This is a genomic window from Streptomyces sp. Y1 (assembly GCF_041053115.1).
Lineage (GTDB): Bacteria > Actinomycetota > Actinomycetes > Streptomycetales > Streptomycetaceae > Kitasatospora > Kitasatospora rubellomurina.
Window position 1 is genome coordinate 54500 of sequence record NZ_CP163445.1, and the last position, 115343, is coordinate 169842.

At 76.8% G+C, this 115343-nt stretch carries 44 protein-coding genes and 5 pseudogenes (2 of these 49 running past the window's edge); 16 read left to right on the forward strand and 33 right to left on the reverse strand.

Annotated elements, in window-relative coordinates; genetic code table 11:
* Positions 1 to 454, reverse strand: partial view of an SDR family oxidoreductase gene (locus tag AB2U05_RS00285; protein ID WP_045711172.1) — the 5' portion only. The gene continues 272 nt to the left of window position 1, outside the view; 454 of the gene's 726 nt are visible here — the first part of the coding sequence; it begins with the start codon at positions 452 to 454; its stop codon lies off the left edge, out of view.
* A gap of 137 nt (positions 455 to 591) precedes the next feature.
* Here AB2U05_RS00285 and AB2U05_RS00290 point away from each other — a divergent pair, with 137 nt between their 5' ends.
* From AB2U05_RS00290 to AB2U05_RS00310, 5 genes are all read left to right on the forward strand, one after another.
* Positions 592 to 1542, forward strand: a complete 951-nt coding sequence (locus AB2U05_RS00290) for a LysR family transcriptional regulator (protein WP_045697801.1) — start codon at positions 592 to 594, stop codon at positions 1540 to 1542.
* Between the two features lie 158 nt (positions 1543 to 1700).
* Entirely contained in the window at positions 1701 to 2798 is a 1098-nt protein-coding gene (locus AB2U05_RS00295) for a hypothetical protein (protein ID WP_369182034.1), read from the forward strand.
* A 136-nt stretch (positions 2799 to 2934) separates the two neighbouring features.
* Positions 2935 to 3456, forward strand: coding sequence for a hypothetical protein (locus AB2U05_RS00300; protein ID WP_369182035.1), 522 nt, complete (start codon positions 2935 to 2937; stop codon positions 3454 to 3456).
* 173 nt (positions 3457 to 3629) lie between these two features.
* A complete protein-coding gene (locus AB2U05_RS00305) occupies positions 3630 to 4307 on the forward strand; it encodes a transcriptional regulator (protein WP_369182036.1) in 678 nt (225 codons plus the stop codon).
* 257 nt (positions 4308 to 4564) lie between these two features.
* A complete protein-coding gene (locus AB2U05_RS00310) occupies positions 4565 to 5764 on the forward strand; it encodes a S1 family peptidase (RefSeq protein ID WP_052706783.1) in 1200 nt (399 codons plus the stop codon).
* Between the two features lie 131 nt (positions 5765 to 5895).
* Here the strand turns inward: AB2U05_RS00310 and AB2U05_RS00315 are convergent, their stop codons facing one another.
* A complete protein-coding gene (locus AB2U05_RS00315) occupies positions 5896 to 7122 on the reverse strand; it encodes an ROK family protein (protein ID WP_369182037.1) in 1227 nt (408 codons plus the stop codon).
* A gap of 462 nt (positions 7123 to 7584) precedes the next feature.
* Between AB2U05_RS00315 and AB2U05_RS00320 the strand changes: the two genes are divergently transcribed.
* Positions 7585 to 9276 (forward strand): SpoIIE family protein phosphatase, encoded by a 1692-nt coding sequence (locus AB2U05_RS00320; RefSeq protein WP_369182038.1) that lies wholly within the window; start codon positions 7585 to 7587, stop codon positions 9274 to 9276.
* Positions 9277 to 9393: 117 nt separating this feature from the next.
* Here AB2U05_RS00320 and AB2U05_RS00325 read toward each other — a convergent pair whose 3' ends face one another.
* The 3 genes from AB2U05_RS00325 to AB2U05_RS00335 form a co-directional block, all read right to left on the reverse strand.
* Positions 9394 to 9927: an EF-hand domain-containing protein gene (locus tag AB2U05_RS00325; RefSeq protein ID WP_244178824.1), complete on the reverse strand. Its 534-nt coding sequence runs from the start codon at positions 9925 to 9927 to the stop codon at positions 9394 to 9396.
* Positions 9928 to 9963: 36 nt separating this feature from the next.
* Positions 9964 to 10521, reverse strand: a complete 558-nt coding sequence (locus AB2U05_RS00330; RefSeq protein WP_045697792.1) for a hypothetical protein — start codon at positions 10519 to 10521, stop codon at positions 9964 to 9966.
* Between the two features lie 267 nt (positions 10522 to 10788).
* Entirely contained in the window at positions 10789 to 11175 is a 387-nt protein-coding gene (locus AB2U05_RS00335; RefSeq protein ID WP_369182039.1) for a hypothetical protein, read from the reverse strand.
* Between the two features lie 270 nt (positions 11176 to 11445).
* Between AB2U05_RS00335 and AB2U05_RS00340 the strand changes: the two genes are divergently transcribed.
* The gene (locus AB2U05_RS00340; RefSeq protein ID WP_369182040.1) at positions 11446 to 13128 is read left to right on the forward strand and encodes an LCP family protein; all 1683 of its coding nucleotides are present in this window, start codon (positions 11446 to 11448) and stop codon (positions 13126 to 13128) included.
* A gap of 85 nt (positions 13129 to 13213) precedes the next feature.
* Here the strand turns inward: AB2U05_RS00340 and AB2U05_RS00345 are convergent, their stop codons facing one another.
* The 5 genes from AB2U05_RS00345 to AB2U05_RS00365 all read right to left on the reverse strand — a co-directional run bounded on the left by AB2U05_RS00345 (position 13214) and on the right by AB2U05_RS00365 (position 16459).
* A complete protein-coding gene (locus AB2U05_RS00345; RefSeq protein WP_045697786.1) occupies positions 13214 to 13873 on the reverse strand; it encodes a zinc ribbon domain-containing protein in 660 nt (219 codons plus the stop codon).
* Positions 13874 to 13969: 96 nt separating this feature from the next.
* Complete coding sequence (locus AB2U05_RS00350; RefSeq protein WP_157882133.1) at positions 13970 to 14236, reverse strand: hypothetical protein; 267 nt, start codon at positions 14234 to 14236, stop codon at positions 13970 to 13972.
* Positions 14237 to 14390: 154 nt separating this feature from the next.
* Positions 14391 to 15323 (reverse strand): signal peptidase I, encoded by a 933-nt coding sequence (lepB, locus tag AB2U05_RS00355; protein WP_369182041.1) that lies wholly within the window; start codon positions 15321 to 15323, stop codon positions 14391 to 14393.
* Positions 15324 to 15388: 65 nt separating this feature from the next.
* Positions 15389 to 15985 (reverse strand): helix-turn-helix domain-containing protein, encoded by a 597-nt coding sequence (locus AB2U05_RS00360; protein WP_045697783.1) that lies wholly within the window; start codon positions 15983 to 15985, stop codon positions 15389 to 15391.
* A 90-nt stretch (positions 15986 to 16075) separates the two neighbouring features.
* On the reverse strand, positions 16076 to 16459 hold the full coding sequence (locus tag AB2U05_RS00365) for a VOC family protein (RefSeq protein ID WP_369182042.1): 384 nt from the start codon (positions 16457 to 16459) through the stop codon (positions 16076 to 16078).
* Between the two features lie 106 nt (positions 16460 to 16565).
* Here AB2U05_RS00365 and AB2U05_RS00370 point away from each other — a divergent pair, with 106 nt between their 5' ends.
* Both AB2U05_RS00370 and AB2U05_RS00375 read left to right on the forward strand, forming a co-directional pair.
* The gene (locus AB2U05_RS00370; RefSeq protein WP_369182043.1) at positions 16566 to 17978 is read left to right on the forward strand and encodes an NAD(P)-binding protein; all 1413 of its coding nucleotides are present in this window, start codon (positions 16566 to 16568) and stop codon (positions 17976 to 17978) included.
* Positions 17979 to 18162: 184 nt separating this feature from the next.
* On the forward strand, positions 18163 to 19764 hold the full coding sequence (locus AB2U05_RS00375; RefSeq protein WP_369182044.1) for an ABC-F family ATP-binding cassette domain-containing protein: 1602 nt from the start codon (positions 18163 to 18165) through the stop codon (positions 19762 to 19764).
* A gap of 57 nt (positions 19765 to 19821) precedes the next feature.
* On the opposite strand, the pseudogene AB2U05_RS00380 reads toward AB2U05_RS00375, so the two are convergent.
* The 4 genes and pseudogenes from AB2U05_RS00380 to AB2U05_RS00395 all read right to left on the reverse strand — a co-directional run.
* Positions 19822 to 20778, reverse strand: a pseudogene (locus AB2U05_RS00380) (chitinase); the annotation flags it as partial.
* 222 nt (positions 20779 to 21000) lie between these two features.
* Positions 21001 to 21618, reverse strand: a pseudogene (locus AB2U05_RS00385) (carbohydrate binding domain-containing protein); the annotation flags it as partial.
* A gap of 110 nt (positions 21619 to 21728) precedes the next feature.
* Positions 21729 to 23204, reverse strand: coding sequence for an ATP-binding protein (locus AB2U05_RS00390; protein ID WP_369182045.1), 1476 nt, complete (start codon positions 23202 to 23204; stop codon positions 21729 to 21731).
* Positions 23197 to 23874 (reverse strand): response regulator transcription factor, encoded by a 678-nt coding sequence (locus AB2U05_RS00395; RefSeq protein ID WP_045697776.1) that lies wholly within the window; start codon positions 23872 to 23874, stop codon positions 23197 to 23199. Before AB2U05_RS00395 ends, AB2U05_RS00390 begins: the two co-directional genes overlap by 8 nt.
* A gap of 138 nt (positions 23875 to 24012) precedes the next feature.
* Here AB2U05_RS00395 and AB2U05_RS00400 point away from each other — a divergent pair, with 138 nt between their 5' ends.
* Both AB2U05_RS00400 and AB2U05_RS00405 read left to right on the forward strand, forming a co-directional pair.
* A complete protein-coding gene (locus AB2U05_RS00400; RefSeq protein ID WP_369182046.1) occupies positions 24013 to 24612 on the forward strand; it encodes a hypothetical protein in 600 nt (199 codons plus the stop codon).
* Between the two features lie 100 nt (positions 24613 to 24712).
* Positions 24713 to 25447 carry a hypothetical protein gene (locus AB2U05_RS00405; RefSeq protein WP_369182047.1) on the forward strand — a complete coding sequence of 245 codons (735 nt, stop codon included), beginning with the start codon at positions 24713 to 24715 and terminating at the stop codon, positions 25445 to 25447.
* 74 nt (positions 25448 to 25521) lie between these two features.
* Here AB2U05_RS00405 and AB2U05_RS00410 read toward each other — a convergent pair whose 3' ends face one another.
* The 15 genes and pseudogenes from AB2U05_RS00410 to AB2U05_RS00480 all read right to left on the reverse strand — a co-directional run.
* Entirely contained in the window at positions 25522 to 32913 is a 7392-nt protein-coding gene (locus tag AB2U05_RS00410) for a type I polyketide synthase (protein ID WP_369182048.1), read from the reverse strand.
* A gap of 25 nt (positions 32914 to 32938) precedes the next feature.
* Positions 32939 to 44131, reverse strand: coding sequence for a type I polyketide synthase (locus AB2U05_RS00415; protein ID WP_369182049.1), 11193 nt, complete (start codon positions 44129 to 44131; stop codon positions 32939 to 32941).
* Positions 44132 to 44180: 49 nt separating this feature from the next.
* Complete coding sequence (locus AB2U05_RS00420) at positions 44181 to 49085, reverse strand: type I polyketide synthase (RefSeq protein WP_369182050.1); 4905 nt, start codon at positions 49083 to 49085, stop codon at positions 44181 to 44183.
* Positions 49086 to 49124: 39 nt separating this feature from the next.
* Positions 49125 to 55694, reverse strand: a complete 6570-nt coding sequence (locus tag AB2U05_RS00425; protein WP_369182051.1) for an SDR family NAD(P)-dependent oxidoreductase — start codon at positions 55692 to 55694, stop codon at positions 49125 to 49127.
* A gap of 59 nt (positions 55695 to 55753) precedes the next feature.
* Positions 55754 to 70723 (reverse strand): type I polyketide synthase, encoded by a 14970-nt coding sequence (locus AB2U05_RS00430; RefSeq protein WP_369182052.1) that lies wholly within the window; start codon positions 70721 to 70723, stop codon positions 55754 to 55756.
* 56 nt (positions 70724 to 70779) lie between these two features.
* Entirely contained in the window at positions 70780 to 75558 is a 4779-nt protein-coding gene (locus AB2U05_RS00435; protein ID WP_369182053.1) for a type I polyketide synthase, read from the reverse strand.
* Positions 75555 to 80462 (reverse strand): type I polyketide synthase, encoded by a 4908-nt coding sequence (locus AB2U05_RS00440; protein WP_369182054.1) that lies wholly within the window; start codon positions 80460 to 80462, stop codon positions 75555 to 75557. Before AB2U05_RS00440 ends, AB2U05_RS00435 begins: the two co-directional genes overlap by 4 nt.
* A gap of 32 nt (positions 80463 to 80494) precedes the next feature.
* Positions 80495 to 89857, reverse strand: a complete 9363-nt coding sequence (locus AB2U05_RS00445) for a type I polyketide synthase (RefSeq protein ID WP_369182055.1) — start codon at positions 89855 to 89857, stop codon at positions 80495 to 80497.
* 75 nt (positions 89858 to 89932) lie between these two features.
* Positions 89933 to 92911, reverse strand: coding sequence for an SDR family NAD(P)-dependent oxidoreductase (locus tag AB2U05_RS00450; RefSeq protein ID WP_369182056.1), 2979 nt, complete (start codon positions 92909 to 92911; stop codon positions 89933 to 89935).
* The gene (locus AB2U05_RS00455; RefSeq protein WP_369185867.1) at positions 92845 to 93273 is read right to left on the reverse strand and encodes a polyketide synthase dehydratase domain-containing protein; all 429 of its coding nucleotides are present in this window, start codon (positions 93271 to 93273) and stop codon (positions 92845 to 92847) included. Before AB2U05_RS00455 ends, AB2U05_RS00450 begins: the two co-directional genes overlap by 67 nt.
* 35 nt (positions 93274 to 93308) lie before the next feature.
* A pseudogene (locus tag AB2U05_RS00460) lies at positions 93309 to 94402 on the reverse strand (acyltransferase domain-containing protein); the annotation flags it as partial.
* Between the two features lie 54 nt (positions 94403 to 94456).
* Positions 94457 to 94762: an acyltransferase domain-containing protein gene (locus AB2U05_RS00465; RefSeq protein WP_369182057.1), complete on the reverse strand. Its 306-nt coding sequence runs from the start codon at positions 94760 to 94762 to the stop codon at positions 94457 to 94459.
* Complete coding sequence (locus AB2U05_RS00470) at positions 94755 to 95549, reverse strand: beta-ketoacyl synthase N-terminal-like domain-containing protein (protein ID WP_369185868.1); 795 nt, start codon at positions 95547 to 95549, stop codon at positions 94755 to 94757. The genes AB2U05_RS00465 and AB2U05_RS00470 overlap by 8 nt, the downstream gene beginning before the upstream one ends.
* A gap of 88 nt (positions 95550 to 95637) precedes the next feature.
* Positions 95638 to 96131: pseudogene (locus tag AB2U05_RS00475) on the reverse strand (beta-ketoacyl synthase N-terminal-like domain-containing protein); the annotation flags it as partial.
* 81 nt (positions 96132 to 96212) lie between these two features.
* Positions 96213 to 104519, reverse strand: a pseudogene (locus AB2U05_RS00480) (type I polyketide synthase); the annotation flags it as partial.
* A gap of 354 nt (positions 104520 to 104873) precedes the next feature.
* Between AB2U05_RS00480 and AB2U05_RS00485 the strand changes: the two are divergent.
* Positions 104874 to 105362 carry a GNAT family N-acetyltransferase gene (locus AB2U05_RS00485; RefSeq protein ID WP_369182058.1) on the forward strand — a complete coding sequence of 163 codons (489 nt, stop codon included), beginning with the start codon at positions 104874 to 104876 and terminating at the stop codon, positions 105360 to 105362.
* 2 nt (positions 105363 to 105364) lie between these two features.
* Positions 105365 to 106087 (forward strand): hypothetical protein, encoded by a 723-nt coding sequence (locus AB2U05_RS00490; RefSeq protein ID WP_369185869.1) that lies wholly within the window; start codon positions 105365 to 105367, stop codon positions 106085 to 106087.
* A 24-nt stretch (positions 106088 to 106111) separates the two neighbouring features.
* Here AB2U05_RS00490 and AB2U05_RS00495 read toward each other — a convergent pair whose 3' ends face one another.
* The gene (locus tag AB2U05_RS00495; RefSeq protein ID WP_369182059.1) at positions 106112 to 107539 is read right to left on the reverse strand and encodes an NAD(P)/FAD-dependent oxidoreductase; all 1428 of its coding nucleotides are present in this window, start codon (positions 107537 to 107539) and stop codon (positions 106112 to 106114) included.
* 335 nt (positions 107540 to 107874) lie between these two features.
* Here AB2U05_RS00495 and AB2U05_RS00500 point away from each other — a divergent pair, with 335 nt between their 5' ends.
* Positions 107875 to 109080, forward strand: coding sequence for a cytochrome P450 (locus tag AB2U05_RS00500; protein ID WP_244179011.1), 1206 nt, complete (start codon positions 107875 to 107877; stop codon positions 109078 to 109080).
* Between the two features lie 54 nt (positions 109081 to 109134).
* Here AB2U05_RS00500 and AB2U05_RS00505 read toward each other — a convergent pair whose 3' ends face one another.
* Together AB2U05_RS00505 and AB2U05_RS00510 are read right to left on the reverse strand one after the other, a co-directional pair.
* Positions 109135 to 110736 (reverse strand): ABC transporter permease, encoded by a 1602-nt coding sequence (locus AB2U05_RS00505; protein ID WP_045711042.1) that lies wholly within the window; start codon positions 110734 to 110736, stop codon positions 109135 to 109137.
* Positions 110733 to 111677, reverse strand: a complete 945-nt coding sequence (locus AB2U05_RS00510; protein WP_369182060.1) for an ATP-binding cassette domain-containing protein — start codon at positions 111675 to 111677, stop codon at positions 110733 to 110735. Before AB2U05_RS00510 ends, AB2U05_RS00505 begins: the two co-directional genes overlap by 4 nt.
* A 79-nt stretch (positions 111678 to 111756) precedes the next feature.
* Between AB2U05_RS00510 and AB2U05_RS00515 the strand changes: the two genes are divergently transcribed.
* Both AB2U05_RS00515 and AB2U05_RS00520 read left to right on the forward strand, forming a co-directional pair.
* Complete coding sequence (locus tag AB2U05_RS00515) at positions 111757 to 112347, forward strand: GbsR/MarR family transcriptional regulator (RefSeq protein ID WP_369182061.1); 591 nt, start codon at positions 111757 to 111759, stop codon at positions 112345 to 112347.
* A 2-nt stretch (positions 112348 to 112349) separates the two neighbouring features.
* Positions 112350 to 112862 (forward strand): GbsR/MarR family transcriptional regulator, encoded by a 513-nt coding sequence (locus tag AB2U05_RS00520; RefSeq protein WP_045703013.1) that lies wholly within the window; start codon positions 112350 to 112352, stop codon positions 112860 to 112862.
* A 32-nt stretch (positions 112863 to 112894) separates the two neighbouring features.
* Here AB2U05_RS00520 and AB2U05_RS00525 read toward each other — a convergent pair whose 3' ends face one another.
* Positions 112895 to 115343, reverse strand: the 3' portion of a protein-coding gene (locus tag AB2U05_RS00525) for an AAA family ATPase (protein WP_369182062.1). The gene runs 482 nt beyond the window's last position; 2449 of the gene's 2931 nt are visible here — the last part of the coding sequence; its start codon lies off the right edge, out of view; it ends in the stop codon at positions 112895 to 112897.

Below are 115343 nucleotides of genomic sequence, written 5' to 3' on the forward strand. Positions count from 1 at the left end.
TGGTGGCCATGACCGTGCGCGCGGGGGCCGGGCGCCAGGCGGCCACGCCGGAGAAGAAGGTGAACGAGCCGCCCTCGCAGGCCTGCCCGGCCAGGTGCTTGGCGAGCAGCAGCGGACCGATCACCTTGGCGGCGAACGCCCGCTGCACGTCCGCGAGTTCGAGGTCCTTCAGCGGGCCGTTGGCCGGCATCGCGGCGGTCGAGACCAGGTGGTCGAACCGGCCCACCGCCCCGGCCAGGTCGGCGATCGACCGCTCGTCGGCGAGGTCGACCGGGACGACTTCGGACGGCCCGGACAGCTCGCCGGCCGTCCACTCCAGCTTGCGCGGGTCCGGCCCGGCCAGCACGACCTCGGCACCGGCGGCCGAGGCGGCCGCGGCGAGCGCCCGGCCGGTGCGCGAACCCGCGCCCACCACCACGAGTCGCCGTCCCTGCAGAGAGGTGCCATCGGACATGGGAATGCTCCTTCGCGTTCGAGTCATCGGGGGAACCGGCCGCCCGCTGCTTCCCGCGTCGGCCGCAGCACGACCCTCTCCCGGGCGGCTGCCATGAGTCCAAGGCTTGTTCTCTACCGCACCGATAACATCCGCTCATGGCAGCAACCCCCACGCTCCGGCAGCTCGAATACCTCGTCACCGTCGTCGACACCGGCTCGTTCACCCGCGCGGCCGAGCAGTTGCACGTCACCCAGCCCGCGCTCTCGCACCAGATCCGGGCGCTGGAGAGCACCCTCGGCGGCGCACTGCTGGAGCGCCTGCCGCGTGCGGTGCGGCTCACGCCGACCGGCCGGGCCGTCCTGCCGCACGCCCGCGCCGCCCTGGCCGAGGCCGAGCGCCTGACCGTGGCGGCCGGGCGCGCGGCCGGCCTGGAGGAGGGCGAGTTGGAGGTCGCCGTCGTCTACTCGGTCAGCCTCGGCATCCTCCCGCCGGTGCTGCGCGCCTGGCGCCACCGGCACCCGGGCGTCCGGATCCGGCTGCGCGAGTACGCGCACGCGGACCGGCTCCAGGACGCGATGGCCGCCGGCCGCGCCGACGTCGGCATCGGTCCCGCCCCGGCCGGCTGGGAGGGGCCGATCCGCGAACTCGGCGTCGAGGAGTTCACGATCGTCGTCGCGGCCGACGACCCGTTGGCACACCGCCCGAGCGCCGACCGGCCGGCCGCCGACGACCCGCCGGCCGAGGCCCCCGCCGCCTCGGTCGCGCTCGCCGACCTCGCCGAGCGCGCCTGGGTCCACTACGCGCCCGACAACGGCCTCGCCGACCTGCTCGACCAGGTCTGCGCCCGGGCCGGGTTCCGACCCCGGGCGGCGGTGCGCGCCGAACAGACCTCCGCCGCGCCCCTGCTCGCCGCCGCCGGGCTCGGCCCGGCGCTGGTGCCGGCGGACATCGTCCCGGCCCACTTCGACGGCGTCCTGCTGCGACCCGACCCGCCGGTCCGCCGCGTCCTCACCGCCTACACCCGCACCCGCCCCGACCCGCTCACCGTGGCCTTCGCCGACCTCCTCGCCCAGCAGGCCCGGGTCAACCCGCCCCGGCCCCGGTGACCGGCCCGCGCGGCGGGCAGCAGGCGGTCGTACCGGAGCGGTCGTGGCAGCGGGTCGCGGCGCAGATGTTCGCCGGTTGATCCACACGTCGTCAGATTGTCGGGTTACCTTTCCCCCTGCACCGCAACCACGCGGTACGCACGACCAAGGGGGAATCCATGTCCAAGAGGACTCGCGCCAAGGCCGCCCGCTGGACGGCGGCGACGGCCGCCGCCACCGTCCTGGCGCTCACCGGCACCGCCGCCCAGGCCGCCGCGGCCACCCGGGCCACGCCGGTCTCCGGCACCGAGGCCGTCATCGCGGTCGGCAACAACCGGGCCCAGCCGATGGTCGGCCCGGACGGCACCAAGGCGTACGTCGTGGTGGACGGCCCCGCCTCCACCGTGCTCGTCAAGGCCGTCGACACCCGTAGCGACGCCGTCACCGGCCAGGTCTCGGTCGGCACCAACCAGGTCTTCGTCAGCGCGGCGCTCAGCCCGGACGGCACCCGCCTCTACGTCGCGAACGGCCAGCAGTTCAGCGTGCTGGACACCGCCTCGCTGACCGTGCTGGCCACCGTCGCCCTGCCCGACCAGCCGCGCCAGACCGGGTGGACCCCCGGCGCGCCCTCCGGCGTGACGGTGAGCCCGGACGGCACGAGCGTCTACGTCGTCCAGAACGGGCCGACGGCCTACCGGCAGAACGCGCCGGCCCGGGTGCTGGCCTTCTCCGCCGGGCAGCGGGCGTTCACCGGATCGGTCCAGCTGACCGCGCCCATGACCGGCACCGCCGCGATCCGCCCGAACGGCCAGGACCTGTACGTCGGCACCAGCACCGGCGTCCAGCACGTGAAGGCGGCCGCCGCGCCGACGCTGGCCGGGACCGTCCCCGGCACCGCCACCGCGCTCGACTACAACCCCGTCCTCACCCCGGACGGCACCCGGCTGTTCGCCGTGGGGCAGCAGGGCCAGGCCGACCTGATCGACCCGGCCACCGACACCGTCGTCAAGCACCTCGCCCTGACCCCCACCAACACCTCGCTGAGCTCCCCGCAGATCAGCGCCGACGGCACCCGCCTGTACGTGGCCGAGAACGACTTCACCGCGGGCCCGTCCGTGCTCGCCTTCGACACCGCCACCGGCAACGCCGTCCCGGACGAGACGGTGTCCCCCGACGAGGACGTGCTCAACGGCCTCGCCGCCGGCCCGGACGGCCACACCCTGTACGTGACCGGCAGCATCGGGACCAGCGGCAAGCTCCAGGTCATCGCGAACTGAGGCCGGTCGCGCACACTCCCCCGGGCGGGCGGGACGGCCACCCCGCCCGCCCGGGGCCCCGCCCTGCCCGGGGGTCCACGACCCGCGCGTGGCCCGCGCCACAGCCGTCGACGGCCCGGGCGGGAATCATGGACGGGTGACGATCGACCTGCTGCCCGGCCGCGGCGTCCGGCTGCCCGCGCCGCTGCCCGAGCTGCCGTTCGGGCTCGGCGAGGACGCCGTGCGCCGGCTGCTCGCCCCGCACACCGCGCTGCTGCGCGGGGGCGTGGAGAGCCCGTTCGTCTGCGGCGCGACCTGGACGCTGGCGTTCTCGCTGCCGGGGGTGGGCGTCCTCCTGTACGCCGGGCGGGCGGGCGACGGCCGTTTCTCGGACGTCGGCGTCACCCGCGACCCGCGCGACGAGCGTCCGGCCTGCCCGGTCGGCCTGCACGGGGTCGACGTCTTCGGCTGGCCCGCGCACGAGGTGGTCGAGGCCCTGCGGGCCGGGGGCCTGCCCGTGCCCGACCCGGAGGGCGGCACCCTCCACCACGACACGCTCCGGCTCAGCCGGAACACCCCGAACGCCCGTCCGCTCGCCACGGGCCGCAAGCCGCGCCGCGAACCGCCGTTCACCTTCGGCTCGGTGTCGCTCGGCGCCGCCCCGCCGCCACCGCGCTGACCGGTTCCGCCCCCCTCCCCGACCACCGCCTCCGGAGTCACCGTGACCACCACCCGCCTGTCCGTCGCCGTCCTCGGCCCCGGCGGCACCGCCCGGCCTGTCGCTGCCCTTCCTGCCGACCCGGGGCGGTAGGAAGGGCAGCGAACCAGCCCACCCCGCCCCGGAGGTCCGCGGTGAACCACCCGATCCTCGACCAGATCCACGACCTGCGCGCCGAGTTGGCGCCCGGCGACACCGCCCCCGCCCTCGTCGCGGCGCTCGGCGCCGGACGGGCGCCGCGCACCGACCTGGCCCAACTCGCCGCCCAGCAACACCGGATCATCACCTCCGACCGGCGCAGCCTGCTCCTGCTCGCCACCCGCTGCGCCGACCGGCCGCTCGGCGGCTGGTTCGCCACCATGGCCGAGGGCGAGAGCGCCGCGCTGCGCACCCTGCCCGCCCTCGCCGCCGCCTCCGGCCCCGCGGGCCTCGCGCCCGACGCGCCCCACGCACCCGACGCCCTGACCGACCACCCGCCGCTGCCCGGCTGCCAGGCCTACCCCGCCTACCTGGCCTGGCTCGCCCTCAACGCCCGCCCGGCCGCGGCGGCGGCCGCCCTCGTCGCCAACTTCGCCGCCTGGGGCGGCTATTGCGCCTCGATCGCCCGGGCGCTGCGCACCCACTACGGCTTCCCCGAGGACGCCTGCGCCTTCTTCGACTTCTTCGCGCAGCCCGCCACCGAGCTGGAGCGGCAGGCCGCCGACGCCCTCGGCCCCGACCCGCTCGACGGCCGCACCCTGGCCGCCGCCCGTGAGCACGGGCGGCTCCTGCAGGCCTACGAGCACCTGTTCTGGGACACCCTCGGCGGTTGAGGGCCGATCAGCCCGATTCACCGACCGCGGGTCGGGCCACGATCGTGACGCAGTTGAACGTGGTGAATCCCGCGCCGAGGTCATTGGCCAGTGCGACGGTCAGCCGGTAGTCCCCGGCCGGGAACGGCCCGACGGTCGACTCCCCCCCGCCCGCCGGGGGTATAGCTCCCGCGAGCGGGGGTCTTCGACATGTTCCGGTCAATGCACTGGGCCCTCTACGGTTCCGGCAACCCCCACGCCGGACCGAGGAGACCCCCATGCTCCGCATTCGTGCGCTCGCCGTCGCCACCGCGCTCGCGGGCGTCGTGCTGACCGCCGCCCCCGCCGTCAGCGCGCCCGCCCCCGCGCCGGCCGACGAACCGTCCATCGCCGCCGCCCTGACCGTCGCCCCGGCCGACCCGGCCGCCGCCGTCACCGCCGCGCCGCCCGCACTGCTGCGCGCCTACCAGCGCGACCTCGGCCTGTCCCCGCAGGCCGCCGCCCGGCGCCTCGCCCGGGAGGCGCGGGCCGCCGCGGTGCAGGGCGCGCTCGCCCGCACGCTCGGCGACCGCTGGGCCGGGGCCTGGGTGGACGGGCCGGACGCCACCCTGGTGGTGGCCACCACGGACGCCTCCGCCGCCCGCGCCGTCACCGCCCACGGCGGCCGGGCGACCGTGGTCCGCCACGGCCTCGCCGCCCTCGACGGCGCCAAGCGGCGGCTGGACGCGGCCGGCTCCGCCGCCGCGCCCGGGGCCACCCCGCTCTGGTACGTCGACGTCCGGACCAACAGCGTGGTGGTGCGCTCCACCGACGCCGCCCGTACCGAAACGTTCCTGCGGGACTCCGGCGTGGACCGGGCCCTGGTCCGGGTCGAGCGGGCCGCCACCGTGCCCCGCCCGCTCGCCGACCTGCGCGGCGGGGACGCTTACTACATCGACGACGCCGCCCGCTGTTCGATCGGCTTCCCGGTCACCCAGAACGGCCAGCCGGGCTTCGTCAGCGCCGGCCACTGCGGCCAGCCCGGCTCCAACGCCACCAGCGACGGCGGCGGTTCGATCGGCACCTTCCAGGGCTCGACCTTCCCCGGCAACGACTACTCGTGGGTCGCGGCCGGCCCGGACTGGACCGCCCAGCCGCAGGTGAACGACTACGCGGGCGGCGCGGTGACGGTCTCCGGCTCGCAGGAGCAGCCGGTCGGCGGCTCGGTCTGCCGCTCCGGCTCCACCACCGGCTGGCACTGCGGCACCGTCCAGGAGCTCAACGCGACCGTCAACTACGCGGAGGGCACCGTCTACGGGCTCACCCGCACCACGGTCTGCGCCGAACCGGGCGACTCCGGCGGCTCGTTCATCTCCGGCAGCCAGGCCCAGGGGGTCACCTCGGGCGGCTCCGGCGACTGCACCTCGGGCGGGGAGACCTTCTTCCAGCCGGTCAACCCGATCCTCAGCACGTACGGCCTGACCCTGGCCACCGGCTGATCCTCCGGGCCACCGAGTCACTGAATCGCTGAGTCGCTGAGTGACTGAGTCGCTGGGCCACTGACTCACCGGGCCGCCGGGAGCGGCGCCCGTCCGGCCGGACCGTCGACGCGGCCCGGCCGGACGGGCCGTCAGCCCAGCCCCGCCGTCCGGCGCTCGAACACCTCGGGCCGGGCGGTCTCCAGGGCCGTGGCGACCGCGCCGAGCAGCACCGCCTCCTCCCCCAGCAGGCTCGGCGCGAGCGTCGGCCGCATCGGGGCGAGCCGGTGCAGGGCCTGTTCCAGCGGCTCCAGGAGCAGGTCCGCGCTGGTACCCAGACCGCCGCCGAGCACCACCAGGTCCGGGTCGAGGACGGCCGACAGCACGGCCACCGCGTAGGCCAGCCGCTCGGCCTCCTGCCGCACCGCCTTCAGCGCCGCCCCGTCCCCGGCCCGGGCCCGCTCGAAGACCCGCGCCGCGGTGACCCGCCGGGCCGGGCCGGAGCCCGCGTCCAGGCCGAAGTCCAGGGCCGCGCGCACCACGGCGTCCGCGGCGGCCTCCTGCTCGATGGTCACCACCGGCTCCCCCGGCCGGCCGGGCAGCGGCACCAGGCCGATCTCGCCGAGCCCGCCGTGGGCGCCGACCAGCAGTTCGCCGTCCTTGACCACGCCCAGGCCCAGCCCGGTGCCGACCAGCAGGTAGGCGAACATCCGGCTGCCCCGGCCGGCGCCGAGGGTGTACTCGCCGAGGGCCGCCAGGTTGGCGTCGTTGGCCACCGAGACGGTCGCGCCCAGGCCCGCCCCGATCCGGTCGAACAGGCCCGGCCGCCCCCACCCCGGCAGGCTGGTGGCGTACCGCACGCCGCGCCGCTGCTCGTCCCAGACCCCGGGGGTGCCGATCACCGCGTGCACCACGTCCGCGGGTGACAGGCCCGCCTCCTCGGTCGCGCCGCGCGCGGCCTCGACCACCGCGTCCGCGACGGCGTCGGCCGAGCTGCCCCGGTTGGCGACGTCCCGGCGGACCAGCACCGTCCCCGCCAGGTCGGCGACCGCCACCCGCAGCCGGGCCCGGCCGACGTCCACCCCGAGCACGTGCCCGGCGGTCGGGTCGACCTCGTACAGCACGGCCGTACGGCCCCGCTCGGGCGCCACCCGCCCGGCCGCGCGGACCAGCCCCGCGCGCTCCAGCTCGGCCAGCGCGGCGGACACCGTCGGCTTGGACAGGCCGGTGTCCCGGGCCAGTTGGGCCCGGGAGGAGCCGCCGCCGGTGCGCAGCAGCTCCAGCAGCAGCCACTCGTTGTTGCTGCGCAGCCGCTGCCGGTTCCACGGCACCGCCCGGGCGCCGGCCGCCGGGCGGTGGGACGGCAGGTGGCGGGTCATCAGGGCCTCCGGGGTGGGCGTACGGCCGACCGGCGGGCGGCGCGAGCCGGTCGGGTGCGGCCGGGCGCGGCCCGCGACGCCCGGGGTCGGACGCCGCCGCCCAGTATGACCGGTGGTCACCACCCGGCGATCGGCGAGGAGCGGCGAGGACCGGTAGCGGACGGACCGTCACCGGACGATCGTTCAGGGCCGCGGGGGCGGCGTCCCGGGGCCGGGCGGCCGGGGGCGGTCCGCTGACCTCGCGCGAACCCGCTTCGACGACGGAGGGCAACCATGCGAGCGTGCCCGCGCGCACGTGCACGATGCACATCCGCCCTGTTACAACAACGCCTCCGGGCAGTCAAACTTTCATCCCGGTGTGGGCGCGCCGGGCTCCGGCGCGTGATCATTGGCCCTATGCAGTTCCGGCACCGCAGACGAGCGGCAGGCTCCCGACCCACCGCACCGGGCTCCCGGTCCCTGGTGGCAACGGCGGCGGCGCTCGCCGCCAGCCTCGTCGCGGTCACCGACAGTAGCGAGGGCGGCACGCGTCGGAAGGCCCCCGGCGACGCCGACCCGGAGCTGCTGGCCGACGTGCTCGCCGGGGTGCCGGCCGGCGTCGCCCTGCTGGACGAGCGGCTGCGCTGGCAGTACCTCAACCCCGCCTTCACCGCCGCCACCGGCCTGCACCGGGCGGACCTGCTCGGCCGCCCGGCCGAGGCCACCGCCTTCGGGCCGGCCGCCGCCGTGCTGCGCCGGGTCCTCGCGGACGGGCAGGACCGCGACCAGCTCACCGGCGGGCCCGAGGGCGCGGGTGCCCCCGTACCGCCCGGCCTGCGGGTGCGCTACCGGGCGCTGCGGCGGGCCGACCGGATCACCGGCGTGGTCGTCGCCGTGCTCGACGACCAGGCGCAGGGCCGGGCCGTACCGGGCGAGCCCGTACCGGCCGGCCCCGCGCAGACCCGGCTGGCGCTGCTCGAAGCCGCCGACGAGCAGATCGGCAGCACGCTGGACCTCGGCACCACCAGCGCCGAACTCGCCGCGTTCCTGGTGCCCCGGCTGGCCGACCACGCCGTCGTCGACCTCCTGCCGCCCGAGGCCGAACCGCCCCGGATCGGCCACGGCGCGCCCGGCCGCCTGCACCGGGCCGCCGTCTCGGCGCCGCACGCCGCCGGCTCCCCCGGCCCCGGCGACGCCGTCCGGCCCCGCGCGGGCTCCGCCGCGGAACGCGCCCTGGCCGCCGGCGCCGCCGTGCTCGGCGCGCCCGAGCCGCAGGACGGCTGCCCGGCCGGCACCGCCTCCCTGCTCGTCCTGCCGCTCGCCGCCCGCGGCCGGCTGGTCGGGCTGCTCACCCTCGGCCGCACCGCCGCCGCGCCCGCCTTCACCCCCGAGGACGCCGACCTGATCGGCGCCGTCACCGCTCGCGCCGCCACCGGCCTCGACCACGCCCGCCGCTACGCCCGCTCGCAGGGCATCGCCCTGGAACTCCAGCGGGCCCTGCTCAGCGAACCCGGCAACCCGCACCAGAACCTCACTCTCGCCTCCCGCTACCTGCCCTCCGGCAGCGCCTCGGTGGTCGGCGGCGACTGGTACGAGACCGTCCGGCTGCCGTTCGGCCGGACGCTGCTCGCCATGGGCGACGTCATGGGGCACGGCGTGGAGGCCGCCGTCGACATGAGCCACTACCGCTCGGCGCTGCGCGACGTCGCCGGGATGGACCTGCCGCCGCACCGCATCCTGCGGCAGCTCGACGCCGTCATCTCCGCCGACGACTCCGCCCGCCCCGCGACCTGCCTGCTGGTCCTCGCCGACCCGGGCCGCGGCCGCTGGACGCTCTCCAGCGCCGGGCACCTCCCGCCCGCCCTGATCGCCCCCGACCGCCCCACCGAACTGCTCGGCATCCCCACCGGCCCGCCGCTGGGCACCGGCCTCGGCGGCTACGAGCAGACCACCCACCCGCTCGCCCCCGACCAGATCCTGCTGCTGTACACCGACGGCCTGGTCGAGCGCCGCGAGGAGGACATCGACACCTCCCTCGAACGCCTCGCCGCCCTGCGCCTGCCCGCCACCGGCAACCTCGACGCCCTCCTCGACGCCGTCCTCGAGGCCCTCGCCACGGACGCCGCCGAGGACGACATCGCCCTCCTCGCCGCCCGCCCCACCCCCCGCCCGTAGCCGGGCGGGGCCTCCGGGCGGGGCACCGCCCGGCCGAGGACTTCGACGGCGGGCCCGGGGTCAGCGCGCGGCGCTGTGGGCGCGGTGTTGTGGGCGCGGCCCCGGAAGGTGCGGCGGTCAGTAGAGGGCTTCGCCCATCGGGGAGTCGGCGCCCGTGACGTACGCGCGGATCGAGGCCAGGTAGTCCTGCCGGCTGACGCGTCCGTCGCCGTCGCCGTCCAGCGCGTCGAAGGCCGCGTCGGCGTGGTCGGCCGGGTTGCCCAGGGCCTGGCGCAGCGCCGTGAACTGGGAGCGGTCGAGGGCGCCGTCCCGGTCGGCGTCGGCGAGGTCGAACAGCGCGCCCAGGGCGTACTGGCAGACGGTGTCGAACTTCTCGGCGTCCACCCAGGCCGCGTACTCCTGGTAGGTCATCACGCCGTCGCCGTTGGCGTCCATCGCCGCCCACGCCCGTTCGCCCGTGGCGCGGGCGACGGCGACCAGCGGGTCGTCCTCGGCGCGTCCGGTCGCCTGCCGGGCCCGTTCGATCCGGACGAAGTAGTCGTGCCGGGAGGCGACTCCGTCTCCGTCCGTGTCGAGCATGGCGTAGACGCGGGCCTTGGGGAGTGCGGGGTCGGCCGGGGCCGGGTGCGGCTCGGTCTGCGGGAACGGCATCTCGGGTCCTCCTTCTGGGTGCGGGAGCGGGGTAGGTCAGTGGGTGAGCCGGAGCACGAGGGTCGAGTCGAGGGCGGTCTCGCCCGCCGGGGTCCCGCAGCCGGTGCCGTCGCTGGTGCCCACGGCGTTGAGGGCGTCGCCCGCGAAGCGCGCGCTGCTCGCCTCGACGGCGCCGGCGGCGACCAGTGAGGCGGTGCCGTTCACCTTCACGACGTCGATCCTGCTGAAGTCGAAGGTGGACGCGCTCCGGTCGGTCCAGTGGACGGTCGTGGTGGCCGTGTCGCCGTGTTCGTCGCCGGTGCAGGACGCGGCCGGCATGGTGACCGTCCGCTCGAAGGTGCCGGTGCCCGCGGGCGCGCCGGCGGCGTCCACGCACGTCACGGTGCCGGTCATGGCCAGCGTGTCACTCAGCGGGAGGTCGAGGCCGCCCTGGTCCAGCGCGGCCGTGAAGACGCCGTGGCCCTTCAGCACACAGGTGGCATCGGTGGTGGGCGTCGTCGAGCCGGCGTGGGCCGAGGCCCCGGCGAGGAGCGGTACCGCGGCGCACAGCGAGACGGCGGCGGCGAGCAGGGCACCGCGGACGGCGATCTTCATGGGGTGGTCTCCCGTGGTCTCTGCGTTCCGGAGCGGGTGGGAGTTCGTGACCGGGCCGCCGGCGCACGGCCACGGACGGTCACGAACGGCCACGCACGGGAACGTAGGGCATCGACGGGCGTCGACCGGGGCGGGGCGCGCCACGGGCCGGAAAGTGCGATGAACGCCTGAACCGGGCCCGTCCGGCCGGGCCCGGGCCAATCACGCCCGGGTGGCTCGCCCCGGGCCGGGGCGAGCCACCCGCCGGTCGGCGACGGCCGGCGGCGGTCAGCGGCGGCGGAAGATCCGCTTCACCAGGTGGACGATCCCCCAGATCAGCAGGAGGACGAGCAGGATGATGACAATGATCACAACCAGCAGGAACTTGCCGAGCTTGGCGAAGAAGCCCGACTTCTTCTTCTTGTCGTCCTTGGCCGCGAGGTTCGTGCCCGTGGCGGCCTGACCGGCCTGCACCGGCCGGGCCTCCGTGCGGGCCGCTGCCGGGGCCTGCCCGACCGTACCGGCGGTGCGCGCAGTACCCTCGGTTCCCGTGACGGCCGCCGCGGACCTGGGCGCGGCCACCGCCGTCGCGCTGGACGCCGCGGCGGTCAGGCCTATGGCGGCCAGCAGTGCCACCAGGGCGCCGGCCGTCACGCGTGCGATCCGGTGAATCATGGTGCTCCTCGTTCGAGTCGTTCGTGTCGTTCGACGCGGGAGCAGCACGCGAGAGGCAGCCCGCCGATCAGATCCGTCCGAGCTTGCGGACCAATCTGACCAGCTGGTTTTCTCATCTGCGCCTAGTATGCTCCACTGGCGTTCTACAGCGGTGTAAAAGTTTGCGGTGCGAGAGTTTAGCGCTGGGCCTGCCCGGATCGACTCCGGCCCCGTCCACGCAGACCCACCGCTCCGAGCGGGGGTTTCGTGGCGACTGTGGAGGATGACGACGTGTCTGGGCGCAGGGGTTCCCCCGTAGACGAGAATTCCTCGCACCGACCCGGGGGACGTCGGGCGGACCGCCGCACGAAGGACGCGAAGCCGGACGCGAAGCCGGACGGCAAGGCGGACGGCGGGGCCGCGGGGGCGCCCCGGTCCGGGCGCGCCAAGCCGAAGCCCAAGCGCAGCACCAAGCAGAAGGTGCTCTGGGTCACGGCCGGCATCACTTCGGTGCTGGTCCTCGCCGGCGGCGCCATCTACTACCGCCTGAACAGCAACATCACCACCTTCGACGGCGACGCGCTCAGCAAGGACCGCCCGGAGGCCGCCGCCCCGGACGCCCAGGGCCGCACCCCGGTGAACGTCCTGCTGATCGGCTCGGACAGCCGCGGCAACGGCAACAGCGACCTCGGCGGCGGCGGGGACGGCGGTGCCCGCTCGGACACCGCGATCCTGCTGCACGTCTACGCCGACCACAAGCACGCGGTCGGCATCTCCATCCCCCGCGACTCCCTGGTCACCCTCCCGCCGTGCAAGCTCCCGAACGGCAAGTGGACCAAGGAGCAGACCAATGTGATGTTCAACAGCGCCTTCTCGGTGGGCGACACCGAGCAGGGCAACCCGGCCTGCACCCAGAACGCCGTCGAGAAGCTGACCAACCTGCGCGTCGACCACACCATCGTGGTCGACTTCAACGGCTTCGCCTCGATGACCAAGGCGGTCGGCGGCGTCGAGGTCTGCCTGCCGAACGACATCCACGAGGGAGACCTCAACCCGAACCTGGGCCACAAGGGCAAGCTGATCTTCGCCAAGGGCAAGCAGAAGGTCGAGGGCCAGCAGGCGCTCGACTACGTCCGGATCCGGCACGGCATCGGCGACGGCTCCGACATCGGCCGCACCAAGCGCCAGCAGGCCTTCCTCTCCTCGCTCATCAAGGAGGTCAAGTCGCGCGGCATGGACCCGACCACCCTGCTGCCGCTGGCCGACGCGGGCACCAAGTCGCTGACCGTCGACCCCGACCTCGGCTCGGCCGCCAAGCTGATCTCCTTCGCCATGTCGATCAAGGACGTCGACCTGCACGACGTCAAGTTCCTCACCGCGCCGTGGCGTTACGAGGGCCCCCGGGTCGCCCTGGTGCACCCGGACGTGGACCAGCTGTGGGCCGCGCTCAAGGCCGATCGCACGATCGACGGCCAGGACGCGAGCGCGCCCGCCCCGGCCGGCACCGAGTCCGCCGCGCCCACCACGCCGGCCGCACCGGCCTCCCCCTCCCCGGCCGCGCCGCCGGACGCCAAGGCCGCCGAGGTGAAGGTCACCGTGCTCAACGGCACCGGCGGCGCCGGGCTCGCGGGCAAGGCCGCGGAGGCCCTCAAGGGCGCGGGCTACACCTCCGTCACCGTCGGCAACGCGAGCGGCACCAAGGCGCACGCCACCACCCTCGTCGAGTACGGCAGCGGCGAGAAGAGCGCCGCCGAGGCGATCGCCAAGCTGTTCCCGGGCTCGACCGTCGAGCCCGGCGGCGCCGGCAAGGGCGTCAGCGTCGTCATCGGCCGCGACTTCGCCGCCGCCAACCCGCCCGCCGCGTCCGGCGCCCCGGGGGCTCCCGCCGGCGCGCCCGCGCCGCTGCCGACCAGCGTGGCCGGCGCGGCCCGCTCGGCGGACGACGACCCCTGCGCCAACATCTCCTACGGCTGACCGGCCACCGGCGGCGAGGCCGGACGCGCGAAGGCGGGACGCCCCCGGAATCCCCGGGCGCGCCCCGCCTTCGCCGTACCGGGCGTCAGCGCCTGGTGCCGCAGGACGGGCAGAAGGCCGACCCCTCCGGGACGTCCTTGTGGCACTGCGCGCACTGCTCGGACTGCGCCAGCCGGTAGCCGCAGCCGGGGCAGAACGGCGTGCCGTGCGTCTCCGCCCGGCACTGCGGACAGACCAGCTGCCGCGGGCCGTTGACGTCGAACTCCGCGCCGGACTGCTGCCCGACCTGGTAGGCGCGGTCGGTGACCATGTCGTTGAGGCCGCGGTGCTGCGCCGCCGCCGCCTCGACCCCGGTGTCCGGCGCGCAGGTGAAGCAGAGGCCCCGGCCCGGGTCGAAGCAGCGGACGCAGACGTAGGACGTGCACTTGGCGCACCGGTTGAAGTGGTCCTGGGCGTTGGCGATCGCACGCTGGAAGGCGGCGTCGCGCGAGGTGCCCCAGCTCTGCCCGGCGAGGCCGTCCGCGGCGTTGCTGATGGTGTTGGCGTTGCCGCCGATCAGGTTCCAGGCGGCGCTGACGCCCTTGCCGATCCAGCCGGCCACCTGGCCGGTGGTGAACCGCTCGAACGGCGAGCGCCAGGTGTCGGAGCAGCGGTAGCAGTAGAACTCGAACTGGAAGCCCGCGCCGGTGCCGTAGTTCTCGCACAGGTCACGGTAGTTGCTGCTGAAGTAGATCTCGGAACTCACGTCGTCCCCGGTGACTGGAAGGTGCCTGTCGGCGGTCGCTGCCGGAGACGATAGGGCGCCGTGGACGGTTCCGCCAGAGACGTCCGCACCCGCTGGTCAGAGGCCGCGCGCCGGCAGCAGCAGCACCCGGGCCGGGTCGTAGCGCTGCCAGCGGGCCGGCTGCCCGCTGCGGCCGATCCGCAGCCGGCACCAGCGCTGCCCGGCCGCGTCCTGCCACCAGCCGGTGATCCGGCCGAGCGCCCAGCCGCCGTCGCCGAGGGCCACCTCGACCGGCTGGTAGACCCAGGTGACGTCCCGTTCGGCCGGTTCGGCCGGTTGCGCCGGTGTCTCCGCACCGGCCGGGCCGGGTCCACTCTCCACCACGGTTGCGCCTCCCGACCCGGGCCGGGCCGCGGCCTCCCCCGCCCGGGGCGGCCGCGCGACCGGACGACCTGCCGCTCACGGCCCGAACTCTACAAGCGCGTAGAGCACGGCGTGGGCGGTTCCGCCGAACCGGAGCGGCCGCGGGGACGGGCCGTCAGCGGGCCCGCGCCGCACCGCGCCGGGCCCGGCGGCGGCGCCACAGGGCGAGCGGCACCACCCCGGCCACCGCGGCCGCCTCGGGCCCGGCCGGCCCGTCCACCGGGGACGCCGAGCCGCCGCCCGGCGCGTCCGGCACGTGGTCGAAGGTGCCCGGGACGGGCAGGGTGGACCAGTCCGACAGCGGCCACGCGACGACGAAGGCCCGCCCGATCACGTTGTCCACCGGGACGAAGCCGTCCCCGGTCTCGTTGTGGTGCGGGCGCGAGTCGCGCGAGTTGTTGCGGTGGTCGCCCATCACCCAGAGCTTGCCCTTGGGCACCGTCACGGTGCCCACCGGGTCGTTGTCGCAGGGCTTCGAGCCGGGGAAGATGTACGGCTCGTCCAGCGCGACGCCGTTCACCTTCACCGGGCTGCCCGCGTTGCACTCCACGGTGTCCCCGCCGACCGCGATCACGCGCTTGATCAGGTCCTTCTCGTCCGCCGAGGGCATCAGGCCGACCGTGCTCAGCACCTTCTGCACCGACCCCATGAAGCCGCCGCTCTCCTTCGGCGGGCCCTCCAGCCAGCCGCCCGGGTCGCGGAAGACCACCACCTCGCCGCGCTCGGGCTCGGCGCCGAACCAGGGCGTGAGCTTGTCGACCAGCACCCGGTCGCCCAGCTCCAGGGTCTGCTGCATCGAGCCGGAGGGGATGGAGAAGGCCTGCACGAAGAAGGTCTTGATGCCGAGCGAGAGCAGCAGGGCGATCACCAGCAGGATCGGCAGCTCCTGCCAGAAGGTCAGCTTCCGGCCCCGGCGGGCCCGGCCGGGCTCCTCCTTCGCCCCGGCCTCCTCGGTTTGCACGGTCTCCCCGGTCTCCCCGGCCTTCGCGGCCGCCTCCCCGTCCGTTCCACCGCTCTCGCCGGACTCCGTGCCCTGCTGCACACTCATGTTTCGGCCCCTCCCGACGGCCTGACGGGAGCCCGGAGCGGGCACCCCCCTGTCAGGCAACGAACCTACCGAACAGAGGTTCCCGGGCGCGCCCGCACGTGGATGCGCTCGCCCTGCGGGCCGAACAGGCTGAGGAACTCGACGGGCTGCGGCCCCGCGTTGCCGAAGGCGTGCGGGGTGCGGGTGTCGAACTCGGCGGCCTCGCCCGCCGCCAGCACCAGGTCGTGCGGGCCGAGCACCAGCCGGAGCCGGCCGGACAGCACGTAGAGCCACTCGTAGCCCTCGTGCACCTTCAACTCCAGGTCCGGCCCGGTGCCCTTGCCGGGCGGCACGACGTGCTTGTAGGCGTGCAGTCCGCCCAGGTGGCGGGTGAGCGGGACGATGGTCTGGCCGTTGCGCGTCACCGGGCGCGGGTGGATGCGCGGGTCCCCGGTGGCCGGGGCGCCGACCAGTTCGTCCAGCGGCACCCGGTACTCCCGGGCCAGCGGCAGCAGCAGCTCCAGGGTCGGGCGGCGCTGGCCGGACTCCAACCGGGACAGCGTGCTGAGCGAGATGCCGGTGGCGGCGGACAGCTTGGCGAGCGTGGTGCCGCGCTCCCGGCGCAGGGCGCGCAGCCGGGGACCCACCGTGGTCAGGACGTTGTCGAACTCTTCGTCGGCCATGCCTGCCATTCGCCGGGACGGCAAGGGTGTTTGTCAATCCGGCACACCGCACGGCGGCCGGGGCGCGAGCGCCCCGGCCGGCCGGCGGGGTCAGGACTGCGTGGCGGCCCGGTCGGAGGCGCTGCGCAGGACGCAGAACTCGTTGCCCTCGGGGTCGGCGAGGACGGCCCAGCCGGCGCCGTCCGGCTTCCGGCGGTCGGCGACCAGGGTGGCGCCGAGGGCCAGCAGGCGCTCCACCTCCTGCTCGCGCGTGGTCTCCGGGCGCAGGCAGAGGTGGATCCGGTTCTTGACCGTCTTGGGTTCGGGCACCTGGCTGAAGTACAGCACCGGGCCCTCCCCGAGCGGCACCTGCACCTCCGGATCGCCCGGCTTGTCCTGCGGATCGAGCGGACAGCCGGTCACCCGGCTCCAGAACCGCGCCAGTTCATAGGCGTCCGCACAGTCGACCGCCACGTTCTGCACCACTGAGACCATGGGCCCGAGCCTCACCGATTTTCCCGCCGGACGCCAGTCGCCCGCCCGGGCGTCGGTGATCAAGCACACGGTCACACAGGACAGTTCCGCCACTACGCTACGTCGCATGACTTCTACGGAGGGGACCCCCGGGCGGGGCACGGCGGTGGTGATCGGCGGCGGGCTGGCCGGGCTGGCGGCGGCCTGGGCGCTGCGCGGCGCGGCGGAGCGGATCGTCGTGGTGGAGCGGGACCGCTACCCGGACCGGCCGCGGTTCCGGGCCGGGGTGCCGCAGGCGCGGCACGGGCACCTGGTGCTGGAGGCCGGGCACCGCGCGCTGGAGGAGCTGATGCCGGGCATCAAGCACCGGTTGACGCAGGCGGGCGCCGAACCGGTGGCGGTCTCGGGCGACCTGCGCTGGCTCAGCGCGGCCGGGTGGATGGCCGACTACCCGGCGCGGATGGCCTTCCTCTCCTGCACCCGGCCGGTGCTGGACCACGCGGTGCTCGAACGGGTCCGCACCGAGCGGTCCATCGAGTTCCTGGAGGGCACCGAGGTGGTCGGGCTGCTCGGCTCGGCGGGCGCGGTGACCGGGGTACGGGTCCGGGCGCGCGGCGGCGCTGGCGGGACCGCCGCCGATCCGGCCGACGGCGAGCGCGCCGAGGGCCGGGCGGCCGAGGGCGCGGGCGGCGCCGAACGCGGCGAAGTCCGGGAGATCCCGGCGGACTTGGTGGTCGACGCGGCCGGCCGCACCACCGCCACCGCGGCCTGGCTGGCCGAGCTCGGCTGCCCGCCCGTACCGGAGGAGCGGGTGGACGCGGGCGTCGCCTACAGCTCCCGGCTGTTCCACCGCCCCGCCGGGGCGGACCTCGGCTGCAAGGCCGTCTACCTCCAGACCAAGGCGCCGCACGCCGGGCGGATGGGCGTGCTGCTGCCCGTCGAGGGCGGCCGCTGGATCGTCAGCCTGGCGGGCATGCGCGGCGCCGAACCCGCGCCCGGCGAGGCCGGTTTCGCCGAGCACCTCGACGGCCTGCGCGACCCGAGCCTGCGCGAGGCCCTGCGGTCCGCCGAGCCGGCGAGCGAGGTGCGCGGCTTCCGGCCCGGCCCGAGCGTGCGGCGGCACTACGAGCACAACGCGCCGGCCGGGCTGCTCGCCATCGGCGACGCCGCCAGCACCTTCAACCCGGTGTACGGCCAGGGGATCACCGTCGCGCTGCTCGGCGCGCTGGCCCTGCGCCGCAGCTCGCTGCGGCACGGCGGCATCGGCCCGGCCACGGCCCGGCAGGCCCGGCGGGAGATCACGGCGGCGTCCAAGAACCCGTGGATCATGGCCGGTGCCGAGGACGCCCGCTTCCCGGCCACCACCGGCGGCCCCTCCGGCGCGCTGGTCAAGCTGCAGCACCGGTTCCTGGACCGGGTGCTGGCCGCCGCCACCCACGACGCCGAGGTCACCGCGGCCTTCCACGAGGTGATGTCCCTGGTGGCGCCGCCGAGCCTGCTGTTCCGGCCGACCGTGCTCGCCTCGGTCCTGCGCGGCTGAGCAGGTGCCGGGCCGTGGCCGCCGCCCGTCGAGGCGCGCGGCCGCGAGCCGGCCCGGTAAATCGGGTGCGCCCCTTCCGGGCGCCCGCTAGCCTGACCCGCATGTCGACGCCCCGCATCTCCTAGCTGACGGACCCGCTTCCACGCCACCCGTGTGTCCCTCAGCTGTTTCGGAGCGTCATCCCGTGATCACCACCCGTGGTGTCGACGTGCGCGTCGGTGCCCGCCTGCTGCTGTCCGACGTCAACCTGCACATCGCCCCCGGCGACCGGATCGGCCTGGTCGGCCGCAACGGCGCCGGCAAGACCACCCTGCTCGCCGCCCTCGCCGGGCAACTGCCGCCCGCCGCCGGCACCATCACCCGCACCGGCGCCGTCGGCTACCTCCCGCAGGACTCCCGGGCCGCCGACCCGGCCGCGACCGTCACCGACCGCATCCTGTCCGCCCGCGGCCTGGACGGCGCCGTCCGCGCCCTGCGCGCCGCCGAGGAGGCGATGGCCCGGGCCGACTCGGCCGCCCGCGAGCGCCGGGCGATGGACGACTACGCCCGCGCCGAGGCCCGCTTCCAGTCCCGGGGCGGGTACGCAGCCGAGGCCGAGGCCGCCCGGGTGGCGGCCGGGCTCGGCCTGCCCGCCCGGGTCGTGGACCAGCCGGTCGGCACGCTGTCCGGCGGCCAGCGCCGGCGGGTCGAACTCGCCCGCATCCTCTTCGCCGACCACGGCACCCTGCTGCTCGACGAGCCCACCAACCACCTGGACGCCGACTCGATCGGCTGGCTGCGCGGCTTCCTGACCTCCCACCAGGGCGGCCTGGTCCTGATCAGCCACGACCTCGACCTGCTGGAGCACACCGTCAACCGGGTGTTCCACCTCGACCCGCAGCGCGCCGCCGTCGACGTCCACAACACCGGCTGGCGGGCCTACCTCGCCCAGCGCGCCGCCGACGAGCGCCGCCGCACCCGCGAACGCGCCAACGCCGAGCGCAAGGCCGCCGCGCTGCACGCCCAGGCCGACCGGATGCGCGCCAACGTCGCCACCGCGACCACCGCCCGCAGCATGGCCCGCCGCGCCGACCGGATGCTCGCCGAGCTCGGACCCGCCCGCGCGGCCGAGCGCACCGCCCGCATCCGGCTGCCCGAACCCGCCCCCTGCGGGCGGATGCCGCTGGGCGCGGTCAGCCTCGCCAAGGCCTACGCCGGCTGCCCGGTCCTGGCCGGGCTGGACCTCGCCGTCGACCGCGGCAGCCGGCTGGTCGTCCTCGGCCACAACGGCGCCGGCAAGACCACCCTGCTGCGCCTGCTGGCCGGCCGGGAGGCCCCCGACTCCGGCCGGGTCGTCCCCGGCCCGGGTCTGCGGCTCGGCTACTTCGCCCAGGAGCACGACACCCTGGCCCCGGAGCTCTCCGTGCGCGACAACCTCGCCCAGGCCGCGCCCCACCTCGCGGACGGTGAACTCCGGCAGGTGCTGGGCGCGTTCCTGTTCCGCGGCGACGACGCCGACAAGCCGGCCGGGGTGCTCTCCGGCGGGGAGAAGACCAGGCTCGCCCTGGCCGGGCTGGTCCACTCCGGCGCCAACGTGCTGCTCCTGGACGAGCCGACCAACAACCTCGACCCGGCCTCCCGCACCGAGGTGCTGGCCGCGGTCGGCACCTACCCGGGCGCCATCGTGATGGTCACCCACGACCCGGGCGCGATCGAGGCCCTGCGGCCCGACCGGGTGCTGCTCCTCCCCCAGGGCGACGAGGACCTGTGGCACGACGCCTACCTCGACCTGGTCGCGGTGTCCTGACCGTCCCCCCGGGTCCCCGGTCGGCGGCGGCGCGCCGACCGGGGACCCGGGGCCGGCTCAACGGCCCTGGAGGGAGCGGACGTTGTCGCCGAAGGTCCAGCCCTTGGAGCCGTCCCAGTTGAGCGACCAGGTCATGAGCCCCTTCAGCGCGCCGCCGAAGGCGTTCCACGACTGGCCGACCAGACCCGGGTCCAGGTACCCGCCGCCGGCGCCGGGCTGGGCCGGCAGGCCGGGCACCTGCTTGTCGTAGGGCACCCGGACGGTGGTGCCCTGGACGGTCAGGCCGTTGTTCAGGCAGGTGGTCTGGGCGGTGAAGCCCTGGACGGTGCCGGCCTGGTAGGAGTCGCCGGAGCAGCCGTACATGCTGCCGTTGTAGTACTGCATGTTGAGCCACCACAGCTGCCCGTTGTCGGCGTACTTCTTGACGATCGGCAGGTAGGCGCCCCAGATCGACCCGTAGGTGACGCTGCCGCCGGTGACGTACGCGGTCTCGGGCGCCATCGTCAGGCCGAAGCCCGGGGGCATCTGGGCCAGCACGCCGTCGATGATGCGCATCAGGTTGGCCTGGGAGGCGGACGGCGTCCTGATGTCGCCGCTGCCGGACAGGCCGGTCTCGATGTCGATGTCGATCCCGTCGAAGTTGTACGTCTTGAGGATCGGGACGACGGTCGCCACGAACTTGTCCGCGACGGCGCTGGAGCTCAGGTCGATGCCCGCGGCGGCGCCGCCGATCGACATCAGGATCGTCGCGCCGCTCGCCTTGGCCCGGCACATCTCGGCGGGGGTCGCGACCTTGACGTTGGTGTCCATGCCGTCCTGCCACAGGACGGTGCCGTCCGAGAGGATCACCGGGAAGGCGGCGTTGATGACGTTGTAGCCGTGGGCGGCGATCCGGCTGTCCGTGATGGGGACCCAGCCCATACCGGGGTGGACGCCGTTCGCGGCGCCGTCCCAGTTCTCCCAGTAGCCCTGCAGCACCTTGCCCGAGGGCTTGGGCTTCGTGGGGCAGGTGTCACCGGTCGGCGGGGTGGAGGTGGGGGGCGGGGTGGTCGGCGGGGTGGAGGTGGGGGGCGGCGTGGTCGGCGGGGTGCTGGTGGGCGGCGGGGTGGTGGGCGGGGTCGTGGTCGGCGGGGCGGAGGTGGGCGGGGTGCTGGTCGGCGAGGGGCTGCTGCCGCCCGGCCCGGTGAGCGACACGTCGTCCGCGAGGTAGGCGGGCTGGCCGTACCAGCCGTGCAAGTAGACGGTCACCGAGGTGGTGGACGGCCCCGTGGTGAAGCCGACGCTGAGCTGGCCGTAGGAGGCGTTGCCCGGCGCCCAGGTGGACGGGTCGCTGCCGGCGCCGGTCCCGGTGGCGCCCAGGTAGACGTAGCTGCCCTGGACGTAGGCGCTCAGCGTGTACGAGGAGTTGGGCCGCACGCTGACGGCCTGAGTGCACTGGGCGTCGTCCTGGCCGTTCGGCGTGGCCTTGAGCGCGGCGGCGCCGGAGTGGACCGGGCTGCCGACGACCTCGCCGGAGCCGCCGGTGCAGGTCCAGCCGGTGAGCCCGCTCTCGAATCCGGGGTTGGCCAGCAGGTTGGGGGTGGCGGCCCCGGCCGTGACGGTGCCGGCCACCGCGAGGCCGGCCGCGACGACGGCGGCGGCGCTCACCCCGGCGAGGCAGCGCCGCAGAACGGTCGGTGCGGGTGCGGCGCGCTCGGCGCGGGGCGGCTGCGCCGCGCGCACCAGGGCCGCCCGCTGCGGGCGTGGGGTGCGCGACCTCCGACGGAACATGCTGTGCTCCCTTCCCGCCGGGGCGCCATGGGCATGCCAGTGCGTGGGGGGCGTGACGCCCGGCTCTGGGTGAGGTGGGGACATGTGGGGCTGTGCCGGACCGGATCGTAGGAGGGCCGGCCGGCCCCGTCAATAGGTCTGGACCAATTGCGGGGCGAGCGGCCCGGTCGGGGCCACCGGGTGCGCCCCGCCGGTCAGTTGGGCCGCGCCACCGGCAGCCGGGTGCGGAAGGTGGTGGCTCCCGGGGTGTCCAGGACGGTGAGGGTGCCCCCGTGGACGGCGGCGATGTCGCGGGCGATCGGGAGGCCGAGGCCGGCGCCGCCGTCGTCGCGGCTGCGGGCGTCGTCCAGGCGGGCGAAGCGCTCGAAGATCTTCTCCCGGTCGTCCGGCCCGATCGGCGGCCCGTCGTTGGCGACGTCCAGCACGGCCTGCCCCGAGGCGCGGTCGGTGCCCAGCCGGACGGTGACGCCCCGGCGGGCGTGGCGCTGGGCGTTGTCGAGCAGGTTGGTCAGCAGCCGGCCCAGCCACAGCGGATTCCCGGGCACGGTGAGGCCGGCGGGCGCGTGGACGGTGACCGGGCACGGCAGGGCGCCCCGGGCCTCGACGGTCGTGCGGACCAGCTCGGCCAGGTCGACGGCCTCCTGCGGCCGGTCCTGCCCGGCGACGTCCAGCCGGGCCAGCAGCAGCAGGTCGGCGGCGAGGCGCTGCAGCCGCTCGGTGTCCTCCAGGGCGCCCGCCACCATCTCGGCCCGGACCTCGGGATCGGGCAGGCCGAGGGCCACTTCGAGCTGGGTGCGCAGCACGGTGAGCGGGCTGCGCAGCTCGTGCGAGGCATCGGCGATGAACCGGCGCTGCCGGGCCCCGGCGGCTTCCAGCCGCTCCAGCATGGCGTTCATGGTGCCGGCCAGCCGGGCGATCTCGTCGTCGCTGCGGGGCTCGGGGACGCGGCGGTTCAGCTCGCGGTCGCCGATCGCCGCCACCTCGGCGCGGATCGCCTCGACCGGCCGCAGGGCCCGGCCGGTCGCCCGCCAGGTGAGCAGGCCGACGGTGAGCAGCAGGACGGTGCTCAGGACGGCCAGGGCCGCGGTGGTGACGTCCTCGGCGGCGTCGGCGGTGCGCAGCGAGGCGCCGACGTGGACGGTGACCGGGCCGTTCGGGGTGGCGGCGGTCATGGTGGCGACGCGCTGGTGGTGCTCGTCGCCGAGCACGCGGACGTTGTACGTGCGGTGGCCGTCCCGGTGGCCGGTGGGGGCGACGGCGGGGCGCCCGGCCAGGTTCTGGCTGGCGGCGAGCACCCGGCCGTTCGCGTCGACGACCTGGATGAAGTCGGTGCCGTGGTCGAGCGGCAGCGGGCTGCTGAGCCGCCCGTCCGCGGCCAGCCGGGCGACGGCCTGTGCCTGTTCGCGGGCGCCGGTCTCCACGGTGCGTTCCAGGTTGGCGCGCAGCAGGAGGACGACGGCGGCGGCGGAGGCGGCGAGGACGACGGCGACGCTGAGGCAGGCGGCCAGGGTGGTCCGGGCCCGCACCGAGCGCGGGGTCAGCCGCTCGGCCAGGGCCGCCAGGCGCGGGTGGCGGGCGAGGCGGCGGCGCAGGGCGAGGCGGGGGCGCAGGGCGAGGCGGCGGCGCAGCATCGCGCGCAGAGTCCGGCCGCCGGGGGTCGGGTCAGCCACCGTCGGCCGCCAGCCGGTAGCCGGCGCCGCGCACGGTCTGCACCGCGGACCGCCCGTACGGGGTGTCGATCTTGCGCCGCAGGGCGCTGACGTGGACCTCGACGGTGTTCGGGTCGCTGTCCGGGCCGCTGTCCCAGACGGCTTCGAGGATCTCCCGCTTGGAGACGGCCTCACCGGCCCGCCGGGCGAGGTGGTCGAGGATGGCGAACTCGCGCGGGGTGAGGGCGACGGCCGTGCCGGCGCGGGTGCAGGTGCGGGCGGCCGAGTCGACCACGAGGTCGCCGAGGACGGTGCGCCGGGGCGCACGGCTGCCGATCCGGCGGGCGAGGGCGCGCAGCCGGGCGACGAGGACGACGAAGGAGAACGGCTTGGACAGGTAGTCGTCGGCGCCGGTGTCCAGCGCCTCGGCCTCGTCCCATTCGCCGTCCTTGGCGGTGAGCATCAGGATGCCGACGTCGCTGCCGGAGGCGCGCAGCCGCGCGCACACCCGGTAGCCGTTGAGGCCGGGCAGCATGATGTCGAGCAGCACCACGTCGTAGGCGTGCTCCATGGCTTTGGCGAGGCCGGCGAGGCCGTCGTGGGCGACGTCGACGGTGAAGCCCTCCGCGCTCAGCCCGTGCTGCAGCGCCAGGGCCAGTCGCCGCTCGTCCTCCACCACCAGTACACGCATGCCCACCAGGGTCGCAGGTCCCCGGAGCGGGCAGCTGAAGGGGTCTTCGGGTCTTCAGCCGATCTTCAGCAATGCCCGGTCATATTGTCCGCACCGCCCGGGGTCGGCCCGGGCCTTGCCGAGGATGGGGTGGGCGCGATGAGCGAGCCCGTAGCAGCCGGGGAACCGCAGGAGCAGCCGGGGGCCAAGGCCCCGGGTCGGACGCGTACGGGCCTGGGCCGGGCCGGGCGCTGGGTGCGCCGCCGGTCGGCGCGCTGGGTCGTGGTCGGGGCGGCGGTGGTCGTGGTCGGCGCCGGCGCGGCCGCGGTGGCGCACCACCACGAGCACGAGGGCCACGGCGACGGCCGGGCGTGGGCGGCGGGCGACCGCCAGCAGGGCGAGGGCGACGGCGAGGGCAGCCGCCACGGCGCCGGGCACGGGCACGGGCACGGTGGCAACGGTGCCCGCCACGGCGGCGGCGCCCAGCAGGGCGACGCTCAGCAGGGCGACGCTCAGCGGGGCGGCGCGGCCCGGCAGGGCGCTCCGGCGCCGCTGCCGTCCGCCGACGCGGGCACGGCCGTGAGCAAGGCGGCGGCGGCCGTCTCCGGCGGCAAGGTGGAGTCGCTGACCGCGGTCGCCCAGCAGGGCGGCGGCAGCGCCTGGCAGGCCGTGGTGCTCGGGCCGGACGGCGTGCGGCACCTGGTCACCGTGGACGGGGCGGGCACCTCGGTGACCGGCAACACCGTCCTCGACCACTGACCGTCGGGCCCGTCTTCATCAGGCAAGGAGTGCTGTCCTGTTGGGCGCCATGACCACCCCGCGAACGGCCGGACCGCGCCGGTCCGTCCCCGGGGGACCCGTGCTGAGCAAGGTCCCCCGGGTGACGGCGGCGTTCTGGGCCGTCAAGATCCTCACCACCGGCATGGGTGAGACCACCTCCGACTTCCTCGCCCGGGTGCTCGGGCCGATCCCGGCGGTCGGCTCGGCCGGGCTGCTGCTGGCCGTCGCGCTGTTCGCGCAGGCCCGTGCCCGGCGCTACGTCCCGGCGGTGTACTGGGCGGCGGTGATCATGGTGAGCGTGTTCGGCACCATGGCCGCCGATGTCGCGCACGTCGCCCTCGGGGTGCCGTACGCCCTCTCGGCGGGGGCCTTCGCCGTGGCGCTCGCCCTGGTGTTCGTGCTGTGGCGCAGCACGGAGGGGACGCTCGCGGTGGAGACCGTCGCGGGCGGGCGCCGCGAGGTCTTCTACTGGTGCGCGGTGATGGCGACCTTCGCCCTCGGCACGGCCGTGGGCGACCTGACCGCGGCCACCCTGGGCTGGGGCTACCTGCCGTCCGGGCTGCTGTTCGCCGCCCTGATCGCGCTGCCCGCGCTCGCGCACCGGTTCTCGGCGCTCCCGCCGGTCCCGGCGTTCTGGTGGGCGTACGTGCTGACCCGGCCGCTCGGCGCCTGCTTCGCCGACTGGGCCGGGGTGAGCCGCGAGCGCGGCGGCCTGGACCTGGGCACCGGGCCGGTGAGCCTGGTCCTCGCGGTGGTCATCCTCGCGGCGGTGGCGTGGCTGGGTGTCCGCGAGAGCCGCGCCGCCCGGCTCTGAGCCGCTGAGCCGCTGAGCCGGGTCGAACGCCCGGGGCCCGCCGCCGAAGCCGGCGGCGGGCCCCGGGCGTTCCGCTACTCCTCGCCGAACGCGTAGTCGGTCAGGCCCCAGTAGACCCGGAGCCCGGCGATCCTCCCTTCCTCGTCGAGTTCGAAGACGTCCACGCAGTCGATGCTGACCCGGCGCCGCTCGCCGTCCTCGCCGGTGGTCAGGCGGCCGGTGACCGGGACGGCGACCGAGGAGCCGTCCTGGGCGCCGACCGGGTGGCCGACGGCGACCTCGACCCGCGAGCGGTGGAGGGTGATCTCGTAGTACTCGCGCAGCGCCTCGGCGCCCTGGCGCGGCTCCTGGCCGACCGGGTCCTCGATGACGGCGTCCGCGGCGAAGAGCTCCAGGACCTGGTCGACGTCGCCCGCGTTGACGCGGCGGAAGTACTCCAGCACGGTCTCCTTGCGGGTGCGGTCGTCCACGGCGGCGCCGGTGCGCTCGCGCCGCGCGGGGGTGGCGCCGTCCGCCAGCCAGTGGCGCTCGCGCTGGAAGGCGTAGGTGGGCAGGTCCACCAGGGCGGCGCCGGAGCCGGCGAACAGGGCGGGCCAGTCCACCGCGGCGCCTTCGGTGAAGACGGCGGCGAGCGCCGCCAGCAGGGCGCGGCGGGTGGCGAGCCGGGCGGGGTCCACGGTGAGCAGCGGGCTCCCCGCGGCGGGGAGGTCGGTGCTCCAGAAGGCCGGGTCGGCGAACCGCTCGGCGCCGACCGCCGCGCCGCCGAGCAGCACCGGAACGGTGCCGGGCCGCGGCCGCAGCCGCCCGAGCGCGGCCGGGCCGTCCGTCAACAGCGTGACGGCGTCGGCGAGTTCGAGCACTCCGGCGGCGCAGGCGGCCGCGACCAGGCCGGTGCCGCTGCCGGACACCGCGTCCGGCCGCACGCCCCAGGAGGCCAGCAGGCCGTGCAGGGCCAGTTGGGCGGCGAAGGCGGCGGCCCCGGCGAGCGCCGGGTCGACCGGGTCCCCGGCGAGCGGGCGGGCAACGGCGCCGAACACCGCCTCGCGCAGGGACAGTTCGAGCCGGCCGTCGAGGTGGGCGCAGGCCGCGTCCCAGGCGTCCGCGTAGGCGGGCCACGCCTCGTACAGCTCCCGCACGTCGGTGGGCGGGCCGGCGTCGGGGAAGTGCAGGGTCAGCCGGGCCTCGCCGGCCGGCCGCTCGCCGACGACCAGCGCGTCCAGGCCGGCGAGCAGTTCCGGTGGCCCGTCGGCCAGCAGCACGGCCCGGTGGTCGAGGACGGCCCGGCCGGCCGCGAGCGTGCGGGCGACGTCCCCGGGGGGCAGTTCGCCGGCCCGCAGGTGGGCGGCGAGGCGCCGGGCCTGGGCGCGCAGCGCGTCCGGGGTCCGGGCGGAGAGCACGAACGGCAGCGGCCCGTCCGGCGCCGCCGCCCCCGCCGGCTCGGGCGGGGTCGGCGCCTCCTCCACGATCAGGTGCACCTTGGTGCCGCTGCCGCCGAAGGAGGAGACGCCCGCCCGGCGCGGCCGCTCCCCCACCGGCCACGGCACGTCGGTGTCGAGCAGCCGCACCGTGCCCGCCGACCAGTCGACCAGGTCGGACGGCCGGTCGAGGTGCAGCATGGCGGGCTGGAGCCGGTGGCGCAGCGCCAGCACGGTCTTGATCACGCCGACCGCGCCCGAGGCGGCCTGCGGGTGGCCGATGTGCGACTTGACGGTGCCGACCAGCAGCGGCCGCTCGGCGGGCCGCTGCCGCCCGTAGGTGGCGAGCAGCGCCTCGGCCTCCACCGAGTCGCCCAGCGGGGAGCCGGTGCCGTGCGCCTCGACGACGTCGATGTCGGCGGCGCCCAGGCCCGCGTCGGCGAGGGCGGCCCGGATCACCCGTTCCTGGGAGGGGCCGCTCGGGGCGGTCAGGCCGTTGGTCGCGCCGTCGTGGTTGACGGCGGTGCCGCGCAGCACGGCGAGCACGGGGTGGCCGTGGCGGCGGGCGTCGGAGAGGCGTTCGAGCAGCAGCATGCCCGCGCCCTCGCCCCAGCCGGTTCCGTCCGCGGCGGCCGCGAAGGGCTTGCTGCGGCCGTCCGGCGCCGCGCCGCCGCCGAGCGAGGGGAAGGAGACCGGGTGGGAGAGCACGGTGACGCCGCCGGCCAGGGCCAGTGCGCAGTCGCCGGCGCGCAGCGCCCTGGTGGCCAGGTGGATGGCGACGGCGGAGGAGGAGCAGCCGGTGTCGACGGTGAAGGCGGGGCCCTCCAGGCCGAGGGTGAAGGCGATCCGGCCGGCCGCGATCGCGGGCGAGCTGCCGCCGGCCAGGTAGGGGCGGGTGTCCTTCGGGGCCTGCCGGTTGGTGAAGCCGTAGCCCTGGAAGAAGGTGCCGAGGAAGACGCCGGTCCGGCTGCCGCGCAGCGCGCCGGCGTCCAGGCCGCCGCGTTCGAAGGACTCCCAGGACAGCTCCAGCAGCAAACGCTGCTGCGGGTCCATGGCGGTGGCCTCGGCGGCGCCGATGCCGAAGAAGTCCGCGTCGAAGTCGCCGACCCCGGTGAGGAATCCGCCCTCCTGGAGGAAGGTCAGCTGCTCGGGCGCGGTGAGCACGCGGGCCAGGTCGAGGCCTTCCCAGCCGCGGTCCTTCGGGGCCTCGCCGACCATGTCCACGCCGTCGGCGAGCGCCTGCCACAGCTCCTCGGGGGTGCTGATCCCGCCGGGCAGCCGGCAGGCCATGCCGACGATCGCCACCGGGTCGTCGTCCGTGCGCGCGGGCAGCTCGGGGTCGGCGGTGTCCTGGCGGCCGGTCAGTTCGCCGTGGACGTGGCGGGCCAGGGCGGCCGGGGTGGGGTGGTCGAAGGCGAGTGAGGCGGGCAGCCGCAGCCCGGTGGCGGCGTTCAGCCGGTTGCGCAGCTCGACGGCGACGAGGGAGTCGAAGCCGAGCTCGCGGAAGACCCGGCCGGGCTCGACCGCCTCGCCGGAGGCGTGGCCGAGCACGGCGGCCACCTGGGCGCGGACCAGGTCGAGGACGGCCCGCTCCTGCTCGCGCGGGCCGAGGGCGGCCACCCGTTCGGCGAAGCCGCCGTCCACCTGCGGGGCCCGCTCCTCGGCGGCGGCCGCGCTCCGCCGCAGCGCGGGCAGGTCGGCGAGCAGCGGCGCGGGCCGGCGGGCGGTGAAGCCGGGGGCGAAGCGCGGCCAGTCCATGGCGGTGACGGAGACGCAGGCCTCGTCCTGTTCGACGGCCTGGACGAGGGCGGCGACGGCGAGGTCCGGCTCCATCTCGAGGATGCCGCGCCGCTGGAGCAGCTCCCGGACGGTGCCGTCCGCCATCATGCCCGCGCCGCCGCCCCAGCCGCCCCAGGCGATGGCGGTGGCGGTCAGGCCGCGGGCCCGGCGGTGCTCGGCGAGGGCGTCCAGGTGCGCGTTGGCGGCCGCGTAGCCGGCCTGGCCGCCGCTGCCCCAGACGCCGGCGTTCGAGGAGTAGAGCACGAAGGCGTCCAGCTCCCGGTCGCCCAGCAGCTCGTCGAGGTGGACGGCCCCGGCGACCTTGCCCGCGAACAGCCGGGCCGTGTCCGCGAGGTCCAGCTGGTCCACGGTGCTCGCCTGTCCGACGCCGGCGGCGTGCAGCACGGCGGTGGGCGGATGCGCGGAGAGCAGCGCGGCCAGCGCGTCCCGGTCGGCGAGGTCGCAGGCGGCGAGGGTGACCCGGGCGCCGAGCGCGCCGAGTTCGGCCGCCAACTCGGCGGCGCCGGGCGCCCGTTCGCCCTGGCGGCTGGTCAGCACCAGGTGCTCGGCGCCGTTGGCGGCGAGCCAGCGGGCGGCGTGCGCGCCGAGCGCGCCGGTGCCGCCGGTGACCAGGACGGTGCCGCGCGGGCGCCACGGCCGCACGGCGGGCGCGCCGTCCAGCGGGGCGGGGACGAGCCGGCGGGCGAACACCCCGGAGGGGCGGACGGCGAGCTGGTCCTCGCCGTCCGGGTCGGCGAGGACGGCGGCCAGCCGGTCCAGGGCGCGCCGGTCGGGGGCGGCGGGCAGGTCGACCAGGCCGCCCCACAGCTGGGGCTGTTCCAGCGCCACCACCCGGCCCAGGCCCCAGACCTGGGCCTGGGCGGGGCTGCTCGCGTGCTCGGCGCGGGCCACCGAGACGGCGCCGCTGGTCAGGCACCACAGCGGCGCGGGGGTGCCGGCGGCGAGCAGGGCCTGGACGAGGGCGACGGTGCCGGCCAGGCCGGCGGTGAGCAGCGGGTGCTCGGGGTGCGGGCGCTCGTCCGCGGCGAGCAGGGAGAGCACGCCGGCGAGGGGCGTGTCGGCGGGCAGCAGGTCGGCGAGGGCGGTGCGGCCCGGGGGGACGGTGACGGTCAGCACCTCGGCGCCGTGGTCGGCGAGCATCTGCCGGACGGCGTCGACCGGTTCGGCGGCGCCGTTCGGCCGGGTCCCGCCCGCCCGGTGGTCGCCCGCCCGGTCGTCCGCCCGGTGGTCGCAGTCGGGGGCGACCAGCAGCCAGGTGCCGTGCAGGGCCGGCCGGCGCCCGGTGCCGAGCGGCTTCCAGGTGATCCGGTAGCGCCAGGAGTCGATCCGGGCCTGCCGCTGCTGCCCGCGCCGCCAGGCGGCCAGGGCGGGCAGGGCCGGGGCGAGCTGGTCGCCCAGGCGGGCGCCGTCGCCGCCGAGGGCGGCGGCCAGCGCCGTCACGTCCTCCCGGTCCACGGCGTCCCAGAACGCGCTCCCGGCCGGGTCCGCCGCCGCGACGGCGGGCGCGGGCCGGGCCGCTTCGAGCCAGTAGCGCCGGCGCTGGAAGGCGTAGGTGGGCAGGTCGACGGTGCGGGCGCCGGCCGGGAAGGCGGGGCGCCAGTCGACCGCGACGCCCTGCGCCCAGGCCTCGCCGAGGGACCGCAGGAAGCGCTCCGGGCCGCCCTCCTCGCGGCGCAGCGTGCCGACCGCGGCGGCGCGGACCCCGGCCCGCTCGATGGTCTCGCCGATCGCGGGCGCGACCACCGGGTGCGCGCTGACCTCCACGAAGGCGCCGAAGCCGTCCGCCAGCAGCCGCTCCACCGCGTCGGCGAAGCGCACCGGGCTGGACAGGTTGGCGTACCAGTAGTCGGCGCCCAGGGCGGTGGTGTCGAGAGGTCCGCCGGTCACCGTCGAGTAGAACGGCACCGCGGACGGGTGCGGGGCGAGGCCGTCGAGCGCGGCGAGCAGCGCCTCCCGGATCGGGGCGACGTGCGCGGAGTGCGAGGCGTAACCGGCGTCGGTGCGGCGGGCCGGGACGTCCTGGCACTGCGCCAGGAACTGCTCGACGGCCTCGACCTCGCCGGAGACCACGGTGGCGGCGGGGCCGTTGACCACGGCGACCGAGAGCCGGTCGCCGAAGCCGGCGATCCGCTCGGCCACCTCGGCGGCAGGCAGTTGGACGGAGGCCATGGCACCGGTGCCGGCCAGGGCGAGCACGGTGCGGCTGCGCAGCGCGACCACCCGGGCGCCCTCCTCCAGGGTGAGCGCCCCGGCGACGCAGGCCGCCGCGATCTCGCCCTGCGAGTGGCCGACGACGGCGGCCGGCTCGACGCCGAAGGACCGCCACAGCTCGGCCAGCGACACCGCCATCGCCCAGTTCACGGCCTGCACGGTGTCGACCTGCTCCAGGCCCGGCCCGCCGCGCAGGACCGCGGTCAGCGACCAGTCCACGTACGGCGCCAGCGCCGCCTCGCAGTCGGCGATCCGCGCCGCGAACGCCGGTGCGGTGTCGAGCAGTTCGGCGCCCATGCCGACCCACTGCGAGCCCTGGCCGGGGAACACGAAGGCGACCCGGCCGGCGGCGGCGTCGGGGGTGTCGGCGGCGTCGGCGGCCAGCGCGTCCAGTCGGGCGAGCAGCCCCGCCCGGTCGGCGGCGACCGGCACGGCCCGCCGCTCCAGCGCGGCCCGGGTGGTGGCCAGCGAGAGCCCGAGGTCGGCCGGCGCCAGGGCGGGGTGGGCCCGCAGGTGGGCGGCGAGCCGGGCGGCCTGAGCGCGCAGGCCGGCCGCGCCGCGCCCGGACAGCGGTACCGGGACCGCGGCGGCCCTGAACACCGGTTCGGGCAGCGGGAGTTGCCCGGCCCCATCACCGGGCGCCTCCTCGGCGGGCGCCTCCTCGACGGGCGCCTCCTCGACGATCACATGGGCGTTGGTGCCGCTGATCCCGAACGCCGACACTCCGGCCCGGCGCGGCCGCTCGCCGCGCGGCCAGGCGAGCGGCTCGGTGAGCAGCGTGACCGTGCCCGCCGACCAGTCCACGTGCGGGGTCGGCCGGTCGACGTGCAGGGTGCGGGGCAGCAGTTCGTGCCGCAGCGCCATCACCGTCTTGATCAGCCCGGCCAGGCCGGCCGCCGCCTGGGTGTGGCCGAGGTTGGACTTGACCGAGCCGAGCCGCAGCGGCCGGTCGGCGGGCCGGCCGCGCCCGTAGGTGGCGAGCAGGGCGCCGGCCTCGATCGGGTCGCCGAGCGCCGTGCCGGTGCCGTGCGCCTCGACGGCGTCGACGTCCTGCGGCGCGAGCCGGGCGTCGGCCAGCGCGGCGCGGATCACCCGCTGCTGGGCGGGGCCGTTGGGGGCGGTCAGGCCGCTGCTGGCACCGTCCTGGTTGACGGCGGTGCCGCGGACCACGGCGAGCACCCGGTGCCCGTGCCGGCGGGCGTCGGAGAGCCGTTCGACCAGCACGGTGCCGACGCCCTCGGCGAAGCCGGTGCCGTCGGCGGCGGCCGCGAAGGCCTTGCAGCGGCTGTCGCCCGCCATCACGCCGACCCCGCTGAAGCCCAGGAAGGCGCCGGGGATCGCCATCACGGCCGCGCCGCCGACCAGCGCCAGCGAGCACTCCCCCGCGCGCAGCGCCCGCACGGCCAGGTGCAGGGCGACCAGGGAGGAGGAGCAGGCCGTGTCGACGGTGACGGCCGGGCCCTCCAGGCCGAAGGTGTAGGCGAGCCGGCCGGAGAGCACGCTGGCGGAGATCCCGGTGACGGCGTAGGTGGCCACGCCCTCCGGCAGTTCGCCGACACCGTCGCCGTAGCCGGTGTGCGAGGCGCCGACGTAGACGCCGGTGCGGCTGCCCCTGAGCGCGGCCGGGTCGAGCCCGGCCCGCTCGAACACCTCCCAGGAGGTCTCCAGCAGCAACCGCTGCTGCGGGTCCATCGCCAGCGCCTCGCGCGGTGAGATCCCGAAGAAGGCGGGGTCGAACTCGGCGGCGCCGGACACGAACCCGCCCTGCGGGGCGGGCCCGGCGCCGGGCGGGGTGAGTGCGTCCAGGTCCCAGCCGCGGTCGGCGGGCAGCCCGGACAGCGCGTCGCCGCCCTCGGCGACCAGGTGCCACAGCGCCTCCGGCGAGTCCGCGCCGCCGGGGAACCGGCAGGCCGCGGCGACGATCGCCACGGGCTCGGCGGCGGCCTCGGCGAGCTGCTGGTTCTGCCGGCGCAGCCGCTCGTTCTCGGTGAGCGAGCTGCGCAGCGCCTCGACGATCCGTTCGTTGGGTGCAGTCGTCATCTCTGGGCTCCGTTTCGCACGCCGGTCAGGAGTCCTGCGGGCCGAGCGCCAGCTCGACCAGCTGGTCCACGTCCATGCCGGCGATCGCGACGGACGGGTCCTCGTCAGGGGTCGGGGTCGGGGTCGGGGCGGGGGCCGGCTCGGCCAGCCGCAGCAGGGCGTCCAGCACGCCCGACTCGCGCAGCCGGGCCAGCGGGATCGTGGCCAGCGGGATCGCGGCCAGCGCGCGCCGGATGTCGGCCTCCGCGACCGGCCGCGGGCCGGCCTCGGGTGCGCCGCCGCCCGGGGAGGGTTTGCCCGGTGCCAGCTCGTCCAGCAGGTGGCGGGCCAGCGCGGCCGGTGTCGGGTGGTCGAAGACCAGCGTGACGGGCAGCCGCAGCCCGGCGGCCGCGCCGAGCCGGTTGCGCAGCTCGACCGCGGTGAGCGAGTCGAAGCCGAGGTCCAGCAGCCCCCGCTCCGGGTCCACGGCCTGCGGGGAGGCGTGGCCGAGCACGGTGGCGACGTGGCGGCGCACCAGCTCCAGCGCGGCGGGCAGCCGCTCGCCCTCCGGCAGCCGGGAGAGCCGTTCGGCGAGCGCGGCCGCGCCGCCGTCGGCACCGGCGTCCACCGCCCGGCGCGCCGCCGGACGCACCAGGGCCCGGTAGAGCGGCGGCACCGGGGCCTCGCCGAGCCGCGCGCGCAGGCCGGCCAGGTCGAGCCGGATCGGCAGCTGCAGCGGCTGGTCGAGGCGGAGCGCGGTGTCGAACAGGGCCAGGCCCTGCGCGGAGGTCAGCGGCAGGGCGCCGCCCCGGTTCATCCGGGTGACGTCGCCGGCGCCGAGGCGGCCGGTCAGCGCGCTGGTCTCGGCCCAGTAGCCCCAGGCCAGCGAGACGCCGGGCAGGCCCTGGGCCCGCCGGTGCGCGGCCAGCGCGTCCAGGAAGGTGTTGGCGGCGGCGTAGTTGGCCTGGCCGGGGGTGCCGAAGACGCCGGAGGCGGAGGAGAACAGCACGAACGCGGCCAGGTCCTGGTGCCGGGTCAGCTCGTGCAGGTGGGCCGCCGCGTCGAGCTTCGGCCGGAGGACGGCGGCCAGCCGCTCGGGGGTGAGCGCGGTCAGCACGCCGTCGTCCAGCGCGCCGGCCGCGTGCACCACGGCGGTCAGCGGGTGGGCGGCCGGGACGGTGGCCAGCAGCTCGGCCAGCGCCGTCCGGTCGGCGGCGTCGCAGGCGGCGACGGTCACCCGGGCGCCCAACCTGTCGAGTTCTGCGGCCAGTTCGGCGGCGCCGGGCGCCTGCGGGCCGCCGCGGCTGGTGAGCAGCAGGTGCCGGGCGCCGTGCGCGGTGACCAGGTGCCGGGCGAGCAGCGCGCCGAGGGTGCCGGTGCCGCCGGTGACCAGCACGGTGCCCTCGGGATCGAGGGCGTGCGGCACGGTGAGCACCAGCTTGCCGGTGTGCCCGGCCCGGCTCATCCGGCGGAACGCCTCGGGGGCGCGCCGGACGTCCCAGCTGCGGCGCGGGTGGGCGCGCAGGACGCCCCGCTCGAAGAGCGCGAGGACCTCGGTGAGGATCTCGCCGATGCGCTCCGGCCCGGCCTCGGCCAGGTCGTAGGCACGGTAGGCGACACCGGGGTGCGCGGCCGCGACCGCGCCGGGGTCGCGCACGTCGGTGCGGCCGAGCTCCAGGAACCGGCCGCCGCGCGGCAGCAGCCGCAGCGAGGCGTCCACGAACTCGCGGGCCAGCGAGTCCAGCACCAGGTCCACGCCCCGGCCGCCGGTCGCCGCCGCGATCCGCCGCTCGAACCCGAGGTCGCGGGAGGAGGCGATCCGCTCCTCGGGCACGCCCAGCGCGCGCACCGCCGCCAACTTCGCGGGGCTCGCCGTGGCGTACACCTCGGCGCCCAGGTGGCGGGCGAGCTGGACGGCGGCCATGCCGACCCCGCCGGCGGCGGCGTGCACCAGCACCGCCTCGCCCGGCCGCAGTCCGCCCAGGTCGACCAGGCCGTACCAGGCGGTCGCGAACGCCACCGGCACCGTGGCGGCCTGCTCGAACGACCAGCCGGCGGGCATCCGCGCCACCATCCGGTGGTCGGCGACGGCGACCGGGCCGAAGCCGCCCGGGACCATGCCCAGCACCCGGTCCCCCGGCGCGAAGCCGTCGACGCCGGGGCCGACCTCGGTGACCACGCCGGCGGCCTCGCTGCCGAGGAAGCCCTCCCCGGGGTACATGCCGAGGGCGAGCAGCACGTCGCGGAAGTTCAGGCCGGCGGCCCGGACGGCGATCCGCAGCTGACCGGGCGCCAGCGGCGCGAGCGCCTGCGGGAAGGGCACCAGCGCCAGGCTCTCCAGGGTGCCGGCGGCCGCCGTGCCCGCGGACGACGTGCCCACGGACGAGGTGCCCGCGGCCGCGAGGTCCAGCCGCCAGGCGGGGGTGTCCGGCACCGCGAGCGTGCCGTCGCCGCCGGGCCGGGCCAGCCGGGGGGCGAGCACCGTGCCCTCCCGCAGGGCCGCCTGCGGCTCGCCACCGGCCAGGGCGACGGCGACGGCGAGGGCCTGCTCGACCGGGTCCGGGGTGTCCGCGTCCACCAGCAGCAGCCGGTCGGGGTGCTCGGACTGGGCGGACCGCAGCAGGCCCCACACGCCCGCGTGCGCGAGGTCGGTGACGTCCTCGCCGGGGCGGACGGACAGGGCGCCCCGAGTGACGACGGCGAGCCGGGCCGCGGGTCGGCGGTCGTCGGCCAGCCAGCGCTGGGCCGTCGCCAGGGCGCGGGCGGTGGCCGCGTGGGCGACGGCGACCGAGTCCGTTCCGTTCGCCGGGGCGAGCGGGAGGAGGACGACCTCGGTGTCGGCGGGCAGCGCGTCCAGGTCCGGTTCGGCGCCCTCGGCCAGCACGGTCCACCGGCCGCTGTCGGCGGGCTGCGCCTCCACCGGGGTCCAGTCCAGCCGGAACAGCGCGTCCGACCGGCCGGCGGCTCCGGCGGTGGCCAACTGCGCGGCGGAGACCGGGCGCAGCGCGAGCGAGTCGACGACGGCGACCGGCTGCCCGGCCGCGTCCGCCGCCTGCACGGTCACCGCGGACGGCCCGGCGGCGGCGATCCGCACCCGCAGCGCGGGCGCGCCGGTGGCCAGCAGCGTCACGCCCTGCCAGGCGAACGGCAGCAGGGCGGAACCGGCGTCGGCACCGGCGCCGGGCTCGGCGAACTCGCCGAAGCCCATCGCCTGCAGCGCGGCGTCGAAGAGCGCCGGGTGCAGGCCGAAGCGGTCGGCCTGCCGGTCGTGGCCGTCCGGCAGCGCGACCTCGGCGAACACCTCCTCGCCGCGCCGCCAGACGGCGCGCAGGCCCTGGAAGGCCGGGCCGTAGCGGTAGCCCGCGTCGAGCATCGCCGGGTAGAAGCCGGTTGCGTCCACCGGTTCGGCGCCGGGCGGCGGCCAGGCGGTGAGGTCGACGGCTGTGTCCCGGGCTGCCGGTCCGGCGGCCAACACGCCGGTGGCGTGGCGCAGCCAGCCCTCGCCCTGCTCGGCGCGCGAGTGGACGGCGAAGGCCCGCCGCCCGTCCCGGTCCGGCTCCTCGACCCGCAGTTGCACCAGCACCGCCTCGCGCTCGGCGAGCACCAGCGGGGCCTCCAGGGTGAGTTCGTCCACGCGGTCGCAGCCGACCTCGTCGCCGGCCCGGACCGCGAGCTCCACGAAGGCGGTGCCGGGCAGCAGCACGGCGCCGCCCACCGCGTGGTCGGCGAGCCAGGGGTGCGTCCGCGTGGAGAGCCGGCCGGTGAACAGGTACTCGCCGCTGTCGGCGACGGCGACGGCGGCGCCGAGCAGCGGGTGGTCGGCCGGTTCCAGGCCGAGGCCGGCCGGGTCACCGGCGGCCGGGCCGCCGCTCTCCAGCCAGTAGCGCTCGCGCTGGAAGGCGTAGGTGGGCAGGTCCACCAGGGCGGCGTCGGCGGGCAGCACGGTCCGCCAGTCGACGGGCGCGCCGGCCGTCCAGGCCTCGGCGAGGGAGAGCAGGAAGCGCTGCGGCCCGCCCTCGTCGCGACGCAGGGTGCCCAGGGCGACGGCGTTCCGGCCGCTGCGCTCGATGCACTCGCCGACTGCGACGGTCACCACCGGGTGGGCGCTGACCTCGGTGAGGATGCCGAAGCCGCGTGCTGCCAGGGCTTCGACGACCGGGGCGAAGCGGACGGGTTGGCGCAGGTTGGTGTACCAGTACTCCGCGTCAAGGGCGGTGGTGTCCACCTCACCACCCGTGACGGTGGAGTGGAACGGGATGTCGGCCGTGCGCGGGGTGATCGAGGCGAGCGCGGTGAGCAGTTCCTCGCGGATCTGCTCCACGTGCGGGCCGTGCGAGGCGTAGTCGACGTCGATCCGGCGGGCCCGCTCGTGCTGCGCGAGCAGCTGCTCCAGCGCGTCCACGTCACCCGAAACCACCGTCGACGAAGGCCCGTTGAGCGCGGCGACCCCGATCCGACCGCCGTACGGCTCCAGCAGCACCGCCACCTCCTCGGCGGGCAGCGGAAGCGAGACCATGCCGCCCTTGCCGGACAGCGCCAACAGAGCACGACTGCGCAGCGCGACGACCCGGGCACCGTCCTCCAACGACAACGCCCCCGCCACGCAGGCAGCGGCGATCTCGCCCTGCGAGTGCCCCACCACGGCCGCCGGCTCGACGCCAACAGCGCGCCACAGCTGGGCCAGCGCCACCATCACCGCCCACAGCACCGGCTGGACCACGTCGACCCGGTCCAAGTCCTCGCCGCTGCGCAGCACTTCGGTGAGCGACCAGTCCACATGCGGCGCCAGCGCCGCCTCGCACTCCGCGATCCGCGCGGCGAACACCGGCGCCGTGTCCAGCAGTTCGGCGCCCATCCCGGCCCACTGCGAGCCCTGCCCCGGGAAGACGAACACCACCCGCCCGTCCCCCGCGACCCCCGTCACCACCGCCGCAGACGGCTCACCCACCGCCAACGCACGTAGAGCGGCGCACAGTTGCTCCGGCGCGGAGCCGACCACCACCGCACGCCGCTCGAACACCGCCCGCGACTCCACCAGCGAGCGCGCCACGTCCGCCGGGGCGCTGTCCGATGCCGCCGCGGCCAGCCGCTCGGCCTGGCCCGCCAGGGCGCCCGCCGTCCGGCCCGACAGCACCCAGGGCAGGACGGGCGTGTCCAGCACCGGCGCCGGGCGCTCGACGGACGGTCCAGCAGGGAGTTCGGGCTCCGGCGCCTGCTCCAGGATCACGTGTGCGTTGGTGCCGGAGCCGCCGAAGGCCGACACCCCGGCCCGGCGCGGGCGGTCCACCGCGGGCCACTCCCGCTGCTCGGTGAGCAGCCGGACGGTGCCCGCCGACCAGTCCACCTCGGGCGTCGGCTCGTCCGCGTGCAGCGTGCGCGGCAGGATGCCGTGGCGCAGCGCCATCACCGTCTTGATCACCCCGGCGATCCCGGAGGCCGCCTGGGTGTGGCCGATGTTGGACTTCAACGCGCCCAGCCACAGCGGCCGTTCGGGGCTGCGGCCCCGCCCGTACGTGGCGATCAGGGCCTGCGCCTCGATCGGGTCGCCGAGCGTGGTGCCGGTGCCGTGCGCCTCGACGGCGTCGATGTCCTCCGGTGCGAGCCGGGCGTTGGCCAGCGCCTGGCGGATCACCCGTTGCTGGGAGGGGCCGTTGGGGGCGGTCAGGCCGTTGGAGGCGCCGTCCTGGTTGGTCGCGCTGCCCCGGATCACGGCGAGCACCGGGTGGCCGTGGCGGCGGGCGTCGGAGAGCCGTTCCAGCAGCAGGGTGCCCACGCCCTCGCCCCAGCCGGTGCCGTCCGCGTCGGCGGAGAAGGGTTTGCAGCGGCCGTCGCGGGCGAGGCCGCGCTGGCGGCTGAAGGCGACGAAGACGCCCGGGGACACCATGATCATGGCGCCGGCGGCCAGCGCCGTCGAGCACTCGCCGGTGCGCAGCGCCTGGCAGGCCAGGTGGAGGGCGACCAGGGAGGAGGAGCACATGGTGTCGACGGTGACCGCCGGGCCTTCGAGGCCGAAGGTGTAGGCGACCCGGCCGGAGGTGACGGCCGAGGAGCCGCCGAACAGCAGGTGGCCTTCGACGCCGTCCGGTACCCGGGTCAGGCCCTCGCCGTAGCCGGGGTGCGCGGCGCCGACGAACACACCGGTTGCTCCGCCCTTGAGCGCGGCCGGGTCGATTCCGGCCCGTTCGATGGCCTCCCAGGAGGTTTCCAGGAGCAGCCGCTGCTGCGGGTCCATCGCCAGCGCCTCGCGCGGGGAGATGCCGAAGAACCCGGCGTCGAACCGGGAGGCGTCGGTGAGGAAGCCGCCCTCGCGCACGTAGGACTTGCCGGGCCGGTCGGGGTCCGGGTCGTAGAGGCCGTCGGTGTCCCAGCCGCGATCGGTGGGGAACGCGCCGACCGCGTCGCGGCCGTCGAGCACCAGCTGCCACAGGCCCTCGGGGGTGGTCACCCCGCCGGGGTAGCGGCAGGCCATGCCGACGATGGCGATCGGCTCGTCGTCGGTGCCGACTGCGACGGCGGCCGGCAGCGGCGCGGCCGCCCGCAGGCCGAGCAGTTCCTCGCGCAGGTGGCGGGCGAGTGCGGTGGGCGTCGGGTGGTCGAAGACCAGCGTGGCCGGCAGCGGGAGACCGGCTGCCGTGCGCAGCCGGTTGCGCAGGTCGACGGCGATCAGCGAGTCGAAGCCGAGGTCCTTGAACGGGCGGCCGGCCTCCAGCGCATCGGGCGAGTCGTGGCCGAGCGCGGCGGCGACCTCGGTGAGCACCAGGTCGAGCAGGATCCGCTCGTGGTCGGCGGGCGGGGTGTCGGCCAGGCGGCGGGCGAGGTCGGAGTCCGCCGGCTGCGGGGCCTGCTCGGCGGCGCCCAACGCGGCGCGCACCTCGGGCAGTTCGGCGAGCAGCGGGCTTCGGCGCCGGGCGGTGAAGCCGGGCACGAACCGGGCCCAGTCCACGTCGGCGACGGCCAGGAACGTCTCGTCCCGGGCGACGGCCTGCAGCAGGGCGGCGAGTGCCGGTTCGGGGTCCATGGCCAGGACGCCGCGTCGGCGCAGCTGTTCGGTGGCGCCGTCGGTGGCGGTCAGTCCGCCGCCGTCCCAGGCGCCCCAGGCGACCGAGGTGGCGGTGCGGCCGCGGGCCCGGCGGTGCTCGGCGAGCGCGTCGAGGTACGCGTTGGCGCCCGCGTAGGCGCCCTGGCCGCCGCTGCCCCAGACGCCCGCGTTCGAGGAGAAGAGCACGAAGGCGTCCAGCTCCCGGTCCCCGAGCAGGTCGTCCAGGTGGGCGGCCCCCGCCGAGTTACCCGCGACGACGGCGGCGTGCTCGGCCGGGCCGGTCTCGTCGATCGGGCTGGCCTGGGTGATGCCCGCGGTGTGCACGACGGCGGTGAGCGGGGCGTCCGAGGGCACGGCGGCGAGGACGGCGGCCAGCGCCGCCCGGTCGGCGACGTCGCAGGCGGTGACGGTGACCCGGGCTCCCAACCCGGTGAGCTCCTCGGCGAGTTCGGCGGCGCCGGGGGCGGTGGGTCCGCGCCGGCTCGTGAGCAGCAGGTGCTCGGCGCCGCGCGCGGCGAGGGCCCGGGCGACCCGGGCGCCGAGGGCGCCGGTGCCGCCGGTGACCAGCACGGTGCCGCGCGGGCGCCACGGCCGCGGGGCGGGCGCGCCGTTCAGCGCGGCGGGCGCGCCGTCCAGCGGGGCGCGGACCAGGCGGCGGGCGAACACCCCGCCGGCGCGGACGGCCAGTTGGTCCTCGGTGCCGTCCGCGCCCTCGATGCCGCCGAGCACCGCGCAGAGCCGGGCGGCGGCGCGCGGGTCGAGCGCGGCCGGCAGGTCCACCAGGCCGGCCCAGTGGGCGGGCCGCTCCAGGGCGGCCACCCGGCCGAGGCCCCAGACGTGGGCCTGGACGGGGTGGTCGACGGTATCGGCCTTCTCCGCCCGGACGGCGCCGCTGGTGGCGCTCCACAGCCCGGCCTCGATCCCGGCGTCGTCGAGCGCGAGGACGGCCGCGGCGGTCGCGGCGACGCCGGCCGGCACCAGCGGCTGTTCGGCCCGGGGGCGCTCGTCCAGGCCGAGCAGCGAGAGCACCCCGGCCACCGGCCGGTCGGCGGCGGCCGCGCGCAGAGCATCCCCCAGCGCGGCCCGGTCGGCGGTGGCGGCGTCCACCGGCACCGGGACGGGCTCGGCGCCGTGCGCGGCCAGCGCGTCGCGGCAGTCGGCGGCCAGGGCGGTCTCGGCGGGAGGGAGCAGCAGCAGCCAGCGGCCGCTCAGCACGGGCGCTGCGGGCACGGGGACGGGCCGCCAGGCGATCCGGTAGCGCCAGCGGTCGATCGTCGCGGACCGGCGGCGGGCCCGGCGCCAGGCGGCGAGCGCGGGCAGCACGGCCTCCCAGGAGTCCTCGGTGTCCGTCACGTCGATGTCGGCGCTGCTGATCAGCGAGCTGAGGTCCTGGTTCTCGACGGCGGCCCAGAACGCGGTCTCGCTCTCGTCCGCCGGGACGGCGAGCTGTTCGGCGGGCGGGGCTTCCAGCCAGTAGCGGCGGCGCTGGAAGGCGTAGGTGGGCAGGTCGACCGTGGGGCCGCTGCCGAAGACCTCGGGCCAGGCGACGGGCGCGCCGTGCACCCAGGCCTCGGCGAGCGAGCGCAGCACCCGCTCGGAGCCGCCCTCCTCGCGGCGCAGGGTGCCGAGGGCGACGGCGGCGGCGCCGGCCTGCTCGATGCCCTCGCCGATGCCGACGGTGAGCACGGGGTGCGCGCTGGCCTCGACGAACAGGGCGAAGCCGTCGTCGAGCAGGCGGCGCACGACGGGAGCGAAGCGCACCGGCTCGCGCAGGTTGCGGTACCAGTAGGCGGCGTCGAGCGTGCGGGTGTCGATCGGCTCACCCACCAGCGTGGAGTAGAACGGGACTTCGGCCGGGCGCGGGGCGATGCCCTGGAGCGCGGTCAGGATCTCCTCGCGGATCGCCTCCACGTGGGCGGAGTGCGAGGCGTAGTCGACGTCGATCCGGCGCGCCCGCTCGTGCTCCGCCAGCAACTGCTCCAGCGCGTCCGCGTCACCCGAAACCACCGTCGACGAAGGCCCGTTGAGCGCGGCGATCGAGATCCGGCCGCCGTACGGCTCCAGCAGCCGCGCCACCTCCTCGGCGGGCAGCGGGACTGACACCATGCCGCCCTCGCCGGACAGCGCCGGCAGCGCCCGGGCGCGCAGCGCGACGACCCGGGCGCCGTCGTCGAGCGACAGCGCCCCGGCCACACACGCCGCCGCGATCTCGCCCTGCGAGTGCCCGACCACGGCCGCCGGTTCGACGCCGAACGACCGCCAGAGCGCCGCCAGCGACACCATCACCGCCCACAGCACCGGCTGCACGACGTCCACCCGGTCCAACCCCGCACCGCCGCGCAGGACTTCGGTCAGCGACCAGTCCACGTACGGCGCCAGCGCCGCCTCGCACGCGGCGATGCGCGCCGCGAACACCGGCGAGGCGTCCAGCAGTTCGGCCCCCATGCCGACCCACTGCGAGCCCTGCCCCGGGAAGACGAAGACCACGCCCGGCTCGGCCAGCACCGCTCCGCGCACGGTCGCGGCGGTGGTCCGGCCGGCCGCGAGCGCGTCCAGGGCCTGCCGGGCCTGGGCGGGGTCGGCGGCGAGCACCACGGCCCGCCGGTCCAGGGCGGCCCGGGTGGTCGCCAGGGACCGGCCCAGGTCGGCGGGTGCGAGCTCGGGGTGCTGCGCGACGAAGGGCGCCAGCCGGGCGGCCTGGGCGGTGAGCGCCGCGTCGGTGCGGCCGCTGACCGGCCAGGGCAGGACGTCCGCCCGCAGCGGGAGCGGCGCCGCCCGCTCGGCGGGTTCCTGGGCCGGTTCGGCCGGGGCTTCCTCCAGGATCACATGGGTGTTGGTGCCGCTGACGCCGAACGCGGAGACCCCGGCCCGGCGCGGTTCCGTCCCGCGCGGCCACGCCACCGGCTCGGTCAGCAGCCGCACGGTGCCCGCCGACCAGTCCACCTCGGGCGTCGGCGCGTCCACGTGGAGCGTGCGCGGCAGCAGGCCGTTCCGCAGCGCCATCACGGTCTTGATGACGCCGGCCACCCCGGCCGCCGCCTGGGTGTGGCCGAGGTTGGACTTCAACGCGCCCAGCCACAGCGGCCGTTCGGCGGAGTGCGCCGGCCCGTAGGCGGCGATCAGGGCCTGGGCCTCGATCGGGTCGCCGAGCGTGGTGCCGGTGCCGTGCGCCTCGACGGCGTCGACCTGGCCGGCCGTCAGCCGGGCGTGGGCCAGCGCGGCCTCGATCACCCGCTGCTGGGCGGGGCCGTTGGGCGCGGTGAGGCCGTTGGAGGCGCCGTCCTGGTTGACCGCCGAGCCGCGCACCACGGCCAGCACCGGGTGTCCGTGGCGCCGGGCGTCGGACAGCTTCTCGATCAGCAGCATGCCCGCGCCCTCGGCGAAGCTGGTGCCGTCCGCGGCGGCCGCGAAGGCCTTCGAGCGGCCGTCGGCGGCCAGGCCGCGCTGGCGGCTGAACTCCGTGAAGAGGCCGGGCGTGGCCATCACGGTGGCGCCGCCGGCCAGCGCCATGGTGCACTCGCCGGCCCGCAGCGCCTGGCAGGCCAGGTGCAGGGCCACCAGGGAGGAGGAGCAGGCGGTGTCCACGGTGACGGCCGGGCCCTCCAGGCCGAAGGTGTACGAGACCCGGCCGGAGACGACGCTGGCCGCGCTGCCCGTGCCGAGGTAGCCCTCGACGGACTCGGGCACCCGGTCCAGCCGGCTGCCGTAGCCCTGGGCGACCATGCCGACGAAGACACCGATCGGTCTGCCGCCGAGCGAGAGCGGGTCCAGGCCGGCCCGTTCGAAGGCCTCCCAGGAGGTCTCCAGGACGAGCCGCTGCTGCGGGTCCATGGCCAGCGCCTCGCGCGGCGGGATGCCGAACAGCTCGGGGTCGAAGGCGTCGGCCTCGTAGAGGAAGCCGCCCTCGCGGGTGTAGGACGTGCCGGGGCGGTCCGGGTCCGGGTCGTAGAGCGCCTCCAGGTCCCACCCCCGATTTGCCGGGAACCCGGCGACGGCGTCGCCGCCCTCGGCCACCAGGCGCCACAGGTCCTCGGGCGAGGCGACCCCGCCGGGGTAGCGGCAGGCCATGCCGACGATCGCGATCGGCTCGGCCTCCTCCAGTTCCTGCACCCGCCGCCGGGCCTTGCGCAGGTCGGTCGTGGCGCGCTTGAGGTAGTCGCGGAGCTTCGCTTCGTTGCTGGTCACGACTCGGTCACCCATCTCTGCGGTTGCGGGGGCTGCGGTTCGCCGCCTGCGGGCGGCCCGGCCGTCACGGCGACTCCAGTTCGTCGTCGAGGAGGCCGAAGAGCTCCGCGTCGCTCGTCGCGTCCAGGTCGTCGGCCGGTTCGGCCTCCGGGCCGTGGCCGGTGTGCCACTTCGCCAGCAGGGCGTTGAGGCGGTGGGTGATCCGGGTGCGGGCCGCGTCGTCGTCGGGGACGGCGGCGAGCGCGGCTTCCAGCCGGTCGAGTTCGGCGAGCCCGGGGAGCACGGCGGGGGTGTCGGCGAGGAGTTCGCCGCGCAGGTGGCGGGCCATCGCCGCCGGGGTCGGGTGGTCGAACACGAGCGTCGCGGGCAGCCGCAGCCCGGTGGCCGAGCCGAGCCGGTTGCGCAGTTCGACGCCGGTCAGCGAGTCGAAGCCGAGGTCCCGGAACGGGCGGGCGGGCGCCACCGCCCGTTCGTCGGGGTGGCCGAGCACGGCGGCGACGTGCGAGCGGACCAGTTCCAGCAGGATCCGGTCACGTTCGACCTCCGGCGCGCCGGCCAGGCGCCGGCGCAGGTCGGCGGGCGCGGCGGCGTCGGCGGCGGGGTCGCGCTCGGCGCTCTCGACGGCCTTGCGGGCCTCGGGGATCTCGTCCAGCAGCCGGCCGGTGCGCTCCGAGGCGAAGACGGCGGCGAACCGCTCCCAGCGCACGTCGATGACCACCGAGCGGGTCTCGTCGTGGGCGAGGGCGTCGCCGAGGGCCTCGGTGGCCAGGTCCGGGTCCATCTCGTGCAGGCCGTGCCGGCGGGCGCGTTCGCCGATGCCGTCGGCCGCCATGCCGCCGCCGGCCCAGGTGCCCCAGGCGATCGCGGTGGCGGGCAGCCCGTCGGCCCGGCGCTGCTCGGCCAGGGCCTCCAGGAAGGCGTTGCCGGGCGCGTAGTTGGCGAGGCCGGGGGCGCCGAAGGTGGCCGCGAAGGAGGAGAACACCACGAAGGCGGCCAGGTCCAGCCCGCGGGTGAGTTCGTGCAGGTGCAGGGCGCCGTGCGCCTTGACCCGGAGCACCCGGTCGACCTGCTCGGGGGTGAGCCGGTCGATCACCGCGTCGTCCAGGATCGCCGCGGTGTGCACCACGGCGGTCAGCGGCTGCTCGGCGGGGATGCCGGCGAGCAGGGCGGCGAGCGCGGCGCGGTCGGCGACGTCGCAGCGGGCGATCACCGTCTCGGCGCCGAGCGCGGTGAGTTCGGCGTGCAGTTCGGCGGCGCCGGGGGCGTCCGGGCCGCGCCGGCTGGCCAGCAGCAGCCGGGGGGCGCCGTTGCGGGCCAGCCAGCGGGCGGTCCGGGCGCCGAGGCCGCCGGTGCCGCCGGTGATCAGGACGGTGCCGGTGGGCGCCCAGGGGCGGGCCGGCGGGCGGCCGGCCAGCGGGGCGCGGACGATCCGGCGCAGGTGGACGCCGTCGGCGCGCACGGCGGTCTGGTCCTCGCCGCCCCGGTCCGCGCCCTCGGCCAGCACGGCGGCGAGCCGGCCCAGTTCGGCCGGGCCGCAGCCGGTGGCGGGCAGGTCCACCAGGCCGCCCCAGAGCTTGGGGTGCTCCATCGAGGCGACCTGGCCGAGCCCCCAGTAGAGGGCCTGGAACGGGTTGCCGAGCCGGTCGCCGGCACCGACCGTGACGCCGCCCCGGGTGGCGCACCAGAGCGGGGCGCCCAGGTCGGCGTCGCCGACCGCCTGGATCAGCGCGACGGTGGCCGGGAAGCCGGCGGGTACGGCCGGGTGGGCCGGGTGCGGGGCCTCGGCCAGGGCGAGCAGCGAGAGCACGCCCGCGACGGGGGCCCCGGCCTCGGCGGCGGCGGTGCGCAGCGCGTCGGCGAGGGCGGCGCGGTCCGCCGTGCTCGCGGTGTCCACGGCGAGGGCGGTGACGGCGGCGCCGCGGGCGGTCAGCTCGCGCTCGACGTCGGCGGTGGGCTCGCCGGTGGGCGCGACCAGCAGCCAGTGGCCGGTGAGCCGCGGCGCGGTGGCGGGATCGGCCCGGCGGCGCCAGGCGATCCGGTAGCGCCAGGAGTCGAGCTGGGCGCGTTCGCGGCGTTCGCGCCGCCAGGCGGCGAGGCCGGGGAGCACCGCGCGCCAGGCGTCGGGGGTGACGGTGGCCGGGAGCCCGGCCGGGTCGCCGTCCTCGACGGCCGCCCAGAACGCGGCCTCGGCCGGGTCGGCGGGCGCGGGTTCGTCCGCGCCGACCTCCAGCAGGTAGCGCCGGCGCTGGAAGGGGTAGGTGGGCAGGTCGACCGGCCGGCCGCCGCCGAGCGCGGCCCGCCAGTCCACCGGGGCGCCGTGTGTCCAGGCCTCGGCGAGGGAGTGCAGAAAACGCCCCGGGCCGCCTTCGTCGCGGCGCAGCGAGCCGATGGCGGCGGCGGTGGCACCGGCCTGGTCGACGGTCTCGCCGATCCCGACCGCGACGACGGGGTGCGGGCTCGCCTCGACGAAGACGCCGGTGCCGTGCCGCGCCAGGTGCTCGATCACGGGCGCGAAGCGGACGGGCTCGCGCAGGTTGGTGTACCAGTACGCGGCGTCCAGGGCGGTGGTGTCCAGCTCGCCGCCGGTGACGGTGGAGTGGAAGGGGATGTCGGCGGCGAGCGGGGTGATCCCGGCGAGCGCGGTGAGCAGCTCGTCGCGGATCGCCTCGACGTGGGCGCTGTGCGAGGCGTAGTCGACGTCGATGCGGCGCGCGCGTTCGTGCTCGTGCTCGGCGAGCAGCTGCTCCAGGGCGTCCGCGTCGCCCGAAACCACGGTGGAGGAGGGGCCGTTGAGCGCGGCGACGGAGATCCGGTCACCGTACGGCTCCAGCAGCGTCGCCACGTCGGCGGCGGGCAGCGGGAGGGAGACCATGCCGCCCTTGCCGGAGAGGGCGAGCAGGGCGCGGCTGCGCAGGGCGACGACGCGGGCGCCGTCCGCCAGTGTGAGCGCCCCGGCGACGCAGGCGGCGGCGATCTCGCCCTGCGAGTGGCCGACCACGGCCGCGGGTTCGACGCCGTGGGAGCGCCAGAGTGCGGCCAGCGCCACCATCACGGCCCACAGGGCGGGTTGGACGACGTCGACCTGGTCCAGGCCGGTGCCGGTGCGCAGCACCTCGGTCAGCGACCAGTCCGTGTGCGGCGCGAGCGCGGCCTCGCACTCCGCGATGCGCTCGGCGAACACGGGCGCGGTGTCGAGGAGTTCGGCGCCCATGCCGGCCCACTGGGAGCCCTGGCCGGGGAAGACGAAGGCGACCTTGCGGGCCGCGCCCGCCGTGCCGGTGACGAGGGCGGCGGAGGGCTGCCCGTCGGCGAGCGCGCGCAGGGCCCGCCGGGCGGCGCCGTGGTCGGCGGCGAGCACCACGGCGCGGTGGTCGAGCACGGCGCGGCCGGTGGCGAGCGACCGGGCGACGTCCACCGGCCGGGCCCGCGGGTCGAGTTCGGCGTCGGCGAGGCGGGCGGCCTGGGCGGCGAGGGCGGGTGCGGTCTTCGCCGAGAGGATCCACGGGACGGGGCCGGCCGGCCAGGGTTCCGCGGCGTCCGGCTGCTCGACGGCGGGTGCCTCCTCCAGGATCACGTGCGCGTTGGTGCCGCTGATCCCGAACGAGGAGACCGCGGCGCGGCGCGGCTGTTCGCCGCGCGGCCAGTCCCGACGTTCCGTCAGGAGCCTTACGGTGCCGGCCGACCAGTCGACCTCGGGGGTCGGCTCGTCGACGTGCAGGGTGCGCGGCAGCACGCCGTGCCGCAGCGCCTGCACCATCTTGATCACGCCGGCCACCCCGGCGGCGGCCTGGCTGTGCGCGAGGTTGGACTTGACCGAGCCGAGCCAGAGCGGGCGTTCGGCGGTGTGCGCCCGGCCGTAGGCGGCGATCAGGGCCTGGGCCTCGATCGGGTCGCCGAGCCGGGTGCCGGTGCCGTGCGCCTCGACGGCGTCGACCTGGTCGGCGGTCAGGCCGGCGTTGTCCAGCGCCGCCCGGATCACCCGTTCCTGGGCCCGGTCGTTGGGGGCGGTGAGCCCGTTGGAGGCGCCGTCCTGGTTGACCGCCGAGCCGCGGACCACGGCCAGCACCCGGTGCCCGTTGCGGCGGGCCTCGGAGAGCCGTTCGAGCAGCAGCACGCCGACGCCCTCGGACCAGCCGGCTCCGTCCGCGGCGGCGGCGAAGGACTTGCAGCGGCCGTCCGCGGCCAGCCCGCGCTGCCGGGAGAACTCGAGGAACGCGCCGGGGTTGGCCATCACCGTCACCCCGCCGGCCAGGGCCAGCGTGCACTCCCCCGCGCGCAGCGACTGGGCGGCCCAGTGCAGGGCGACCAGCGAGGAGGAGCAGGCGGTGTCGACGGTGACGGCCGGGCCGTGCAGGCCCAGCGCGTAGGCGACCCGGCCGGAGGCGATGCTCGCCATGTTCCCGGTGCCCAGGTAGCCCTCGACGCCCGCCGGGGGCCGGTTCAGCCGCACCAGGTAGCCGGAGGAGATGGCGCCGGCGAACACCCCGGTCGGGCTGCCGGCCAGCGAGGACGGGTCGATGCCGGCCCGCTCGACCGCCTCCCAGCAGGCTTCCAGCAGCAGCCGCTGCTGCGGGTCCATGACCAGGGCCTCGCGCGGGGAGATGCCGAAGAAGTCGGCGTCGAAGTCGAAGGCGTCGTGGACGAACCCGCCCTCGGTGGCGTAGCTCTTGCCGACCGCGTCCGGGTCCGGGTCGTACATCCCCTCGACGTCCCAGCCGCGGTCGGTGGGGAAGCCGCCGACCGCGTCGCGTTCGGCCAGGACGAGCCGCCACAGGTCCTCGGGCGAGGCGACCCCGCCGGGGTAGCGGCAGGCCATGCCGACGATCGCGATCGGCTCGTTCGTGCGCGCCTGCTCGGCCTGCAGGCGCTGCCTGGTCCGGCCGAGGTCGGCCGTCACGCGCTTGAGGTACTCGCGGAGCCTGTCCTCGTTGCTTGACACCGTGTTGCTTGACACCGTGTTGCTTGACATCGTCTGCACTCCCCGCACGGTCCCGCTGGATGGTCGGCGTCAGGAAGCGCCGAGTTGCCGGTCGATCAGCTCGAACATCTCGTCGTCGGTGGCCGCGTCGAGGGCCGCGTCGTCGATCACCCCGCCACCCTCGGCGCCTTCGCCGTCTCGGCGCCAGCTCCGGAGCAGCGCTTCGAGGCGCCGGCCGACCGCCGCCCGGGTCGGCTCGTCCGGCCGGCAGCCCGCCAGGGCGGCCTCCAGCCGGGCCAACTCGCCCAGGACGGCAGGGGCTTCGTCGGCCCCGGCGCCGATCTCGGCGTTCAGGTGCCGGGCCAGCTCGGCCGGGGTCGGGTGGCTGAAGACCAGGGTGGCCGGCAGCCGCAGGCCGCTCGCCGCGTTCAGCCGGTTGCGCAGTTCGACGGCGGTCAGCGAGTCGAAGCCGAGTTCGCGGAAGGCCCGGTCGGGTTCGACGGACTCCGGCGAGCCGTGGCCGAGCACCACCGCGACGTGGCCGCGCACCAGGTCGAGCAGCAGCTCCTCGCGGGCCGCCGCCGCCAGGCCGGCCAGCCGGCGGGCGAGCGTGCCGCCCGCGGCCTCGGCGCCCGCCCGGGCGGCCCGCCGGGCGGGGGCCCGGACCAGGCCGCGCAGCGGCGCGGGCAGGCCCGCCGCCTGGGCGCGCAGGGCGGCCAGGTCCAGCCGCATCGGCAGCAGGAACGGCTCGTCCCGGCCGAGCGCCGTGTCCAGCAGCGCCAGGCCCTGCTCGGTGCCGAGCGGCAGCAGGCCGAGCCTGGTCATCCGGCCGACCGCGCCCTGCCCGAGGTGGCCGGTCATGCCGCTGGCCCGCGCCCAGAAGCCCCAGCCGAGCGAGCCGGCGGGCAGGCCGCGGCTGCGCCGGTGCGCGGCCAGTGCGTCCAGGAAGGTGTTGGCGGCCGCGTAGTTGGCCTGGCCCGGGTTGCCGAGCGCGCCGGTCATCGAGGAGAACAGCACGAAGGCGGCCAGGTCGTGACTGGCCGTCAGTTCGTGCAGGTGGACGGCGGCGTCGGCCTTGGGGCGCAGGACCCGCGCCAGCCGGTCCGGGCCGAGCGAGGTGAGCACGCCGTCGTCGAGCACGCCGGCCGCGTGCACCACGGCGGTGAGCGGGCGGTCGGCCGGGACGGTGTCCAGCAGGGCGGCGAGCGCGGCACGGTCGGCGGCGTCGCAGGCGGCGACGGTCACCGTGGCGCCCAACGCGGTGAGTTCGGCTGCCAGTTCGGCCGCGCCCGGGGCCTCGGCGCCGCGCCGGCCGGCCAGCAGCAGGTGGCGGATGCCGTGCGCGGTGACCAGGTGGCGGGCCACGAGGGCGCCCAGCGTGCCGGTGCCGCCGGTGATCAGCGCGGTGCCGGCCGGGTCGAGCGGGCGCGGCACGGTGAGCACCAGCTTGCCGGTGTGCCGGGCCTGGCTCATGAACCGGAACGCCTCGGGCGCCCGCCGCACGTCCCAGCTGCGCAGCGGCAGCAGCCGCAGCGCGCCGTGCTCGACCAGGTCGACGACCTCGCGCAGGATCTCGCCGATCCGCTCGGGCGCCGGGTCCACGTGCGCCCGGTAGCGCACGTCCGGGTACTCCAGTTCGACCTGGTCGGGGTCGCGGACGTCGGTCTTGCCCAGCTCCAGGAACCGTCCGCCGCGCGGCAGCAGGCGCAGCGAGGCGTCCACGAACTCGCCGGCCAGCGAGTTGAGCACGACGTCCACGCCCGCGCCGCCGGTGGCGGCGAGGAAGGCCGGTTCGAAGGCGAGGGTGCGGGAGTCGGCGATCCGCCCGTCCGGGACGCCGAGGGCCCGCAGGGCGTCCCACTTGCCGGGGCTCGCCGTCGCGTACACCTCGGCGCCCAGGTGGCGGGCCACCTGCACGGCGGCCATGCCGACCCCGCCGGCCGCCGCGTGCACCAGCACGGCCTCGCCGGGCTCGGTGCGGGCGAGGTCCACCAGGCCGTACCAGGCGGTCAGGAAGACCACCGGGAGGGAGGCCGCTTCGGCGAAGCTCCAGCCGTCCGGGATCCGGACCAGGGTGCGCCGGTCGGCGACGGCGAGCGGGCCGAAGCCGCCCGGCACGATCCCGGTGACCCGGTCGCCGACCGCCAGGTCGGCCACCCCGGGGCCGAGTTCGACGACCACCCCGGCCGCCTCGCTGCCCATGCCGACCTGGCCGGGCACCATGCCGAGCCCGACCAGCACGTCACGGAAGTTGAGCCCGGCGGCCCGGACGGCGAGCCGCACCTGGCCGGGGGCGAGCGGCGCGGCGGCCTCGGGGTGGGGCAGCAGCGCGAGCGCGTCCAGGGTGCCGGGTTCGGCGGTGTCGAGCCGCCAGGCCGGCGAGCCGTCCGGCGGGGTGAGCAGCCCGCTCCGGTCGGCCCGGACCACCCGGGGCACCAGCACCTCCCCCCGGCGCAGCGCCAGTTGCGGCTCCCCGGAGGCGACGGCCCCGGAGACGGCCTCGGCGAGGCGGGCGGCGGAGTCGGGGCGGCCGTCGGTGTCGACCAGCACGAACCGGTCCGGCTCCTCGGCCTGCGCGGCGCGCAGCAGCCCCCAGGCGGGCGCGTGGGCGAGCGCCGTGACGTCCTCGCCGAGCGCGGTGCTGACGGCCCGTTCGGTGAGGACCACCAGGCGGGCGGCGGCGAGTTCGGCGGCGCCGAGCCAACCCTGGACGGCGGCGAGGACGGCGTCGGCGCAGGCGCGGGCGGCGGCGGGCAGCGGGCGGTCGGCGGGCGGCAGGGGCAGCGGCAGGACGACCACGTCCGGTACGGGCTCGCCCGCCGCCAGGGCCGCGCCGAGGGCGGCGAGGTCCGGGTAGCGGCGCGCGGCGGCCACGGCGGTCCCGCTGCCGAGCACGGCCCAGTGCTCGGTCGGCGCCGCGCCGCCGGTCGGCAGCGGCTGCCAGTCCATCCGGTACAGCGAGTCCCCGTTGCCCGGCGCCCGGTGTTCCGACACCGGGCGCAGCACCAGGGCGTCCACGGCGGCGACCGGGCCGCCCTCGGCGTCGGCGACCTGGAGGGTGACGGCGACGGCCGTCCCGTCCACCGGGTCGGCGGCCGGGGCGATCCGCACCCGGGCGCTGGTCGCGCCGACCGCGTCGACGCGGACGCCGGTCCAGGCGAACGGGAGCCGCACCCGGCCGACGTCCCGCACGGAGCCGGCCAGCCCGACCGCGTGCAGGGCGGCGTCGAGCAGCGCCGGGTGGACGCCGAAGCGCTCCGCCTCGCCGTGCTGCTCGGCCGGCAGGGCCACCTCGGCGAACACCTCGTCCCCGCGCCGCCAGGCCGCCCGCAGGCCCTGGAACGCCGGGCCGTAGCCGTACCCGGCGGCGGCCAGGCCCTCGTAGTAGCCGTCCAGGTCCACCGGTTCGGCGCCGGGCGGCGGCCACGCCGACAGGTCGAAGGGCTCGCCCCCCGGCTCGTTCACGAGCGTGCCCGTCGCGTGCCGCGTCCACGGGTCGTCCGCGGCGCCCGCGCCCGCGCCGCCGGGCCGGGAGTGCACGGACACCGTGCGCCGCCCGCCGTCGTCCGGGCCGCCGAGCCGGACCTGCACCTGCACCGCCTCGCCGGGCGGCAGCACCAGCGGCGCCTCCAGGGTCAGCTCCTCCAGCCCGGCCGCGCCCGCCTCCTGGCCGGCGCGCAGCGCCAGCTCGACGAAGGCCGTGCCGGGCAGCAGCACCGAGCCGGAGACCGCGTGATCGGCGAGCCAGGGGTGGGTGCGCAGCGCGAGGCGGCCGGTGAGCAGGTACTCGCCGCTGTCGGCGACGGCGATGCCGGCGGAGAGCAGCGGGTGGTCGGCGGCCGCGAGGCCGAGTCCGGCCGGGTCGCCGGGCGCGCCGACCGCGTGGTCCGGCCAGTAGCGCTCGCGCTGGAACGCGTAGGTCGGCAGGTCCACCGGCGCGCCCGCCGGGAACACCCGCGCCCAGTCGACGGCGGCGCCGTGCGTCCACGCCTCGGCGAGCGAGGCGGCGAACCGCTCGGGGCCGCCCTCCTCGCGGCGCAGGGTGCCGACGGCGGCCGCCCGCGCGCCGGCCTGCTCGATGCCCTCGCCGATGCCGACGGTCAGCACGGGGTGCGCGCTGGCCTCGACGAACAGGGCGAAGCCGTCGTCGAGCAGCCGGCGCACGACGGGAGCGAAGCGCACCGGCTCGCGCAGGTTGCGGTACCAGTAGGCGGCGTCGAGCGTGCGGGTGTCGATCGGCTCGCCCACCAGCGTGGAGTAGAACGGGACTTGAGCCGGGCGCGGAGTGACGCCGTGGAGGGCGGTCAGGATCTCCTCGCGGATCGCCTCCACGTGGGCGGAGTGCGAGGCGTAGTCGACGTCGATCCGACGCGCCCGCTCGTGCTCCGCCAGCAGCTGCTCCAGCACGTCCGCGTCACCCGAAACCACCGTCGACGAAGGCCCGTTGAGCGCGGCGATCGAGATCCGGCCGCCGTACGGCTCCAGCAGCCGCGCCACCTCCTCGGCGGGCAGCGGGAGCGACACCATGCCGCCCTCGCCGGACAGCGCCGGCAGCGCCCGGGCGCGCAGCGCGACGACCCGCGCGCCGTCCTCCAGCGACAGCGCCCCGGCCACACACGCCGCCGCGATCTCGCCCTGCGAGTGCCCGACCACGGCCGCCGGTTCGACACCGGCGGCGCGCCAGAGCGCCGCCAGTGCCACCATCACCGCCCACAGCACCGGCTGGACGACGTCCACCCGGTCCAAGTCCGCTCCACCGCGCAGGACTTCGGTCAGCGACCAGTCGACATGGGCCGAGAGCGCGGCCTCGCACTCCGCGATGCGCGCCGCGAACACCGGCGAGGCGTCCAGCAGTTCGGCCCCCATGCCGACCCACTGTGAGCCCTGCCCCGGGAAGACGAACACGGCGGAGGCGTCCGGCAGCGCCGTCCCCCGCAGCAGGCCCGCCGCGGGCTCGTCCGCCGCGAGGGCGCGCAGTCCGTGGACGGCCGTCGCCCGGTCGGCGGCGAGCAGCACGGCGCGGGTGGAGTGCCCGGTGCGGGTGGTCGCCAGCGAGCGGCCGAGCCGGGCCGGGTCGACGCCGTCCGGCTGCGCGGCGAGGAAGTCGGCCAGCCTGGCGGCCTGCCCGCGCAGGGCCGCGCCGCCGCGGCCGGAGAGCACCAGCGGGACCAGCGGCAGCGACACCGGCAGCGGCGGCGCGTCGGGCACCTCGGCCGGCCCGACCGCCTCGTCGGCCGCCTCGTCGGCCGCCCCGTCGACCGCCTCGGGCGCCGAGGGCGCCTCCTCGATGATCACGTGTGCGTTGGTGCCGCTCACCCCGAACGAGGACACCGCCGCCCGGCGCGGCTCCCCGCCCGGCGCCCAGTCCACCGGTTCGGTGAGCAGCGCGACCGCGCCGTCCGCCCAGTCGACCTTCGGCGTCGGCCGGTCCACGTGCAGGGTGGGCGGCAGCGTGCCGTTGCGCAGCGCCTGCACCATCTTGATCACCCCGGCGACGCCGGCGGCGGCCGCGCTGTGCCCGAAGTTCGACTTGATCGAGCCGAGTCGCAGCGGACGGCCGGCGGGCCGCTCCCGCCCGTACGTGGCGAGCAGGGCCTGGGCCTCGATCGGGTCGCCCAGCGTGGTACCGGTGCCGTGTGCCTCCACCGCGTCGACCTGGCCGGCCGTCAGCCCGGCGTTCGCCAGGGCCGCGCGGATCACCCGTTCCTGCGCCAGGTCGTTGGGCGCGGTCAGGCCGTTGGAGGCGCCGTCCTGGTTGATCGCCGAGCCGCGGATCACGGCGAGCACCCGGTGCCCGTGGCGCTGCGCGTCGCCGAGCCGTTCGACCAGCAGCATGCCGACGCCCTCGGCCCAGCCGGTGCCGTCCGCGGCGGCGGCGAAGGACTTGCACCGCCCGTCGACGGCGAGCCCGCGCTGGCGGGAGAACTCGATGAACGCGCCCGGCGCGGGCATCACCGAGACCCCGCCGGCCAGGGCCATCGCGCAGTCGCCGGAGCGCAGCGCCTGGATCGCCCAGTGGAGTGCCACCAGCGAGGAGGAGCAGGCGGTGTCGACGGTGACCGCCGGGCCCTCCAGGCCGAAGGTGTAGGAGACCCGGCCGGAGACCACGCTGGTCATGTTGCCGGTGCCCAGGTAGCCCTCGACGCCCTCGGGGACGGGGGTGAGGGTGGCCAGGTAATGGGAGGAGACCGCGCCGACGTAGACGCCGGTCCGGCTGCCGCGCAGCGCGGCCGGGTCGAGGCCGGCCCGCTCGAACACCTCCCAGGAGGTCTCCAGGACGAGCCGCTGCTGAGGGTCCATGGCCAGCGCCTCTCGCGGCGAGATGCCGAAGAACGCGGGGTCGAACTCGGCGGCGTCGCGCAGGAATCCGCCCTCGCGCACGTAGGACGTCCCCGGGTGGTCCGGGTCCGGGTGGTAGAGCGCGTCCAGGTCCCAGCCCCGGTCGGTGGGGAACGCGCCGACCGCGTCCACCCCCTCGGCCACCAGGCGCCACAGGTCCTCGGGCGAGGCGACCCCGCCGGGGTAGCGGCAGGCCATGCCCACGATCGCGATCGGCTCGCCGGCGGCCGCCTCCACGTCGTGCAGCCGCCGGCGCGTGCGGCTCAGGTCGGCCGTGACGCGCTTGAGGTATCCGAGGAGTTTCTCCTCCGTGTTCGCCATCGTCGGTTCTCCCGGGGGGCGTTGGGCGGGGACAGGGGCTGGAACGGCGCTGGGGTCGGTCATGACTCGCCCAACTGCTGGTCGATGAGCTCGAACATCTCCTCGGCGGTGATCTCGTCGAGCGCCTCGGCGTCCAGCACGGCGGCGCTCCCGCCGCCGGTGTCGGCCGGGCGCCCCCAGGTGCGCAGCAGGGCGTCGAGCCGGCGGGTGATCTCGGCCCGGCCGTCCGCCGAGGCGGCGGACAACTCAGCTTCCAGCCGGTCGAGTTCGCGGGCCGCCGGGACGGCGGGGGTGGCACTGGCGCCGCCGCTGTCGGCGACCCGGGCGCGCAGGTGGCGGGCGAGCGCGCCCGGGTTGGGGTGGCTGAACACCAGGGTGGCGGGCAGCCGCAGGCCGGTCGCGGCGCCGAGGCGATTGCGCAGGTCGACGGCGGTGAGCGAGTCGAAGCCGAGGTTCTTGAAGGCGAGGTCGCCCGCGATGCCGCCGGGTTCGTGGTGGCCGAGCACGGCGGCGACCTGGGTGCGGACCAGGTCGAGCAGGATCCGGTCCTGCTCCGCCTCGGACCGTCCGGCGAGCCGGCCGGCGAGGGCGGCCGCCCCGGTGGCGTCGCCCGCGTCGGCCGTCCGGCGCGCGGGCCTGGCGGGTGCGACGGCCCGCTGCACCGGCGCCGCCGCGAGCCGGTCGACGGTCACCGGCCGCAGCGCCAGCGCGCCGACGACGGCGACCGGCGCGCCGCTCGGGTCGGCGAGCAGCAGGCCGAGCGCGTCCGGCCCGGCCGGGGTGATCCGCACCCGTACCCGGGTCGCCCCGGCGGCGTGCACGGCCAGGTCGGCCCAGGCGAAGGGCAGCCGGACGGCGTCGTCGGCCTCGCCCGCCGCGCCGTGGCCGGTGGCGAACCCGGCCGCCTGAACCGCCCCGTCCAGCAGCAGGGGGTGCAGCACGTACCGGGCGGCATCGCGGCGCTGGTCGGCGGGCAGGGCCACCTCGGCGTACACCTCCGGGCCGCGCCGCCAGACGGCGTGCAGGGTCCGGAAGGCCGGTCCGTAGCCGTAGCCGGTCGCGGCGAGCGAGGGGTAGAAGCCGTCGAGCGGCACCGGCTCGGCGCCCTCCGGGGGCCAGGCGAGCAGGTCGGCGGCACCCGGTTCCCCGGACTGCTCGGCGGAGCCCGGCGCCAGCAGCCCGCTCGCGTGCCGGATCCACGGCGCCGCCGGGTCGCCGTCCGGGCGGGAGAACACCGCCAGCCCGCGCCGGCCCTCGGCGTCGGCCGGCTCCACGGAGACCTGGAGCTGCGCCGCGCCCCGCTCCGGCAGGGCCATCGGCGCCTCCAGCACCAGTTCGAGCAGCCGCCCGCACCCCACCTGGTCGCCGGCCCGCGCCGCGAGCTCGACCAGGGCGGCGCCGGGCAGCAGCGGCAGCCCGGCCACGGTGTGTTCCGCCAGCCACGGCCGGGTGCGCGGCGAGACCCGCCCGGTGAGCACGGCCCCGCCGGTGTCGGCGACCGCGACGGCGGCGCCGAGCAGCGGGTGGTCGGCCGGCTCCAGGCCGAGGCCGGCCGGGTCGCCGCCGCCCGGGTCCTGCGCGATCCAGAACCGCTGCCGCTGGAAGGCGTAGGTGGGCAGGTCCACGACCCGGCCCGGCGCGCCCGTGAGCACCCGCCGCCAGTCCACGGCCACCCCGCGCACGTGCGCCTCGGCGAGCGAGCGCAGGAACCGCGCCCAGCCGCCCTCGCCGCGCCGCAGCGTCCCGAGGGCGAGCGCGGACCCGCCGCCGTCCTCGATCGACGCCGCCAGCACGGGGTGCGCGCCGACTTCGACGAACACGTCGTGGCCCGTTACCAGCAGCCGTTCGGTGGCCGCGCCGAACCGCACCTCCTGGCGCAGGTTGGTGTACCAGTACGCGGCGTCCAGGGCCGCCGTGTCGATCGGCTCGCCGGTGACGGTGGAGTGGAACGGGACGTCGCCCGACTGCGGGGTGATCCCGGCGAGGAGGGTGAGCAGTTCGTCGCGGATCTGCTCGACGTGCGGGCCGTGCGAGGCGTAGTCCACGTCGATGCGGCGGGCCCGCTCGTGCTCGGCGAGCAGGTGCTGCAGGGCGTCCGCGTCGCCCGAAACCACCGTGGACGAGGGGCCGTTGAGCGCGGCGATCGAGATCCGGCCGCCGTACGGTTCGAGGAGCCGCGCCACCTCCTCGGCGGGCAGCGGGAAGGACACCATGCCGCCCTTGCCGGAGAGCGCCAGCAGGGCGCGGCTGCGCAGGGCGACGACCCGGGCACCGTCCTCCAGGGTCAGCGCCCCCGCCACGCAGGCGGCGGCGATCTCGCCCTGCGAGTGGCCCACCACGGCCGCCGGTTCGACGCCCGCCGACCGCCACAGCTCGGCCAGCGCCACCATCACCGCCCACAGCACCGGCTGCACGACGTCGACCCGGTCCAAGTCCGTTCCGCCGCGCAGGACTTCGGTGAGCGACCAGTCCACGTGCGGCGCCAGCGCGGTCTCGCACTCCGCGATGCGGGCGGCGAACACGGGTGCGGTGTCCAGCAGTTCGGCGCCCATCCCGGCCCACTGCGAGCCCTGCCCCGGGAAGACGAACACCACCCGGCGGTCGGCCCCGTCCGTGACCCCCCGGACGACGTCCGCCGCCTCGGTCCCCGCCGCGAGCGCGCGCAGCGCCTCCCGGGGGTCGGCGGCCAGCACCACCGCGCGGTGGTCCAGCACCGCCCGGGTGGTCGCCAGGGCGTGCGCCACGTCGGCGGCCGGAGCGCCCTCACCGAGGTGGTCGGCCAGCCGCGCGGCCTGGCCGCGCAGGCCCGGCTCGGTGCTGCCGGAGAGCAGCCACGGCAGCACCCCCGGGGCGGCAGTCGGTTCCTCGGCGGGCTCGGCGGGCTCGGCGGGCTCGGCGGGCTCGGCCTGTTCGAGGATCACGTGCGCGTTGGTGCCGCTCACCCCGAAGGCCGAGACCCCGGCCCGGCGCGGCCGGTCCAGCTCCGGCCAGTCGACCGGTTCGGTGAGCAGGGCGACCGCGCCCGTCGTCCAGTCCACCTGCCCGGTCGGCCGGTCCACGTGCAGGGTGCGCGGCAGCACGCCGTGCCGCAGCGCCTGCACCATCTTGATCACGCCCGCGACGCCGGCGGCGGCCGCGCTGTGGCCGAGGTTGGACTTGATCGAGCCCAGCCACAGCGGCCGGTCGGCGGGCCGGTTCCGGCCGTAGGTGGCGAGCAGGGCCTGGGCCTCGATCGGGTCGCCGAGCCGGGTGCCGGTGCCGTGCGCCTCCACCGCGTCGACCTGGTCCGCCGTCAGGCCCGCGTTGGCGAGCGCGGCGCGGATCACCCGGCGCTGCGAGGGGCCGTTGGGCGCGGTGAGCCCGTTGCTGGCACCGTCCTGGTTGACGGCCGAGCCGCGCAGCACGGCCAGTACCCGGTGGCCGTGGCGGCGGGCCTCGGAGAGCCGTTCGAGCAGCAGCACGCCCACGCCCTCGGACCACCCGGTGCCGTCCGCCGCGTCGGCGAAGGACTTGCACCGCCCGTCCGCCGCCAGCCCGCGCTGGCGGGAGAACTCGACGTAGCCGTTCGGCGTGGCCATCACGGCCACCCCGCCGGCCAGCGCCATCGTGCACTCGCCCGCGCGCAGCGACTGCGCGGCCAGGTGCAGCGCCACCAGCGAGGAGGAGCAGGCGGTGTCCACGGTGACCGCCGGGCCCTCCAGGCCGAACGCGTAGGAGAGCCGTCCGGACAGCACGCTGGCGACGGTGCCGGTCAGCGAGTAGCCCTCGACGCCCTCGGGCAGGCGCTGGACGCCGCCCAGGTAGCCGGAGGCTCCGGCGCCGACGAAGACGCCGGTGGGGGTGGCGCGCAGCGCGGCCGGGTCGAGGCCGGCCCGCTCCAGCGCCTCCCAGGCGGTCTCCAGCAGTAGCCGCTGCTGCGGGTCCATGGCGAGGGCCTCGCGCGGGGAGATGCCGAAGTGCGCCGGGTCGAACGCGGCGGCGTCGCGCAGGAATCCGCCCTCGCGGGTGTAGGAGGTGCCGGGGTGGTCCGGGTCGGGGTGGTAGAGCGCGTCCAGGTCCCAGCCCCGGTCGGTGGGGAACGCGCCGATCGCGTCGGCGCCGTCCGTCACCAACTGCCACAGGTCCTCGGGCGAGTCGACGCCGCCGGGGTAGCGGCAGGCCATGCCGACGATCGCGATCGGCTCGTCGGCGTCGGCAGGGGCGGGGGCGGGGGCGGGGTGTGCCGCCGGGTCCTCGCCGGTGCCGGCCGGATCGGCCGCCAGGTGGTGGGCGAGCGCGGCCGGGGTGGGGTGGTCGAAGACCAGGGTGGTGGGCAGCCCGATGCCGGTCTCGGCGGTGAGCCGGTCGCGCAGCTCGACGGCGGTCAGCGAGTCGAAGCCCAGGTCGGTGAACGGGCGGCCGGCGTCGATCCGCTCGGCCGTGCCGTGGCCGAGGACGGCCGCGACCTGGCGGCGCACCAGGTCGAGCACGGTGCGCTCCCGGTCCGCCGCCGGGAGGGCGGCCAGGCGGGCGGCGAAACCGGAGGCGGCGGGGGCGGGTGCGGCGGCCGCCTGCTCGCGGGCCTCGGGCAGGTCGGCGAAGAGCGGGCGCTGCCGGGCGACGCTGAACGCGGGCAGGAACCGGGACCAGTCCACGTCGGCGACGGTGACGGCGGTCTCGTCGTGCGCCAGGGCGAGCGCGAGGGCGGCCACGGCCGGCTCGGGTTCCATGGCGGTCAGCCCGCGCCGGGCCAGCTGCCGGTCGGCGCGCCCCTCGGTGGCCATGCCGGCCCGGGCCCACGGCCCCCAGGCGATCGAGGTCGCGACCGCTCCCCGGCTCCGGCGGGCGGCCGCCAGCGCGTCCAGATGGGCGTTGGCGGCGGCGTAGGCGCCCTGGCCGCCGCCACTGCCCCAGACGGCCGCGATCGACGAGAAGGTGACGAAGGCGTCGAGCGCGTCGTCGGGGAAGAGCCGGTCCAGGTGGTCGGCGCCGGCGGTCTTGGCGCCGACCACGGCCGCCAGTTCGGCGACGGTGGTGTCCGCGAGCGGGGTGCTCTGGCCGACGCCGGCCGCGTGGACGACGGCCCGGATCGGCTCGCCCGCATCCGCCAGCCGGGCGGCCAGGGCGGTCAGGCCCGGCCCGTCCGCCGTGTCGCAGGCGGCGACCGTGACCCGGACGCCGGTGGCGCGCAGTTCGGCGGCCAGCGCGTCGGCGCCGGGCGCGTCGGGGCCGCGACGGCTGGTCAGCACCAGGTGCCGCGCGCCCTCGCGGGCCAGCCAGCGGGCCACCTCCGCGCCGAGCGCGCCGATGCCGCCGGTGACCAGCACGGTGCCGCGCGGCGTCCAGCCGGGCGCCGACTTCTGCGCCGGCAGCGGCCCGGCGGACGGTGGGTCGGCGGGCAGCGGTGCGCGCAGCAGGCGGCGGGCGAAGCTGCCGGACTCGCGGACGGCCAGCTGGTCCTCGGCGGTCCCGCCACTGGCCCCCAGTGCCGCGCAGAGCCGGCCGAGCGCGCGTTCGCCGGGCTCGGCGGGCAGGTCGAGCAGGCCGCCCCACCGCTCGGGGTGCTCCAGCGCGACCACCCGGCCGAGGCCCCAGGTCTGCGCCTGGACGGGGCGCACCGGCGCGTCCGCCGCGCCGATCGCCACCGCACCGGCCGTGGCGCACCAGAGCGGGGCGGCGGTCCCGGCGTCGCCGAGCGCCTGCACCAGCGCCAGGTTCGCGGCGAGGCCGGCGGCCAGCTGCGGGTGGGTGGCGTGCGGGCGCTCGTCGAGGGCGAGCAGGGAGAGCACGCCGTTGAGGCCGTCGGCGGCCGCCTCGGCCAGCCGGGCGGCGAGGGTGTCGCGGTCGTCGGCGGCGGTGACGGTGAGCCGGCGGACCTCGGCGCCGTGGTCGGCGAGGGCGCGGGCGCAGGAGGCCGGGAGGGTGGCGTCCTCCGGGCCGACGACCAGCCAGGTTCCGGAGAGCGCGGGGCCGTCGTGGAGCTGGACGGGCTTCCAGACGACGCGGTAGCGCCAGCGGTCGGCGGTGCTGCGCTCGCGGCGCCGGCGGCGCCAGGTGGCGAGCGCGGGCAGCAGGTCGTGCAGCGCCTCGTGCCGGTCGTGCAGGGACAGGGCGTCGGTGAGGGCGCCGAGGTCCTGCTGCTCGACCGCCTCCCAGAACCGGGACTCCGCCGCGTCCGCCCGCTCGGCGCCCGCGCTGCGCGGGCGGCGGTTGGTGGAGTCCAGCCAGTAGCGCTGGTGGTCGAAGGCGTAGGTGGGCAGCTCGACGCGGCGGGCACCCGGGAACGCCCGGGTCCAGTCGACGGTGGCGCCGCTGACGTAGAGCCGGGCGACGGCGGACCAGAACGACTCCGCCTCCGGGCGGTCCCGGCGCAGGGCGGCGGCCGTCACCGGCTCGTCCAGCATCGCCACCAGCGCCTGGCCGCCGAGCTCCAGGAAGCGGACCACGCCGAGCTCGCGCAGGGTGGCGACGCCATCGGCGAAGCGGACGGCTTCGCGGGCCTGGCGCGTCCAGTACTCCGGCGCACAGGCCTGCTCGGCCGTCAGCAGGGCGCCGGTCACGTTCGAGACGACGGGCAGCCGTGGCGCGTTTAACTCCACGCCTTCCAGAACCTGCCGGAACCCGGCCAGCATCGGCTCGATCAGCGGCGAGTGGAAGGCGTGCGAGACCCGCAGACGCTTGCAGCGCACGCCCTCGACCTCCAGGTCCGCCACCAGCGCGTCCACGGCCGCTTCCTCACCGGAGAGCACCAGGGACCGCGGGCCGTTCAGGCTCGCAATCCCCACCCCCGACCGGCCCGCCAACCGCTCGACTGCCTCCGCCTCGGACAACCGCACCGCCACCATCACCCCACCGGACGGCAGCGCCTGCATCAGCCGACCACGCGCGGCCACCACCCGACAGGCGTCCTCCAACGACCACACACCCGCCACATACGCGGCCACCACCTCGCCCACCGAGTGGCCACCCACCGCGTCCACCTGGACACCCAGCCACTCCAGCAGCCGCCACAACCCGACCCCGACGGCGAACAACCCGGTCTGCGTGAAGACCGTCCGGTTGAGCTCGTCGCCGTCACCGAACACGACGTCCCGCAACGAGGTCCCCAACTCCCCGTCGAGCAGCGAGCACACCTCGTCGAAGGCCTCCCGGAACACCGGGAACGCCTCGTACAGTCCGCGCCCCATCCCCGGCCACTGCGCGCCCTGCCCCGAGAACAACACCCCGGTCTTCCCAGCGACGACCTGGCCGCCGGTCACCGCCCCCAGCCCCGCCAGCAGCTCGGCCCGCTCCGAACCGACCACCACCGCCCGCCGCTCGAACCCGGCGCCGATGGAAGCCAGCGACAACCCCACATCCGCCAGGTCGAGTTCACCCACCCACGACGCCAACCGCTCCGCCCGCGCCCGCAACGCGACCTCCGAGCGCGCCGACAGCACCCACGGCACCACCCCGGCATGGCCGCCGCCCGTCGCGGGGGCGACCTCCGGCGCCTGCTCCAGCACCACGTGCGCGTTCGTCCCGCTGATCCCGAACGAGGACACCGCCGACCGGCGCGGCCGCCCGGTCTCGGGCCAGGCCACCTCCTCCGCCAGCAGCGCCACCGCACCGGAGCCCCAGTCCACTTCCCGGCTCGGCTCGTCCACGTGCAGCGTGCGCGGCAGCACCCCGTGCCGCATCGCCATCACCATCTTGATCACACCCGCCACCCCCGCCGCCGCCTGCGCGTGCCCGAGGTTCGACTTCACCGACCCGAGCCACAGCGGAAGTTCACGGCCCTGCCCGTACGTCGCCAGCAGCGCCTGCGCCTCGATCGGATCGCCCAGCGCCGTCCCCGTCCCGTGCGCCTCCACCGCGTCCACCTGGCTGGGCGTCAGATCGGCCGCGGCCAGCGCCGCTTCGATCACCCGCTGCTGCGACGGACCGTTCGGCGCCGTCAACCCGTTCGACGCACCGTCCTGGTTCACCGCCGAACCCCGCACCACCGCCAGCACCCGATGACCGGCCCGCACCGCGTCCGACAACCGCTCCAGCAGCAGGACGCCCACGCCCTCGGCCGGGCCGAAGCCGTCCGCGTCGGCCGCGAAGGCCTTGCAGCGTCCATCGGCGGCCAGGCCGCGCTGGCGGCTGAACTCCACGAAGAGGCCGGGTGTCGGCATCACCGTCACGCCGCCCGCCAGGGCCAGGTCGCACTCCCCGGCACGCAGTGCCTGCGCAGCCAGGTGCAGGGCGACCAGGGAGGAGGAGCAGGCAGTGTCCACGGTGACGGCCGGGCCCTCCAGGCCGAAGGTGTAGGAGATCCGCCCGGAGATCACACTCCCTGATGTGCCGGTGCCGAGGTAGCCCTCGACCTCGGCCGGGGCGTCGTCCCAGGTGCCGCCGTAGCCCGAGCTGGTGGCGCCCGCGAAGACGCCGGTCCGGCTGCCGCGCAGCGCCGTCGGCTCGAGGCCGGCCCGCTCGAACGCCTCCCAGGAGGTCTCCAGCAGCAGCCGCTGCTGCGGATCCATCGCCAGCGCCTCGCGCGGCGAGATGCCGAAGAAGTCCGCGTCGAAGCCGGCCGCGTCCGCCAGGAAGCCGCCCGCCCGGGTGTACGTCGTCCCGGGCCGCACTCCGTCCGCGTCGTACAGCTCCCCCAGGTCCCAGCCGCGGTCGTCCGGCAGGTCGCCGATCGCGTCCACGCCGCCCGCGACCAGCTCCCACAGTTCCTCCGGTGAGGACACCCCGCCCGGGTAGCGGCAGGCCATGCCCACGATCACCACCGGATCGTCGGCCGCCACGGCGGACGGGCGCGGAGCCTCGGTCTGTCGGGCGGTGGCGCCGGTCAGTTCGGCGAGCAGGTGGCGGGTCAGGGCGAGCGGGTTCGGGTGGTCGAAGACCAGCGTGGCGGGCAGCCGGAGGCCGGTGGCGGCGCCGATCCGGTTGCGCAGTTCGACGGCGGTCAGCGAGTCGAACCCGAGGTCGCGGAAGGCGCGGGCCGGCTCGACCGCGTCGGGGGCGGCGTGTCCGAGCACGGTGGCGGTGTGGCCGCGGACCAGGTCGAGCAGCAGTTCCTCCCGTTCCGCCGCGCCGCGTTCGGCGAGCTCGCGGGCGAGCGCCGAGCCGCCGGCCCGGTCGTCGCCGGCGGCGGCGCGCCGCGCGGCTGTCCGGACGAACCCGCGCAGCAGGCCGGGGACCTCGGCGCCGCGCGCCCGTGCGCGCAGGGCGGGCAGGTCGAGCCGGATCGGCAGCAGCAGTGGCTGGTCGAGCCCGATCGCCGCGTCCAGGAGTGCCAGGCCGTGCTCGGCGGTGAACGGCAGTACGCCGCCGCGCCGCATCCGGGCGAGGTCGTCCTCCGCCAGGTGGGCGGTCATGCCGCTGGCCGGCTCCCAGTGGCCCCAGGCCAGCGAGTGGCCCGGCAGTCCGCCGGCGTGCCGGTGGGCGGCGAGCGCGTCCAGGAAGGCGTTGGCCGCCGCGTAGTTGCCCTGTCCGGTGCCGCCGAGGACGCCGGCTCCGGAGGAGAACAGCACGAAGAACGCCAGATCCTGACTTTTCGTCAGTTCGTGCAGGTGGAGCGCCGCGTCGGCCTTGGGCCGCAGCACGGCCGACAGCCGCTCGGGCGTCAGCGAGGTGATCGTCCCGTCGTCGAGCACCCCGGCCGCGTGCACCACGCCCGTCAGCCGGCGCCCCGCCAGGACGGCCGCCAGCGCGTCCCGGTCCGCCGCGTCGCACCGGGCGACCGTCACCGTGGCGCCCAACTCCTCCAGCTCCGCGACCAGTTCGGTCGCGCCCGGGGCGGCCTCGCCCTGCCGGCTCAGCAGCAGCAGCTCGCGCACGCCGTGGGCCGTCACCAGGTGCCGGGCCACCAGCCCGCCGAGCGTGCCGGTGCCGCCGGTGATCAGCACGGTGCCCGCCGGGTCGGGGGTGCGCGGCACGGTGAGGACGAGCTTGCCGGTGTGCCGGGCCTGGCTCATGTGCCGGAAGGCCTCGGGGGCGCGCCGGACGTCCCAGGTGCGCAGCGGGGCATGGGTGAGTACGCCCCGCTCGAACAGGTCGACGGTCTCGGCGAGCAGCCGGCCCACCCGCTCGGGCCCGGCCTCGATCAGGTCGAACGCGCGGTAGCGGACGCCGGGGAACTCCAGGTCGACCTGGTCGGGGTCGCGGACGTCGGCCTTGCCCATCTCGACGAAGCGGCCGCCGCGCGGCAGCAGGCGCAGCGAGGCGTCCACGAACTCGCCGGCCAGCGCGTCGAGCACGACGTCCACGCCCGCGCCGCCGGTGGCGGCGAGGAAGGCGGGTTCGAAGTCGAGGGTGCGGGAGTCGGCGATCCGCTCGTCCGGGACCCCGAGGGCCCGCAGGGCGTCCCACTTGCCGGGGCTCGCCGTCGCGTAGACCTCCGCGCCCAGGTGGCGGGCCAGTTGGACGGCGGCCATGCCGACGCCGCCGGCCGCCGCGTGCACCAGGACGGACTCGCCCGGGCGCAGCGCGGCGAGATCGTCGAGGGCGTACCGGGCGGTCAGGTGGACGACCGGGACGGCTGCGGCCTGGGCGAAGGACCAGCCGGCCGGGATCCGGGCCAGCATCCGCGCGTCGGCCACGCCGATCGGGCCGAACGCGTCGGGGACGATGCCCAGCACCCGGTCGCCGACCGCGAAGCGCGTGACGTCGGGGGCGAGTTCGGTGATGACGCCGGCGGCCTCGGTGCCGAGGGTCACCTCGCCGGGGTACATCCCGAGGGCGCCGAGCACGTCCTTGAAGTTGAGGCCGGCGGCGCGGACGGCGATGCGGACCTGGCCGGGGGCGAGCGGGGCGAGGGACCGCGGGGCGGGCAGCAGGGCCAGGCCGTCCAGCGTGCCCGGGCCGCTGCTGTCGAGGCGCCAGGCGGGCCCGGCGGGCGGGGTGAGGGCGGCGTCGGCGGCCCGGGCCAGCCGGGGGGCGAGGGCGGCGCCGTCGCGCAGGGCGAGCTGGGGTTCGCCGGTGGCCAGCGCGGCGGCCAGGTCAGCCGGTAGGGGTGCGGCGGGTGCGGCGGCCGGGTCGAGGTCCAGCAGCTGGAAGCGGCCCGGGTGCTCCGCCTGCGCGGACCGCAGCAGGCCCCAGCCGGCGGCGTGCGCGAGGTCGGTCACGTCCTCGCCGGGCCGGGTGGCGACGGCGCCCCGGGTGAGGACGGCGAGCCGGGCCGCCGGGTGCCGCTCGTCAGCGAGCCAGCGCTGGGCGAGGTCCAGCAGCCGGGCGGTGGCCGTGTGGGCGTCGGCGGCCCGGGCCGCCGGGAGCAGGACCAGTTCGGTGTCGGCGGGCAGCTCGGCGAGGTCCCGGTGGCCGGGCAGGCCCAGGGCGGCGGCGAGGCCGTCGTGGTCCTCGCCGAGCACGGCCCAGCGGGTGACGGGCCCCGGCGCGGTCGGGACGGGTGTCCAGTCGATCCGGTACAGGTCGTCGGGGCCGGCCGGGGCGCCGGCCGGCCCGGCGGCGGCCAGCGGGCGGGAGAGCAGCGAGTCGGCGTGGGCGACGGGTCGGCCGGTCGGGTCGGCGACGGCGATGCTCACCGCGTCCGGGCCGGCCGGGGCGAGGTGCACGCGCAGCGCGGGCGCGCCGGTGGCGAGGAGCGTCACCCCGCTCCAGCAGAACGGCAGCCGCAGGCCGTCCGGCGGCTCCGGGACGCCGGTCTCCGGGGCGCCGGTCTCCGGGGCGCCGGCGGCCAGGCCGTGCAGGGCGGCGTCGAGCAGGGCGGGGTGCAGGCCGAAGCGGCGGGCGTCGGCGCGGGCCGGCTCGGGCAGGGCGACCTCGGCGAACACCTCGGCGCCGCGCCGCCAGACGGCGCGCAGGCCCTGGAACGCGGGTCCGTAGCCGTAGCCGGTTTCGGCCAGGCGGGCGTAGAAGCCGTCGAGGTCGACGGGTTCGGCGCCGGCGGGCGGCCAGTCGGCGAGGTCGAACGCGGGCACGCTGCCGCCCGCGGCCGTGACGGTGGCGCTGGCGTGCCGGGCCCAGGCGTCGGGGTCGGCGCTCTCGGTGCGGGAGTGGACGGTGAGCGAGCCGCGACCGTCCGGGCCGGGCGCGCCGACCCGCACCTGCAGCAGCACCGCCTCGCGCTCGGTGAGCACCAGCGGCGCCTCCAGGGTGAGTTCCTCCAGGTGGCCGCAGCCGACCTCGTCCCCGGCGCGGATCGCCAGTTCCACGAAGGCGGTGCCCGGCAGCAGGACGGTCCCGGCCACCGCGTGGTCGGCCAGCCACGGGTGGGTGCGCAGGGAGAGGCGGCCGGTGAGCACCAGGCCGTCGCCGCCGGCCAGCCGGGTGACCGCGCCGAGCAGCGGGTGCCCGGCGGCGGCGAGCCCGAGCCCGGCCGCGTCCCCGGCCGTGGCGCCGCCGCCCGCCAGCCAGTAGCGGCGGCGCTGGAAGGCGTAGGTGGGGAGTTGGACGGTCCGGGCGTCGGCCGGGAAGGCGCGCCGCCAGTCCACGGGGACGCCGTGCGTCCAGGCCTCGGCGAGCGCGCGGGTGAACTGCTCGGTCCCGCCCTCGTCGCGGCGCAGGGTGCCCAGGGCGACGGCGCTCGCACCGGCGCGCTCGATGCACTCGCCGACCCCGACGACGAGCACCGGGTGCGCGCTGATCTCGACGAACGCCCCGAGGCCCTGCTCCAGCAGGCCGGTGACGGCCTCGGCGAAGCGCACCGGCTGCCGCAGGTTGGTGTACCAGTACGCGGCGTCCAGGGCGGCGGTGTCGATCGGCGCGCCGGTCACGGTGGAGTGGAAGGGGATGTCGCTCGATTGCGGGGTGATCCCGCTCAGCGCGCCGAGCAGTTCCTCCCGGATCGCCTCGACGTGCGGGCCGTGCGAGGCGTAGTCCACGTCGATCCGACGCGCCCGCTCGCGCCCGGCGACCAGCTGCTCCAACGCGTCCGCATCGCCCGAAACCACCGTGGACGAAGGCCCGTTGAGCGCGGCGACGGAGATCCGGCCCTCGTACGGTTGCAGGAGCTTCGCCACCTCCTCGGCGGGCAGCGGGAGCGAGATCATCCCGCCCTTGCCGGAGAGTGCCAGCAGGGCGCGGCTGCGCAGGGCGACGACCCGGGCGCCGTCCGCCAGCGACAGCGCCCCGGCGACGCAGGCGGCGGCGATCTCGCCCTGCGAGTGGCCGACCACGGCCGCCGGTTCGACGCCGAAGGACCGCCACAGCTCGGCCAGCGCCACCATCACGCCCCACAGCACCGGCTGCACCACATCGACCCGGTCCAAGTCGGCGCCGCTGCGCAGGACTTCGGTGAGCGACCAGTCCACGTACGGCGCGAGCGCCGCCTCGCACTCCGCGATGCGCGCCGCGAACACCGGTGCGGTGTCGAGGAGTTCGGCGCCCATGCCGACCCACTGCGAGCCCTGCCCGGGGAAGACGAAGACCGCCTCCGCCCGTCCGGTCGCCGTGCCGCGCACCACCTGCGGTGACGGCTCGCCCTCGGCGAGCCGGCGCAGGGCGGCCGGCGGGTCGGCGGCCAGCACGACCGCGCGGTGCTTCAGGGCGGCCCGGGTGGTGGCCAGTGACCGGCCCACGTCGGCCGGTGAGGCCCCGGGGTCGAGGGCGGCGGCGAGCCGGGCGGCCTGGGCGGCGAGGGCGGGCGCGGTCCGGCCGGAGAGCACCCATGGCAGCACCGGCCAACTCGCGTCGCCGGGCCCGGCCGTGGGATCCGCCGGTGGCTCGGCGAGGGGCGCCTCCTCCAGGATCAGATGCGCGTTGGTGCCGCTGATCCCGAAGGAGGAGACGCCCGCCCGACGCGGCTGCTCGCCCTCCGGCCGCCAGGCCGCCGCCTCGGTGAGCAGCGCGACGGCGCCCGAGGACCAGTCGACGTGCGGGGAGGCGTTCCGGGCGTGCAGGGTCGCCGGGAGCACCCCGTGCCGGAGCGCCAGCACCGTCTTGATCACCCCGGCGGCCCCGGCCGCGGCCTGGGTGTGGCCGAGGTTGGACTTGACCGAGCCGAGCCGCAACGGCCGGTCGGCGGGCCGGTCCCGGCCGTACGCGGCGAGCAGCGCCTGGGCCTCGATCGGGTCGCCCAGGGCCGTGCCGGTGCCGTGCGCCTCCACCGCGTCGATCTGGTCGGCCGTCAGCCCGGCGTTGGCCAGCGCCGCCTCGATGACCCGCTGCTGGGCGGGCCCGTTCGGCGCGGTCAGGCCGTTGGAGGCGCCGTCCTGGTTGACCGCCGAGCCGCGCACCACCGCGAGCACCGGGTGCCCGTGGCGCCGCGCGTCGGACAGACGCTCGACCAGCAGCATCGCCACGCCCTCGGACATCCCCATGCCGTCGGCCTCGGCGGCGAACGCCTTGCACCGGCCGTCCCGGGCCAGGCCGCGCTGCCGGCTGAACTCGACGAAGCCGGTGGGGCTGGCCATCACGGTCGCACCGCCGGCCAGCGCCAGCGTGCACTCGCCCGCGCGCAGCGCCTGGACGGCCAGGTGCAGGGCGACCAGCGAGGAGGAGCAGGCGGTGTCGACGGTGACGGCCGGGCCCTCCAGACCGAAGGTGTAGGCGATCCGGCCGGAGAGCACGCTCGCCGCGTTGCCCGTGCCCAGGTAGCCCTCGACGTCCTCGGGCGCGCCCTGGACGGCCCAGATGTAGTCCAGCTGGTTCGTTCCGACGAAGGTGCCGGTGCGGCTGCCCTTGACCGAGGCGGGGTCGAGCCCGGCCCGCTCGAAGACCTCCCAGGTGGTCTCCAGCAGCAGCCGCTGCTGCGGGTCCATGGCCAGCGCCTCGCGCGGCGAGATGCCGAACAGCTCGGCGTCGAACTCGCCCGCGTCGTGCAGGAATCCGCCGTGGCGGGTGTGCGAGGTGCCGGGCTGCTCGGCGTCCGCGTCGAACAGTCGGCCCAGGTCCCAGCCCCGGTCGGTCGGGAACCCGGAGATCGCGTCGCCGCCCGCCGCCAGCAGCTCCCACAGCCGCTCGGGCGAGTCCACCCCGCCGGGGAAGCGGCAGGCCATGCCGACCACGGCCACCGGCTCCTGGCCGGCTGCCTCCACCTCGCGCAGGCGCCGGCGGGTCCTGGCCAGGTCGGCCGTGACCCACTTGAGGTAGTCGCGCAGCGACTCTTCCTTCGCCATCTTCAACTCCCGTGCCGGAACGGCGGAACGACGGAACGACGGAACGACCGGGTCGGTCATCCCGTCGACGGGCGGCCGAACTCCTGATGGATGAACTCGAACAGCTCGTCGTCGCTCGCTCCGTCGAGCGCGTCGTCGACGGATCGCGCCCCGGTCGAGTCCCGGGCTCCGTCCCACCGGTCCAGGAGGCCGTACAGCTGGGCGGCGATGCCCCGCCGCTCGTCGTCGGTGAGCGCGGCGTCGGCCACCGCCTCCTCCAGCGCCTTGATCCGGGCCCGCAGGGCACCGGCGGTGACCGCCTCCCCGCCGCCCAGCCGCTCGCCGAGGTGGGCGGCGAGCGCGGCCGGGGTCGGGTGGTCGAAGACCAGGGTCGGCGGCAGCGGAACGCCGGTGGCGGCGGACAGGCCGTTGCGCAGCCGGACGGCGATCAGCGAGTCGAACCCGAGCTCACGGAAGGGCCGTTCGGCGGCGACCGCGCCCGCACCGCCGTGGCCCAGCGCGGCGGCGGCGTGGCCGCGCACCAGCTCCAGCAGCAGCCGGTCGCGCTCGGGGCCCGCGGCGGCGGCCAGCCGCCGGCGCAGGTCGGCGGCCCGTTCGGCGTCCTGCCCGGTGACGGCCTGCGGCGGTGCGGCCGTCGAGGCCTCGGGCAGTTCGGCGAACAGGCGGGTCGGCCGGGCGGAGCCGAACAGCGGGGCGAACCTGGCCCAGTCAACCTCCGCGACGACGGCGCCGCGTTCGCCCCGCGCCGTGATCTCGTCGAGGGCGGCGAGCGCCCGGCCGGGGTCGAGCAGCGGTACGCCGTGCCGGGCCGGGCGAGCAAGCGCGTCGGCCGCTTCGGCTTCGGCCCCGCCCGGCGTGAGAGTGTTCCAGACGCCCCAGGCAACCGAGACCACCGGCGCACCGGCGGCCCGGCGCTGCTCGGCGAGCGCGTCGAGCTGGGCGTTCGCGGCGGCGAGTGCGGCGTGCTCGCCGGTGCCCCAGACGCCGCTGACCGAGGTGAACAGGACGGCGGCCGTCAGGTCGGGCAGCAGGTCGAGCGCGTGGACGGCGGGCGTGACGGTCGCGGCCACGGTGGCGGCCAGGTCCGCCGGCGTGGCCCGCAGCAGGGGTGCGAGCGTGGTCCCGGCGGCGGTGTGCACGACGGCCCGTACGGGGCGGCCCTGCTCCGCCAGTCGCTGGACCAGGGCGGCGGTGCCCGCGAGGTCGTCGGCCTCCCGGCCGGAGCAGCTGATCCGGCCGCCCAGGTCGGAGAGGTCGGCCCGGTCCGCGTCGGGGCCGCCGACCGGGCCGGTCAGGGCCACGTGCTCGGCGCCCCGGTCGAGCAACCAGCGGGCGACCCTGGCGGCGACCGAGCCGGTGCCCGTGACCAGCACGGTGCCGGAGGGCGTCCAGGGGGCGATCCCGCCCTCGGGGTCGGCGAGCGGCGCGCGGACCAGCCGGCGGACGTAGGTGCCGGTGGGGCGCACGGCCAGCTGGTCCTCGCCCTCGTCGGCGGTGGCGGCAGCGGCAGCCAGCACGGCGGCCAGGTCGACGGCGCCCCCGTCCGGCAGATCGACCAACCCGCCCCAGCGGTGCGGGAGTTCGAGGGCAGCCACGCGGCCAAGACCCCAGGTCCGGGCCTGCTCGGGGCTCGTCACCCGGTCGCCGGCGCCGACCGAGACCGCGCCGCGCGTGACGCACCAGAGCCGGGCGTCCACGCCGCTGTCCTCCAGGGCCTGGAGCAGCACGAGCACCCCCACAGCAGGGAGCAGCGAGACCACGCCCGCCACGCCCTCGGCCGTGTCGCGCAGGAGGCGGGCCAGGCTCTCGCGGTCCGCGGCCGCCACCTCGATCCGTTCCACGTCGTCCGCGCGCAGGTCCGCGCCCACGCCGGGCGGCGCGAGCAGCAGCCAGCGGCCCTGCGGCGCAGGTCGGTCGGGGTCGGCTCGGCGGCGCCACTCGACCCGGTAGCGCCAACCCCGCTCGCGCCGCCCCCGACGCCAGGCGGCCAGCCCGGGGAGGACCTGGCCCCAGGCTTCGGCGTCCACCGGCACCGCGCGCTCCAGTGCTGCCAGGTCCTCGGTCTCGACGGCGGCCCAGAACTCGGCCTCCACCGCGCTCTCGGCGGGACGCGGCTCCAACCAGTAGCGCTCGCGCTGGAAAGCGTAGGTGGGCAGGTCCACCAGGGCGGCGTCGGCGGGCAGGACGGTCCGCCAGTCGACGGGCGCGCCTGCGGTCCAGGCCTCCGCGAGGGAGAGCAGGAAGCGCTGCGGGCCGCCCTCGTCGCGACGCAGGGTGCCCAGGGCGACGGCGTTCCGGCCGCTGCGCTCGATGCACTCGCCGACCGCGACGGTCACCACCGGGTGGGCGCTGACCTCGACGAACGACCCGTGGCCCTGCCTGGCCAGGGCTTCGACGACCGGGGCGAAGCGGACGGGTTGGCGCAGGTTGGTGTACCAGTACTCGGCGTCCAACGTGGTGGTGTCCACCTCACCACCCGTGACGGTGGAGTGGAAGGGGACGTCGGCCGTGCGCGGGGTGATCGAGGCGAGCGCGGTGAGCAGTTCCTCGCGGATCTGCTCGACGTGCGGGCCGTGCGAGGCGTAGTCCACGTCGATCCGACGCGCCCGCTCGTGCTCGGCGAGCAGCTGCTCCAGCGCGTCCGCGTCGCCCGAAACCACCGTCGACGAAGGGCCGTTGAGCGCGGCGACCCCGATCCGACCGCCGTACGGCTCCAGCAGCACCGCCACCTCCTCGGCGGGCAGCGGAAGCGAGACCATCCCGCCCTTGTCGGACAGCGCCAACAGAGCACGACTGCGCAGCGCGACGACCCGGGCACCGTCCTCCAACGACAGCGCCCCCGCCACGCAGGCAGCGGCGATCTCGCCCTGCGAGTGCCCCACCACGGCCGCCGGCTCAACGCCAACAGCGCGCCACAGCTCGGCCAGCGCCACCATCACCGCCCACAGCGCCGGCTGCACGACGTCGACCCGGTCCAAGTCCTCGCCGCTGCGCAGCACTTCGGTGAGCGACCAGTCCACATGCGGCGCCAGCGCCGCCTCGCACTCCGCGATCCGCGCGGCGAACACCGGCGCCTTGTCGAGCAGTTCGGCGCCCATTCCCGCCCACTGCGACCCCTGCCCCGGGAAGACGAACACCACCCGCCCGTCCCCCGCGACACCCGTCACCACCGCCGCAGACGGCTCCCCCTCCGCCAACGAGTCCAGAGCGGCGCACAGTTGCTCCGGCACGGAACCGACCACCACCGCACGCCGCTCGAACACCGCCCGCGACTCCACCAGCGAGCGCGCCACGGCGGCAGGATCGTCCACACGCCCGGCGGCGAGCCGACGCGCCTGGGCCGCCAGGGCGCCCGCCGAGCGGGCCGAGAGCGCCCACGGCCGGGCCGCCGTGACCAGCACCGGCCGGCGGGGAGCGGGCTCGCGGTCGGGCTCGGGCGGCGCCTCCTCCAGGATCACGTGCGCGTTGGTGCCGGAGCCGCCGAACGCGGAGACGCCCGCCCGGCGCGGCTCGGCGCCCTGCGGCCACGCCACCACCTCGGTCAGCAGCCGCACGGTGCCCGCCGACCAGTCCACCTCGGGGGTCGGCTCGTCCGCATGGAGCGTGCGCGGCAGCAGCCCGTTCCGCAGCGCCATCACCGTCTTGATGACGCCCGCCACGCCCGCCGCCGCCTGGGTGTGGCCGAGGTTGGACTTCAACGCGCCCAGCCACAGCGGCCGTTCGGCGCTGTGTCCCCGCCCGTACGTGGCGATCAGGGCCTGCGCCTCGATCGGGTCGCCGAGCGTGGTGCCGGTCCCGTGCGCCTCCACCGCGTCGACCTGGCCGGCCGTCAGCCGGGCGTTGGCCAGCGCCGCCTCGATCACCCGTTCCTGCGAGGGGCCGTTGGGCGCGGTCAGGCCGTTCGACGCGCCGTCCTGGTTGACCGCCGAGCCGCGCACCACCGCGAGCACCGGGTGCCCGTGGCGCCGCGCGTCGGACAGTTTCTCGACCAGCAGCATGCCCGCGCCCTCGGCCCAGCCGGTGCCGTCCGCACCGGCGGCGAACGCCTTGCAGCGGCCGTCGGCCGCCAGTCCGCGCTGCCGGGAGAACTCGACGAACTCGCGCGGGGTGGTGATCACCAGCACCCCGCCGGCCAGTGCCAGCGTGCACTCGCCGGCGCGCAGCGCCTGGACGGCCAGGTGCAGGGCGACCAGCGAGGAGGAGCACATGGTGTCGACGGTGACGGCCGGGCCTTCGAGGCCGAAGGTGTAGGCGAGCCGCCCGGAGGTGATGGCGGGGGCGCCGCCGGTGAGCGCGTGGCCCTCGATCAGCGGGGAGCCGGCGTGGTCGGCGCCGTAGCCGGAGTAGGCGGCGCCGACGTAGACACCGGTCCGGCTGCCGCGCAGCGCCGCCGGGTCGAGGCCGGCCCGTTCGATGGCCTCCCAGGAGGTCTCCAGGAGCAGCCGCTGCTGCGGGTCCATCGCCAGCGCCTCGCGCGGGGAGATGCCGAAGAAGTCCGCGTCGAAGTCGGCGACGTCGGCGCAGAAGCCGCCCCGGTCGGAGTAGGAGGTGCCGGGGTGGTCGGGGTCCGGGTGGAACAGGCCGGTGAGGTCCCAGCCGCGATCGGTCGGGAAGGGGCCGATCGCGTCGCGGCCGTCCCGGACGAGCCGCCACAGGTCCTCGGGCGAGGCGACCCCGCCCGGGTAGCGGCAGGCCATGCCGACGATCGCGATCGACTCGTCGGCGGCCGCCTCCACCTCCCGCAGCCGCTGCCGGGTCTGCGCCAGCTCGGCGGTGACCCAGCGCAGGTGGTCGAGCAGCTTCTGGTCGTCCGGCTTCTGGTCGTCCGGCTTCATGCCTTGCCCAACTCCCTCTGGATGAAGTCGAAGATCTCGTCCGCGCCGGCCTCCGCGAGTTCCGCGTGGGCGTCCCCCGGTCCGGTCTCGCCCTGCTCGGCGCCCCACTTCGCGAGCAGGACCCGCAGGCGCCCGGCGATCCGGCTGCGGGACCGGTCGTCCCACTCCGCCGCCGTCAGGGTGGCGTCCAGGCGGTCGAGGTCGGCGAGGACGGCGGCCTCGGTGGGCTCGTCGTCCGCCAGGCCGGTGCGCAGGTGGCGGGCCAGGGCCTCGGGGGTGGGGTGGTCGAAGACCAGGGTGGCGGGGAGGGTGAGGCCGGTCGCGGCGGCCAGGCGGTTGCGCAGTTGGACGGCCGCCAGCGAGTCGAAGCCCAGTTCCTTGAAGGCCCGCGTGGCCGGCACCGCGTCCGGGCCCGGGTGGCCGAGCACCGTCGCCGCGTGCGCCCGGACGAGGTCCAGCAGCGCGGTGTGCTGCTCGGCCGTGGGCAGCCCGCGCAGTGCGGCGGCCGCATCGCCCGGCGGCGCCTCCTCCTCGGCCGGTCGGGCCTCGGGCAGGTCGGCGAGCAGCGGGCTGGGCCGCAGGGCGGTGAAGGAGGCGGCGAACCGGCGCCAGTCCACGTCCGCGACGGCCACGCAGCCGTCGTCCTCGTCGAGGGCGCGTTGCAGCGCGACGATCGCGAGGTCGGGGTCCATGGCGCGGACGCCGCGCCGGTCCAGGTAGGCCCGTTCCGTTTCCCGGGCGGCCAGTCCGGTGTCCGCCCAGGCGCCCCAGGCGACGGCGGTGGCGGGCAGGCCGCGGGCCCGGCGCCGCTCGGCGAGGGCGTCGAGGTGGGCGTTGGCGGCGGCGTAGCCGCCCTGGCCTCCGCTGCCCCAGACGCCGGCGTTGGAGGAGAAGAGCACGAAGGCGTCGAGCGGGATGCCTTCGGTGAGTTCGTCGAGGTGGGCGGCGCCGCCGGCCTTGGCGGCGAGCACCCGGGCCAGGTGGGCCGGGTCGGCGCTGTCGAGGAGGGCGTTGTCCAGGACCCCGGCGCAGTGCACGACGGCGGTCAGCGGCGGCTCGGCGGGGAGTTCGGCGAGCAGCCGCGCCACCGCCGTGCGGTCGCCGACGTCGCAGCGGGCGAGGGTGATCGTCGCCCCGAGCGCGGTCAGCCGGGCTGCCAGGTCGGCCGCGCCGGGGGCGTCCGGGCCGCGCCGGCCCGCCAGCACCAGGTGCTCGGCGCCGCCGCGGGCCAGCCAGTCGGCGACCCGGGCGCCGAGCGCGCCCGTCCCGCCGGTGACCAGCACGGTGCCGCTCGGCCGCCACGGCTGCGGGGCCGGGCCGTCCGAGCCGCCATGGCCGTACGGGCCGGCCGTAGCGTCCCGGACCAGCCGCCGGGCCAGCAGGCCCTGCTCGCGCAGCGCGAGCTGGTCCTCGCCGGTGCCGCCCGCGAGGACGCCCGCGAGGACGGCCGCGAGCCGGGCCCCGGCGCGGGCGTCGAGCCGCTCGGGCAGGTCCAGCAGGCCGCCCCAGCGGCGCGGGTGCTCCAGCGCGGCCACCCGGCCGAGCCCCCACACCTGCGCCTGGCGCGGGTCGACGGGCCGGTCGGCGGCGCTGACGGCGCCCCGGGTGGCGCACCAGAGCGGGGCTTCGACGCCCGCGTCGCCGAGGGCCTGGAGCAGCGCGAGGGTGGCGGCGAGCCCGGCGGTCACGTCCGGCGCGTCGGGCCGGGGCCGACCGTCCACGGCGAGCAGCGAGAGCACGCCGTCGACGGCCGCGGTGGTGCGCAGCCGCTCGGCGAGCTCCGTACGGTCGGCGGTGGCCGCGTCCACGGCCAGCAGGTCGACGGTGGCGCCCGCGGCGTACAGGGCCTCCCGGCAGGCGTCCGCCCCCTCCCCGGCGATGCCCTGCGGGACGACCAGCAGCCAGCGGCCCGGGGGTGCGGCGGCCGGTTCGGGCACGGGCTGCCAGGCGATGCGGTAGCGCCAGGCGTCCACGGCGGCCCGCTCACCGCGGCGCCGGTGCCAGGCGGAGAGCACGGGCAGCGCGGGCGCCAGGGCGGCGCGGGCGGCGCCGTCCGCGCTGACGGCGGCCGCGACGGCGTCCAGGTCCTCGGCGGCCACGGCCGCCCAGAACGCGCCCTCCGCCCGGTCGGCGCGGGGCGCGGCGTGCGGCCCGGGCGTGCCGGGGGTGCCGGGGGTGCCGGGCGCGGGTTCGAGCCAGTACCGCCGGTGCTGGAAGGCGTACGTGGGCAGGTCCACGGCGCGGGTGCCGGCCGGGAACGCGCCCTGCCAGTCGACCGGCACGCCGTGCGCCCACGCCTCGGCCAGTGCGAGGGTGAACCGCTGCGGCCCGCCCTCGTCGCGGCGCAGGGTGCCCAGGGCGACGGCGTTCCGGCCGCTGCGCTCGATGCACTCGCCGACGCCGAGGGTGAGCACCGGGTGCGCGCTGGCCTCGACGAACACCCCGTGGTCCGCCGCCAGCAGGCGGGCGATCACCTCGGCGAAGCGCACGGGGCTGCGCAGGTTGCGGTACCAGTAGTCGGCGTCCAGCGTGGCGGTGTCGATCGGCTCGCCCACCAGCGTGGAGTGGAAGGGGACTTGAGCCGGGCGCGGGGTGATGCCGTCGAGGGCGGTGAGGATGTCGGCGCGGATCGCCTCGACGTGGGCGGAGTGCGAGGCGTAGTCGACGTCGATGCGGCGCGCCCGCTCGTGCTCCGTGAGCAACTGCTCCAGCGCGTCCGCGTCGCCCGAAACCACCGTCGACGAAGGCCCGTTGAGCGCGGCGATCGAGACCCGGCCGCCGTACGGCTCCAGCAGCCGCGCCACCTCCTCGGCGGGCAGGGGGACGGACACCATGCCGCCCTTTCCGGAGAGCGCCAGCAGCGCCCGGCTGCGCAGGGCGACGACCCGCGCGCCGTCGTCGAGCGACAGCGCCCCGGCCACGCAGGCGGCCGCGATCTCGCCCTGCGAGTGCCCGACCACGGCCGCGGGTTCGACGCCGTACGACCGCCAGAGCGCCGCCAGCGCCACCATCACCGCCCACAGCACCGGCTGCACGACATCCACCCGGTCCAACTCCGCGCCACTGCGCAGCACTTCGGTGAGCGACCAGTCCACGTACGGCGCCAGCGCCGCCTCGCACTCCGCGATGCGGGCGGCGAACACGGTCGCGGTGTCGAGGAGTTCGGCGCCCATCCCGGCCCACTGCGCGCCCTGCCCCGGGAAGACGAACACCACCCGGACGTCCCCGCCCGCCACTCCGGTCACCACGCTCGGCGCGGGCTGCCCGTCGGCGAGCCGGGCCAGTCCCTCCGCCAGCTGCTCGGCGTCCGCGCCGACCACCACCGCGCGGTGCGGCAGCGCGGCGCGGGTGGTGAGCAGCGAGTAGCCGGTCTCGACGGGCGAGGCGCCGGGCGCGGCGGCCGGCCCGCGCAGCCGTCCGGCCTGTGCCCGCAGCGCCTGCTCGGAGCGGGCCGACAGCAGCCAGGGCAGCGGCCCGGCGGGCACCGCGGGCTCGGCGGGCTCGGCGGGCTCGGCCGCGGGCGCCTCCTCGACGATCACGTGCGCGTTGGTGCCGCTGATCCCGAAGGAGGACACCGCCGCCCGCCGCGGCCGTTCGCCGCGCGGCCAGGTGACCGGCTCGGTGAGCAGCGCGACCGCGCCCGCCGTCCAGTCCACCTGCCCGGTCGGCCGGTCCACGTGCAGGGTGGGCGGCAGCAGTTCGCGCCGCAGCGCCTGCACCATCTTGATCACCCCGGCCACTCCGGCCGCCGCCTGGGTGTGGCCGAGGTTGGACTTGATCGAGCCGAGTCGCAGCGGCCGCTCGGCCGGCCGGTTCCGGCCGTAGGTGGCGAGCAGGGCCTGGGCCTCGATCGGGTCGCCGAGCGTGGTGCCGGTGCCGTGCGCCTCCACGGCGTCGACCTGGTCGGCCGTCAGCCCGGCGTTGGCCAGCGCCTCGCGGATCACCCGCTGCTGGGCCGGCCCGTTGGGCGCGGTGAGGCCGTTGGAGGCGCCGTCCTGGTTGACCGCCGAGCCGCGGATCACCGCGAGCACCCGGTGGCCGTTGCGCCGCGCGTCCGACAGCCGTTCCAGCACCAGGACGCCCGCGCCCTCCGCCAGGCCCATGCCGTCCGCGGCGTCCGCGAACGGCTTGCACCGCCCGTCCGGCGCCAGGCCGCGCTGTTCGCTGAACCCGATGAACTCGGCGGGCGTGGCCATCACCGCCACCCCGCCCGCCAGGGCCAGCGCGGACTCGCCGCCGCGCAGCGACTGGCAGGCCCAGTGGAGTGCCACCAGCGAGGAGGAGCAGGCGGTGTCGACGGTGACGGCCGGGCCCTCCAGGCCGAGCGCGTAGGCGATCCGGCCGGAGACCACGGCGGCGGCGCTGCCGGTGGTCAGGTAGCCCTCGTAGCCGGCCGGGATCTCCGGGACGTTCCAGCAGTAGTCGAGCTGGTTGCAGCCCAGGAAGGTGCCGGTGCGGCTGCCGGCGAGCGCGGTCGGGGCGATCCGGGCCTGTTCCAGCGCCTCCCAGGCGGTCTCCAGCAGCAGCCGCTGCTGCGGGGCCATCGCGGTCGCCTCGCGCGGCGAGATGCCGAAGAACTCGGCGTCGAAGTCGCCGAGCCGGTCCAGGAATCCGCCGTGGGTGACGTAGGTGCACCCGGCCCGGTCCGGGTCCTCGTCGTAGAGGCCGGCGAGGTCCCAGCCGCGGTCGGTGGGGAACGCCGAGACGGCGTCGCGGCCCTCGGCGACGAGCTGCCACAGGTCCTCGGGCGAGCGCACCGCGCCCGGGTAGCGGCAGGCCATGCCGACGACGGCGATCGGCTCGCCGCCGGCCGCCTCCACCTCGCGCAGCCGGTGCTGCGTCCGGCGCAGGTCGGCGGTGACCCGCCTGAGGTAGTCGAGGAGCTTCTCCTCGTTGTTCGCCATGGCCGTCCCTCGCTGGGAGTCGTCGATGCCGTTCACTGGCTGCCGAATTCGCGGTCGATGAGGTCGAAGATCTCGGTCATGCCGGTCGTGCTGAGGTCGTCCGCCGCTCCCGGTTCGTCCTGGTCGGTGGGGCCGCCGGTGTACTGCCGGAGCAGGGCCCGCAGCCGTTTGGCGATCAGCGGGCGGTCGCCGCCGTCCGGCGTGTGCCGCGCGAACGCGGCTTCCAGCCGGTCGAGTTCGGCGAGCACCGGGCCGGGGGCGGCCGCGTCCGGTGCGAGCGCTTCGATCAGGTGGGCGGCCACGGCCGCCGGGGTGGGGTGGTCGAAGACCAGGGTCGGCGGCAGCGTCACCCCGGTGGCGGCGGTCAGGCTGGTGCGCAGCTGGACGGCGAGCAGCGAGTCGAAGCCGAGCTCGCGGAACGGCCGGTCCGCGGCCACCGATCCGGCGCCGCCGTGCCCGAGCGCGGCCGCCGCGTGGCCGCGCACCAGTTCCAGCAGCAGCCGCTCCCGTTCGGCGCCGGACGCGCCGGACAGCCGCCGGCGCAGGCCGGCCGACTGTTCGGCGGACGGCTGCGGCGGGGCGGCCGTCCGGACGTCGGGCAGGGCGGCGAACAGGCGGGACGGGCGGGCGGAGGTGAACAGCTCCAGGAAGCGGGACCAGTCGATCTCGGCGACGACGGCCACCGGGTGCCGCCCGGCGTCCAACCGGCCCAGCAGCCTGCCCAGTTCGGCGCAGCCGGACGCCGGGTCGGTGGGCGGCAGGCCCCGGGCGCCGGCCCGGCGGTTCGCCGCCCGGCGGCGCTCGGTGACGGCCGGGTCGTCGTGCTCGTTGACGAGGTCCCAGACGCCCCAGGCGACCGACAGGGCCCGCCGGCCGTCCGCGTGCCGGCGCTCGGCGAGCGCGTCCAGGTGCGCGTTGGCGGCGGCGAAGGCGCCGTGGTCGCCGCTGCCGGTGACGGCGGTGACCGAGGAGAACAGCACCAGGGTGGCGTCCGGGTCGAGGAGTTCGTCCAGGTGGTCGGCGCCGGCGGCCTTGGTGGCGACGATCCGGGCGAACCGGTCCGCCGGGGTCCTGGTCAGCGGTTCGAGTTCGACGGCGGAGGCGGCGTGGACGGCGGTGCGGACCGGGGTGCCGGCGGCGGCGAGCCGGGCCAGCCGGTCGGCCAGCGCGTCGCGGTCGGTGACGTCGCAGGCCAGGATCTCGGCCTCGGCGCCGGCCGCGCGCAGGTCGGCGAGCAGTTCGGGGGCGCCCGGGGCGGCCGGGCCCCGGCGGCTCAGCAGCACCAGGTGCTCGGCTCCGCGTTCCGCCAGCCAGCGGGCGACGGTCGCCCCCACCGCGCCGGTGCCGCCGGTGACCAGGACGGTGCCGGCCGGCGTCCAGGCCTCGGCGGCTCCGGCATCCCCGATCGCGGGGTCGGCGCGCACCAGGCGGCGGACGTAGGTGCCGGTGGGGCGCACGGCCAGCTGGTCCTCGCCCTCGTCGGCGGCGGCGGCCAGCACGGCGGCCAGGTCCGTGTCCGGCTCCGTACCGTCCTCGGGAAGGTCGATCAACCCTCCCCAGCGGTGCGGGAGTTCGAGCGCCGCGACGCGGCCGAGGCCCCAGATCTGCGCCTGCGCCGGGCTGGCCGGCCGGTCGTCCGCGCCGACCGACACCGCGCCGCGGGTGACGCACCAGAGCGGGGCGTCGACCTCGGCGTCCGCCGCGGCCTGCAGCAGGGCCAGCACGCCCGGCGCGTCGAGCAGCGACACCAGGCCCGCGACGGCCTCGCCGCCCTCGATCGCCTCGCGCAGCGCCCGTGCCAGGCTGTCGCGGTCGGCGGCGTCCACCTCGATCCGCTCGGCGTACGCCGGGAGCAGGTCCTTGCCCGCGCCGGTCGGCGCCAGCACCAGCCAGCGGCCGGCCAGGCCGACGTCGGTTCTCGGCTCGGCCAGCCGGTGCCACTCCACCCGGTACCGGCGGGAGCCGTGCGCCGCGCGCTCGCGGCGGCTGCGCCGCCAGGCCGCGAGTCCGGCGGCCACCGTGCCCCACCCGGAGCCCCCGGCGGGCACCACCCGCTCCAGCGCCGCCAGGTCGCCGCGCTCCACCGCCGCCCAGAACTCCGCCTCCGCGGCGTCGGCCGCCGGCTGCGGCGCCAGCCAGTACCGTTCCCGCTGGAACGGGTAGGTCGGCAGGTCCACCACCCGCGCGTCGCCCGGCAGCACCCGCCGCCAGTCCACGGCCGCGCCGTGCACCCAGGCCTCGGCGAGGGAGAGCAGGACCCGCTGCGGGCCGCCGTCCTCGCGGCGCAGCGTGCCGAGGGCGGCGGCCGGCGTGCCGCGCTGCGCGATCAGCTCGCCGATGCCGACCGTGACCACGGGGTGCGCGCTGGCCTCCACGAACACCCCGACCCCGTCGTCCAGCAGCCCGCCGACCACGTCGGCGAACCGCACGGGGTTGCGCAGGTTGGCGTACCAGTACCCGGCGTCGAGCGCGGTGGTGTCCAGCTCGCCGCCGGTGACGGTGGAGTGGAAGGGGATGTCGGCGGCGCGCGGGGTGATCCCGGCGAGCGCCGTGAGCAACTCGTCGCGGATCGCCTCGACGTGGGCGCAGTGCGAGGCGTAGTCGACGTCGATCCGGCGGGCGCGTTCGTGCTCCGCCAGCAGGTGCTGCAGGGCGTCCGCGTCGCCCGAAACCACCGTCGACGAGGGCCCGTTGAGCGCGGCGATCGAGATCCGGCCGCCGTACGGCTCCAGCAGCCGCGCCACCTCCTCGGCGGGCAGCGGGAGCGACACCATGCCGCCCTGGCCGGACAGCGCCAGCAGCGCCCGGCTGCGCAGCGCGACGACCCGGGCGCCGTCCTCCAGCGACAGCGCCCCCGCCACGCAAGCGGCCGCGATCTCGCCCTGCGAGTGCCCGACCACGGCCGCCGGCTCGACGCCCGCCGACCGCCACAGCTCGGCCAGTGACACCATCACCGCCCACAGCACCGGCTGCACGACGTCCGCCCGCTCCAACCCCGCACCGCCGCGCAGCACTTCGGTCAGCGACCAGTCCACGTACGGCGCCAGCGCCGCCTCGCACGCGGCGATCCGCGCGGCGAACACCGGCGCGGCATCGAGCAGTTCGACCCCCATCCCGACCCACTGCGAGCCCTGGCCCGGGAAGACGAACACCACCCGCCCGTCCCCGGCGGTGCCCGTGACCAGGCCGGCCGCCGGGGCGCCGTCCGCCAGGGCGCGCAGCCCGGCGGGGTCGCCGCCGACCAGCACCGCCCGGTGGTCCAGCGCCGCCCGGGTGGTGGCCAGCGAGTGCGCCAGGTCCGCCGGGTCCGTGGCCGTCCGCGCCGTCCGGGCCGCCAGTCGGCGGGCCTGGTCGGCCAGGGCGGGGCGGCTCTTCGCCGAGATCGGCCACGGCAGCACCGGCGTGCGCAGCACCGGCTCGGCCGCTTCCTCCTCGGGCCGGTCGCGCCGCTCGGCGGGGGGCGCCTCCTCCAGGATGACGTGCGCGTTGGTGCCGCTGAGCCCGAAGGAGGACACGCCGGCCCGGCGGGGCCGCTCGCCGCGCGGCCAGTCCACCGGTTCGGTGAGCAGCGCGACCGCGCCCGCCGTCCAGTCCACCTCGCCGGTGGGCCGGTCCGCGTGCAGGGTGCGCGGCAGCACGCCCCGGCGCAGCGCCAGCACCATCTTGATCACTCCGGCGATGCCCGAAGCGGCCTGGGTGTGGCCGATGTTGGACTTCACCGACCCGAGCCGCACCGGCCGCTCGGCGGGGCGGCCTCGGCCGTAGGTGGCGAGCAGGGCCTGGGCCTCGATCGGGTCGCCCAGCCGGGTGCCGGTGCCGTGCGCCTCCACCGCGTCGATCTGATCGGACGTCAGATCGGCGTTGGCGAGCGCCTGTTCGATGACGCGCTGCTGGGCCGGGCCGTTCGGGGCGGCGAGGCCGTTGGAGGCGCCGTCCTGGTTGGTCGCCGAGCCGCGGATCACCGCGAGCACCCGGTGCCCGTGCCGCCGCGCGTCCGACAGCCGTTCCAGCAGCAGGACGCCCACGCCCTCCGCGAGGCCCATGCCGTCAGCGCCGTCCGCGAAGGCCTTGCACCGCCCGTCCGGCGCCAGGCCGCGCTGGCGGCTGAAGCCGATGAACGCGGTCGGCGTGGCCAGCACGGACACGCCGCCGGCCAGCGCCATCGTGCACTCCCCCGTGCGCAGCGACTGCGCGGCCAGGTGCAGGGCGACGAGCGAGGAGGAGCAGGCGGTCTCGACGGTCACCGCCGGGCCCTCCAGGCCGAGGGCGTACGCGACCCGGCCGGAGACCACGCTGGCGCTGGCGCCGGTGAGCAGGTGGCCTTCGTGCTCGGCGGGCAGCGCCTGGCCGGCCACGCCGTACTCGGGCTGGTTGGCGCCGACGAAGGTGCCGGTGCGGCTGCCGCGCAGGCCGGTCGGGTCGATGCCGGCGTGTTCGACGGCCTCCCACGAGGTCTCCAGCAGCAGCCGCTGCTGCGGGTCCATGGCCAGCGCCTCGCGCGGGGAGATGCCGAAGAACGCGGCGTCGAAGCGGTCCGCGTCGGCGAGGAAGCCGCCGGTGCGGACGTAGCTGCGGCCGGTGCGGTCCGGGTCCGGGTCGTGCAGCGCGTCCAGGCTCCAGCCCCGGCCGTCCGGCAGCGGGCCGATCGCGTCGCCGCCCTCGGCCAGCAGCCGCCACAGCTCGTCGGGGGACGCCGCGCCGGGGTAGCGGCAGGCCATGCCGACGATCGCGATCGGCTCGTCCGGCGCGGGGCCGCCCGCGAGGGGTGCCGCGGCGGCGGCCGCCGACTCCGGCGCGGCGTCGCCGAGCAGCAGGGCGCCGAGCCGGGCGCCGACCGCGGCGGGCGTCGGGTGGTCGAACACCAGCGTCGCCGGCAGGGCGAGGCCGGTGGCCCCGGCCAGCCGGGTGCGCAGTTCGACGGCGGTCACCGAGTCGAAGCCGAGCTCGCGGAACGGCCGGTGCGGGTCGAGCGCGCCGGTGCCCCGGTGCCCGAGCACGGCGGCCGCGTGGTCGCGGACGAGTTCCCGCAGCTCGTGCTGCTGCCGGGCGGCGGGCAGGGCGGCGAGGCGGGCGCGCAGTTCGTCGGCCCGGGACGGCGACCCGGCCGGGTCACGCGGGTCCGGCTGCGCGGCCTCCGGGAGCTCGGCCAGCAGGCGGGTGGGGCGGGCGGAGGTGTAGAGGGCGGTGAAGCGCGGCCAGTCCACCCGGGCGACGGCGATCGTGGCGTCGTCCCGGTCCAGCACCTGCTGCAGCGCGGCGCAGGCGAGCGCCGGGTCCATCAGCGGCAGGCCCGTCTCGCCGGCCCGGGCGGTGACGGCGCGGCGGCGGGCGGTGTCGGCGGTGTCCCGCTCGTTGTGGGCGTCCCAGACCCCCCAGGCGATCGACACGGTGCGCCGCCCGGCCGCGTGCCGCCGCTCGGCGAGCGCGTCCAGGTGGGCGTTGGCGGCCGCGTACGCGCCGTGGTCGCCGCTGCCCCAGACGCCGGTGACCGAGGAGAACAGCACCAACTCGGCTGCCGGGTCGAGCAGTTCGTCGAGGTGCGCGGCTCCGCCCAGCTTGGCGGCGACGATCGCGCGGTAGCGGTCGGGCGCGGTGTCCCGCAGGGCGGCCAGCTCGATCCGCGCCGCGGTGTGGACGGCGGTACGGACGGGCGTCCCGGCGGCGGCGAGGCCGTCGAGGTGGGCCGCCAGCGCCGCCCGGTCGGTCACGTCGCAGGCCACGATCTCGGCCTGCGCACCGGCCGCGCGGAGCTCGGCGAGCAGTTCGGGCGCACCGGGGGCGGCCGGGCCGCGCCGGCTCAGCAGCACCAGGCGCTCGGCGCCCCGGGCCGCCAGCCACCGGGCGACCTCGGCGCCGACCACGCCGGTGCCGCCGGTGACCAGCACCGTGCCCGTGGGCGTCCAGGCGCGCGCGCCGGGGCCGGCGGCGAGCGGCGCGCGGACCAGGCGGCGGACGTAGGTGCCGGTGGAGCGCACGGCCAGCTGGTCCTCACCGGCGGAGGCAGCGGCGGCCAGCACGGGGGCCAGATCGGCAGGCCCCTCGTCCGGCAGGTCCACCAGGCCGCCCCAGCGGTGCGGGAACTCCAGGGCGGCGACCCGGCCGAGGCCCCAGAGCTGGGCCTGCTCGGGGCTCGTCACCCGGTCGCCCGCGCCGACCGAGACCGCGCCGCGCGTGACGCACCACAGCGGGGCGTCGACCCCGGCGTCCGCCATGGCCTGCAGCAGGCTCAGCGTGCCCGGGGCGTCGAGCAGCGAGACCACGCCCGCGACGCCGTCGGCCGCGTCCGGCAGGAGGCGGGCCAGACTCTCGCGGTCCGGGGTCCGCACCTCCACGCGCTCGGTGCGACCGGCGAGCACGTCCGCGCCGACGCCGGGCGGAGCCAGCACCAGCCAGCGGCCGTCCGGCCCGTCCGCCGCCGGGCCGGAGGCCGCCGCCTTCGGCACCGGGCGCCACACGACCCGGTACCGCCAGGAGTCGAGCACCGACCGCTCGCGCCGCCCCCGCCGCCACGCGGCGAGCTCCGGCAGCACCTCGCCCCAGCCCGGGCCGTCCACCGGCAGCAGCTGCTCCAGCGCCGCCAGGTCCTCGCCCTCCACGGCGGCCCAGAACCGCGCCTCCGCCGCGTCCGTGCCCTCGCCGGGCGCGACGAACGGCGCGGTGATCCAGTAGCGCTCGCGCTGGAACGCGTAGGTGGGCAGGTCCACCAGGGCGGCGTCGGCGGGCAGGACCGTCCGCCAGTCGACGGGCGCGCCGGCCGTCCAGGCCCGGGCGAGGGACAGCAGGAAGCGCTCCGGCCCGCCCTCCTCCCGGCGCAGGGTGCCCAGGGCGACGGCCCGGGAGCCGGCCCGCTCGACGCACTCGCCGACGCCACCGGTCACCACCGGGTGCGCGCTCACCTCGACGAACGCCCCGAAGCCGCGCCCCGCCAGCGCCTCGACGACCGGGGCGAAGCGGACGGGCCGGCGCAGGTTGGCGTACCAGTACGCGGCGTCCAGGGTGGCGGTGTCCACCTCGCCGCCCGTGACGGTGGAGTGGAACGGGATCTCGGCCGTGCGCGGGGTGATCCCGGCCAGGACGGCCACGAGCTCGTCGCGGATCTGCTCGACGTGCGCGCTGTGCGAGGCGTAGTCGACGTCGATGCGGCGGGCCCGCTCGTGCTCGGCGAGCAGCCTCTCCAGGGCGTCCGCGTCGCCCGAAACCACCGTGGTGGACGGCCCGTTGAGCGCGGCGATCGAGATCCGGCCGCCGTACGGCTCCAGCAGCCGCTCCACCTCCTCGGCGGGCAGCGGGAGCGAGACCATGCCGCCCCTGCCGGACAGGGCCAGCAGGGCCCGGCTGCGCAGGGCGACGACCCGCGCGCCGTCCTCCAGCGACAGCGCCCCCGCCACGCAGGCCGCGGCGATCTCGCCCTGCGAGTGGCCCACCACGGCCGCCGGTTCGACACCGGCGGCACGCCACAGCGCCGCCAGCGACACCATCACCGCCCACAGCACCGGCTGGACCACGTCCACCCGGTCCAACCCCGCACCGCCACGCAGCACTTCGGTGAGCGACCAGTCCACGTGCGGCGCCAGCACCGCCTCGCACTCCGCGATCCGCGCGGCGAACACCGGTGCGGTGTCCAGCAGTTCGGCGCCCATGCCGACCCACTGCGCGCCCTGCCCCGGGAAGACGAACGCGACCTTGCGTCCCGCGCCCGCCACGCCCGCGACCGCGTTCGCCGCCGGCGCGCCCGCCGCCAACGACCTGAGGGCCGCGCGCAGTTCCTCCGATCCCGCGCCGATCGCCACGGCCCGGTGGTCGAGCGCCGCCCGACCGGTGGCGAGCGCGTGCGCCGTCGCCGCCGGGTCGGCCGCGGCCCACGACGCCAACCGTCCGGCCTGCGCGGCCAGCGCGGCCTCCGAGCGCGCCGACACCACCCACGGCAGGACCGGCGAACGCAGCAGCGGCGGTCTCGACCCGCCCGGCGCCGGCTCCGACCCGGGCTCGGGCTCCGGCCGTTCGACGGCGGGCGCCTCCTCGACGATCACGTGCGCGTTGGTGCCGCTGATCCCGAACGAGGACACCCCGGCCCGACGCGGTTCCCCGCCGGACGGCCACGCCACCGGCTCGGTCAGCAACCGCACGGTGCCGGCCGACCAGTCCACCTCGCGGGTCGGCTCGTCCACGTGCAGGGTGCGCGGCAGGAGGCCGTGGCGCAGGGCCATCACCATCTTGATCACGCCCGCCACGCCGGCGGCGGCCGCGCTGTGGCCGATGTTCGACTTGATCGAGCCCAGCCGGAGCGGACGGTCGGCGGTGTGCGCCCGCCCGTAGGTGGCGATGAGCGCCTGTGCCTCGATCGGGTCGCCGAGCGCGGTGCCGGTGCCGTGCGCCTCGACGGCGTCCACCTGCCCGGCCGACAGCCGGGCGTTGGCCAGCGCGGCCTCGATCACCCGCTGCTGCGACGGCCCGTTGGGGGCGGTGAGGCCGCTGCTGGCGCCGTCCTGGTTGGTCGCCGAGCCGCGCAGCACGGCCAGCACCGGGTGGCCCAGGCGCCGCGCGTCGGACAGCCGCTCCAGCAGCAGGACGCCCGCGCCCTCGGCCCAGCCCGTGCCGTCCGCACCGGCGGCGAAGGCCTTGCACCGCCCGTCCGGCGACAGCCCCCGCTGCCGGCTGAAGTCCACGAACAGGCGCGGCGTCGGCATCAGGGTGACGCCGCCGGCCAGCGCGAGCGTGCACTCGCCGGAGCGCAGCGCCTGCGCGGCCAGGTGCAGCGCCACCAGCGAGGAGGAGCACGCGGTGTCCGCCGTGATCGCCGGGCCCTCCAGGCCGAGCGTGTACGCCACCCGACCGGACAGCACGCTCGCCGCGTTGCCCGTCAGCGCGTACGTCTCCACGCCCTCGGGCAGCGGCTGCATGCCCACCAGGTAGCCGGAGGTGCCCGCGCCGAGGAAGACGCCGGTCGGGCTGCCGGCGAGCGCGGTCGGGTCGATGCCGGCCCGTTCGAAGGCTTCCCAGGAGGTCTCCAGCACCAGCCGCTGCTGCGGGTCCATCGCCAGCGCCTCGCGCGGCGAGATGCCGAAGAAGCCCGCGTCGAACTCGGTGGCGCCGTCGACGAATCCGCCCGCGCGCACATAGGTCGTACCCTGCCGGTCCGGGTCCGGGTCGTACAGGGCCGCCACGTCCCAGCCGCGATCGGTGGGGAACCCGCCGATGGCGTCCGTGCCTTCGGCCACCAGGCGCCACAGCTCCTCGGGCGAGCTGACGCCGCCCGGGTAGCGGCAGGCCATGCCGACGATCGCGACCGGCTCGTTCGCCCGCGCCTCCACGGCCCGCAGGCGCTGGCGCGTCTGCCGCAGATCGGTGGTGACGAGCTTCAAGTACTCCCGGAGCTTCTCCTCGTTGCTAGGCATCGAGAGCGACCTTCTTCCCTGGGCACGTCGCGGGGACTGAACGGTTCACTGGCGCCTGGGTCGTTGCGGCCTGGGTCATGGGCGCCCGAGCTCCTTGTCGATCAGGGCGAACATCTCGTCGTCGCTGGCCGCGCCGAGCCCGCCGCCGTCCGACCCGCCGGGCCCGTTCGTCGCGTCCGGCCCGTGCGTCCCGTCCGGCCCGCCCGCCGGGGCCGGGTCGGCCTCCACCTTCCAGAGCAGGGACCGGATCCGCCTGGCCAGCCGGTCCCGGTGGTCGCTGTCGGCGGCCAGGGCGGCGACGGCCGCTTCGAGCCGGTCGAGCTCGTCCAGACCGGGCGCGGCGGGGGCGGTGCCGGCCGGCCGCAGCTCCTCGTGCACGTGCCCGGCGAGCGCGGCGGGGGCCGGGTAGTCGAAGATCAGGGTGGTCGGCAGGCGCAGGCCGGTGGCCCGCTGGAGCCGGTTGCGCAGCTCGACGGCGGTGAGCGAGTCGAAGCCCAGCTCCAGGAAGCCGCGGTGCATGTCGACCGCGAGCGGGTCGCCGTGGCCGAGGACGGTGGCGGCGTGGCCGCGCACCAAGTCGTCCAGCAGCTCGCGCTGTTGGGCTTCCGGGAGTGCGGCGAGGCGGTGGGTGAGGGTGGTCGGGGACTCGGTGGTGCCGGTGGCGGCGGCGCGACGGCGGGGTACGCGCACGAGGCGGCTCAGGATCGGGGGCAGGTCGTCGCGGCGGGCCAGCGCCGCCGGGTCGAGGCGGGCCGGGACGAGGACGGGCTCGTCGCGGCGCAGGGCCGCGTCGAGGAGCGCAAGCGCTTCATCGGCGCTCATCGGGCGGATGCCGGTACGGGCCATCCGGGCCAGGTCCGTCTCGGCCAGGCCGGCGGCCATGCCCGGGCCGTCCCACTGGCCCCAGGCCAGGGAGAGGGCGGGCAGGCCCTGGGCGCGGCGGTCGGCCATCAGGGCGTCGAGCGCGGCGTTCGCGGACGCGTAGGCGCCCTGACCCGCCGTGCCGAGGACACCCGCGACGGAGGAGAACACGACGAACGTGGCCAGGTCGAGGTGCCGGGTCGCCTCGTGAAGGTGGCGCACGGCGTCGACCTTCGGACGGCGCACGCGGGCCAGGCGCTCGGGGGTGAGCGCGGCCACCGTCGCATCGTCCAGGACACCGGCGGTGTGGACGACGGCCGTCAGGCGCTCACCGATACCGGCCACCAGCGCGCGCACCGCTGCCTCATCCGCGACGTCGCAGGCGACGACGCTCACCTCGGCCCCGAGGGCGCGCAGGTCCGCGACCAGGTCCGCCGCGCCCGGGGCGTCCGGGCCGCGACGGCTGGTCAGAACCAGCTCCCGGACGCCGTGGTGGGTGACGAGGTGGCGGGCCACCAGGGCGCCCAGGGCACCTGTCCCGCCGGTGACCAGCACGGTGCCGGCCGGCGGGATCGGGCGCGGGACCGTCAGCACGACCTTGCCGACATGCCGGGCCTGACTCATGTAACGGAGCGCCTCGCCCGCCCGGCGCACGTCCCACACCCGCACCGGCAGCGGCACGAGGACCCCCTGCTCGAACAGCTCGACGAGCCGCGCCAGCATCCCACCGATCAACTCCGGGCCCGCGTCCAGCAGGTCGAACGGCCGGTAGACGATCCCCTCGGCCGCCGCCCAGCCATCCGGACGGATGTCCGTCTTGCCCATCTCCAGGAACCGGCCACCCTCCCCCAGCAGCCGCGCCGAGGCGTCCACGAACTCACCCGCCAGCGAGTTCACCACCACATTCACCCCGCGCCCACCCGACGCCGTACGGACCGTGTCCTCGAACGACAGATCCCGGGACGAGCCGATCCTGGCCGCGTCCACGCCGAGTCCTTCGACCACCGGCCACTTCGCCTCGCTCGCCGTCGCGAACACCTCCGCGCCCAGATGGCCCGCCAGCTGCACGGCCGCCATCCCCACCCCACCCGCCGCCGCGTGCACCAACACCGACTCACCCGACCGCAGCCGACCCAGCTCCACCAGCCCGTAGAACGCCGTCAGGAACACGACCGGCACCGATGCCGCCCGAACGAACGACCACCCGCACGGAATCCGCGCCGCCAACCGCGCATCCACCACGCACTCGGACCCGAAGGTGCCCCGCGCCATCCCGAACACCCGGTCGCCGACCGTCAACTGGTCCACGCCCTGGCCGACTTCCACCACAACGCCCGCGAACTCGCTGCCCAGCACGATCTCACCCGGGTACATCCCCAACGCGCCCAGCACGTCACGGAAGTTGACTCCCGCGGCCCGGATCTCCACCCGCACCTCGCCCGGACCCGGTGCCCGAGGCTCGACGGCCAACACCCCGAGACCGTCCAGCGTCCCTGCGGTCACCGCGTCCACGCGCCACGGCGTCTCCATCGGGACCGGCAGGAGCTCACCGTGGTCGACCCGGCCGAGACGCGGAACGAACAACTCACCGTCACGCAGCGCGGCTTGCGGCTCCCCCGCCGCCAACGCCCCCGGCAGAGCCTCCAACGACCGGACCGAACCGTCCAGATCCAGCAACATCACCCGCCCCGGCTCCTCCGCCTGCACCGACCGCACCAGACCCCACACCCCGGCCGCGCCCGCCTCCACCGTCGCGCCGCGCGTCACCACCACCAACCGGGCACCGTCCCACCGACGCTCCGCCAACCACCGCTGTACCACCGGCAACACCTCGGCCACCTCGCCGGCCACCGGCAGCACCACCACGGCGGGCATGAACCCACTCGCAGCCAGCGCCCCCAGATCCGCGAACCGCCGACCACCCACCGCCTCGCAGTCCCCCAACACCGCCCACTCACCGAGCGAACCGCCCACCTCGGCCGGCACCCAGTCCACCCGGAACAGTGACTCCACCCGACCCACCGCCGACACCGCCAACGGACGCAGATCCAGCGACGCCACCGACAGCACCGGCCGACCGGTCACGTCGGTGACCTCCACCCTCACGGTCTCCGTCCCGGAGAACGTCAACCGCGCCCGGACTGCCACGGCCTCCGTCGCGAACAGCTCCACGCCCGTCCAGGCGAACGGCACCAACTGCCCCTCGGCACGCGCCGATCCGCCGCCGCTATCGCCTGAAGGACCGCGTCCAGCAGGGCGGGGTGGACACCGAAACCGGTGACCGCGAGACCGTCCGGCAGCGACACCTCCGCGAACACCTCGCCGTCGCACCGCCACAGAGCCCGCAGACCCTGGAACGCCGGACCGTAGCCGTAACCACCCTCGGCCAGACCGGAGTAGAAGCCGTCGAGCGGGACGGGCTCCGCACCGGCGGGCGGCCACGTCGCCAGCTCGAACGCCGGCGCCGAGCCCCGGGCGCCACCGTGCCACTGGCGTGCCGGACCCAACCGTCCGGGTCGGCAGTCTCGTTGCGGGAGTGGATCGCGAGCGCGCACCGGCCGTCCTCATCGGGCGCCTCGACGAGAACTTGTAGGATCACCGCCTCGCGCTCGTCCAGCACCAGCGGCGACTCCAGCGTCAGCTCCTCCACGTGACCGCAGTCCACCTCGTCCCCGCCCGGATCGCCAGCTCCACGAACGCCGTCCCCGGCAGCAGGACTTGGCCGCCCACGGCGTGATCGGCCAGCCACGGATGCGTCCGCAGCGAGATACGGCCGGTCAACACCTGGCCCTCGCCGCCCGCCAAGCGGGTGACCGCGCCGAGCAGCGGATGCCCGGCAGCCGCAAGCCCCAGACCCGCCGGATCACCGGTCGCGACGGCCGGCTCCGGCCAGAACCGCTGGTGCTCGAACGCGTACGTGGGCAGGTCGACCCGGCGAGCACCCGGGAACGCCCGGGTCCAGTCGACGGTGGCGCCGCTGACGTACAGCTCGGCCACCGCCGACCAGAACGACTCCACCTCCGGACGGTCCCGCCGCAGCGCGGCAACCACCACCGGCTCGTCCAGCATCGCCACCAGCGCCTGGCCGCCGAGCTCCACGAAGCGGACCACGCCGAGCTCGCGCAACGCCGTCACATTGTCCGCGAACCGCACCGCCTCACGGGCCTGACGCACCCAGTACTCCGGCGCACACGCCTGCTCGGCCGTCAACAGACCGCCCGACACGTTCGACACCACCGGCAGCCGCGGCGCGCGGAACTCCACGCCCTCCAACACCTGCCGGAACTCGTCCAGCATCGGCTCGATCAGCGACGAGTGGAAGGCGTGCGAGACCCGCAGGCGCTTGCACCGCACGCCCTCGGCCTCCAGGTCCGCCACCACCGCGTCCACGGCCGCTTCCTCACCGGAGAGCACCAGCGACCGCGGCCCGTTCAGACTCGCAATCCCCACCCCGGACCAGCCCGCCAGCCGCTCGACGGCCTCCGCCTCGGACAGCCGCACGGCCACCATCACCCCGCCGGACGGCAGCGCCTGCATCAGGCGACCACGCGCGGCCACCACCCGACAGGCGTCCGCCAGCGACCACACGCCAGCCACATACGCGGCCACCACCTCGCCCACCGAATGGCCACCCACCGCGTCCACCGGGACACCCAGCCACTCCAACAGGCGCCACAACCCCACCCCGACCGCGAACAACCGGCCTGCGTGAACACCGTTTGGTCCAGTGAGCCCTCCTCACCGAACACCACGGCCCGCAACGCTGGCCCCCAGCTCCTCATCAAGCCGGGCGCACACCTCGTCGAAGGCTTCCCGGAACACCGGGAACGCCTCGTACAACCCCCGCCCCATCCCCGCCCACTGCACGCCCTGCCCGGAGAACAACACCGCGGTCTTCCCGACGACGACCTCGCCGCCGGTCACCGACCCCAGCCCCGCCAGCAGTTCGGCCCGCTCCGAACCGACCACCACCGCCCGCCGCTCGAACCCTGCGCCGATGGAAGCCAGCGACAACCCCACATCCGCCAGGTCGAGTTCACCCACCCACGACGGCCAACCGCTCCGCCCGCGCCCGCAACGCGCCCTCCGACCGCGCCGACAGCACCCACGGCACCACCCCGGCCGGCTCCTCACCCAGGACGGAAGCCACCTCCGGCGCCTGCTCCAGCACCACGTGCGCGTTCGTCCCGCTGGCCCCGAACGAGGACACCGCCGACCGGCGCGGCCGCTCGGTCCTCGCGCCAGGCCACCTCCTCCACCAGCAGCGCCACCGACCGGAGCCCCAGTCCACTTCCCGGCTCGGCTCGTCCACGTGCAGCGTGCGCGGCAGCACCCCGTGCCGCATCGCCATCACCATCTTGATCACACCCGCCACCCCCGCCGCCGCCTGCGCGTGGCCAAGGTTGGACTTCAACGCGCCCAGCCACAGCGGCTGTCCGTCGGAGTGCGCCTGCCCGTACGTCGCCAGCAGTGCCTGCGCCTCGATCGGATCGCCCAGCGCGGTGCCGGTTCCGTGCGCCTCCACCGCATCGATCTGATTGGCCGTCAATCCACTGGAGGCAAGCGCCGCTTCGATCACCCGTTCCTGCGAGGGACCGTTCGGCGCCGTCAACCCGTTCGACGCGCCGTCCTGGTTCACCGCCGAACCCCGCACCACCGCCAGCACCCGATGACCGGCCCGCACCGCGTCCGACAACCGCTCCACCACCAGCACACCCGCACCCTCGGACCACCCGGCGCCGTCCGCCGCGTCCGAGAACGCCTTGCACCGGCCGTCCGGCGACAGCCCGCGCTGGCGGCTGAACTCGACGAAGACCTCGGGCGTGGCCATGACCGTCACGCCGCCCGCCAGGGCGAGTTCGGCACTCGCCCGCCCGCAGCGCCTGCGCGGCCAGGTGCAGGGCGACCAGCGAGGACGAGCACGCGGTGTCCACCGTGACGGCCGGGCCCTCCAACCCGAAGGTGTACGAGATCCGACCTGACGCCACGCTGCCCAGCGTGCCGGTGAGCGAGTACCCCTCCAGCTCGGCGGCGGGATCGGTGCCGCCCGCGTAGTCGTGGTACATCACGCCCGCGAACACGCCGGTCCGGCTGCCGCGCAACGACGCCGGCTCCAACCCCGCCCGCTCCAGCGCCTCCCACGACGTCTCCAGCAACAGCCGCTGCTGCGGATCCATCGCCAGCGCCTCACGCGGCGAGATCCCGAAGAACCCCGCGTCGAACCCGGCCGCGTCCGCCAGGAAGCCGCCGGACCGGGTGTACGTCGTCCCGGGCCGCACGCCCTCCGCGTCGTACAACTCCCCAGGTCCCAGCCGCGATCGGCCGGGAAATCGCCGATCGCGTCCACCCCGCCCGCGACCAGCTCCCACAGCTCCTCCGGCGAGGACACCCCGCCCGGGAAGCGGCAGGCCATGCCCACGATCACCACCGGATCGTCGGCCGCCACCGCGGACGACCGCGCCACGGCGGGCTGTTGGCCCGGACGTCCGGCCGCCTCGGCCCGCAGGTACCGGGCCAGCGCGAGCGGGTTCGGGTGGTCGAAGACCAGCGTGGCGGGCAGCCGGAGACCCGTGGCGGCGCCGATCCGGTTGCGCAGCTCGACGGCGGTCAGCGAGTCGAAGCCCTGCTCCTTGAACGCCCTTTCGGCGTCGACCAGTTCGGGGTCGGCATGGCCGAGCACAGCAGCGACCTGACCGCGCACGAAGGCCAACAGGGTGGACTCCTGCTCGCCCTCCGGCACGCCGTCGAGCAGCCGGGGCAGCCCGGACGGCCCGTCCGTCCGGTTCTCGGCGATCCGCCGGGACGGCTGCCGGACCAGGCTTCGGCAGACGGCCGGCAACAGGCCTGCCGCCTGCTGGGCGCGCAGGGTGGCGGTGTCGAGCCGCACCGGCACCAGGAGGGGTTCGCTCGCTCCGATCGCCGCGTCGAAGAGCGCAAGGCCCTGCTCGGTCGCGAGCGGACGGATCCCGGCTCGGGCCATCCACCCCAGGCCGCCCGCGTCGAGGTGGCCGGTCATGCCGCTGGCCTGCTCCCACAGGCCCCAGGCCAGGGAGACGGCGGGCAGCCCGGCGGCGTGGCGCTGCGCCGCCAACGCGTCCAGGGCGGCGTTCGCCGCCGCGTAGTTGCCCTGCCCCGGGTTGCCGAAGACACCCGCGATGGACGAGAACAGCACGAAGAACGAAAGCTCCTGATTGATCGTCAACTCATGCAGATTCAGCGCCGCGTCGACCTTCGGCCGCAGCACCGCCGCCAACCGCTCGGACGTCAACGACGCGATCGTCCCGTCGTCCAACACCCCCGCCGCATGCACCACCCCCGCCAACCGACGCCCCGCCAACACCCCCGCCAACGCCTCCCGGTCCGCCGCATCACACGCGGCCACGGTCACTGCGGCGCCCAACTCCTCCAACTCCGCGACCAGTTCACCCGCACCCGGCGCCGCTTCACCCCGCCGACTCACCAGCAGCAGCTCACGCACGCCGTGCGCCGCCACCAAACGCCGCGCCACCAACCCGCCCAACGTCCCCGTCCCACCGGTCACCACCACCGCCCCCGCCGAAACCGCCTTCACCGGGGCCCCGACCGCCGCCCCGCGAGCCAACCTCGGGGCCACCACCACACCACCACGCACCGCCACCTGCGGCTCACCCGACGACACCGCCGCCACCACACCCTCCGGACCATCCGCCTCCACCAACACGAACCGCCCCGGAAACTCCGCCTGCGCCGACCGCACCAACCCCCACACCACATCAACCGCCCGCGTCACCACCACCAACCGCGACCCGGCCCACCGCTCCTCACCCACCCACCCCTGCACCAACCCCAACACCCACGCACCCACCTCGGCAGCAGAACCGCCGCCACACACCGCCACCACCACATCCGCCGCAACGACCCCACCCAACCCCCGGCACACCGGCCCCAACACACCCCACGAGGCATCCACCGACGCCCCCACCACCGCCCACCGCCCCACCAACTCCCCGCCCGCCACCACCACCGGCGACCACACCACCCGGTACAGGTCATCGCCGACCCGCCCGGCGGCGCGGAGCCGGTCCTCGGTGACGGGCCGCAACGCCAGCGACTCGACCGAGGCCACCGGCCGGCCCGCGTCGTCCGCGAGCCGGATCGACACCGCATCGCCCTCCGAACGGGCGATCCGCACCCGGGCGTTAGCCGCGCCGCCGGCCGCCACGGTGACGCCCGACCAGCTGAACGGGAGCCGAACCCCGTCCACCCGGTCCGCGTCGTCGTCCAGCAGCACGGCATGCAGGGCGGCGTCGAGCAGCGCGGGGTGCAGGGCGTACCGGCTCGCGCCGTCGCGCTGTTCGCCGTCCAGCCGCACGGTGGCGAAGAGTTCGTCGCCGCGCCGCCAGGCGGCGATCAGGCCCTGGAAGGCGGGCCCGTACGCATAGCCGGTCTCCGCGAGGCGCGGGTAGTGGCCGTCCAGCTCGATGCGTTCGGCACCGGCGGGTGGCCAGTCGCCGGCGGCCCAGTCGGCGGCCCCATCGGCGGCTCCGGTTCCACAGGCGGAGCCGGCCAGCGTGCCGGAGGCGTGCCGCACCCACGGCTGCTCGGCGGGCGCGCCGTCCGGCCGGGAGTAGACGTCGACGGACCGCCGTTCCCGGTCGTCCGCGCCGCCGACGACGACCTGCAGCGCCACCGCGTCCTGCGGGCCGAGGAGCAGCGGCTCGTGCAGGGTGAGTTCGTCCAGCCGCCCGCACTCCGCCTCGTCGCCCGCCCGCACCGCGAGCTCCACGAACGCGGTGCCCGGCAGCAGAACGGTCCCGGCGACCGCGTGGTCGGCCAGCCACGGGTGGGTGCGCAGCGAGAGCCGACCGGTGAGGACGTGGCCGCCGCCATCGGCGACCGCGACGGCCGCGCCGAGCAGCGGGTGCCCGGCGGCCGCGAGCCCGAGCCCGGCCGCGTCCCCGGCCGTGGCGCCGCTGCCCGCCAGCCAGTAGCGGCGGCGCTGGAAGGCGTAGGTGGGGAGTTGGACGGTCCGGGCGTCGGCCGGGAAGGCGCGCCGCCAGTCCACGGGGACGCCGTGCGTCCAGGCCTCGGCGAGCGCGCGGGTGAACCGCTCGGTCCCGCCCTCGTCCCGGCGCAGGGTACCCAGCGCGACGGCACTCCCCTCACCGCGCTCGATGCACTCGCCGACCCCGACGACGAGCACCGGGTGCGCGCTGATCTCGACGAACGCCCCGAGGCTCTGCCCCAGCAGGCCGGTGACGGCCTCGGCGAAGCGCACCGGCTGCCGCAGGTTGGTGTACCAGTACGCGGCGTCCAACCCCGTGGTGTCGATCGACGAGCCCGTCACCGTGGAATGGAACGGCACGGCCGCCGCCTGCGGGGCGATCCCGCTCAGCGCGGTGAGCAGTTCCTCCCGGATCGCCTCGACGTGCGGGCCGTGCGAGGCGTAGTCCACGTCGATCCGACGCGCCCGCTCGTGCCCGGCGACCAGCTGCTCCAACGCGTCCGCATCGCCCGAAACCACTGTGGACGAAGGGCCGTTGAGCGCGGCGATGCCGATCCGGCCGCCGTACGGCTCCAGCAGCCGCTCCACCTCCTCGGCGGGCAGCGGCACCGACACCATCCCACCCAACCCCGACAACCCCAGCAACGCCCGCGACCGCAACGCGACGACCCGCGCGCCGTCCTCCAACGACAACGCACCCGCCACGCACGCCGCCGCGATCTCCCCCTGCGAATGCCCCACCACCGCCGCCGGCTCCACCCCGAACGACCGCCACACCTCCGCCAGCGCCACCATCACCGCCCACAGCACCGGCTGCACCACATCCACCCGCTCCAACCCCGCACCACCGCGCAGGACTTCAGTGAGCGACCAGTCCACGAACGGCGCCAACGCCCGCTCGCACTCCCCGATCCGCGCCGCGAACACCGGCGAGGAATCCAGCAGCTCAGCCCCCATCCCCACCCACTGCGACCCCTGCCCCGGAAACACGAACACCACCCGGGCGTCCCCGGTGGCCGTCCCCGTGACGACGCCGCCCCCGGGCTCGCCGTCCGCGAGGGAGCGCAGCCCGCCGAGCAGGCTGTCCAGGCCTCGGCCGGTCACCACCGCCCGGTGTTCCAGGGCCGTCCGGGTGGTCGCCAACGAGCGTGCGAGGTCGGCGGGTTCGGTCTCCGGTCCGATCGCCGCCGCCAGCCGGGCGGCCTGGGCGGCGAGTCCGTCCCGGGTCCGGGCCGAGAGCAGCCACGGCAGCACGCGGGCGGGCGTGCCGGCGCCCACAGCCGGCGACTCCGCGGGCTTCTCGGGTGCCTCGGCCTCCGCGGGCTCCTCGGGCTCCTCGGGTGCCTCCTCCAGGACGACGTGCGCGTTCGTCCCGCTGACGCCGAACGACGAGACCCCGGCCCGCCGGGGCTCCTCGCCGCGCGGCCAGTCCACCGGTTCGGTGAGCAGCGCGACCGCGCCCGCCGTCCAGTCCACCTCGCGGGTCGGCCGGTCCACGTGCAGGGTGCGCGGCAGCACGCCGTGCCGCAGCGCCTGCACCATCTTGATCACGCCCGCGACGCCCGCCGCCGCCTGGGTGTGGCCGAGGTTGGACTTGACCGAGCCGAGCCACAACGGCCGTTCGGTGGGCCGCCCTTGGCCGTAGGTGGCGAGCAGTGCCCGCGCCTCGATCGGGTCGCCGAGCCGGGTGCCGGTGCCGTGCGCCTCGACGGCGTCGACCTGGTCGGCGGTCAGCCCGGCAGCGGTCAGCGCGGCGCGGATGACCCGGCGCTGGGACGGCCCGTTGGGCGCGGTCAGGCCGTTGCTCGCACCGTCCTGGTTGACCGCCGAGCCGCGCACCACCGCCAGCACCCGGTGGTCGTTGCGCCGCGCCTCGGAGAGCCGTTCCAGCAGCAGCACGCCCACGCCCTCCGCCCAGCCCGTGCCGTCCGCCCCGGCCGCGAACGGCTTGCAGCGGCCGTCCGGGGCGAGGCCGCGCTGGCGGCTGAACTCCACGAACATGCCGGGGGTGGCCAGCACGGTCGCCCCTGCGGCGAGCGCCAGCGAGCACTCCCCGGCGCGCAGCGCCCGGCAGGCCCAGTGCAGGGCGACCAGCGAGGAGGAGCAGGCCGTGTCGACGGTGATCGCCGGGCCCTCCAGGCCGAAGCTGTACGCGATCCGGCCGGAGGCGACGCTCGGGGTGGTGCCGGTCAGCACGTAGCCCTCGGCGCCGTCGGCGGCCTCGTGCATCCGGGGGCCGTAGTCGGCGGTGGTGGCGCCGACGAAGACGCCGGTGTCGCTGCCGCGCAGCGCGTCCACCGGGATGCCCGCGCGCTCGAACACCTCCCAGGAGGTCTCCAGCAGCAGCCGCTGCTGCGGGTCCATGGCCAGTGCCTCGCGCGGCGAGATCCCGAACAGCTCCGCGTCGAACTCTCCCACGCCGTCCAGGAATCCGCCGTGGCGGGTGTGCGAGGTGCCGGGGCCGTCCGCGCCCGCGTCGAACAGCCGGCCCAGGTCCCAGCCCCGGTCGGTCGGGAACCCGGAGATGGCGTCACGGCCCGCCGCGACCAGCTCCCACAGCTCCTCCGGCGAGGACACGCCGCCCGGCAGCCGGCAGGCCATCGCCACGATCGCGATCGGCTCGTCCGTCCCGACTGCGGCACGCGCCTCGGTGTCGGTGTCCTCGCCGAGCGCGAGGGCGCGCAGTTCGGCGGCGAGCGCGGCGGGGGTGGGGTGGTCGAAGAGCAGCGAGGTGGGGAGCGGCAGGCCGGTGGCGGCGGCCAGCTGCTCGCGCAGTTCGCCGAGGGTCAGCGAGTCGAAGCCGAGGTCCTTGAAGGCGGCCCGGTCCCGGACGCCGGCCGGGGTGGCGTGCCCGAGGACGGCGGCGATCCGCTCGCGCACCAACTCGCCGAGGACGCGCCGCTGTTCGGCGGCGTCGAGCCCGGCGAGCCGGCGCCGCAGGGCCTCCTCGGCCGGTACCGCCGGGGCGTCGGGCGCACCAGCGGGCCGTCCGGGCTCCTCGGGTACGACAGCCGGCTCCTCGGCCTGTACCGCCGGCTCCAGCCAGTACCGCTGCCGCTGGAACGGGTACCCCGGCAGCGGGACGCGGCGCGGGCTGCTGCCCGCGAAGGCGGCGCTCCAGTCGACGGGCGCGCCGTGCGCGTGCAGCCGGGCCAGCGCCTCGGTGAGCCCGCGCACCTCGGGGCAGCGCGGCCGCAGGGCGGGGACGAACGCGCTCCCCGCGGGGACGCAGTCGCGGGCCAGGGCGGTGAGCACGCCGTCCGGGCCGAGTTCCAGGTAGCGGGTGACCCCGGCCTCGTGCAGTCGGCGCATCCCGTCCAGGAAGCGCACCGGTCGGCGGACGTGCCGCACCCAGTAGTCGGGGTCGCAGAGTTCGGCGGCGCCGGCGGGCGCGCCGGTCAGGTTGGAGACGATCGGGATCTGCGGCGGCCGGAAGTCGAGCCCGCGCAGGACGGCCGCGAAGGCGTCGAGCATGGGTTCCATGTGCGGCGAGTGGAACGCGTGGCCGACCCGCAGCCGCTTGGTCCGGCGTCCCCGTGCCCGCCAGTGCTCGGCGAGCCGGAGCACCGCCTGTTCGTCTCCGGCGAGCACGGTCGCCTCCGGCCCGTTCAGCGCGGCGATGCCGAGCTCCGCCTCCCGGCCGGCCAGCTGCTCGGCGAGTTCCCGCTCGGTGGCCTGCACGGCGACCATCGCGCCGCCGCCCGGCAGTTCCTGCATCAGCCGGCCGCGCGCGGCGACCAGGGCGGCCGCGTCGCCGAGGTCGAGCACTCCGGCCACGTGTGCGGCGGCGATCTCGCCGATCGAGTGGCCCATCAGGTGGTCGGGGCGCACGCCCCGGCTCTCGACGAGCCGGTGGAGCGCGACCTCGACGGCGAACAGCGCGGGCTGGGTGTAGCCGGTCCGGTCGAGCAGGGCGGCCTCGGGACTGCCCTCGGGGGCGAACACGACCTCGCGCAGCGAACGGCCCCGGTGCGGGTCCAGGTCCGGGTCCGGGTCCAGGTGCGGCTCCAGGTGCGGGTCGAGGGCGGCGCAGGCCTCGTCGAAGGCGCGGGCGTAGACCGGGAACGCCCGGTACAGCTCGCGACCCATGCCCGGTCGCTGGGCGCCCTGTCCGGCGAACAGGAAGGCGGTGCCGCCGCCGAGGTCCTCGCCGCGGACCACGGCGGGGGACGGCCGGTCGTCGGCGAGGTCGGCGAGCGCGTCGGCCAGGGTGGCCCGGTCGGCGGCGAGCAGCACGGCGCGGTGCTCGAAGAGGGTGCGGGTGGTGGCGAGCGAGTGGGCCACGTCGGCCGGATCCTGCGCGCCGAGGTGCCCGGCCAGCCGCTCGGCCTGCTCGCGCAGCGCGCCCGCGTCACGGGCGGACAGCAGGAACGGCAGGGTGCCGCAGCCGTCCACCCCGGCGGCCGGGCCGGACGGCGCCGGCACGCTCGCCGAGCGGCCCGAGCCGTCCGAGCGGCCCGAGCCGTCCGGGTGGTCGGAGAGCACGACGTGGCAGTTGGTGCCGCCCATGCCGAAGGAGCTGACCCCGGCGACCAGCGGCCGGTCGGGGTGCGGCCAGGGGCCGTGCTCGGTGCGGACCCGCAGGCCTCGCCCGGCCAGCTCGACGGCCGGGGCGGGCCGCTCGTGGTGCAGGCTCGGCGGGAGTGCGCGGCGGCTCAGGCAGAGCACGGCCTTCGCCAGTCCGGCGGCCCCGGCGGCGCTCTCCAGGTGGCCGATGTTGGTCTTGGCGGAGCCGACCAGCAGTGGGTCGTCGGCGGCCCGGTCGCGGCCGAGGACGGCGCCGAGGGCGGCGGCCTCGACCGGGTCGCCGAGGCGGGTGCCGGTGCCGTGCAATTCGACGTACTGGACCTCGGCGGGGTCGAGGCCGGCACGGCGGTAGGCGAGCCGCAGCAGGTCGCGCTGGGCGGCGGCGCTGGGCACGGTGAGCCCGTCGGTGGCGCCGTCGTTGTTGGTGGCGCTGGCGCGGATCACGCAGAGCACCCGGTGACCGGCGGCGAGCGCCCGGTGCAGCGGTTCGAGCACCACCAGGGCGCCGCCCTCGCCGCGCACGTAGCCGTCCGCCCGGTGGTCGAAGGTGTGGCAGCGGCCGGTCGGGGACAGTCCGCCGAACCGGGCGGCGGCCAGCGCGCCCTCGGGCGTGAGGTTGAGCTGCACGCCGCCGGCCAGCGCCAGTTCGGACTCGCCGGTGCGCAGGCTCTCGCAGGCCAGGTGCACGGCGGTCAGCGCGGAGGACTGGGCGGTGTCGACGGTGAGGCTGGGTCCGTGCAGGCCGAGCAGGTAGGAGATCCGGTTGGCGATGATGCCGCGGGTCAGGCCGGTGGCGGTGTGCTGGGTGACGGCGTGCGGGCCGTGCGCCTGGGTGAGCTTGGCGAAGTCGTCGGCGCCGCCGCCGACGAACACGCCGGTGCGGGTGCCGGCCAGCGCGGCGGGGCGCAGGCCGGCGCCCTCCAGGGCCTCCCAGCCCAGTTCCAGGGCGAGCCGCTGCTGCGGGTCGATCGCCCGGGCCTCGCGCGGCGAGATGCCGAAGAAGGCGGGGTCGAAGCCGTCCACCCGGTCGAGGAAGCCGCCGCGCCGCGCGTGGGCGGGCACGGCGTCGGCCAGCCCGGGGTCGCGGGCCAGCGCCTCGGCCCAGCGGTCGGCCGGGAACTCGGTGACCGCGTCGACGCCGTCTGCGAGCAGCCGCCAGTACGCGTCCGGGGTGGCGGCGCCGGGGAGGCGGCAGGCCAGGCCCACCACCGCGATCGGCTCGCGCCCGGCACGCGGTGACTCACCCGCGCGCGGCATCCGGTCAGGTCCGAACTCAGCGGAATCGGCCATGTCTCCCACCCGTGGGCCCGCCGGACTCCCGGCGGCCCCGCGTGGGTGCCGCCGGCGGATTCCGGTCCTGGAAAGCGGACGGGCGACGGCCCGCCGGCACCCGTCCGGCGCCGTCGCCAAGGTCAGTTCTCGGCACAGCTCCGCCCCGTCGCCGCACCGGTTCCGGGACTACGCCAACCTCGCACGCCCCCGCACCCGCGGAGAAGCCCCGGCGGCCCCTAACGCCCCCGACCCCTAACACCCCGGTGGCACCCCTACGCCTGACGCCGGATCGGCCCGAAACCCCGTGGACGGCACGGGGGCCGGCTTGCTGGAATGGGAGCCGGTCGGTGTCGGTGGCGAAGGGATGCGGCGATGTCCGGGATCAGGCTGGACCTGTCGGTGCGCGACCTCACCGAGACGGACGTGCCGCGCTGCGGCTGGTCCGGCTCCCCCGCGCACGTGCGCCAGCTCGTCCACCAGCTCCATCGCGCCGGGGCGGGCGAGATCGACTACCTGGCGGTGTGCACGCCGGTCGGGTTCCCGGTGGCCCTCTGCGGCGTCGACTACACGGTCACGCCGGGCGCCGGCATGCTCTGGCAGCTGAGCGTCCACCCGGCCCTGCAGTCGTGCGGGATCGGCACGCTGCTGATCCGCGCCGCCGAGCGGCGGATCGGCGCGCGGGGCCTGACCCGCGCCGAACTCCGCGTCGAGGAGGACAACCCGCGCGCCCGCGCCCTCTACGAGCGTCTGGGCTACCGGGCCTTCGGCCGCGCACCCGACTCCTGGGACGTGGAGGCCGAGGACGGCTCGATCCACCGGTACGAGACGATCTGCACGATGATGCGCAAGGACCTGGCGTGACCATGGAGTTCGCGTCGTTCGTCGCCGCCGCGACGGCCGACCCGGCCGTCGTCGGCCTCGTCCTCAAGGGCTCCCGGGCGCACGACGGCATGGCCACCCGGCACTCCGACCACGACCTCTACGTCGTCCTCGCCGACGACGCGGCGAGCGGGCTGGCCGCGCTCGACGGCTACCGCTCCGCGCGGCTCGACCTGGTCGTCACCACGCTCGACCGGTTCCGCCGGCCCGCCGACTGGGAGCGGTACGCGATCGCCCGCGCCCGGGTGCTGCTCGACCGCCGCGACGGGGAGCTCGCCCGGATCGTCGCCGCGGCGGGGCGGCTCGGCCCCGAGGAGGCCTTCCGGTCCGCCGCCGCCCTGCTGGACGCCTACGCCAACGCGCTCTACCGCTCGGTCAAGAACCACCGCGACGGCGACCCGCTCGCCGGCCACCTGGACGCCGCCGCCGGCGTCGGATTCCTGCTCGACCTGCTCTTCGCCCTGGACCGCCGCCCGCGCCCCTACAACAAGTACCTGGCCTGGGAGCTGGACCGGTTCCCGCTGCCCGGCTGGGACGGCGCCGCGCTGCTGGAGGCCGTCGCCCGGATCACCGCGACCGGCGAAGTCGAGCCGCAGCAACGGCTGTTCGCCCGGGTCGAGGCCGCGGCCCGGGCCGCCGGCCACGCGGCGGTGCTGGACGCCTGGGGCGAGGACCTGCTCCTGATGCGCCCCCGCCGACCCTCCTGACCCGCGCCCCCGGCCCCGGCCCCGCTACCCCGCTACCCCCTCCCCCGCCGCCGCGCACCGCGCCAGCAGTTCCCGCTCCGCCGCCTTGAGCGGCGGCCGCAGGAGCTCCGGGCGCTGCGGCCCCCGGCGCAGGTGGGCGAGCACGGCCGGGTCCTCCAGGCTGCTGGAGGGGACGGAGAGCGTGCTGACGGCCGTGGTGGCGGCGCTGAGCGACGGCGAGCGGATGGCGGTGGCGCCGATGAGTTCGGCGAACCGGCGCCGTTCGGCGGCCCGGGTGGTCAGGCGCGGGTCGCGGACGTCGGTGCGGCAGTCGGGGTAGCAGATGTCCTGGGCGGCGGCGAAGATCCACGGGTCGTCGACGACCCGGGCGATGGCCTGCTGGGCCCGGGCGGCGAGCTCCGGGGCGAGCGCGTGCTCGGTGAGGGCGCGGTCGAGCGCGTCGGCGCCCAGGGCGGCGGCGCTCATGCCGTGCCCGTACACGGGGTTGAGCGCGGCGAGGGCGTCGCCGAGCACCACCAGTCCGGCGGGCCAGCGTTCGGCGCGTTCGCAGAACAGCCGGCGGCTGGCGGTGCTGCGGGTGCGCCGGACGCCGGTGAGGGGTTCGGCGCCGGCGATCAGCTCGGCGACGACGGGGTGCCGCAGGGCGCGGGCGAAGGCGAGGAACTCGGCCTCGCCGCCGCCGGGTTCGCCGTTGCGGGTGCCGGAGAGGGTGACCATCCAGCGGTCGTCCTCGATCGGCAGCACCACGCCGTTGCGGCCGGGCCCGCCGTCCCGGTGGTCGGCGTAGACGCTGACCACCGGGAAGTCGGCGGCCATCCCGTGCGGCGCCCGGTAGATCCGGGTGGCGTAGACGATGCCGGGGTCGACGCGGTCGGTCTCGGGCACCGGGAGGCCGAGCGCGGGGAGCCACCGGTCCAGCCGTGAGCCGCGCCCGGTGGCGTCCACCACGAGGTCGGCGGCCAGGTCCTCCTCCCGCCCGGCGCCGAGCGGGAGCACGGTGACGCCGGTGACCCGGTCGGCGCCGCCGCGCAGGGCCCGGGCCTCGGTGCGCTCGCGCAGGGTGATCCGCGGGTGGCCGAGCACGGCTTCGCGGACCACGTGGTCGAGCAGCGGCCGGCTGCAGGCGATCATGAACTGGGTGCCGGGGAAGCGGTGCTGCCAGCCGTAGGCGGTGAGCGACACCATGTCCTGGTGGACGGCGACCCTGCGGGCGCCGGCGGCGAGCCAGCGCTCGGTGGTGCCGGGCAGCAGGGCCTCGATGGTGCGGGCGCCGCCGGACCACAGCAGGTGGGCGTGCCGGCCCTGCGGCACGCCCTTGCGCGGCTCGGGCCCGGCCGGGAGCCCGTCCCGGTCCACCACGGTGACCTCGTCGACGTGGCGTGCCAGCACCGTCGCGGCCAGCAGGCCGGCCAGTCCGCCCCCGAGCACGACGGCCCCGGTCGTTCCGGTCATTGGAGTCTTCCGGTCATGGGAGTGTTCCGTTCATCGGAGTGTTCCGTTCATCGGAGTGTTCCGGTCATCGGAGCGTTCCGTTCATCGCGTCTGCCCGTTCCCTTCCCCGCCGCGGCGTCCGTCCGGGACCAGGGTGGCCCGGCCGTGCCCGGTGCGGCGACGGTCCGCCACCCCTATTCGGCCCGGGGCGCCCCCAGCCGGCAGGGGTCGGACCCCGAGGGCGGGGCCCGGCGGCGGGCCGGCCGCCGGTTCTCGGGTTCCGCGCCGCCCCGCGGCGGGGTGAGGATGCCTCAGGACCGGGGGCCCGACGAGCGAGGGGACCGATCACGATGGGTGTGGCTGCCAGCAGGGGTGTGGACGCGGGGCTTCCGGAGGAGATCCGCGGGCTCTTCGACTGGCTGGACGGGATGCGCGCGGGCGAGCCCGTGCACCTCGACGAGCGGACCGGCTCCTGGCACGTCTTCGGCTACCCGGAGGTGGCGCGGGTGTACGCGGACCCGGGCCTGTTCTCCTCGGACCTCGGCTCGCTGATGCCGTCCCAGCCGGAGCTGGAGCTGTTCGGCCGGGGCAACTTCGTCCGGATGGACCCGCCCCGCCAGCAGGAGCTGCGGCGGCTGGTCGGCCGGGCGTTCACGCCCCGGACGGTGGCCGACCTGGAGCCGCGGATCGCCGCGATCACGGACGGCCTGCTGGACGCGGTGGAGGACCGCGCCGAGCTGGTCGGCGCGCTGGCCTACCCGCTGCCGATCGTGGTGATCGCCGAGCTGCTGGGCGTCCCGGCCGAGGACCGCGAGCGGTTCCGCGGCTGGGCGGACGTGATGCTCTCCGGCACGATGCGCGCGGACGAGGTGGTGGTCGGGGCGGAGACGCTGCGCTCGTACGCGCCGACCCTGCGCGAGATGTTCGACTACTTCACCGGCCAGGTGCGCGCCCGCCGGGCCCGGCCCGGGGAGGACCTGATCAGTCTGCTGGTGGCGGCCGAGGTGGACGGGCGGCGGCTGGACGACGGGGAGATCGCGAGCTTCGCGATCGTGCTGCTGGTGGCCGGGCACGTGACCACGACGGCCGTGCTGGGGACCACCGTCCTGCTGCTGGACGCGCACCCGGAGGCGGCGGCCGTCCTGCGGGCGGACCGCTCGGCCGTCCCCGCCGCGATCGAGGAGGTGCTGCGCTGCCGCCCGCCGTTCACCCGCAACCTGCGGCGCACCACCCGGGACGCCGAGCTGGGCGGGCGGACGATCCCGGCGGACACGGCGGTGTCGGTGTGGCTGGCGGCCGCGAACCGGGATCCGGCGTGGTTCCCGGACCCGCTGGCCTTCGACATCCGGCGCAGCCCCAACCCGCACCTGGCGTTCGGGCACGGCATCCACTTCTGCCTGGGTGCGCCGCTGGCCCGGCTGGAGTCCCGGATCGCGCTGAACCGGCTGTTCGACCGGTTCGCGGACCTGCGGGTGGACCGGGCGCGGGGCGTGGAGTACTTCCCGAGCCCGGCGATGCTGTTCGGGGCCCGGCGGCTGCCGCTGGAGCTGCGCCGCGCCTGACCGCGCCCGGGGTGGTGGGGGCTCGGCCCTGAACGCCCCCACCACCGGCGGGGGTCAGCTGCCGACCGCGCGGCGGCGGAAGCCGGCCAGGCCGGCGGCGGTGAGCGCGGCGGCGACCAGCACCAGGACCAGCAGCGGGGTCGCGCTCAGGCTCGCCGCCGGGATCCGCGGGATGTGGGTGAACGGCGAGACGTCGAGCAGCTTCTGGTTCCAGCCGAACGCCCCGCCGAGCTGGCCGAGCAGCAGGAAGACCACCAGCGCCCCCCAGGCGGCCTGCACGGCGCGCGGGGCGAGCCCGAACAGCGCGGTGGTGAGGGCGGCGAGGATCCACGCGGCGGGCAGCTGGACGAGGGCGGCGCCGAGCAGCCGGGGCACCTCGTGGCCGATCCCGTGGGTGCTCGCCCCGTAGACCAGCCCGGCGGCGAGGCCGCCGACGGCGAGGGCGACGGCCGGGCCGAGCAGCGCGAAGACCAGGTGGCTGACGGCCCATTCGATCCGGGAGGTGCGGGTCGCCAGGACGGGCTCGGCCCGGCCGGCGGTCTCCTCCTGGTACGGGCGCAGCGCGGCCTGGACGGCGTAGGCGGCGGCGAGCAGGCCCAGGGTGCCCATGGCGGTGGCCAGGTAGGCGTCGACGAGGTCGCCGTGGCCGCCCAGGTTCTCGAACACCTTCTTCAGCGCGCTGCTGCTGTCGATCTGGTCGCCGATGCTCTTGCCGGCCCCGCCGGTGACGGCGCCGACGACGAGGAAGCCGGCGCTCCAGCCGAGCAGGGCGGGGCGGTGCAGCCGCCAGGCGAGGGCGAGCGGGGTGCGCAGGCCGGGGGCGGCGGTGGCCGGGCCGGGCCGGTCGGGCAGCAGGCCGGCGCCGAGGTCGCGGCGGGCGTTGAGCGCGAAGGCGGCGGCGGTCAGCAGCGCGGTGGTGGCGGCGGCCAGGAGGAGCACCCACCAGCGCTCGTCGGCGAAGGGGTGCAGGCGTTCCGTCCAGCCGATCGGCGAGAGCCAGACGACCCAGGAGAGGTCGTGCTTCCCGGCGTCGCCGAGGGCGCGGAGCAGGAAGGCGGCGCCGACGACGGCGGAGGCGATGCCGCGGGCGGCGCGGGCGCTCTCGGTGAGCTGGGCGGCGATCGCGCCGATGCCGGCGAAGACGCAGCCGGTGGCGCCGAGGCCGAGCGCGAGGGCGATCGATCCTCCCCAGGGCAGGCCCTGGAAGCCCATGGTGAGCGCCAGGTAGAGCGCGGTGACGACGTTGCCGACGACGGCGACGGCGAAGGCGGCGGCGAGTTGGGCGCGCGGTCCGACGACGCCGGCCCGGATCAGTTCGGCCCGGCCGGTCTCCTCCTCGCCGCGGCTGTGCCGGATGACGGTGAAGAGGCTGATCAGGCCGATGATCAGGCCGCCGAGTGCGGCGGTGCGCCAGGCGACCAGGCCGCCGGCCGCGTCGGTGCGCACCACGGGCCCGTACATGAAGAGCTGCGCGGCGTTGCCGTTGACGCCGTTGGCGAAGTCCGTCCGCTCCTTGGCGGTGGTGTAGAGCTTGGCGAACCCGGTGACACTGCTCGCCACGATGCCGACCATGATCAGCAGGCCGACCGGCAGCTTGACCCGGTCCCGGCGGGCGTAGAGCTTGATCAGGTCCCGCGTGCCCACGAAGTCGTTCATCGCGCCGCTCCGCTGCGCGGTGCGGGCGCGCTGGCGACCGCGCCGTCCGCCTGGTCGCCGTCGCCCTGGTAGTGGCGCAGGAACAGCTCCTCCAGGGTGGGCGGCTGGCAGGTGAGGCCGCGCACGCCGATCCCGGTGAGGTGGGCGAGGACGGCGTTGAGTTCGGCCGTGTCGACGTCGAAGCGGACCCGGGTGCCTTCGACCCGCAGGTCGTGCACGGTCGGCAGGCCGGCGAGCCCGTCCGGGGCGGCGACCAGCTCGGCGCTGACCGAGGTGCGGGAGAGGTGCCGCAGCTCGCTCAGGGTGCCGGACTCGACGGCGCGGCCCTTGCGGATGATCGTCACCCGGTCGCAGAGCGCCTCGACCTCACCCAGGATGTGGCTGGAGAGCAGGACGGTGCGTCCGCGCTCGCGCTCCTGGGCGACCAGGTCCTGGAAGACCGCCTCCATCAGCGGGTCGAGGCCGGAGGTCGGCTCGTCGAGCAGTAGCAGTTCGACGTCCGAGGCGAACGCGGCGACCAGCGCGACCTTCTGCCGGTTGCCCTTGGAGTAGGCGCGGCCCTTCTTCTTGGGGTCGAGCTCGAAGCGTTCGACCAGCTCGTCGCGCCGGCGCTGGTCGACGCCGCCGCGCAGTCTGCCGAGCAGGTCGATCGCCTCGCCGCCGGAGAGGTTGGGCCAGAGCGTCACGTCGCCGGGCACGTAGGCCAGCCGGGCGTGCAGGTCGGCCGTGTCCCGCCAGGGGTCGCCGCCGAGCAGCCGGACCTCGCCGGCGTCGGCCCGCAGCATGCCGAGCAGCACGCGGATGGTGGTCGACTTGCCGGCGCCGTTGGGGCCCAGGAAGCCGTGCACCTCACCACTTGCCACGGAGAGGTCGAGCCCGTCCAGGGCCCTGGTCCCGCCGAAGGTCTTCACCAGCCCGGAGGCCGAGATGGCACTAGTCATGACCCCGATGCTACATTCATTTCACAAATTTCTGAAGCTACAGAAGGTTCACCCAAAAGTGTCAGGAGGGCCCCAGCGGATGGAACCTGCCGAGCACCTGACGAACCCCGGCCGGAGCGAGGAAACCGCAGGCAGCGGGCCCGCCGGACGGGACGAGGAAGCCGTCAACCGCTTCACCGAGCGCTTCGCCATGCACCTCGCCGACGTCGGCTTCCCGCGCATGCCGGCCCGGGTCTTCGCGGGCCTGATCACCGCCGACCACGACCGCGCGTCCGCCGCCGAGCTGGCCGCGCTGCTCAGGGCCAGCCCCAGCGCGGTCTCGGTCGCGCTGCGCCACCTGATCCGGCTGGGCCTGGTGACCCGCGAGCGCGAGCCCGGGGAGCGGCGGGACCGGTACCGGATCCTCGACGACCTGTGGTACGAGGTGTTCACCCACCGGGACACCACGCTGGCCCGCTGGGAGGAGGGCCTGCGGGAGGGGCTGGCGGCGGTCGGGCCGGACACCCGGGCCGGGGTGCGGCTCACCGAGACGCTGGAGTTCTTCGCCTTCCTGCGCACCGAGCTCGACCGGCTGATCCGCAAGTGGCGCGACACCCGCGGCGAACCCGGCGCCGACCGGCCCCGGCACCGGCCCCGGCCTGGCCACACCGTTCACGGCCTACACTGTTGACGATGAGCCGGATAGACCCCACCGACAGCGCCCGAACCCCCACGACCAGCCACGACGAGGCCGTGGGCAGGTTCGTCGAGCGCTTCGCCCTCCACCTGTCGGAGGCCGGCTTCCCGCGGATGCCCGCCCGGGTGTTCGTCGCCATCCTGGTCTCCGAGGACGGCCAGCGCACCGCCGCCGAGCTGGGCGAGGTGCTGCGGGTCAGCCCGGCGGCCGTCTCCGGGGCCGTCCAGTACCTGGTCCAGGTCGGCCTGGTCGCGCGCGACCGCAAGCCGGGCGAGCGGCGCGACCACTACCGCCTGTACGACGACACCTGGTACGAGGCGCTGACCCGCCAGGACAGCCTCTACACCCGCTGGGAGCAGGACCTGCGGGACGGCATGGCGGCGGTCGGGCCGGACAGCGCCGCCGGGGCCCGGCTGGAGGAGACCCGGCAGTTCTTCGGCTTCCTGCGCGAGGAGTTCTCCCGCGTCATGGACGACTGGCGGCGGACCCGGGCGGCGGGCGGCCGGTAGCGGCCGCGCCCGGCCGCCCGCGCGACGCCCGGTCAGGTCCCCGCGAGGGCCGAGTCGGTGCTGCGCAGGCCCAGGTACGTCGACAGGTCGTTGCGGCCGCTGATGTTCAGCTTCCGGTAGACCCGGGTCAGGTGCTGCTCCACCGTGCTCACCGTGACGTGCAGCGACTTGGCCACCTCGCGGTTCATGTAGCCCATCGAGGCCAGTTCGGCCACCCGGCGCTCGGCCTCGCTGAGCACCGAGGTGTCCCCCGGGGCCGGCCGGCCCGGCCGCACGACCCCGGCCGACTCCGCCGTGGCCGCCGACTCCGCCCTGGCCGCCGCCTCCGCAGGAGCCACGGCGGCCCGCGGCCCGCCGCCGCCCTGCTCCGGCGCCGCGTCGGTGTGCCAGCGCAGCAGCGTCCGGGCCAGCGGCTCGGCGTGGCACTCGGCGGCCAGTTCGAGCGCGTGGTGCCCCATCGCCCGGGCCCGGGACGCCTCGCCGAGCGCCTGGTGGGCCCGGCTCAGTTCGGCCAGCGCATGGGCCAGTTCCAGCCGGTCGCCGGCCGCCTGCAGGCTCTTCACCGCCTTGCGGAGCAGGTCGGGCCGGTCCCGCACGCCGCTCGCCGCCGCCAGCTGGCGCATCGACACCCCGTGGGTGCGGGCGCCGCCCGCCCCGGGCCGGGCCAGCTGGTCGGCCATCAGCTTGCGGGCGACCTGCTGCCCGTTCAGCCGCAGGTGCGCCAGGGCCGCCGCGCCGCGCCACGGGACGAGCGCCGGCAGGTCGATGTCCCAGGCGCGCATCTGCCGGCCGCAGGCGCGGAAGTCCTCCAGGGCCGCCGACGGCCGGCCGCAGGCCAGCTGGTACTGGCCCCGGGCGTACTGGAAGAGCAGGCCGAAGCGGGTCTCGAAGAAGGCGTCGGGGGCGGGCTGGTTGAGCTGCTCGGCGGCCTCCTCCAGCCGGCCGGTGGCCACCAGCGCCAGCACCAGGGTGGCCAGCGGGGCGCCGACCGCGACGCCCCAGGCGCGCGGGGCGAGCCGGGTGAGCGCGAACCGGGCGTGCCGCTCGGCCCCCAGGGTGTCGCCCTGGCGCAGCGCGGCCTCGGCCTGGACGGCGGCCAGCCGGGCCTGCCAGGACGGGGAGCGGCGGACGGCGGCCAGGTCGGCCAGCCGGGCGCCGAACCTGGCGGCCGACGGCACCCGGTCGCCGTAGACCAGGGCCAGCAGCGCGGCTTCCAGCGAGTCGAAGGTGGCCTCGTCCAGGTCGGTCTCGCGCAGGACGCGGTCGGCGTCGGCGGCCGTGTGGTCGTCACCGCCCCGGCTGAGCACCGTCATCAGGACGGCCGCGCCCTGGTCGGCCGGCCCCAGCACGGCCCGGTCGGCCGGTCCGGCGGCGGCCGGCGCCTGGTCGGCCGGGCCGGGGTGGACGGTGCGCATCCACAGGCGGGTGGCCTGCCGGCGGGCGAGCGGTTCCGGGCCGGGGCGGCCGTCGACCAGGAACAGCACCTCGGCGGCGGCGCCGAGCCGGCCGTGCCAGAGCAGTTTGCGGATCAGCGTGCGGGCGTACCGGGTCGGCAGGTGGCCGTTCTCCAGGGCGCTGAGCAGCCTGGGCAGGTGGCGGGCCCCGGCGGTCGGGTTCAGCCGCCACTCGGCCTCGGCCAGCGCCATCGCGATCCTGGCCCGGACGGCCTCGTCGCCGCAGGCCTTGCCGGCCAGTTCGAGGCAGCGGATGGTCAGGTCGAGGTCGCTGTCGAGCCGGGCCGCCTCGGCGGCCTCGCACAGGGTGGGCACCGCCCAGTCCGGTTCGGCGCGGCCGGCCGCGAGCAGCTGGCGCGCGACCTCGGTCGCCGTCGCGCCTTCGTGGTAGACGAGTTCGGCCGCGCGTCTGTGCAGGTCGGCTCTCTCCTCCGGGCCGAGGTCCTCCAGGACGGCGCGGGCGGCGCCGGGGTGCCGGAACCAGCCTTCGTGGAACAGCCCGGTGTCCTCGAGTTCGCGCAGCGCCCGGGCGGCGGCCTGCCGGTCGGCGCCGATCAGCCGGCCGAGCAGCACGGCGGAGGCCGGCCGGTCGAGCACGGCGGCGGCGCGGGCGACCGCGCCCATCAGCGGCTCGCCCCGGTGCAGGCAGGAGAGCACGGCCTGGCCGAACGCCCCGCGCACCACCACCCGGTCGGCGCCGGGTGCGCACTCGTGCTCGCGGGGCCGGTCCTGGTGGCCGGTCGGCCGGTCGGCGCGGCCCGGTACGGGCCGGGTGCGGGCGGGCAGTTCGCCGCGGTCGGCGAGCAGGGCCCGGACCAGCAGCGGGTTGCCGCCGGTCCAGCCGTGCAGTTCGGCCGCGGCCCGGCTGCCGGGGTCGGTGCCGACCAGCCGGGCGACGCCGGCCACCGAGAGCGGGGCGGTGTGCACCCAGGCGCACCGGGACTCCCGCAGCAGTTCGGTGCGGAACAGCGGGTTGGCGCGCAGCGCGTGCTCGGACTCGGCGAACACCAGCAGCACCCGGGCCGCG

Coding starts and splice junctions, on each gene's coding strand:
- AB2U05_RS00420 (WP_369182050.1), bottom strand. CDS start 49,085: ATGTCAAGCAACACGGTGTCAAGCAACACGGTGTCAAGCAACGAGGAC.
- AB2U05_RS00425 (WP_369182051.1), bottom strand. CDS start 55,694: ATGGCGAACACGGAGGAGAAACTCCTCGGATACCTCAAGCGCGTCACG.
- AB2U05_RS00470 (WP_369185868.1), bottom strand. CDS start 95,549: ATGGCCACGCCCGAGGTCTTCGTCGAGTTCAGCCGCCAGCGCGGGCTG.
- AB2U05_RS00315 (WP_369182037.1), bottom strand. CDS start 7,122: ATGACCCGCCACCTGCCGTCCCACCGCCCGGCGGCCGGCGCCCGGGCG.
- AB2U05_RS00325 (WP_244178824.1), bottom strand. CDS start 9,927: ATGCCGTTCCCGCAGACCGAGCCGCACCCGGCCCCGGCCGACCCCGCA.
- AB2U05_RS00505 (WP_045711042.1), bottom strand. CDS start 110,736: ATGAACGACTTCGTGGGCACGCGGGACCTGATCAAGCTCTACGCCCGC.
- AB2U05_RS00400 (WP_369182046.1), top strand. CDS start 24,013: ATGAGCGAGCCCGTAGCAGCCGGGGAACCGCAGGAGCAGCCGGGGGCC.
- AB2U05_RS00490 (WP_369185869.1), top strand. CDS start 105,365: ATGGAGTTCGCGTCGTTCGTCGCCGCCGCGACGGCCGACCCGGCCGTC.
- AB2U05_RS00440 (WP_369182054.1), bottom strand. CDS start 80,462: ATGGCGAACAACGAGGAGAAGCTCCTCGACTACCTCAGGCGGGTCACC.
- lepB (WP_369182041.1), bottom strand. CDS start 15,323: ATGAGTGTGCAGCAGGGCACGGAGTCCGGCGAGAGCGGTGGAACGGAC.
- AB2U05_RS00395 (WP_045697776.1), bottom strand. CDS start 23,874: ATGCGTGTACTGGTGGTGGAGGACGAGCGGCGACTGGCCCTGGCGCTG.
- AB2U05_RS00335 (WP_369182039.1), bottom strand. CDS start 11,175: ATGATTCACCGGATCGCACGCGTGACGGCCGGCGCCCTGGTGGCACTG.
- AB2U05_RS00485 (WP_369182058.1), top strand. CDS start 104,874: ATGTCCGGGATCAGGCTGGACCTGTCGGTGCGCGACCTCACCGAGACG.
- AB2U05_RS00370 (WP_369182043.1), top strand. CDS start 16,566: ATGACTTCTACGGAGGGGACCCCCGGGCGGGGCACGGCGGTGGTGATC.
- AB2U05_RS00295 (WP_369182034.1), top strand. CDS start 1,701: ATGTCCAAGAGGACTCGCGCCAAGGCCGCCCGCTGGACGGCGGCGACG.
- AB2U05_RS00310 (WP_052706783.1), top strand. CDS start 4,565: ATGCTCCGCATTCGTGCGCTCGCCGTCGCCACCGCGCTCGCGGGCGTC.
- AB2U05_RS00360 (WP_045697783.1), bottom strand. CDS start 15,985: ATGGCCGACGAAGAGTTCGACAACGTCCTGACCACGGTGGGTCCCCGG.
- AB2U05_RS00330 (WP_045697792.1), bottom strand. CDS start 10,521: ATGAAGATCGCCGTCCGCGGTGCCCTGCTCGCCGCCGCCGTCTCGCTG.
- AB2U05_RS00430 (WP_369182052.1), bottom strand. CDS start 70,723: ATGGCGAAGGAAGAGTCGCTGCGCGACTACCTCAAGTGGGTCACGGCC.
- AB2U05_RS00410 (WP_369182048.1), bottom strand. CDS start 32,913: ATGACGACTGCACCCAACGAACGGATCGTCGAGGCGCTGCGCAGCTCG.
- AB2U05_RS00520 (WP_045703013.1), top strand. CDS start 112,350: ATGAGCCGGATAGACCCCACCGACAGCGCCCGAACCCCCACGACCAGC.
- AB2U05_RS00515 (WP_369182061.1), top strand. CDS start 111,757: ATGGAACCTGCCGAGCACCTGACGAACCCCGGCCGGAGCGAGGAAACC.
- AB2U05_RS00510 (WP_369182060.1), bottom strand. CDS start 111,677: ATGACTAGTGCCATCTCGGCCTCCGGGCTGGTGAAGACCTTCGGCGGG.
- AB2U05_RS00290 (WP_045697801.1), top strand. CDS start 592: ATGGCAGCAACCCCCACGCTCCGGCAGCTCGAATACCTCGTCACCGTC.
- AB2U05_RS00445 (WP_369182055.1), bottom strand. CDS start 89,857: ATGCCTAGCAACGAGGAGAAGCTCCGGGAGTACTTGAAGCTCGTCACC.
- AB2U05_RS00495 (WP_369182059.1), bottom strand. CDS start 107,539: ATGACCGGAACGACCGGGGCCGTCGTGCTCGGGGGCGGACTGGCCGGC.
- AB2U05_RS00365 (WP_369182042.1), bottom strand. CDS start 16,459: ATGGTCTCAGTGGTGCAGAACGTGGCGGTCGACTGTGCGGACGCCTAT.
- AB2U05_RS00435 (WP_369182053.1), bottom strand. CDS start 75,558: ATGAAGCCGGACGACCAGAAGCCGGACGACCAGAAGCTGCTCGACCAC.
- AB2U05_RS00415 (WP_369182049.1), bottom strand. CDS start 44,131: ATGGGTGACCGAGTCGTGACCAGCAACGAAGCGAAGCTCCGCGACTAC.